The sequence below is a fragment of the uncultured Maribacter sp. genome (genome assembly GCF_963974015.1).
GTDB lineage: Bacteria > Bacteroidota > Bacteroidia > Flavobacteriales > Flavobacteriaceae > Maribacter.
On the sequence record NZ_CAXBBZ010000009.1, the window covers coordinates 1 to 114453 of the forward strand.

General features: G+C 36.0%; 98 protein-coding genes, 1 other RNA gene and 1 pseudogene. 37 read left to right on the forward strand and 63 right to left on the reverse strand.

Features of this window, described 5'->3' with window-relative positions; translation table 11 throughout:
• The coding region (locus AACZ41_RS12305) for a hypothetical protein (RefSeq protein ID WP_339628791.1) at positions 1-577 on the reverse strand (577 nt) is incomplete at its 3' end.
• 141 nt (positions 578-718) lie between these two features.
• Positions 719-1645 (reverse strand): malate dehydrogenase, encoded by a 927-nt coding sequence (locus AACZ41_RS12310; RefSeq protein ID WP_339628792.1) that lies wholly within the window; start codon positions 1643-1645, stop codon positions 719-721.
• Between the two features lie 294 nt (positions 1646-1939).
• Here AACZ41_RS12310 and AACZ41_RS12315 point away from each other — a divergent pair, with 294 nt between their 5' ends.
• Positions 1940-2317, forward strand: a complete 378-nt coding sequence (locus AACZ41_RS12315; protein ID WP_339628793.1) for a hypothetical protein — start codon at positions 1940-1942, stop codon at positions 2315-2317.
• Between the two features lie 284 nt (positions 2318-2601).
• On the opposite strand, the gene AACZ41_RS12320 is transcribed toward AACZ41_RS12315, so the two are convergent.
• Positions 2602-3618, reverse strand: a complete 1017-nt coding sequence (locus tag AACZ41_RS12320; protein ID WP_339628794.1) for a DUF6588 family protein — start codon at positions 3616-3618, stop codon at positions 2602-2604.
• A 71-nt stretch (positions 3619-3689) separates the two neighbouring features.
• Complete coding sequence (gene gyrB / locus AACZ41_RS12325) at positions 3690-5630, reverse strand: DNA topoisomerase (ATP-hydrolyzing) subunit B (protein ID WP_339628795.1); 1941 nt, start codon at positions 5628-5630, stop codon at positions 3690-3692.
• Between the two features lie 418 nt (positions 5631-6048).
• Here gyrB and AACZ41_RS12330 point away from each other — a divergent pair, with 418 nt between their 5' ends.
• Complete coding sequence (locus AACZ41_RS12330) at positions 6049-6234, forward strand: CsbD family protein (protein WP_339628796.1); 186 nt, start codon at positions 6049-6051, stop codon at positions 6232-6234.
• A gap of 80 nt (positions 6235-6314) precedes the next feature.
• Here the strand turns inward: AACZ41_RS12330 and asnB are convergent, their stop codons facing one another.
• On the reverse strand, positions 6315-7988 hold the full coding sequence (gene asnB, locus AACZ41_RS12335) for an asparagine synthase B (protein WP_339628797.1): 1674 nt from the start codon (positions 7986-7988) through the stop codon (positions 6315-6317).
• A 245-nt stretch (positions 7989-8233) separates the two neighbouring features.
• Here asnB and AACZ41_RS12340 point away from each other — a divergent pair, with 245 nt between their 5' ends.
• Entirely contained in the window at positions 8234-8773 is a 540-nt protein-coding gene (locus AACZ41_RS12340; RefSeq protein ID WP_339628798.1) for a DUF2911 domain-containing protein, read from the forward strand.
• Between the two features lie 54 nt (positions 8774-8827).
• Here AACZ41_RS12340 and AACZ41_RS12345 read toward each other — a convergent pair whose 3' ends face one another.
• From AACZ41_RS12345 to AACZ41_RS12365, 5 genes are all read right to left on the reverse strand, one after another.
• Positions 8828-10402 (reverse strand): amidohydrolase, encoded by a 1575-nt coding sequence (locus AACZ41_RS12345; protein ID WP_339628891.1) that lies wholly within the window; start codon positions 10400-10402, stop codon positions 8828-8830.
• 151 nt (positions 10403-10553) lie between these two features.
• Positions 10554-10946, reverse strand: a complete 393-nt coding sequence (locus AACZ41_RS12350; RefSeq protein WP_339628799.1) for a hypothetical protein — start codon at positions 10944-10946, stop codon at positions 10554-10556.
• A gap of 113 nt (positions 10947-11059) precedes the next feature.
• Positions 11060-12877: a DUF885 domain-containing protein gene (locus AACZ41_RS12355; protein WP_339628800.1), complete on the reverse strand. Its 1818-nt coding sequence runs from the start codon at positions 12875-12877 to the stop codon at positions 11060-11062.
• Between the two features lie 109 nt (positions 12878-12986).
• Complete coding sequence (locus AACZ41_RS12360) at positions 12987-13748, reverse strand: NYN domain-containing protein (protein ID WP_339628802.1); 762 nt, start codon at positions 13746-13748, stop codon at positions 12987-12989.
• A gap of 79 nt (positions 13749-13827) precedes the next feature.
• Positions 13828-15132: an MFS transporter gene (locus AACZ41_RS12365; RefSeq protein WP_339628803.1), complete on the reverse strand. Its 1305-nt coding sequence runs from the start codon at positions 15130-15132 to the stop codon at positions 13828-13830.
• Positions 15133-15220: 88 nt separating this feature from the next.
• Between AACZ41_RS12365 and AACZ41_RS12370 the strand changes: the two genes are divergently transcribed.
• The gene (locus AACZ41_RS12370) at positions 15221-16003 is read left to right on the forward strand and encodes an NIPSNAP family protein (RefSeq protein WP_339628804.1); all 783 of its coding nucleotides are present in this window, start codon (positions 15221-15223) and stop codon (positions 16001-16003) included.
• A 1-nt stretch (position 16004) separates the two neighbouring features.
• On the opposite strand, the gene AACZ41_RS12375 is transcribed toward AACZ41_RS12370, so the two are convergent.
• The 3 genes from AACZ41_RS12375 to AACZ41_RS12385 all read right to left on the reverse strand — a co-directional run bounded on the left by AACZ41_RS12375 (position 16005) and on the right by AACZ41_RS12385 (position 22023).
• The gene (locus tag AACZ41_RS12375; RefSeq protein ID WP_339628805.1) at positions 16005-17069 is read right to left on the reverse strand and encodes an OmpA family protein; all 1065 of its coding nucleotides are present in this window, start codon (positions 17067-17069) and stop codon (positions 16005-16007) included.
• A 155-nt stretch (positions 17070-17224) separates the two neighbouring features.
• Positions 17225-19000, reverse strand: coding sequence for a TonB-dependent receptor (locus AACZ41_RS12380; protein WP_339628806.1), 1776 nt, complete (start codon positions 18998-19000; stop codon positions 17225-17227).
• A gap of 5 nt (positions 19001-19005) precedes the next feature.
• Entirely contained in the window at positions 19006-22023 is a 3018-nt protein-coding gene (locus tag AACZ41_RS12385; protein WP_339628807.1) for a tetratricopeptide repeat protein, read from the reverse strand.
• Positions 22024-22178: 155 nt separating this feature from the next.
• Here AACZ41_RS12385 and AACZ41_RS12390 point away from each other — a divergent pair, with 155 nt between their 5' ends.
• From AACZ41_RS12390 to AACZ41_RS12400, 3 genes are all read left to right on the forward strand, one after another.
• Complete coding sequence (locus tag AACZ41_RS12390) at positions 22179-22862, forward strand: ATP-binding cassette domain-containing protein (RefSeq protein WP_091623211.1); 684 nt, start codon at positions 22179-22181, stop codon at positions 22860-22862.
• A gap of 41 nt (positions 22863-22903) precedes the next feature.
• A complete protein-coding gene (locus tag AACZ41_RS12395; RefSeq protein WP_339628811.1) occupies positions 22904-23269 on the forward strand; it encodes a DUF1801 domain-containing protein in 366 nt (121 codons plus the stop codon).
• Positions 23270-23380: 111 nt separating this feature from the next.
• Positions 23381-24193: an amidohydrolase family protein gene (locus AACZ41_RS12400; protein ID WP_339628812.1), complete on the forward strand. Its 813-nt coding sequence runs from the start codon at positions 23381-23383 to the stop codon at positions 24191-24193.
• Positions 24194-24396: 203 nt separating this feature from the next.
• On the opposite strand, the gene AACZ41_RS12405 is transcribed toward AACZ41_RS12400, so the two are convergent.
• The 4 genes from AACZ41_RS12405 to AACZ41_RS12420 all read right to left on the reverse strand — a co-directional run bounded on the left by AACZ41_RS12405 (position 24397) and on the right by AACZ41_RS12420 (position 27975).
• On the reverse strand, positions 24397-24648 hold the full coding sequence (locus AACZ41_RS12405) for a hypothetical protein (protein ID WP_339628814.1): 252 nt from the start codon (positions 24646-24648) through the stop codon (positions 24397-24399).
• Between the two features lie 118 nt (positions 24649-24766).
• Entirely contained in the window at positions 24767-25834 is a 1068-nt protein-coding gene (locus AACZ41_RS12410) for a dipeptide epimerase (RefSeq protein WP_339628815.1), read from the reverse strand.
• A complete protein-coding gene (locus AACZ41_RS12415) occupies positions 25831-26904 on the reverse strand; it encodes a DUF1611 domain-containing protein (RefSeq protein ID WP_339628816.1) in 1074 nt (357 codons plus the stop codon). The genes AACZ41_RS12410 and AACZ41_RS12415 overlap by 4 nt, the downstream gene beginning before the upstream one ends.
• 9 nt (positions 26905-26913) lie before the next feature.
• Positions 26914-27975 (reverse strand): pyridoxal-phosphate dependent enzyme, encoded by a 1062-nt coding sequence (locus AACZ41_RS12420; RefSeq protein WP_091622265.1) that lies wholly within the window; start codon positions 27973-27975, stop codon positions 26914-26916.
• Between the two features lie 252 nt (positions 27976-28227).
• Between AACZ41_RS12420 and AACZ41_RS12425 the strand changes: the two genes are divergently transcribed.
• Positions 28228-29145: a serine hydrolase gene (locus AACZ41_RS12425; protein WP_339628817.1), complete on the forward strand. Its 918-nt coding sequence runs from the start codon at positions 28228-28230 to the stop codon at positions 29143-29145.
• Between the two features lie 28 nt (positions 29146-29173).
• Entirely contained in the window at positions 29174-31993 is a 2820-nt protein-coding gene (locus AACZ41_RS12430) for a hypothetical protein (protein WP_339628818.1), read from the forward strand.
• A gap of 15 nt (positions 31994-32008) precedes the next feature.
• On the opposite strand, the gene AACZ41_RS12435 is transcribed toward AACZ41_RS12430, so the two are convergent.
• The 3 genes from AACZ41_RS12435 to AACZ41_RS12445 all read right to left on the reverse strand — a co-directional run bounded on the left by AACZ41_RS12435 (position 32009) and on the right by AACZ41_RS12445 (position 36155).
• A complete protein-coding gene (locus AACZ41_RS12435) occupies positions 32009-32554 on the reverse strand; it encodes a cupin domain-containing protein (RefSeq protein WP_339628819.1) in 546 nt (181 codons plus the stop codon).
• A gap of 74 nt (positions 32555-32628) precedes the next feature.
• Positions 32629-33441 carry a helix-turn-helix domain-containing protein gene (locus AACZ41_RS12440; protein ID WP_339628820.1) on the reverse strand — a complete coding sequence of 271 codons (813 nt, stop codon included), beginning with the start codon at positions 33439-33441 and terminating at the stop codon, positions 32629-32631.
• Positions 33442-33527: 86 nt separating this feature from the next.
• The gene (locus AACZ41_RS12445; RefSeq protein ID WP_339628821.1) at positions 33528-36155 is read right to left on the reverse strand and encodes a glucosidase; all 2628 of its coding nucleotides are present in this window, start codon (positions 36153-36155) and stop codon (positions 33528-33530) included.
• Positions 36156-36598: 443 nt separating this feature from the next.
• Between AACZ41_RS12445 and AACZ41_RS12450 the strand changes: the two genes are divergently transcribed.
• Both AACZ41_RS12450 and AACZ41_RS12455 read left to right on the forward strand, forming a co-directional pair.
• Entirely contained in the window at positions 36599-37573 is a 975-nt protein-coding gene (locus AACZ41_RS12450) for a formylglycine-generating enzyme family protein (protein WP_339628822.1), read from the forward strand.
• 26 nt (positions 37574-37599) lie between these two features.
• Positions 37600-38946 carry a Gfo/Idh/MocA family oxidoreductase gene (locus tag AACZ41_RS12455; protein WP_339628824.1) on the forward strand — a complete coding sequence of 449 codons (1347 nt, stop codon included), beginning with the start codon at positions 37600-37602 and terminating at the stop codon, positions 38944-38946.
• A 166-nt stretch (positions 38947-39112) separates the two neighbouring features.
• Here the strand turns inward: AACZ41_RS12455 and AACZ41_RS12460 are convergent, their stop codons facing one another.
• From AACZ41_RS12460 to AACZ41_RS12470, 3 genes are all read right to left on the reverse strand, one after another.
• Entirely contained in the window at positions 39113-39790 is a 678-nt protein-coding gene (locus tag AACZ41_RS12460; protein WP_339628825.1) for a hypothetical protein, read from the reverse strand.
• A 252-nt stretch (positions 39791-40042) separates the two neighbouring features.
• On the reverse strand, positions 40043-41305 hold the full coding sequence (locus tag AACZ41_RS12465; protein WP_339628826.1) for a serine hydrolase: 1263 nt from the start codon (positions 41303-41305) through the stop codon (positions 40043-40045).
• Positions 41305-44232: a PEP/pyruvate-binding domain-containing protein gene (locus tag AACZ41_RS12470; protein ID WP_339628827.1), complete on the reverse strand. Its 2928-nt coding sequence runs from the start codon at positions 44230-44232 to the stop codon at positions 41305-41307. The genes AACZ41_RS12465 and AACZ41_RS12470 overlap by 1 nt, the downstream gene beginning before the upstream one ends.
• Positions 44233-44482: 250 nt before the next feature.
• Here AACZ41_RS12470 and AACZ41_RS12475 point away from each other — a divergent pair, with 250 nt between their 5' ends.
• Entirely contained in the window at positions 44483-44791 is a 309-nt protein-coding gene (locus tag AACZ41_RS12475; RefSeq protein WP_339628828.1) for a hypothetical protein, read from the forward strand.
• A 135-nt stretch (positions 44792-44926) separates the two neighbouring features.
• Positions 44927-45676, forward strand: coding sequence for an ROK family protein (locus AACZ41_RS12480; protein ID WP_339628829.1), 750 nt, complete (start codon positions 44927-44929; stop codon positions 45674-45676).
• 73 nt (positions 45677-45749) lie between these two features.
• Here the strand turns inward: AACZ41_RS12480 and AACZ41_RS12485 are convergent, their stop codons facing one another.
• The 5 genes from AACZ41_RS12485 to AACZ41_RS12505 all read right to left on the reverse strand — a co-directional run bounded on the left by AACZ41_RS12485 (position 45750) and on the right by AACZ41_RS12505 (position 51395).
• The gene (locus AACZ41_RS12485) at positions 45750-46652 is read right to left on the reverse strand and encodes a hypothetical protein (RefSeq protein WP_339628830.1); all 903 of its coding nucleotides are present in this window, start codon (positions 46650-46652) and stop codon (positions 45750-45752) included.
• 34 nt (positions 46653-46686) lie between these two features.
• Positions 46687-47475, reverse strand: a complete 789-nt coding sequence (locus tag AACZ41_RS12490) for an SDR family oxidoreductase (protein WP_339628831.1) — start codon at positions 47473-47475, stop codon at positions 46687-46689.
• A gap of 292 nt (positions 47476-47767) precedes the next feature.
• Positions 47768-49567 carry a translational GTPase TypA gene (gene typA, locus AACZ41_RS12495; RefSeq protein ID WP_339628832.1) on the reverse strand — a complete coding sequence of 600 codons (1800 nt, stop codon included), beginning with the start codon at positions 49565-49567 and terminating at the stop codon, positions 47768-47770.
• Between the two features lie 698 nt (positions 49568-50265).
• On the reverse strand, positions 50266-50847 hold the full coding sequence (locus AACZ41_RS12500) for a hypothetical protein (RefSeq protein ID WP_339628833.1): 582 nt from the start codon (positions 50845-50847) through the stop codon (positions 50266-50268).
• 89 nt (positions 50848-50936) lie between these two features.
• Positions 50937-51395, reverse strand: coding sequence for a hypothetical protein (locus AACZ41_RS12505; RefSeq protein ID WP_339628834.1), 459 nt, complete (start codon positions 51393-51395; stop codon positions 50937-50939).
• A 192-nt stretch (positions 51396-51587) separates the two neighbouring features.
• On the opposite strand from AACZ41_RS12505, the gene kdsA reads away from it, so the two are divergent.
• The gene (gene kdsA / locus AACZ41_RS12510; protein WP_339628835.1) at positions 51588-52406 is read left to right on the forward strand and encodes a 3-deoxy-8-phosphooctulonate synthase; all 819 of its coding nucleotides are present in this window, start codon (positions 51588-51590) and stop codon (positions 52404-52406) included.
• Here the strand turns inward: kdsA and AACZ41_RS12515 are convergent.
• Complete coding sequence (locus tag AACZ41_RS12515; RefSeq protein ID WP_339628836.1) at positions 52403-52783, reverse strand: DUF1801 domain-containing protein; 381 nt, start codon at positions 52781-52783, stop codon at positions 52403-52405. The genes kdsA and AACZ41_RS12515 overlap by 4 nt on opposite strands.
• A gap of 78 nt (positions 52784-52861) precedes the next feature.
• On the opposite strand from AACZ41_RS12515, the gene AACZ41_RS12520 reads away from it, so the two are divergent.
• The gene (locus AACZ41_RS12520; RefSeq protein ID WP_339628837.1) at positions 52862-53767 is read left to right on the forward strand and encodes a phospholipase A; all 906 of its coding nucleotides are present in this window, start codon (positions 52862-52864) and stop codon (positions 53765-53767) included.
• Positions 53768-53846: 79 nt separating this feature from the next.
• Complete coding sequence (locus AACZ41_RS12525) at positions 53847-54962, forward strand: Sb-PDE family phosphodiesterase (RefSeq protein WP_339628838.1); 1116 nt, start codon at positions 53847-53849, stop codon at positions 54960-54962.
• Positions 54963-55048: 86 nt separating this feature from the next.
• Here AACZ41_RS12525 and AACZ41_RS12530 read toward each other — a convergent pair whose 3' ends face one another.
• Positions 55049-56254 (reverse strand): NAD(P)-dependent oxidoreductase, encoded by a 1206-nt coding sequence (locus AACZ41_RS12530; protein ID WP_339628839.1) that lies wholly within the window; start codon positions 56252-56254, stop codon positions 55049-55051.
• Between the two features lie 207 nt (positions 56255-56461).
• Here AACZ41_RS12530 and ssrA point away from each other — a divergent pair.
• Positions 56462-56862, forward strand: a transfer-messenger RNA (tmRNA) gene (gene ssrA, locus AACZ41_RS12535).
• Positions 56863-57097: 235 nt separating this feature from the next.
• A complete protein-coding gene (locus AACZ41_RS12540; RefSeq protein WP_339628840.1) occupies positions 57098-58348 on the forward strand; it encodes a site-specific integrase in 1251 nt (416 codons plus the stop codon).
• 138 nt (positions 58349-58486) lie between these two features.
• On the opposite strand, the gene AACZ41_RS12545 is transcribed toward AACZ41_RS12540, so the two are convergent.
• From AACZ41_RS12545 to AACZ41_RS12570, 6 genes are all read right to left on the reverse strand, one after another.
• Positions 58487-58960, reverse strand: coding sequence for a DUF6730 family protein (locus AACZ41_RS12545; protein WP_339628841.1), 474 nt, complete (start codon positions 58958-58960; stop codon positions 58487-58489).
• 12 nt (positions 58961-58972) lie between these two features.
• Positions 58973-59842, reverse strand: a complete 870-nt coding sequence (locus tag AACZ41_RS12550) for a relaxase/mobilization nuclease domain-containing protein (protein WP_339628842.1) — start codon at positions 59840-59842, stop codon at positions 58973-58975.
• Positions 59839-60135: a mobilization protein MbpA gene (gene mbpA / locus AACZ41_RS12555; RefSeq protein ID WP_339628843.1), complete on the reverse strand. Its 297-nt coding sequence runs from the start codon at positions 60133-60135 to the stop codon at positions 59839-59841. Before mbpA ends, AACZ41_RS12550 begins: the two co-directional genes overlap by 4 nt.
• Positions 60132-61091: a toprim domain-containing protein gene (locus AACZ41_RS12560; RefSeq protein ID WP_339628844.1), complete on the reverse strand. Its 960-nt coding sequence runs from the start codon at positions 61089-61091 to the stop codon at positions 60132-60134. The genes mbpA and AACZ41_RS12560 overlap by 4 nt, the downstream gene beginning before the upstream one ends.
• 209 nt (positions 61092-61300) lie before the next feature.
• Entirely contained in the window at positions 61301-62509 is a 1209-nt protein-coding gene (locus AACZ41_RS12565; RefSeq protein ID WP_339628845.1) for a VapE domain-containing protein, read from the reverse strand.
• On the reverse strand, positions 62509-62793 hold the full coding sequence (locus AACZ41_RS12570; RefSeq protein ID WP_274824739.1) for a helix-turn-helix domain-containing protein: 285 nt from the start codon (positions 62791-62793) through the stop codon (positions 62509-62511). Before AACZ41_RS12570 ends, AACZ41_RS12565 begins: the two co-directional genes overlap by 1 nt.
• 787 nt (positions 62794-63580) lie before the next feature.
• On the opposite strand from AACZ41_RS12570, the gene AACZ41_RS12575 reads away from it, so the two are divergent.
• Entirely contained in the window at positions 63581-66043 is a 2463-nt protein-coding gene (locus AACZ41_RS12575) for an Ig-like domain-containing protein (protein WP_339628846.1), read from the forward strand.
• A gap of 90 nt (positions 66044-66133) precedes the next feature.
• Here AACZ41_RS12575 and AACZ41_RS12580 read toward each other — a convergent pair whose 3' ends face one another.
• Positions 66134-66256: a hypothetical protein gene (locus AACZ41_RS12580; RefSeq protein WP_339628847.1), complete on the reverse strand. Its 123-nt coding sequence runs from the start codon at positions 66254-66256 to the stop codon at positions 66134-66136.
• 838 nt (positions 66257-67094) lie between these two features.
• Here AACZ41_RS12580 and AACZ41_RS12585 point away from each other — a divergent pair.
• The 4 genes from AACZ41_RS12585 to AACZ41_RS12600 are packed head-to-tail and all read left to right on the forward strand — an operon-like array spanning position 67095 to position 73688.
• On the forward strand, positions 67095-69827 hold the full coding sequence (locus tag AACZ41_RS12585; RefSeq protein ID WP_339628848.1) for a PSD1 and planctomycete cytochrome C domain-containing protein: 2733 nt from the start codon (positions 67095-67097) through the stop codon (positions 69825-69827).
• A gap of 21 nt (positions 69828-69848) precedes the next feature.
• Positions 69849-71366, forward strand: coding sequence for a DUF1501 domain-containing protein (locus AACZ41_RS12590; RefSeq protein WP_339628849.1), 1518 nt, complete (start codon positions 69849-69851; stop codon positions 71364-71366).
• Between the two features lie 30 nt (positions 71367-71396).
• On the forward strand, positions 71397-72281 hold the full coding sequence (locus AACZ41_RS12595) for a sugar phosphate isomerase/epimerase (protein WP_339628850.1): 885 nt from the start codon (positions 71397-71399) through the stop codon (positions 72279-72281).
• Positions 72282-72293: 12 nt separating this feature from the next.
• Complete coding sequence (locus AACZ41_RS12600; RefSeq protein WP_339628851.1) at positions 72294-73688, forward strand: c-type cytochrome domain-containing protein; 1395 nt, start codon at positions 72294-72296, stop codon at positions 73686-73688.
• Between the two features lie 345 nt (positions 73689-74033).
• On the opposite strand, the gene AACZ41_RS12605 is transcribed toward AACZ41_RS12600, so the two are convergent.
• From AACZ41_RS12605 to AACZ41_RS12615, 3 genes are all read right to left on the reverse strand, one after another.
• Complete coding sequence (locus AACZ41_RS12605; protein WP_339628852.1) at positions 74034-74441, reverse strand: response regulator; 408 nt, start codon at positions 74439-74441, stop codon at positions 74034-74036.
• A gap of 291 nt (positions 74442-74732) precedes the next feature.
• The gene (locus AACZ41_RS12610; RefSeq protein WP_339628853.1) at positions 74733-75824 is read right to left on the reverse strand and encodes a phosphoglyceromutase; all 1092 of its coding nucleotides are present in this window, start codon (positions 75822-75824) and stop codon (positions 74733-74735) included.
• 284 nt (positions 75825-76108) lie between these two features.
• On the reverse strand, positions 76109-76573 hold the full coding sequence (locus tag AACZ41_RS12615) for a hypothetical protein (protein WP_339628854.1): 465 nt from the start codon (positions 76571-76573) through the stop codon (positions 76109-76111).
• 470 nt (positions 76574-77043) lie between these two features.
• On the opposite strand from AACZ41_RS12615, the gene AACZ41_RS12620 reads away from it, so the two are divergent.
• Positions 77044-77241 (forward strand): hypothetical protein, encoded by a 198-nt coding sequence (locus AACZ41_RS12620; RefSeq protein WP_339628855.1) that lies wholly within the window; start codon positions 77044-77046, stop codon positions 77239-77241.
• Between the two features lie 521 nt (positions 77242-77762).
• Positions 77763-77981 (forward strand): hypothetical protein, encoded by a 219-nt coding sequence (locus tag AACZ41_RS12625; RefSeq protein ID WP_339628856.1) that lies wholly within the window; start codon positions 77763-77765, stop codon positions 77979-77981.
• A gap of 367 nt (positions 77982-78348) precedes the next feature.
• On the opposite strand, the gene AACZ41_RS12630 is transcribed toward AACZ41_RS12625, so the two are convergent.
• Positions 78349-79677, reverse strand: coding sequence for an MraY family glycosyltransferase (locus AACZ41_RS12630; RefSeq protein WP_339628857.1), 1329 nt, complete (start codon positions 79675-79677; stop codon positions 78349-78351).
• A gap of 464 nt (positions 79678-80141) precedes the next feature.
• Between AACZ41_RS12630 and AACZ41_RS12635 the strand changes: the two genes are divergently transcribed.
• Positions 80142-81506, forward strand: coding sequence for an exonuclease domain-containing protein (locus AACZ41_RS12635; protein ID WP_339628858.1), 1365 nt, complete (start codon positions 80142-80144; stop codon positions 81504-81506).
• 114 nt (positions 81507-81620) lie between these two features.
• On the opposite strand, the gene AACZ41_RS12640 is transcribed toward AACZ41_RS12635, so the two are convergent.
• From AACZ41_RS12640 to AACZ41_RS12675, 8 genes are all read right to left on the reverse strand, one after another.
• A complete protein-coding gene (locus AACZ41_RS12640) occupies positions 81621-81803 on the reverse strand; it encodes a hypothetical protein (protein ID WP_339628859.1) in 183 nt (60 codons plus the stop codon).
• Positions 81804-81902: 99 nt separating this feature from the next.
• Positions 81903-83312, reverse strand: coding sequence for an MBL fold metallo-hydrolase (locus tag AACZ41_RS12645; RefSeq protein ID WP_339628860.1), 1410 nt, complete (start codon positions 83310-83312; stop codon positions 81903-81905).
• Positions 83313-83381: 69 nt separating this feature from the next.
• On the reverse strand, positions 83382-85121 hold the full coding sequence (gene sulP, locus AACZ41_RS12650) for a sulfate permease (protein WP_339628861.1): 1740 nt from the start codon (positions 85119-85121) through the stop codon (positions 83382-83384).
• Between the two features lie 55 nt (positions 85122-85176).
• On the reverse strand, positions 85177-85362 hold the full coding sequence (locus AACZ41_RS12655; RefSeq protein WP_339628862.1) for a hypothetical protein: 186 nt from the start codon (positions 85360-85362) through the stop codon (positions 85177-85179).
• A 161-nt stretch (positions 85363-85523) separates the two neighbouring features.
• Positions 85524-86297, reverse strand: a complete 774-nt coding sequence (locus AACZ41_RS12660; protein WP_339628863.1) for an SOS response-associated peptidase — start codon at positions 86295-86297, stop codon at positions 85524-85526.
• A gap of 28 nt (positions 86298-86325) precedes the next feature.
• Positions 86326-87111, reverse strand: coding sequence for an aldose 1-epimerase (locus AACZ41_RS12665; RefSeq protein ID WP_339628864.1), 786 nt, complete (start codon positions 87109-87111; stop codon positions 86326-86328).
• Positions 87104-88399 (reverse strand): M20/M25/M40 family metallo-hydrolase, encoded by a 1296-nt coding sequence (locus AACZ41_RS12670; protein ID WP_339628866.1) that lies wholly within the window; start codon positions 88397-88399, stop codon positions 87104-87106. Before AACZ41_RS12670 ends, AACZ41_RS12665 begins: the two co-directional genes overlap by 8 nt.
• Positions 88400-88476: 77 nt before the next feature.
• Positions 88477-89718: an FtsX-like permease family protein gene (locus AACZ41_RS12675; protein ID WP_339628867.1), complete on the reverse strand. Its 1242-nt coding sequence runs from the start codon at positions 89716-89718 to the stop codon at positions 88477-88479.
• A 3-nt stretch (positions 89719-89721) separates the two neighbouring features.
• On the opposite strand from AACZ41_RS12675, the gene AACZ41_RS12680 reads away from it, so the two are divergent.
• Positions 89722-90957 (forward strand): DUF1343 domain-containing protein, encoded by a 1236-nt coding sequence (locus AACZ41_RS12680; RefSeq protein WP_339628892.1) that lies wholly within the window; start codon positions 89722-89724, stop codon positions 90955-90957.
• A gap of 3 nt (positions 90958-90960) precedes the next feature.
• Here AACZ41_RS12680 and AACZ41_RS12685 read toward each other — a convergent pair whose 3' ends face one another.
• The 6 genes and pseudogenes from AACZ41_RS12685 to AACZ41_RS12710 form a co-directional block, all read right to left on the reverse strand.
• Positions 90961-91800, reverse strand: a complete 840-nt coding sequence (locus tag AACZ41_RS12685; RefSeq protein WP_339628868.1) for a sterol desaturase family protein — start codon at positions 91798-91800, stop codon at positions 90961-90963.
• A 16-nt stretch (positions 91801-91816) separates the two neighbouring features.
• Entirely contained in the window at positions 91817-92422 is a 606-nt protein-coding gene (locus AACZ41_RS12690; RefSeq protein ID WP_339628869.1) for a hypothetical protein, read from the reverse strand.
• Between the two features lie 232 nt (positions 92423-92654).
• On the reverse strand, positions 92655-93206 hold the full coding sequence (locus AACZ41_RS12695; RefSeq protein WP_339628870.1) for a hypothetical protein: 552 nt from the start codon (positions 93204-93206) through the stop codon (positions 92655-92657).
• Between the two features lie 111 nt (positions 93207-93317).
• A pseudogene (locus AACZ41_RS12700) lies at positions 93318-93407 on the reverse strand (YkgJ family cysteine cluster protein); the annotation flags it as partial.
• 71 nt (positions 93408-93478) lie between these two features.
• Positions 93479-94204 carry a tRNA-uridine aminocarboxypropyltransferase gene (locus tag AACZ41_RS12705; protein WP_339628871.1) on the reverse strand — a complete coding sequence of 242 codons (726 nt, stop codon included), beginning with the start codon at positions 94202-94204 and terminating at the stop codon, positions 93479-93481.
• A 118-nt stretch (positions 94205-94322) separates the two neighbouring features.
• Complete coding sequence (locus AACZ41_RS12710) at positions 94323-94814, reverse strand: YkgJ family cysteine cluster protein (RefSeq protein WP_091622102.1); 492 nt, start codon at positions 94812-94814, stop codon at positions 94323-94325.
• A gap of 75 nt (positions 94815-94889) precedes the next feature.
• Here AACZ41_RS12710 and AACZ41_RS12715 point away from each other — a divergent pair, with 75 nt between their 5' ends.
• Positions 94890-95603: a class I SAM-dependent methyltransferase gene (locus tag AACZ41_RS12715; RefSeq protein WP_339628872.1), complete on the forward strand. Its 714-nt coding sequence runs from the start codon at positions 94890-94892 to the stop codon at positions 95601-95603.
• A 44-nt stretch (positions 95604-95647) separates the two neighbouring features.
• On the forward strand, positions 95648-96559 hold the full coding sequence (locus AACZ41_RS12720; protein ID WP_339628873.1) for a hypothetical protein: 912 nt from the start codon (positions 95648-95650) through the stop codon (positions 96557-96559).
• Between the two features lie 51 nt (positions 96560-96610).
• Here AACZ41_RS12720 and AACZ41_RS12725 read toward each other — a convergent pair whose 3' ends face one another.
• A complete protein-coding gene (locus AACZ41_RS12725) occupies positions 96611-97243 on the reverse strand; it encodes a 7-carboxy-7-deazaguanine synthase QueE (protein WP_339628874.1) in 633 nt (210 codons plus the stop codon).
• A 172-nt stretch (positions 97244-97415) separates the two neighbouring features.
• Here AACZ41_RS12725 and AACZ41_RS12730 point away from each other — a divergent pair, with 172 nt between their 5' ends.
• The 4 genes from AACZ41_RS12730 (at position 97416) to AACZ41_RS12745 (ending at position 100836) form a co-directional block, all read left to right on the forward strand.
• Positions 97416-98921, forward strand: coding sequence for a helicase HerA-like domain-containing protein (locus tag AACZ41_RS12730; RefSeq protein WP_339628876.1), 1506 nt, complete (start codon positions 97416-97418; stop codon positions 98919-98921).
• Between the two features lie 51 nt (positions 98922-98972).
• Positions 98973-99479, forward strand: a complete 507-nt coding sequence (locus AACZ41_RS12735; protein WP_339628877.1) for a hypothetical protein — start codon at positions 98973-98975, stop codon at positions 99477-99479.
• A 73-nt stretch (positions 99480-99552) separates the two neighbouring features.
• A complete protein-coding gene (locus tag AACZ41_RS12740; RefSeq protein ID WP_339628878.1) occupies positions 99553-100404 on the forward strand; it encodes an alpha/beta hydrolase in 852 nt (283 codons plus the stop codon).
• A 6-nt stretch (positions 100405-100410) separates the two neighbouring features.
• The gene (locus tag AACZ41_RS12745; RefSeq protein ID WP_335634396.1) at positions 100411-100836 is read left to right on the forward strand and encodes a VOC family protein; all 426 of its coding nucleotides are present in this window, start codon (positions 100411-100413) and stop codon (positions 100834-100836) included.
• A gap of 116 nt (positions 100837-100952) precedes the next feature.
• Here the strand turns inward: AACZ41_RS12745 and AACZ41_RS12750 are convergent, their stop codons facing one another.
• From AACZ41_RS12750 to AACZ41_RS12760, 3 genes are all read right to left on the reverse strand, one after another.
• Complete coding sequence (locus tag AACZ41_RS12750) at positions 100953-101924, reverse strand: aldo/keto reductase (protein WP_339628880.1); 972 nt, start codon at positions 101922-101924, stop codon at positions 100953-100955.
• Between the two features lie 52 nt (positions 101925-101976).
• On the reverse strand, positions 101977-103707 hold the full coding sequence (locus AACZ41_RS12755; protein ID WP_339628881.1) for a hypothetical protein: 1731 nt from the start codon (positions 103705-103707) through the stop codon (positions 101977-101979).
• Between the two features lie 86 nt (positions 103708-103793).
• The gene (locus AACZ41_RS12760; RefSeq protein ID WP_339628882.1) at positions 103794-104846 is read right to left on the reverse strand and encodes a PAS domain-containing sensor histidine kinase; all 1053 of its coding nucleotides are present in this window, start codon (positions 104844-104846) and stop codon (positions 103794-103796) included.
• A 311-nt stretch (positions 104847-105157) separates the two neighbouring features.
• Here AACZ41_RS12760 and AACZ41_RS12765 point away from each other — a divergent pair, with 311 nt between their 5' ends.
• Positions 105158-105319 carry a hypothetical protein gene (locus AACZ41_RS12765; RefSeq protein WP_339628883.1) on the forward strand — a complete coding sequence of 54 codons (162 nt, stop codon included), beginning with the start codon at positions 105158-105160 and terminating at the stop codon, positions 105317-105319.
• Positions 105320-105413: 94 nt separating this feature from the next.
• On the opposite strand, the gene AACZ41_RS12770 is transcribed toward AACZ41_RS12765, so the two are convergent.
• The 4 genes from AACZ41_RS12770 to AACZ41_RS12785 all read right to left on the reverse strand — a co-directional run bounded on the left by AACZ41_RS12770 (position 105414) and on the right by AACZ41_RS12785 (position 110243).
• Positions 105414-106298: a tetrahydrofolate dehydrogenase/cyclohydrolase catalytic domain-containing protein gene (locus AACZ41_RS12770; RefSeq protein ID WP_091622067.1), complete on the reverse strand. Its 885-nt coding sequence runs from the start codon at positions 106296-106298 to the stop codon at positions 105414-105416.
• 33 nt (positions 106299-106331) lie between these two features.
• Entirely contained in the window at positions 106332-107669 is a 1338-nt protein-coding gene (gene ffh / locus AACZ41_RS12775) for a signal recognition particle protein (protein ID WP_339628885.1), read from the reverse strand.
• A gap of 256 nt (positions 107670-107925) precedes the next feature.
• Positions 107926-108414, reverse strand: coding sequence for a hypothetical protein (locus AACZ41_RS12780; RefSeq protein WP_339628886.1), 489 nt, complete (start codon positions 108412-108414; stop codon positions 107926-107928).
• A gap of 68 nt (positions 108415-108482) precedes the next feature.
• Positions 108483-110243: a hypothetical protein gene (locus AACZ41_RS12785; RefSeq protein ID WP_339628887.1), complete on the reverse strand. Its 1761-nt coding sequence runs from the start codon at positions 110241-110243 to the stop codon at positions 108483-108485.
• Positions 110244-110349: 106 nt separating this feature from the next.
• Here AACZ41_RS12785 and AACZ41_RS12790 point away from each other — a divergent pair, with 106 nt between their 5' ends.
• The 3 genes from AACZ41_RS12790 (at position 110350) to AACZ41_RS12800 (ending at position 114386) form a co-directional block, all read left to right on the forward strand.
• Complete coding sequence (locus tag AACZ41_RS12790; RefSeq protein WP_339628888.1) at positions 110350-110862, forward strand: sigma-70 family RNA polymerase sigma factor; 513 nt, start codon at positions 110350-110352, stop codon at positions 110860-110862.
• A gap of 112 nt (positions 110863-110974) precedes the next feature.
• Positions 110975-111889: a FecR domain-containing protein gene (locus tag AACZ41_RS12795; protein WP_339628889.1), complete on the forward strand. Its 915-nt coding sequence runs from the start codon at positions 110975-110977 to the stop codon at positions 111887-111889.
• Positions 111867-114386 (forward strand): carboxypeptidase-like regulatory domain-containing protein, encoded by a 2520-nt coding sequence (locus AACZ41_RS12800; RefSeq protein ID WP_339628890.1) that lies wholly within the window; start codon positions 111867-111869, stop codon positions 114384-114386. Before AACZ41_RS12795 ends, AACZ41_RS12800 begins: the two co-directional genes overlap by 23 nt.
• Positions 114387-114453: the final 67 nt, after the last annotated feature.

Consider the following 114453-nt stretch of genomic DNA (forward strand, 5'->3'; position numbering starts at 1 on the left):
GAATAGTCTGTGAAGTGTTATCTATTGCAATTGCAATATTTCTATTAATCTTAAAGGATACATTTACAATAGTATCTTGTTTAAAAACTATTGCATTATTATACTGTAGAATTACTGGATTAGAAAATCTTTTATAATCTTGCTTATGAATTAAAACAAGATTTCCATTTAAACTCAACCCATTATCAGCTTGCTGATGCAGGTCTGATACTACTAGATTATACTTTTCAGGAAGCTGTTCTTTTGGAAAATCAAAAGGAACTTCATCGTCATACGTTAATGACAGGTGGTTTTTTTGAGTAAGAAATTTCTTAACACTAAGTGCGTCAACATCACTATAATAACGAATACTTACTTGTTTCCCGTCATTTTCAATTATTTCAATAGCTTCAATACCTAAGACCTTTAATCTTTTGGTAATTGCTGTCAAAACTTCATCATGAGCAGTTTCTGAAGCTAATTCTACATCTATAAATTGTAATAGAATTTGCTGATTAGAAGCTTTTGTTTGCTCTTGACTTAGCCCTAATAAGGCTAGAATAATAAGTAAAGTACTTATGCACCATTTTGCATTCATGCGGCAAATATAAAAAGAAAGATTATACTAGTTAGTCTATTTTTTACATTATAAATATTTCAGAAGCCTATCTTCTTATAAAAGTAAAACCTTTATAGTTAGACTATAAAGGTTTTACTTTTATGTTTAGGAGTATATAAACTACAACTCTAAAAGGCCGTTTGTTTTAGAAACACCATCAGCACTCTCTTTCATTTTCGCTTTTTCAGCAGCACTCAATGGTATATCGATAATTTTCTCGATCCCATCTTTTCCTAAAATTACAGGAACACCGATACAAATATCACTTAAACCATATTCGCCATCTAACATAGTTGAACATGGAAACATCTTTTTCTGATCACATGCTATAGCCTGGACCATTGATGATACTGCCGCACCTGGAGCGTACCAAGCACTAGTGCCTAACAACTTCGTTAAAGTTGCGCCACCAACTTTGGTATCATCTGCAACTTGTTGTAGCCTTTCTTCTGATAAAAATTCTGAAACACGAATACTATTTCTTGTCGCATGAGAAGTTAATGGAACCATACCTGTATCGCTATGACCACCTATAACCATACCATCGATATCTGAAATAGGAGCTTCCATAGCTTCCGCTAAACGGTATTTAAATCTTGCGCTATCTAAGGCTCCACCCATACCAATAATTCTATTTTTAGCGATGCCAGTAGTTTTGTGTACCAAATATGTCATAGTATCCATAGGATTACTTACCACTATTATGATAACATTTGGAGAATGCTTTAAAAGGTTACTTGAAACAGTTTTTACAATACCTGCATTTATACCAATCAATTCTTCTCTAGTCATACCTGGTTTTCTCGGAATACCAGAAGTAATTACAGCTATATGGCTATCAGCAGTTTTAGCATAATCATTTGTACTGCCTGTAATTTTAGTGTCAAAACCCATCAATGATGCTGTCTGCATCAAATCCATCGCTTTACCTTCCGCATAACCTTCCTTAATGTCCAAAATAACTACTTCAGATGCGAAATCTTTAATAGCAATGTACTCTGCACAACTAGCACCTACTGCGCCTGCACCAACTACTGTAACTTTCATGTATATTTATTTTATGAATTATTATTTATAAAATAGGGTCACCGACCCTATTTATATTGAATTTTCAATCCAAAAATAGGTATTTATTGACGAAAAATCGTCTAGAGAAGCTCATTTAATTACTACTAGTTCAGCTTAAAAACATCGATTAAATGCACGTAGTGTTAAAAAAAAATGCGGTTCAACGAAGATATCGGAAATTAGTTACCATACATCGAATATAAATAATAACGTTAAATTCATTGCGTTAATAACTGTGGATCCCAAATCCAAAAAAAATAAATTAACCTACTTATGACTAAGAAGTTCCTCTCTTTGGTGGCCATATGTGCCATAGTCTTTCTAGCCAATTGTTCTAGGATAGAACAAAACAATGATCCCATTATTGGGATTTGGTCACAATCGAAAATCATTACTTCAGATAATTCATCTAAGCAAACCGTTCGAAAAGAATGGATATTCAATGATGTCTATTTAGGAAGGTATCATGAAATTAATGGTACTACCATTGTTTTAAAAACAGATTTCAACTGGTCCAAGCAAGGCGATATATATACTATTGAGTATAGAGGTCTTGAAGACAAACCCAACAATTATATAACCATTCAGAACTTAGAAGACAATTTTCTTCTTAAAAATAAGGATGGTGCCACTATGGCAATAAGGGAATAAACAAATTTAACAGGGCCATGGGAAAAAGTCTGTCCAGAGCAATCTGGGCAGTCTTTTTTATTTACATCCATTTCTATGGAATTTAAATCTTCACATCTAAACTAAATAACAAATACCAAGTTCATCTCTTCACTTAATTAATTGGACTAAACCAATTATAGATTTCATTAATAAACTTTATACCTAAAGCATATACAAGCCCTATAGGATTGATTGTAATCTTATAGGGCTTGTATATGATAGCGAATTTAATTACTTAAAAGCTATTGAATATTTAGATTCCATTATCTAAAACCAAAGTTAATGCCGACAGTAGCCGTATTAAACTCTCCTAAATTATACTCAGCATTCAATCTAAAGAAACCTAACTTAAGTTTTGTTCCTAACGTTCCAGTAACACCACTAACCTTTTTAGTGATTGAGAAAGGATCCGTATATGCCTCTGAAGCAAAAGGACCACCGGTAACTCGATATGTTCCTAAAACATCGGTTACAGATTTTCCTGAAACATAACCTAATCCTCCATAAAAATTAATAATTGGAAGTTTAGTTGAAACAACACCACTAAAAGCCCACGTATTAATCGAAGCTTCGATACGCTGATTTTCACCTTCAACAATATTTACGTTCGTCAAATCATAATCTCCAGATATATTAGTATATCCGATAACTGCAGAAATAGCTACTGGTAATATTTTATCTGCAGGTAATAATTTTGTAAAATCGTGTTGAATTCCAAAACCTATTAAACCGATAGAGGCATCTTCATATTCAATTTTAGGAAGAAATCGCGCTTTTATTTCAGTTCCTTTAATCAAACCAACACTAGCTTGAATATATCCTGAAGGAATAAAATCAACACCTTCTCCAGAAAGTCCAGATGGCAATTCAAACTCTTGTCTAACAGTAAAGCCTGCAACCTCACCTTCTACAAAAACAGTTGTTCCGGCAATATTCCCTAGAACAGTAGAAACCTCTCGAGCAACGCCCGGATTATCAACAAAATCTAGATTCTCATAATCATTAGGATCTAAGATAAATGCTTTTTTATCTGACTTATTCTTAAAACCTGTAATATTACCGATAATTGATATCTCGAATCCGCCTAATGGTTTAGCATCAGCTGAATTATACCACCCGGTCGCTAAGCTGTAAACCACACTTTCTGATAGCGGCGCCATATAATCGGTCGTAAACTGCTCGGCATCGTCAACACCTGCAGCAAAGACATCATTAAAATCCACTTGAGCAGTTGCCGTTAAGCAGCTCCCGATAAAAACTAACACAAATAACTTCTTCATTTCTAAAATTTTACCTAAAAATAAAAAACCTGCGCTGTAGGCGCAGGTTTTTGTTGTGTAAGTAGTACTTTCTATGTGTCAATGTTTGCATAAACAGCATTCTTCTCAATAAATTCCCTTCTTGGCGGAACCTCATCACCCATTAACATTGAGAAAACACGGTCTGTTTCTGTTGCATTATCAATGACTATTTGTCTCAACGTTCTAAATTCTGGATTCATCGTGGTATCCCACAATTGTTCAGCATTCATCTCACCAAGACCTTTGTAGCGTTGAATACTAACGCCTCCACTATAACTTTCCGCAATAGCATCTCGTTCCTTATCACTCCATGCATACTGCTTTTTCTGTCCTTTTTTCACTAGATATAATGGTGGAGTTGCAATATAAACATGGCCACTTTCAACCAACTCTCTCATATAACGAAAGAAGAAGGTCAAAATAAGAGTTTCAATATGACTACCATCGACATCGGCATCACACATGATGACTACCTTATGATATCTTAATTTTGCAAGATTCAAAGCCTTACTATCTTCTTCGGTACCAATGGTAACCCCCAAAGCAGTATACATATTTTTTATTTCTTCGTTTTCAAAAACCTTATGTTGCATGGCTTTCTCAACATTCAAAATCTTACCTCTTAAAGGTAAAATAGCTTGAAAATTTCGATCACGACCCATTTTGGCCGTACCACCTGCCGAATCACCCTCAACAAGGAAAATTTCACATTTCTCAGGATCCTGTTCTGAACAATCCGATAGTTTGCCTGGCAAACCGCCACCGCTCATAACATTCTTACGCTGTACCATTTCACGGGCCTTAGAAGCCGCATGCCTTGCTTGCGCTGCAAGTATCACTTTTTGAACGATAATCTTAGCATCATCTGGATGTTCCTCCAAATAATTAGTCAACATTTCTGAAACCGCCTGGCTCACTGCAGCAGAAACCTCACGGTTACCTAATTTCGTCTTAGTCTGACCTTCGAACTGAGGCTCTTGAACTTTTACCGAAACAATAGCAGTTAATCCCTCACGGAAATCATCCCCTTGTATTTCAAACTTCAATTTATCCAACATACCCGAAGCATCGGCATATTTCTTTAAAGTAGAAGTAAGTCCTCTTCTAAATCCAGATAAATGTGTACCACCTTCATGGGTATTAATATTGTTCACATAAGAATGAAGATTCTCTGTGTAACTTGTATTATAAATCATAGCTACTTCCACAGGAATATCATTCTTCTCCCCTTCCATGGAGATAACATCTTGTATCAACGACTCACGATTACCGTCTAAAAACTTTACAAACTCCTTAAGTCCTTCGTCAGAGTAAAAAGTTTCATTTACATATTCTCCTTTATCGTCTTTTTGACGCATATCAGTAATAGAAATGGTCACACCTTTATTTAAAAAAGAAAGCTCACGCATTCTATTTGCTAAAGTCTCATAACTATACTCGATAGTTTGGGTGAAAATAGTTTCATCCGGATGAAAGGTTACCATGGTACCCCTCTCAGTAGTTTCTCCAACTCGTTTTACAGGATAAAGAGCCTTACCCCTTGAATATTCCTGTTGCCAAACAACACCTTCTCTATAAACTGTAGCCGTTAAGTGATCCGACAATGCATTAACACATGATACCCCTACGCCGTGTAGACCACCAGAAACTTTGTAAGAATCTTTATCGAACTTACCACCTGCACCTATTTTGGTCATTACTACCTGTAACGCAGAAACACCTTCCTTTTTATGCAAATCTACAGGAATACCCCTGCCGTTATCTTTTGTGGTTATTGAGTTATCCTCATTTATGACAACACTAATAGTATCACAATGGCCTCCCATTGCTTCATCTATAGAGTTATCTACCACTTCATATACCAAATGGTGCAAACCACGCACCCCAACATCACCGATATACATGGATGGACGCATACGCACATGCTCCATACCCTCTAAGGCCTGAATACTATCTGCTGAATAATTTTTCTTATTTGCTTCTTCGCTCATAAAATTAAGGTTGTTTTACTTCAAATTTTGCAATCTTACAAATATACGCAATACCCCATGAAATATGATATTTCTAGCAATTAGGCTATAGCAAGTTATCAACAATTATTGTGGAAAATTATCGGTTAAAAGACAAATCATATAAAAGAAATCATAATCGCCGCTTCGCTTCTCTTTTTATAGATATAAATGAAATCTTAGTATTAATCGACTTAAAATATAGAAGTCCTTAATTGATATTGAAAACTCCATATTTATTAATAAATCCTTCTTATATTTTAATCTTTCATTAACAAAATTGGTCGGAAATTAATCTGATTAAAACTAATCTGTGCGCTATCGATTAAACTTAGTAGATATTAAGAATTCCTTTACATATCGCTATTAACTTAGCTTTATAATCTTAAAATAAGTTATCATGAATGAAGAGCAATTTAAAGGAAAATGGAGCATAGCAAAGGGTACGCTTAAACAAAAATATGCTGACCTAACAGACGATGACCTTAAGTACGCTGAAGGTAAATCAGATGAACTTTTAGGAAGAATACAAGAGAAGACTGGTGAGTCTAAAGAAAAATTAAAGAAAATGATTAATGATCTGTAGTCTATCTAAAATTAAAAAAGTAAACCCGTCTAAATAAATAGACGGGTTTTTTACAATAGATACTGTGACTAATTCAAACTCTATTGCTTAACATATGCATCGGAATGCACGTTTGCTACAGCTCTACCAGATGGATCGTTCATATTTTTAAATGCCTCATCCCATTCTAAAGCTATTTGAGTGCTACACGCTACAGAAGCTTCTTGTGGCACACATAATGCAGCCGCATCTGATGGAAAATGCTCTTCGAATATAGAACGATAGTAAAATTCTTCTTTTGAAGTCGGGGTTTGAAGCGGGAACCTGAATTTGGCATTTGCCAATTGCTCGTCACTTACCTCTTCGTTCACAACCACTTTCAAGGTATCGATCCAGCTATACCCTACCCCATCAGAGAATTGTTCTTTTTGTCTCCATGCTACACTCTCTGGCAACATATCTTCAAAGGCTTTTCTAACCACCCATTTCTCCATACGCTCGCCATTAATCATCTTATCTTGTGGGTTTATACGCATAGCGACGTCCATAAATTCTTTATCCAGAAATGGAACTCTACCTTCTATTCCCCATGATGCCAATGATTTGTTAGCTCTTAAACAATCATACATATGTAGCTTGCTCAATTTACGAACGGTCTCTTCATGAAATTCTTTAGCGTTAGGTGCTTTATGAAAATATAAATACCCGCCGAACAACTCATCTGCACCTTCACCGGACAATACCATCTTTATTCCCATTGACTTAATAACACGAGCCATTAAATACATTGGGGTAGATGCGCGAATTGTAGTTATATCGTAAGTTTCTAAATTGTATACTACATCTTTAATAGCATCTAAACCTTCTTGAATAGTGAACTTGATTTCATGATGAACCGTACCAATATGCTTAGCAACTTTTTGAGCTGCAGCTAAATCTGGCGAACCTTCTAGACCCACAGAAAAAGAATGCAATTGTGGGTACCAAGCATCAGTAGTATCACCACTTTCAACACGTTTTTGAGCGTATTTTTTAGCAATTGCAGATGTTACGGAAGAATCTAATCCACCTGATAACAAAACACCATAAGGTACATCGGACATTAATTGTCGGTGCACGGCAGCCTCTAATGCTTCTTTAATTTCCTGAATGCTTGTAGCATTATCTTTTACTGCATCATACTCCATCCAATCTCTAGAATACCATCTTTTCAACTGCCCATCTGAACTATGTAAATAATGGCCCGGAGGAAATAACTCGATTTTAGTACATGTACCTTCTAAAGCTTTTAATTCTGAAGCTACATAGAATGTACCGTTTTTGTCCCAACCCATGTATAAAGGAATGATTCCCATATGATCACGTGCGACAAAATACTCATCTTTCTCAGCATCATAAATAGTGAAACCAAAAATACCGTTCATTTGATCTAAAAAGTCAACTCCTTTTTCTTGATACAAAGCTAAAATAACCTCACAGTCAGACGCTGTCTTAAAGTCATATTTACCTTCAAATTGCTTTCGTAATTCTCTATGATTATATATTTCGCCATTGGCAGCTAACACTAATTTACCATTCGGACTCAGTAATGGTTGTTTACCAGAAGCTGGATCAACAATTGCCAATCTCTCATGCGCCAAGATTGCTTTATCATCTGCATAGATGCCACTCCAATCTGGACCCCTATGTCTTATTTTCTTCGACATTTCTAAAAGTTGAGGCCTTAGTACCTCAGTACTTTCCTTAACATCAAATGCACATACTATTCCACACATAATCTTATTATTATATCATTTCGAATACAAATATCTATTTATAGTTTCAATTAAGAAACACTAACATCAATTTTAATTACATATTATAATAATATTTGATTTATTTAATTGAATTTAAAATATATTCAATCATAATAATCCAAAGAACCTAAAATAATGTAATGAATCAAAATTTAACTTCTTTTTATCAATAAGACTGTAAGGAACTGTTTAGTTTTATGACCTAGTTAACCAAAACAATTATTATGAAAAAAACATTTACACTTGCTACTTTAATTTTAGCTTTAGTTTTAACGACTGCTGTATCGGCTCAAGAATTTTCGGGTATCGATAAAAGCCCTATGGATATGGCTGCTTACCCAACAGATTATAAAGTTTCTGAAAAAGCGGTTCGTATTATATATGGTAGACCTCAATTGAAAGGACGCTCTATGGAAGAACTGGCTCCTACTGGTAAAGTATGGAGAACTGGAGCAAATGAGGCTCCTGAAATTACATTTTATAAAGATGTAAAATTCGGAGGAAAAGATATTAAAGCGGGCACCTATTCTTTATTTACTATACCTGGTGAATCAGAATGGACTGTTATTTTAAATAAAAATCTAAATCAATGGGGTTCTTACTTCTATGATGAGGCTTCCGATGTTGCCCGTATAACAGTGCCTAATGGTTCTGACGCCGCTTCTTTAGAAGAATTTTCCATTGCTTTTAAAGATGTTGACGGTGGAGTACATTTAGTAATGGGTTGGGACAAAACAAGAGTTGCCGTACCAATTACCATGTAAGTTTAAAAACAACATTAATTAAAAAACCTCGGTCTAAGACCGAGGTTTTTGTTTTTAACGAACCATACCATTTATAAATGTTTGCTCTGCGCGTATCGTCGGTATTTCCTCTAAGGGAGCGGTCATCATATCTTTATCGTAGATAACAAAATCTGCAAATTTACCGGGCTCGATACTTCCTTTTTCATCTTCCTCAAAATTTGAATAGGCAGCCCAAATTGTCATTCCTTTTAGTGTTTCTTCTCTACTCAAAGCCTCTTCTACTTGAAACCCTTTTTTAGGAAAACCGCTAATATCTTTTCGTGATACCGCAGCATAAAAAGTTAAAAATGGGCTGACATCTTCTACCGGAAAATCGGTGCCTAGTGCAACAATTCCTGCTTTATTCAATAAAGTCTTATACGCATATGCACCTTTAATTCTTTCACCCAAACGATCCTCGGCCCAATACATATCACTGGTTGCATGGGTTGGCTGTACTGAAGGTATTATCCCATCTTCAAAATAATCAAAATCACCCTCTGTTAAAATTTGGGCATGTTCAATTTTCCAGCGTCTATCTTCTTTTCCTTCCAAAACCTTTTTATACGCCCTCAATACAGCAATATTTGCAGAATCGCCAATGGCATGTGTATTCATTTGATATTCCGAAAGCGCTAAGCGATTAGCAAGATTTTCTATTTCAGCAACAGGGGTTACCATTGCTCCAAAATGACTTGGCAAATCGCTATATGGTTCTTTTAATGCTGCCCCCCTAGACCCTAAAGCACCATCACCATATACCTTTACAGACCTAACATTAAGTCGGTTAGTCTTAATAGGCCCATTATTAATAAAGTAATCTACATCTTCTTTATTATTACTAACCATTGCATAAACTCTTATTGATAACTCACCGACTTGTTGTAAACTATCGATGAGTTCAATAGTATTTCTATCGATACCAGCATCGTTTACAGTGGTAAGTCCGTGATTTAAACAAATACGTTCAGCATCTTTTAAGGCCTTAATTTTATCTTCTAAAGTTGGCGATGGCATAATACTATCTATCAACGCCATAGGATTATCAATAAGTATTCCTGTAATTCCAGAAAATCCACCTTTCCATTTTTTTTCAATTTCGCCACCTTCAACTTTGGTACTCCAATCTATACCTGCCATATCTAAGGCTTTCTGGTTAACCAAATAAGCATGACCATCAACTCGCTCTAAAGCAACGGGAATATCTGGAAAAAGAGTATCTAATTCTGCCTTTGTCGGAAATTCTTTGATCTCCCAGTCATTTTGGTCCCAACCTCTACCTCTTAAAAATGTTTTCGGATTCGTAGCATGAAACTCATTAACCCGCTCTAGTACTTCTTCAAAACTAGTGGTGCCAACAAGATTTACTAATTGCTGGTTTAATCCCAAGCCATAAAAATGACAATGAGCATCAATTAAACCTGGCGTAATAGCTCTACCGTCAGCGTCAATAACTTGATCAGAGGTATACTTATCACGAATTTCATCGGTTGTACCAACCGCTAGAAATTTACCGTCCTGTACCGCAAAAGCTTGAACTTTTGAAAACTCATCATTTACAGTATATACATTGGCGTTTACAATAATTAGGTCGACTTTCTCTTTCATGAGTTCGCAACCAGATAATAAAACGAGTAGAATAGGTAGTAGTTTTTTCAAAACACAAAAATTAGTTCACCAATAATTACCAAAGCAAACCAACTAGGTCGGCTTCAAATAATATTGAAAACTAAGTATTTTTTTGGTGATATCTAAATCTTTAACGCACAGGAAATTGACGTGCGCCTAATATTCGACTAGAACCAGCATGAGAATAGCTCTCCCCAATGATTCGGTCTCCTTCTACCATCAATACAAATGAAACACGATCTAAACCAGCGATATTTACATTAAAATTAATGCGATCATTTTCTATAATAACATCTTGACAGGTATATATACCTTCTGGATATTTAATGGCTACATCGTAAATATTTTCGTTTTTAGAAATGAACAATATACCTTTCTCATAAGGAGACTCTACATCAGACATGGCATATTTCCAAACACCTAGAACAGCTCCTTTAGAAATCCTCCTATCTTGAAAAGCATCGTTTGTACTTTCAAAATTCAGCACATTTATTGCCGAATAGGCATATAATATTTGAATCAAAAAAAAACTTTTAACTATAATCTGAGTAATGTTCATTCGAGGAAGGGTTAAACTATAAATCTCAAACGTGCATATTCTTTTAATATTTTATTTTTTGTAAGTTTTTTACTACACTATTTACTTTGGCTCGCTATCCAACCATCTAATTTCTCCTCTAGCAGAACCAGTGGCAAACTACCTGAATTCAAAATTTGACTATGAAACTCTCGAATGTTAAAATTAGCGCCAAGTGCTTTCTCTGCTTTTGTTCGCAATTCCCTGATTTTTAATTGACCTAGTTTATATGAAAGTGCCTGACCAGGTGTTGCCATATAACGTTCTACTTCCGCAATTATACTTTCTTCTGACTCTGCTTCATTATCCAATGAATATCGTATCGCTTGTTCTCTCGACCAGCCTTTGGCATGCAATCCGGTATCAACGACCAAACGTATAGCTCTGTGCATCTCCATACTCAACATTCCAAAATATTGATAAGGGTCTGTATAGACCCCTAATTCTTTACCTAGAGATTCTGCATAAAGCGCCCAACCTTCCACAAAAACACCCATACTTTCTGGATGTAGAAATTCTGGAAGATCTTTATTCTCTTGCTGTAATGATAATTGAAAATGATGCCCAGGTATTGCTTCATGCAAAAACAGAGCTTCGTCATGAACAGTATTATATGTTTTTACATCTGGAATCGGGACGTAAAAAATGCCCGCCCTTGATCCATCTTTTGAACCCGGTGTATATTCTGCACTTGCCGATGCTTCTCTAAAAGCTTCTGTTCTACGAACATTAAATCCCGCTTTTGGTGTTAGTTCGAATAAAGAATCAATTCTTAAAGCAATGCGGTCATTGATGGCATTAAAATTAGCAATTACCTCCTCTGGATTATTGAAAGGCATTAACTCCTTTTTAGTCCTAAGTGAATTGAAAAAAGATTTCAAGTTACCTTTAAATCCAATTTGATTTTTAACAATTTCCATTTCACTTGAAATACGCGCCACCTCTGACAGCCCTAATTCATGAATTTCATCAGCATTCATGGTTGTTGTCGTATGTAATTTAATTAAATACTGATATGTTTCTTTTCCATTAGGTAAATCTAAAAGTCCACTTGTTTCTCTACATTTCGGTAAATATTCTTCCGTCAAGAATTTATTTAACTCCACATATTTAGGAGTCAGTTTATCTTTAATAAAAGCAGCATAATTACTTTCTAATATATCCTTATCAACATCTGATATTCCATCAGGAAAATTCAATATAGGTTGATAGAAAAGATTCTCTTTAAGTGGAATATCAATAAAAGCACGTACCTGAGGTAACATTTTAAGGGTCAATACCCTAGGCAAAACAACGCTTTTTTCCATACCCACTTTCATTTTATCTATTGAGGTATCTAAAAAAATCAGGTAATCATCTAATCTACTCAGCCAATTGTTATAGTCTTCTATAGCTTTAAAAGGCTGTACACTAGTACCACCTGCTAATTGAGCAACATACAAATGCAACGATTGTATCTGAAAAAGCGGCATTAATTCAAAACTAGGAAGATCATAAATTGGGGACGCCACTGTAACAATGGGGTTCATCACCCCCTGTAACTTCACAGAACAATCCCACTTCATTACGCGTAAACTCATCCAATCGGCCGTACTTACCTTTGTAGAATCGTACTTATCCAATTCTTCTAAAAAATAGGTATACCTGTCTTTTAGATGAAATATATAATCGTCTGAGATATAATTGGCTATTGTATCGTTGTACTTAGAATACCCAGCCTTAGTAGCCTCTATTGGATTGATACTCTTTTTAAACTCATAAAATTCACCAAACACCTCGGCGATAGGCCGTGGTTCTTCGGTCAAGTCTTTCTTCTCAGTTTCTTTACAAGAATTGAAAATTAGAGCGAACAATAATAGCAATAAAATACGGTTCATAGTCTTAAAGTTTGAATTGAAAAATACAAAAACTAATACAATGCTTTGAACCTCTTTCAAAGAAAAAGGAAAATATAGATGTTCCCAAAAAAATAATTAACGAGAGTGGTTACTTCTTTGGTTTTGAAGTATTCTTCTCCTTAATTTTCACGTAAATTAATTTTTTACGCCCTTTAGAATCTTCTCGTCGCTCAATTTCAAAATGTGGAATGGAATTGATCAAGGGAGTCAATTTTTGAAACCCATAATTACGAGAATCAAAATTTGGTTGCTTCTTTTGTAACAAACTACCCACGTCACCTAAAAATGCCCATCCGTCATCGTCTGCAACATCATCAATAGTAGTAGCTATCAATCGCAGTGCCTTAGGAGTTATTTTGTCGACTACATTCTTGGCTGCAGGAGTTTTATTAACAGGATCGGATGAATCTTCTTCTGATCTTCCTTTTAAAATCTCTATATAAATAAATTTATCACAGGCTACTATAAATGGATTCGGGGTTTTACGCTCGCCGATTCCAAAAACTTGCATACCTGCTTCTCGTAATCTTGTGGCCAAGCGTGTAAAATCACTGTCACTACTTACAATACAGAATCCGTTTACCTTACCTGTGTAAAGAATATCCATGGCATCAATTATCATTGCTGAGTCGGTAGCATTTTTACCTTGCGTATAGCCGTATTGTTGTATAGGAGTAATAGCATTTTCAAGCAATACATTTTTCCATTTCCCTAAACGAGGATTAGTCCAATCGCCATAAATACGCTTAATTGTAGGGTTACCATATTTAGCAATTTCCTCCATCATTTCCTTTACATAGGCAGAAGGTATATTATCGCCATCTATGAGTACTGCTAAATTTAAATCCATGTGAAGTGTTTTTTGTAAAGATAATTTGATTTCTACTTGAACTGCAAGTTGTTAACCATTAACTTTTTAAAATATCGAATTACTGCGGATTATCCGCTTTCAAAGAGCCGATTGCCAGAAAAAGCAAAAATACCAAGCCTAAATATCCTACCATTTCATATGACCCAAAGATTGACAAACACAAGCTAAAAATACTAGGCGCCAATGCACTTGCCAAAATTAAAAAGCTCATAACCTTTCCGGTGATGCTTCCTAAATGAGATCTGCCAAAAAAACGAGGCCATGCAACCGCATTTAGAACTGCGAAAAATCCGCCCAAAATACCAAAACCAGCAATTAACATTGGAATTCCTGCAGGAGTGGATAAGAACAAAAAGCCTAAAGAGGCTAAAAACCCGCCTAACAGCATTAAATACAAATACAGTTTTAACGGCAAATAATCACTTAAAAAATTAAATAAAGTAGAAACTGTTACCGCAACCACTGACCCAGGAAGAAATATCGCTATAGCATCTTCTTTTATAAAACCTTCGTGCGTAAAAATAGAAACTACATGAAAAGTTAGTCCGGTGATAAAAAAGCTATTGAAGGCTAAGGTAAGTCCGTACATCCAAAATGCTCTTTCTTTTTTAGCTTCGTTTAGCGTGAATTGTTTTGGCACTACTTTTTTCTCTACTTCCTCTGCAGATAAAGATTTTGCTCCATCTGGCAGAAGACCATGCTTTTCAGGTGAGATTTTGTAAAAAGTATAAATAAACATACTGAACACCAATAACCCAATTGCCATAAACCGCCATGTGCTTTCCCAACCATACCTTTCAATAAGGAAGTTGACCCATAAAGGTGAAGATGAAAAGCCGAAGGAAAGTGCAACACTACTAAATGAATTTACTTTACCTCGATTTTTATCGAACCAAATCATGATAACATTTCTTGAAGCCATGGTCAACACCCCTTGACCTGCAAATCGTAATAGAAAAAACAATACCGTCATTAAAGCAAATGGCACCATCCAAGTATCTACGGATAAGAGCTCTTTAATATAGGAACTCATTAGTGCAGACCACGAACATAAAAATAAGGTCAGCCCTAAAGTCAAAGCTGCAAAGAATGCGACATATCGGGCGCCATACTTATCGAACCAAACCCCTGCCCTACCAATGACAAGTGAACTCACAATAGTACCAATCATGTAGGCATTACTAAATTGATTTCGAGAAAGCCCTAACGCATCTTTTACGGGGTCAGTAAATACCGACACACCAATGGTTTGACCTGGTATGCTACAATAAATTCCAACTGTACCTATTACTAGTATTACATAGCCATAAAAAATTGGGCTTTTAGCAGGATCAATAAGTGGTTTTTGAAGAAAGCTTGACATAATTAAATTAGTACTAGCAAAAATACATCATCGACATCAGTAAATTTATCGTTAACTTTCTAATCTTAATTCAAACACAATGAAATTCATGAAAAACAAACATCTTATACCGTTGCTGTTAATTTTGTATACGGTTTTCTCTTCATTTTCCAGTTATGGCCAAAACAAAGAATACTACCAGCTAAAAACATACACTATAAAAAACGATGATCAAGAAAAAAGGGTAGACGCCTATTTGAAGGATGCCTATTTACCTGCATTAAAAAGATTGGGCATAGAACATGTTGGAGTATTTAAAGTACGACCAGATAAATTTAAGTTAAGTGATAAAATTTATGTTTTAATACCTTTCAAAACATTGGCAGAGTTTGATAAACTAGAAGCTATGCTTGCTGTAGACAAGGCACATTTAACTTCAGGTGCCGATTATATAAACGCCACTCATGACAAAAAACCGTACGAAAGAATCAGTTCGGTTTTAATGCGTGCTTTTCCTGATATGCCTGTTATGAAGCCTAGCAGTGTAGAAGGCGAACGTAAAGACAGGGTTTACGAATTACGTAGTTATGAAGGGCCAACAGAGGCAATGTATCAAAGAAAAGTTGATATGTTCAATGAAGGTGGCGAAGTTGAACTATTTGAAAATTTAGGGTTCAATGCCGTATTCTATGCCGATGTTATTTCAGGAGATAAGATGCCGAATTTAATGTACATGACTACATTTTCTGATATGGATAAACGTAATGCTTTGTGGAAAAATTTTGTCGATTCTGATAAATGGAAAGAAATTTCGGTAATGGATAAATATGTAAACACTGTAAGTAATGCAGACATTTTTCTATTGTATCCAACAGAATATTCCGATTATTAAATTAGTCCTTTAAAATAAATTCTACGCGCCGGTTGAGTAATCTACCGGCGTCTGTAGTATTATCAGCTATTGGTTTTACACTTCCCAAACCAGAGAATGCTATTCGACTTTCATCAATGCCATTGTTGATCAAAAAATGGGCCACCTCTTCAGCTCTTTTAAAGGATAGAATTTTATTAAAGGTATTAGACCCAATATTATCGGTATGCCCGGTTATAGCTATGTTCAATGTAGTATGTTCTTTCATGTAAGCCACTAATGAGTTCAATTCCCGTTGATGTGAATTTCTAGGAATACTTCGGTTAAAATCGAAATTAATATCTCTAAAGACATGCACGCTATCTATTTTATAGTTCTCTTGTTCTTCAGCGGTCAATATCGCTTCTCGTGAATCTTTTTTATATACTGACACCATGTCTAGGTAATAGTATGACCCTTTTGTAATCTTTTTTTTGGTCTGAAATTTCTGAGTGCGTTTGTTATTTTTAAAATTCCCGATAATTAAATAATTCTCAGTACCGTTCGCTACAAACTCTTTTGTAAGCTTTATCCATTCTTTTTCATCGGAAAAAAAATTTGAATATTTAATTTCAAGCTGATTTGAAGTATCACCTTTTAATTTAGAAAAGTGCATGCTCGATAACACTTTACTAGTTTCTACCTGTACTGGAAACTCAGAAAACCGAATACCAAATTCTTTCACTGCAAAATCCGAGCGTTCTGCCAAACTCACATAAAAAGAAATGGTATAATGTTCACCTTTTATTAATGTAGAAATTAAGTTCGCCTCTATGTATTCTCGATAATCATTTGGTGCAAACATGTAAAAGCCCACATAACCAACACCAAAATCTGCCAGTTGTTGACCATTAAAATTTTTGGGAGTTCCCATAGCTTCGCTACATCCATTAAAATAATCCGTAGACCCTATGGTGGGCATTTTCCAATCTTCAACATCTAGTTCTAGATTGCCTAATTTAACGGGACAGTTAATAAAGTTTTCAAAACTAGGGTTTCGCACAAGATTTTGAGAATAGCCAGAATAAGATGCGCAAAGAAGTAGCAAAAAAATTATTCCTGTATATAAATCTCGTAATTGCATAAAACATAAATCGTTCTCTAAAGTACAGAAAACCTACAAAATCATAGCATTACAAAAAAAGCCCTTCATGATTACAAGAAGGGCTTATCTATATTCGTGAATTTTATTTACAAGTATTTCTAAAAATCGAACTTATATGTTGCTCCTCCTAAGACTTGAATGCCTTGTACTTGAAAATTAGACCAGCGTTGGTAATCGTTATTAGAAAGATTTGAACCTTTTATAAAAAAAGAAAGTTGGTCATCAAATCGAAAACCCACATGGGCATTGGCATCAAAATAACCATCTAAAGTAATAAGCGTTACGGGAAATTCACTTGGTTGAACATTTTCTACAACTGAAGAAGAAAAATCTTCACGCTCGCCAACATAAAATAAGTTTGCACCCATAAACCATTGCTCACCAATCTGATAATCCATAAATAATGAACCTTTTAAATTTGGTAAGTTCCAAGCTGCGTTTCCTGTCTCAGTAGAGTAATCATATATTTCGGCATTTACCCCTAAAGTGAAATTACGATTCACATCTATATTCAACTCTCCAAATATGCCCAAAGTCTTGATATCATCATAAAACACATCAAATGAATTACCATAATAGTATCCTTTTTCATCTGATCTAAAATCGTTTCTAGGATTCAATCGATACAACGGCTTATTATTTTCTGCTGAATATGACCCTTTAACATTATAGCTTAAATTTGGCAATAGCTGACCTTTGAATCCTACATAAGCGTTATATTGACTATCGGTGGGAGCAATTGACAATGTCGGGGAAACATATGGGTTACCCTCTACTAAATCATAGTATGAGTTCTGCTTTAATTCCCCATTAACACCACCATAAGCAATTACGGATTCATCTAACAACCTGTATGACGCAGTAACTGCCGGATAAATATAAAAGTTGCTTTCACTATTTTCCAAATCCATTCCGTACACCAAATTCACACCAAGATTTAAAGAAAGGTCATCACGAAGCATTTTTAATGACGGATTGATACCTGCCTGTAAATTGCCATAAGAAATACCGTTATCATTGGTACTACTACTTACACTGGCATTTTCGAAAGTACCACCTACATAATCAACTTTCACCTTAACCTCTAAAGCTTCTTCGTTCATCGGAAATTCAAAACCGGTATTAAATATCGCTCTATTCTCACCTGAACTTACAGCATCAAAAAAGCGACGATATTTTAAATCGGCTCTCTTAAAATAGGCATCTTCAATGTTAATGTGTCCTCCAACTTCTCCCATAAAATAGTTCTGCCGTTCATCGATACTGCCAATTACCGCTTCACTGAAAACACCTGGCTCAATTCCGTACCAATTATATAATTGGTGTTGAAGTCCGACTGCTGCTCCCCAATCTAAATCACGATCACGTTTTGCGTACGAAGCGTCCAATCTTGTATCGTAAAAAGTGTCATTCAATTCCACTCCATTAATTCCACCTCGTGAGGATAAATGATTAAAACCAACATCAAAATTTTCATCTCTATTGATAGTTCTACTGGTATAAAACTCACCTAACACATTACCATAAAGTCCTGCCCCTAAAGAAGCATAAGAATTAAACAACTGTGGTGGTGGTAGTTTTTCTACTTTCGAGGCCGTTCCTTTAGACGGTGTAAATGTCGATGCCACAGGCACTGAAAAAATACTATAGGTAATCGGCTTTTTTTGAAGAACGATAGAATCGTTCAAATTAGGAACTGACTTTATTTTAAAGGCATCTGAAACTGTAGGTGTATACGCTTTCGTAACGGTCACTGTTTCAGTTCCTAAATCTTTTTCATCGTCTTGGGCAAAACTAACGTGCAGGCCAAGAGCTAAAAAAATAAGCGTAATTATATGTTTGTTGTACATAGGTGTTCTTTTACTGGTGTACATGATGTTTAATTAGGATTAACCGATGAATTACTTTGAGCTTCTTTAGATTTGATGATGGCTAGCTCTGCCCTTGCATCAGCAACAATTTCTGGATACTGACTGAAATTGGTAATCACACTTTCTAAAATGTAAGTAGCCTGATAGGCATCTTTTAGCGCATAATAGTTTTTCGCCATTAAGACCAAACCTTTACCACCCCATTCCTTATAAGCCGCATAATCTTTTGCGAGTTTCTGAACGGCCACATTCGAGTTTTCAAAAGCACCGTCTTTATGCTCAAAATAGGCATCATAGTATAACGCTTCTGCAGCGGTCGCGCCAGAAGCAATTTTCAATACTTCGGCATAAGCAGATTTTGCCTTTGCCTCATTGTTGGTTGCAACAGCTGATCTAGCGATCATAATATGTGCATCACTCTTAATACGGTTATCGATATTTGAAGTTGCCAATACCTTATCAGCATATTCTAATGTTTTCGCATAATTACGCTGCCTATAATACCCTTTCATTAAATTAGAGCGTGCAAAGGTTCTATTCTGTTGAATATTCGCCTGACCCTCCAATTTCAGCAAATAAGGCAATGCAGTTTCGTAATCGTCTTTACCGATATAAACTTCACAAACTCTTGTCAAAGCCTGTTCAGCATATTCACTGGTGCTTCTATCGGCAACATACTTGTAAAAGGGTATAGCCGATTCTTTTTCTCCTTTTCCGAAGTACAATTGTGCCAAACTGAAATTTGCATCAACGGCATGCAGCCCATTTGGAAATTGCTGAATATAATTTTTATATGCACGTATGGCAGGCTCAACATTACCTTCTAGGTTTTGTTTTTGCGCAGCATCAAAACTTGCATTATCTAGTTCCGTATCGGTTACCTCAACAAAATCAAGACCACGAACCCAATCTGCATATTCGCTAACTTGCCCTAAATCAACATAAACTAATTTTGCCGTAGCAACGGCTTGTATCGCTTCTTGAGTTTTTGGGTAATCACGAACAACCGTCTTAAACTTCACTAAAGCAGTGTCGTTTCTGTTGGCGTTGTAATTAACCAAACCTTGTCTCATTAAAGCTTGTGGCACCAAAGAACTACCCTTGTATTCGTTTATTAAACGATCGTAAGCCTCCAATCCTTTATTCTCTTGACCTTGTGAAATGTAAGTGTTTCCTAATTCGAAAAGCGCATCATCTTTGAAGCTTGATCTTGGATACTGACTTACAAAAGATTCTAAGTTTTCTATTTTACTGCCACTCCTATCCACATAACCATAGCTCATTGCTTTTTGGTACGCTGCATAGTCTTTCTCTGGTCCTATCAAATCTAACGCCTTGTTATACGTTTCTATCGCTGGCCAATATTTACTGGTCGCATAATAGCTATCTCCTAATCGTAAAAAGCCATCATGTAATTTCTCTACTTCAGCATTACTGTTACCTGTGAATGAATTAAAATGAGTTATGGCATCTGAATATTTTTTCTGTTTGAAGTATGCATACGCTAAACTATAATCTACATCGGCATACATTTCTGTATTCTTTGCTGACGGATTATTTTTAAAAGCAGCATACCCTTTTACAGCATCATCAAATCGATTTGACAAATAATCCGCTTCTGCTTTCCAGTAACTCGCTCTTGCTTTGAACAACATATCTTCAGCACTCGACAATGACTTAGCTAAATTCTCTGAAGCAGCAACATAATCACCTTCCATAAAAAGTTCGATACCTCTATAGTATGCTACTTTTTGGTAGACCGATTTACTTGCATAGTTTTTATTTTCTTCGAGCAATTTCATAGCTCCGGCAAAGTTCTTTGAAGTAATGTATGAATCGACCAACAAGGTTTGCATTTCTTCTTGGTGTTCGTCGTTCGGGTAGGTTTTTAAGTAATTGGTAATCACCTGTGGTACTGGCTCATAAGCGTTACCCACTTCATAACTCAATCGTGCATAATTTAAAAATGCATCTTTTTGAATTTCTGCACTATAATCCATTTGAGAAGCATTTCTAAAAGCGTTTAGAGCTTCCTGCTTTTTATCCAACTTTAAATAACACTCCGCCAAATGGTAATAAGCATTTTGTGCAACGCTGTTGGTTCCGCCAATAATTTTATTGAATTGAGCAATGGCATTTGCATAATCGCCACCCTTGTAATAGGCATATCCTAAGTAATAGTAATCTGTATTACTCCACTTACCTCCTTTACCGTTATATTCCTTTAAATAAGGAACTGCATTCTCATATTGCTTAAGATTAAAATAACTCTCGCCAATTACCTTATTCAATTCAGAAACTTCTTTTCTGTCAGATTTTGGCAACTGTTTTTTCGCCAAAACAATTGCTTCTTCGAACTTACCCAGCTTAAAATTCATGTCGGCCTGATAATAACTCAATTTCTCCTCTAGAACATCTTGATCCGTAATTTGGTCGAAACGTTGGTTGGCAGTTTCGTAATCATCTTGCTGATACGAAATATAACCCAAGTAATACTTGGCTTGTGAACCGTAAACTGGTGAAGTAGTTACCTTTTCTAAATATTTTTCAGCTTCTTTCGTTTTACGGGATGAAAACAAAGAATACCCATAATTGAAATTAAACTTGTCCATCTCACCACGAGACAATGACTTCTGGTCTACCTTGTCATACCACTTTAGGGCATATGGATATTTACCAGTTTGAAAATAATATTCTGCTACGTCTGCAAAGGCAGAATTACGTTTTGTAGAGGTAGGATATTTTTCGACAAAATCCTCCATTAAACGATCCGCACCAATTTGGTTAAGTCGTACTGCTGCATTAGCCGCATAGTATGCGCTATTGGCAGCCGTCTCCTCATCTTTTGTAGTTACCTTGACCTTATCAAAAATGGTCTGTGCCGCTTGATATTGTTCGTTGTTGTAAAGCGCTAGGGCGTCTTGAAATGCTTTTTGTTCGTGGGTATAGATTTTAGACTCTTGGGCACTGGTCAAAGCGACCAAACCGAATACCAACGGAATAAAAGCGGTGATTTTTTTAAGCATAGTGTTCTGTTACTATTTAGAAATACCGTTATAACATGTCATAACGACAAAAATTGTACCTAAGTATGTGCAATACCACTGCAAAAGAAAAGAATTTGAAAAAGGGTTCTCTATTATCAATAGGAACTTATTACTTTTATATCAACATTAGCGCTATGAAAGAGATTGTTTTAGAACTTAAGGATGCCTCTATATTTCAAAAAGAGAGTTTGGTTTTGAGCGAAGTGAGTTTAAAAATTGAAAAAGGGGAATTCGTATACCTCATCGGTAAAACGGGAAGCGGTAAAAGTAGCTTCATGAAAACACTATATGGTGATTTACCATTACAAAAAGGTGAAGGTCATATTGTTGAGTTCAACTTAAAGACCTTAAAAGAAAATGACATACCATTTCTTAGACGAAAATTAGGTATTGTTTTTCAAGATTTTAAACTTTTGCCAGACCGAAATATCAACCAAAATATGCTCTTTGTTTTGAAGGCCACTGGATGGACAGACAAGGCGAAAATGGACACCCAAGTATTGAATGTTCTTGAAAAAGTAGGCATGAAAACTAAGGGGTTCAAATTTCCTCATGAACTTTCTGGTGGAGAGCAGCAACGTATAGCAATAGCGCGTGCACTTTTAAACGACCCAGAATTAATTATAGCCGATGAACCTACCGGAAACCTAGATCCACAAACCAGTGTAGAGGTAATGAAGGTATTACAAGAAATAAATAAAGCTGGCCGAACAATATTAATGGCCACCCACGATTACGCCCTAATTCTTAAATACCCAGCTAAAACCATTAAGTGCGATGCTAATAAGGTGTTTGAGGTAGTGCAAAGGGCGGTTTAGGTCATTAGATTTTCATATATAAACCCTTAAGGTTATAGCGAATGAAACCGACAACTGTTGAAGAATATTTTGAGCAAGTAAAAGAAGAAAAGCTAGAAAAATTAAATGAATTACGATTCATATTAAAAAATGTAGCTCCAAATGCTATTGAAATTTTAAAATGGGGAAAACCTGTTTTTAAATCAGAAACTATTTTATTTGCATATTCCGCGCATAAATTACATTTAACTTTTATCCCAACTGGCCCTTCGTTAAAACCCTTTCAAAAAGAACTTGAACCATACAAAGTCAACAAAGATTCAATTCAATTTTTGTACAATGAACCACTACCGGTAGAGCTTATACAGAAAATTGCTAAATACAGAATAAACGATGTTGAAGTAAATCTAGCAAAGTGGAAGTATTAAAGCGATCCACTTTAATTTTCTTGATTTTAGTAAAACCTTAAAAAGCATTCCCTAACAAACATTCTTTATAATTAGGTATAAAGAATGCTAATTAACGAAAAATAAAAAAACATGATCATAGACGTACATACCCACATCAACAATTACCATGAAGATAGAGTAGTTTCTTTAAACCAAAGTTTAGACAAACTTTCTGAAAACATGGTAGCCAATAATATCGATTACTCGTTGGTATTAACATCCTACAAGGTCAATGAGCATAGGCCAAGTACGAGACAAGTAGTAGAGGCAATAAAGGGCTATAAAAATCTAGGGGTAGTTTCAGGTGTTAGTTACTTACATTATAATCATAGAGATGTACGCGAAATCAGCGAATACCTTGAAAATGGGTTTATTAAAGGGTTAAAATTCTACCCAGGTTATGAACCTTTTTATCCGAATGATATTCGGTTTAAGTTGATGTATGAAATGGCCATAGAATATGATGTTCCCGTAATGTTTCATTCTGGTGATACTTATGCACCAACCGGAAAAATAAAATACTCGCATCCTATTCATATCGATGATTTGGCCGTTGACTATCCTGACTTAAAAATTGTAATCTGTCATGTGGGTAATCCATGGATCAAAGATTGTATGGAAGTCGTTTACAAGAACAAAAACGTTTACGCAGATATATCAGGTTTAGTATTGGGTGACTTCTCAGATAAGTTTGAGCGTTACATGAAAAAGGAAATTGAAGAAATGATTACTTATGCAGGGGATCCGAAATACTTACTCTATGGTACCGATTGGCCGATTTCAAATATGAAATCTTATTTAAAATTCATGAATCAATTAGATTTAGCTGACGAAAAAAAAGATCTGATTCTTTGGAAAAATGCGGCAGAGCTTTTCAAAATTGATGTTAATAAGCTTAAGTAGTTGTTGATTGTTGGTCCAATGAAAAAAACATAAACGAAAAGCCTATTTTCAATATTATTTAAGATAGCACCAAACGAACGGCCTACAACATATCGCGAATAGTCAAATTATACTTCCAATGAACAACCCCGAAAAAGAACGTTTAGCCCAACACCAAAAAGACAAAAAAGAATTGCTGTAGTCAAGTTATCTAACTCAGCAGTTTAAAAGAAGGCAAGCAAACAAAGAATCCGTAATAACTTTACTCGATTGATAGTAGTGATTTTATCTGTTATGGCCGAAAATCCTTCATGGGCATCAATAATCTCTACAATGGTCATGGCGCCTAACAGAAAGAATAGAATTTCAGATATCTCACCTAAATTCTCTCGCAAACTTTCGGTCACGAAATGAATAGATTCCTTTCCAGGAATGCAAGAAAAGCATCCCTTCCAAAAATAAAAACCAACCAGCAAAATGCATCTGTTAATAGGGCTGTAGCAGCTTTATCTATTTTTACAGTATGCTCAAGAGCGATAAATAAATATCCAACGATAAATACAGCAAGTAAAGTCAAATATATAAGGAAGTAAATTAAAACTTAGTTTCAGAATACCCAAGCCCGTATTCTTCGGTGGGATACAAAATACCTTTTTCCAATTTAAAAATAGAATGATAAGGATCATCAATAATATCTAAATGGCCATCTAAATCTGCATAAACAATGTTCGGTCTAGAAAGTGCAAAATGCAAACCAGCAGCAATACCTAAACCGCATTCATCAATACAGCCGACCATTGCATCTAATTTTGCCGCTTTTGCGACCGAGTTAATATGCATACCTACCCAAATACCACCGACTTTCTGCAATTTAATGTTGACCATGTCAACACGTTCATTCTGCGCCAAGCGAAAAGCATCTGTCAATGTTTTTAAACTTTCATCTGCCATTACGGGTATACTTACTTGACCAGTAACTTCCCCTAAGCGCTCCTCAGCTTCAATCTTTGTTGGTTGTTCGAAAATCTCAATTCCAATAGCTGCGGTAGCTTTTACAAAATCTACCGATTCTTTAACAGAATAGCCCTGGTTACCGTCGAACCGTAATTCTACATTCGGATATCTCTCATGAATAGCTTTCATTTTAGCAATATCCTCGTCAAGATTAGAACCTCCCTTAATTTTCAGAATAGTAAAACCTTGTTGAATGAATTCACTAGCATACGATAAGGTTTCTTCTAACCCCATTATACCAATGGTAATACTGGTAGCAATATGGGTGCGAAAACCACCTAAAAATTTATACAACGGAACCTCGGCTTTTTTTGACATTAAATCAAACAAGGCCATATCAACCATTGCCAAGGCAGAAGACCTTTTACCCAATAATTCTTTTAGCTCTAACAACAACAATGCATATGTAAAAGGGTCTTTACCGCGCAAATAAGGAATTATAATATTTTTAATCGCATCGGTAACATCACTAGGTGATTCATTTGTTACCACAGGATCAGGTGCCGCACAACCATACCCAACAATTCTACTATCAGTTTCAATCTTTAAAATAAAATTGCTTGTACGATCTATAGTTTCATATGCAATCGTGTAAGGATCAGATAACTTTAGGTCTAAACGCTCAAAGGAAAGATTGGTTATTCTCATTTTATTTTATTCATCAAAAGTGCAATTAAATCATCTGCACCATATTCCAACACATCGAAAGCAGGCAATTTGGTTTCTAAAGTGATTGCCTTGCAGACATCTAATATTTCATCTTTTTCCATACCTTCATGATTGACCGTAATAGCAATCACTTCTTTCCCGGAAATGACTTGTATAGCATTTATTTGTTCAGCCAACGAATGCATTTTATACCCAGGAAAACCGTCGTACTCTAAGCGTTTAGGGGAGTGTTGTAGAATTACATAATCAGGTCTACCTGCAGCTAAAATCTCAAAACCGCCAGGGTATGCTGGGTTCATTAAACTTCCTTGCCCTTCAATTACAATAACATCTGGATCTTCATTTTTCCATGCGCTAACTACGGCATGTTCAATTTCACCAGAGACAAAATCATTAATACAACTATCCATTACCATACTGTATTTGGCACCTTGCATCCAACCGGTTTGTCCGGTACCAATCATTTCAGCTTTTTTTCCTGCTTTTCTAAAAGCGTGTACCAATATCCAAGCCGTAGTACGTTTACCCAAAGCGGAGTCTGTACCAAGGACTGCTAATTTCAAACAATCTACTTTTTCGATATCACCTGTAAAAAAGTGTAATTGGTCACGATCTGGAGTTTTTCTAATATCTCTAATCTTTACATTTTTCTCTTTTGCCAAAGCAACCAATTCAGGGTCATTGGTTAAAAAATCATGCAATCCACTATCAACATTCCACCCTAGTTGCAAAGCTGCTTTTATAGTTCCTTTTGCTTCTTTTGGCAATCTACCACCATCAGGAGCTAAGCCTATCACCAAATAACTCGGCATATTGTCAGTTGCTTTAAGAGCTGCCACTGCTGATTCCATATCCTTAAAAACAGGGATGCCATTTGGCCTGCCATCTAAAATATCACCAGCATCTGAGCCAGCATATTTTTCATCGAGTACACCTACCACTTCATATCGTTCGGTGAAACGAACCAAGCCATGTGCAGTTTTTCCATTTGGCGTATTAAAAGCACCTTCACAATACACAAGCGCCTTACCGTCAATTACTTTTTTCATCTATTTATTTTAATTTTTTGCAGTGAGCACAGCAACAAAACGATCCGGCTCAAAATTTAATTTTTCATCTAATTCTAGAAGTCCAATGAGTCCAGCCGTTGATGCAGGTAGAATTCGAAATCCTTCCTTTTTATATAACAAGGAGGTCATCTCCTTTAATTTTTTATCACTTATGTTGAATGCCTCACCTTCAGACTCACGTAGCGCATATAGCGCCTCTTCCCCATCAAAACTATGCCAATTTATTAAAGGTTCATTGTACTTAGTTTCTTTAATTGCTGCTGGGTTTAAATCTTTACAATGGTCCAATCCCATTAAAAAAGATTCCACTATCGGATTCTTATGTGAAGATGATGCAGCAATCATTTTAGGAATCCGCGATGTTTTCCCTCTTTTATATAGATTTACAAAACCTCTGTAAATTCCTGCGAACAAGGTTCCGTTTGAAACTGGAACTGCACAATATTTCGGGGCGTCTCCTAGATCTTCAAAAATTTCTTGAGCAATCTGTGCGTAAGCAGATATTTGAAGTGGCGTATTTGCTCCGCCAGGATTGGCATCATACCAGCCATGTTTAGCCGCCAATTTGGAGCTTTCCGTTACAACATCTTCATAACTACCAGGAATACGAATAATTTCAGCATTCAAGGTTTCCATTTCAATTATACGATCTGTGTGGTATGTTTCCGGTATATAAATCTTACAAGCTATACCTGCTAAATCGGCTGCCAAAGCCATGGCTACACCATAATTACCACATGTAGCTAAACTGACTACTTTAAACTCTCGTCTTAATGCATCATACAATTGGGCAAAAGCGATTCGGTCTTTTTGCGTACCGGTCGGATTATCGCCTTCATATTTTATGTATAATTGCCGAACATCAAATTCACGCTCTAAAGTCTTTGCGCGACTCAATCCAGTATCCCCAACTTCTAAACTTATAATGTCCTCAAAACACTCTAGCCGATCAACTATAGATTTGCTCGTATCCTTAACCATTATACTCAATCTACGAGCTTCATTTGACACTTTATTTTCAGCTGTTTTAACGCCGTCTTTAAGATTCATATGTTTCTTTAAATTCCTTTTTTTAATATACAGCAATTATTTTGATTTCCCTTTTTACCTTGATAAACTTTTCCTTTAAAAATGGGATACATAGGTACTATTTTATCTGAAAACATTTGAAATTTTAACATAGCATTTTTAAGGAATTAAATTGGAATGGCGTATTAATTGAATTTCTTTAACTTTCAAGAATTTTAAAAATTAACATAAGGTCAATCAGTCCATTAACTACTTTTGACTACATTTTAAATCATGTATAAATCAATGAGACCAAATCGATTATTGTTCCTACTTTCCTTATTCGTTTGTTTTGCTATTAGCGCACAAGATGAGCTTCCCTTAAAAATTGATAATTCAAAAATAAAGCCCTTACAAAAACTACTAGATAGTTCATTACAAACCAATTTGAGAGATGAGCTAGCATCGCACCCTGAATGGAACGACCTTATAGTACAAAAGAAAATGGCTGTCGGTCTTGTTGACTTAAGTAATCCAGAAAGTGTACGATTTGCCCGTGTAAACGGCAACCACATGATGTACGCCGCAAGTCTTCCTAAAATAGCCATATTATTGGCTGCAATGGATGCTGTTGAAAAAGGAGAGCTGAAAGAAACTTCAGAGGTAAAAAAAGATATGCGTTTAATGATCAGTAAATCTGATAATTCTGCTGCTACTCGAATGATTGATCGTGTAGGGTATGATAAGTTAGAAGCGGTTATGACCGATCCAAAATATGCTTTTTATGACGAGCATAAAGGTGGTGGCCTTTGGGTTGGCAAACGCTATGGTGGTGGTGGCGACACCAATCGTGAACCACTTAAAAATTTAAGTCACGCTGCAACAGTAACTCAGGTTTGTAGGTACTATTATTTATTAGCAAATGGTAAACTAGTTAATCAAAAAAGGTCGAAGCAAATGCTCGACATTCTAGAAGACCCAGAGCTGCATCATAAGTTCGTAAACACTTTAGATAAAATTGCGCCTAATGCAAGACTGTTCAGAAAATCGGGCTCATGGCGAACTTATCATTCAGACTCTATCTTAGTTTGGGGTAAGGATAGTAATAGAAAATACATCTTAGTAGCGCTAGTAGATGATGCCAACGGTGAACAAATTATAAGAGATTTAGTAAAACCAATAGAAAAGGTGCTAAAAAAGCCTGTACTTTAGGTCTTGGAATTAAGATTTCCATGTCTTGATGGTAGAAAGATTAATTAAAAAAATATTTGACGTAAGAGAAGGCGAGTTCAAAGTATCACTTTGGATGCTCGCCTATATCTTTTTGGTCATTGCGGTATTGCTGATTATAAAGCCCACGGTAAATGCTCTTTTTCTCTCAGAATTGGGTATTGAGCAATTACCATTTGCTTTCTTATTAGTTGCTGTTACAGCAGTAACAAGTTCATATTTTTATTCAAAAGCAGTTTCTAGGTTCGCCCTCAAAAAGGTCATTGAGGTGACTATTATTAGTTCTATTATAATTCTTATTGGGTTAGGTATTCTTTTATCGTTAAATGTTGTTAGCGGCGTATTATTATACTTTTTTTATATATGGGTGGCGATATATGCAGTCTTATCCGCTTCTCAATTTTGGATTTTGGCCAACTTAGTTTTTAGTATTAGAGAAGCAAAAAGATTATTTGGATTTATAGGTTCTGGGGCCATTATTGGCGGAATTTTTGGAGGGTATCTTACTTCTATTCTTGCTCCGCTTATTGGTAACGAAAACTTGATGTTCGTTGCTGCCCTACTTCTATTCTTCTGCATCCCGTTACTTAGAAAAATCTGGAATATTCGAGTAAAGAAAAATGGTTCTTTTAGAAAGCATAAGAATCCGGTAAATAATACTGAGCCTCCTCTGAAGCTTATTCTAAAATCTAAGCATCTCACTTATATTGCCAGTATTGTCGCAGTTAGTGTTGTTGTCGCAAAGCTGGTCGATTATCTTTTTAGTGAATTTGCATCTTCTGCAATAACCGATGCTGATGAGCTGACCGCTTTTTTCGCTTTTTGGTTTTCAACATTCAATCTATTATCACTGATCATTCAATTATTTTTCACCCATAGAATTGTAGGTATTTGGGGGGTTGGTTTTTCCTTATTACTCTTACCCATTGGTATTTTTGGCGGAAGTTTTTTATTTCTACTCTTACCAGAGCTTTCTGCTGTGGTACTCATAAAAGCTATGGATGGTATACTGAAACAGTCAATACATAAGAGTGCCTCTGAACTATTGACATTACCCTTACCATTCGATTTAAAGAACAAGACCAAATCGTTTATCGACGTTGTTGTGGATAGTTTGGCCACAGGTGTTGCAGGATGTCTTTTAATATTCGTTGTACGCGGACTAGACCTGCCTTCAATTTACATTGGCATATTGATTATCGTTCTTGTTTGTCTTTGGTTATATTTCATTTATAAAGTACGAATAGAATACTACAAAACCTTTAGGACGAACTTAGAAGTCCTAACAGATTCTTTCAAAAAAACAAAAAAAATTACTGCTTCCAAAACCTCGGTAATTACCGGTATGCGTACCGTTTTCAAAAATGGCACAAAAGAACAAATTCTCTTCATGCTAGATAAATTGATGGAAATCAATGATAAGCGTTTTGCAGATGATGTTGAGTTATTATTAGAGCACCCAAGTAACAAAGTGAAAATATCAGCAATTCAAAACCTATACTTTTTAAATTCAAAAAGTATGACATCTGAGGTTTCTGAGCTTTTAAAAATTGAAGATAGAGATTTGACCATTGCCACCTTAGCGTACATTTTAAGTTTTGCCCATAAAGACAAATCGTTCGTATTCGATGCTTATTTAGAAAATCCTAATGAGCGCATTTCTTCGGCAGCCTTATTTTGTTTGGCAAGGGAGGCTAAACATAATTACTCTCTAAAACAACGCTATTCATTACTAGACCGTATTTCTAAATCGCTCGTTAACATTGAAAAAAATACAGATAACATAAGCTATTTAGAAACTGTAATAGAAATACTGGGCGTTGCTAATATGCCCATTTATTACAACAAGCTTATTGAGTTTCTAAATCATGAAAATGAAGAAATTGTAATGACCACTATCAAGTCTATCGGCAGTACAATAGACCCTAATTTAGGCCAACATATTATTCCGTTTTTAGAACAAAAAAAATATAGACCTACGGTTATTGAGGCATTTAAACAATATGGACCACAAATTTTACCATTACTTCGTAAAAATGTTCAGCAAAGACTGCAACCTTTATCTGTGATTCGATTCATACCTATGGCCATGCAATCTTTTTATTCGAAGGAAGCCGTTCATCAATTATTAGGCATTTTAACAGATAATGATTTAACTGTTCGGTTAGAAGTGGTCAGAGCTTTGAGTGCCATTCGTTCAACACATCCGCAATTAAAATTCAATCGCTATAAAGTGGTGTCGGTAATCTTTGATGAGTGTAAGTTGCACCATCAAACATTATCTTCAATGCATACCCAAATAATTATCTCTTATCGAAACAGAACCAAGTCTAAAAAAGAAATTGGAGATGCAGAAAGAGATGCACGTACAAGCCTTTTAGAGCTTTTAGAACGCAGATTAGATTCTGGTTTAGAGCGCATCTTTAAATTATTAGGTTTACGCTACCAACAAAAAGATGTTGCCATAGCCTATGAAGGTCTTTTAAGCCATAAGCAAGAAGCCCAGCACAATGCCATTGAATTCTTAGACAACCTGCTTTCAGGTGAGCTTAAGCGCAAGCTGCTACCTATTATTGAAGAATCTGCCCTTGATATATCATCAGAAGAAGAGCTTCAAAAAATAAAACATAAGATACCGTCAGAACTAGAATGTTTTAAATTGCTGTTACAAGGCAACGATCTAAAAATTAAGTTGGCGGTTTTATACCTCATTGCACAACAAAAAGAACCTCGTTATTTAAGCATCGTAGAAGAACATCTTAACGATGCCGACCCGAAAATTAGAAGTTTCGCATTAGATGCATTTAAAGCTATAAACGAAGAAGAATAGTCACGTAAATTAGATTTACACAAAAGTTATACCCTGTCTTCCACAAATTTCCGCTACTTTTTCAAAATTCGGTGGTCCTGCAGGTAATTGTGCCAGTTCTTGAAACATAAACTCAATACCTGCAGGAAAAGCGGAGGTAATCATTTTTGCCTTTTCTGTTCCTACAACCTTCCAAGCGTGTGCGATACCTTTTGGGGCAAAAGCAATATCACCCGCTTTTAAGATGGTGGATTTATTTTTTACGGTTATTTCCACTTCTCCCTTAACCACCCTAAAAATTTCATCTTCCTTGGTATGAATATGCGGAGGTATTCCTACACCTGGAGCAACATTATCCACCCATTCCACAATTTGATTGTTTGTGTCTGCGCCCACCAATTTATGGGTCTGTAAATCCCCGATAACATTGAGTACATCTCCATCATCATCTTTAACCACTTTTGGGTCATTAAGAGAAACATGAGGAGTTGAAAATAAATTTGGTTGACTAAGTAGTACACCAGGCATCAATGCTATTCCCAAACCTATTCCTGAATTTTTAATGAAACGTTTTCTATCCATGATTTTAATTTTGCACCAAATTAGGCATAAAGAAAATCGGTTAAAATGTGAAAACCACGGTATAAACTTTGAATTTAAGAACTTCTGCTTCTTCTTAGTGCAGAAGGGTTGGTTCCCGTTTGGGTCTTAAAGAAATAGCTAAAATAATCTGGAGTAGAAAAACCTAAATCATAGCTTATCTCCTTTATCGTTCTATTGGTGAATTTTAAAGCATGACGTGAACGAATCAGTAACTGTTCAATAATTATACTCTTAGAGCTTATATTAAGCACTTCTTGAACGCATTCATTCAAATATTTTGCAGATATATTAAGTTGTGACGCATAGTACCCTACCTCATGAGATTTCACGATATTCTTATCTACTAACTGCTTAAACGCATATACAATGTTTGCCTTTGTTTGGTTTTTTTCAATGATTGATTTTATATTACATTGACCATCGCAGTATACAAAGAAGGTGTTTAGTAGTGAAATCAATGCATCCTCCTTATTATTTAGATGAGAACCCAAAAGCTCATCTATCATTTCTAAGATAGCTTGGGTTCGTTTCTCAATACCCGGACTTAATTTAAATAGCGGAATGGTTCCGGAGTTGAACAATCTTACTTGGTTGATATGAAGTTTGCTCAACAATGGATTGCTAAGTATCTCCTGTGACAATTGAAGTATATACCCTGCATTTACACTATTTTCTCTAGTATAAAGCTTCCATTGTAGTTTATTATCCAAGAAAAAAATAGAATTTGATATGTTTGGATATAAAACACCGTCTATCTCAACGCCTTTAATTTCGTCCTTGACCCAACAAACAGCATAGTCAGAATCATCAGTAGAGTGGGAAACATTTTTGACTATTTTCGATATATTAATTGTATCGTTTTTCATCAGTAAAATGTTGATTTAGATAATAGGCCATGTTAATGGACATAGCCTATTAGTATTCTAATATACAAAATTTAAAATTTCTCTGCTTATGAATTCTGCTCCAACTCCATAATCAAGTTGGCTACCAAAGCGGTCCAACCTGTTTGATGTGATGCTCCTAATCCTTTACCAGAATCCCCATCAAAAAACTCATAAAAAAAATGTTCATTTTTAAAATGTTCATTTTTAGTAAACACCTTATTGGCATCTTCAGAATGGTATTGAAATTTACCGTCAGCATTGGGTTGAAATAATTTTATAAGCCTTTTCGAAAGCTCATTGGCAATCTCGTTCAAGTTCAATTTATTACCTGATCTTGTTGGAAATTCATATACATACTTATCACCATAGAACAAGTAATATTTTCGTAGCGATTGAATGATCATATAATTCAATGGCATCCAAATAGGTCCTCTCCAGTTAGAATTACCACCGAACATGTTTGAACGACTTTCCCCAGACTCATATTGAATTTGGTGATATCCATTATGTTGAAAAACAAAAGGATGCTTCTCATGGTATTTTGAAAGAGAACGAATTCCAAATTCTGACAGAAACTCATCCTCATCTAACATTCGATAAAGTAATTTTTCTAATCTAAAGCCTCGCATAATAGAGAACAGGTAATTACCATCTTCGTTAAACTCTTCAATATTTGAAACCAAAGAAGCTAAATCAGGACGCGTACGCACAATTTCAGCAGCCTTAACTTTGAAATATTTTAGTTCCTCAAACAAATCTTTATGAATAATTTCTACTGCAAATAATGGTATGATACCTACTAACGACCGAACTTTTAAACGATCTGTAGTACCATTTGACATTTCAACTACATCATAATAAAAATTATCTACATCGTCCCACAATGAAATTTCTTTTTGTCCAATATGGTGCATGGCCCACGCAATGTTCAAGAAATGCTTAAAAAACTTCGCTACACTATCCTCATAAATAGGGTTGACTATTGCCAACTCTATTGTAATACGTAACATATTCAAGGTAAACATGGCCATCCAACTAGTAGCATCTGCTTGTTGCATTCGTGTTATTCCTTCTGGCATATGATTACGGTCGAAAACACCAATATTATCCAACCCTAAGAAGCCCCCTTCAAAAAGGTTGGTTCCACTTTTATCTTTTTGATTTACCCACCAAGTAAAATTGATAATTAACTTTTGATAAGCTTTTTCTAAAAATTTGGTATCCCCTTTTCCCGCTCGTTTCTTATCTTTTTCATAAACATTCCAAACCGCCCAAGAATGAACTGGGGGGTTCACATCACTAAAATTCCATTCGTATGCAGGTATTTGTCCGTTTGGGTGCATGTAACCTTCACGCAACACCAAAAGCAGTTGTTCTTTTGCGAAATAAGGGTCTATTTCTACAAATGAAGCCATATGAAATGCAAGATCCCAAGCTGCATACCACGGGTACTCCCATTTATCCGGCATTGAAATTACATGACGATTCGTTAAGTGTTGCCAATGAAAATTTCGTGAATCTTTACGATAAGGTTTTAATTCCGCTGGCCCACCGAAGAGCCATTTATACACATCATAGTAATAAAACTGCTTGGTCCAAAGAAGACCAGAAAAAGCTTTTCTCGCAATTTCTTGCTGATCGCTCGGCAAATCTTTCTTTAAAATAGAACCATAGAACTCTTCACATTCTTCGATTCTTTTATTAAAAATAGCTTCGTATTTACTCCATGGGTCGGCAAGTTTTTTCTTGCTCAATCGCACCTTAATTGTCTTCTCCTCACCCGGCTTAAGACGTAATTTATGCCAAACAGCAAGCTTAGAACCAATTTTCGCAGGGTTTACGGTATTTAGTCCATGTACTACATGATCATTAATACCGTCTTTTACATAATCAACTTCATTTGGTACATTATAGATTCGTTTGTTATTGGTTTCATTTTCACAGAACAGTTGCTCACCACCTTCATGATAAAAATAATATCTACCATTTCTTGTACTTCTACTTTGCACCGCAGAGGTTGAAATAGATTTCATTTCCGGGCGCTCAAAACGGTCGTTATGTTTCCAAAAATTTCTAAACCAAAGATGTGGCAATACGTGAATATTCTCTGCTTTACGTCCTCTGTTGATTACAGTGACTTTCATAAGAATATCACCTACATCTTCCTTGGCATATTCTATAAAGCAATCGAAATATGTATTGTTAGCAAAAGCTTTAGTGTCAAGCAATTCAAATTCAGCATCTTCTCTTCCAAGATCTTTATTCTTCTTTAGTAGTTCAGCATATGGGAATTTTTTCTGCGGGTACTTATACAAATACTTAGCATACGAATGTGTTGGAGTTGAAACCTGATGAAAATAAAGTTCCTTTACATCTTCACCATGATTACCCTCGTCATTGGTTAACCCGTATAAACGCTCTTTCAAAATTGGGTCTTTACCGTTCCAAAAAGCAGGGGCCAAACAAAGTATTTCCCTAGAATCGCAAAAACCACCAATACCTTCTTCTCCCCACCTATAGGCATTACTTCGGGCTTTGTCATGGTCAACAAAATCCCATGCATAACCATTTTCACTATAATCTTCTCTTACGGTACCCCATTGCCGTTCTGCCAAATACGGGCCCCATCTCTTCCAATATTTATAATTATCCTCAACGGCTAATCTTTCTTCCTCAGCATTTTTATGGATCATACAGTCTTTAATAAATTATATCTTTTAATCTTTTTCAACATAGATCCTTTAAACGATTATTTCATAGGACCTTAAAAGGTTGTCCAAATTATTATATCCTAACGGAAATAACAATAAAAATAATACTTGTTTCAGTATTTGACCGACTAATGCCACAAGCAAATGAATAGTATTATTTAATCACTAGAATTACCATTGATACTTTACCAACTTTTTAATATTTAACGGTTCTACTATAAAACAAGCAACAGCATACGACTATATAAATCCATATTGAACATCAATATGTTATAATTATACGTCAATTATATGTTTATGAAGTATAAAACCAGCCTTTAAACTCGAGGTTTCGCCATAATCTGCAACATAAACCAGTTAAGGAGCGCTACACAAACCTTGTTTTTGTAAATCTTTTATTATTGATAAAATCTTATATTTAGGATATGATTTTATCAAAACATGTATTTACCCTTCTGTGCATTATTTTAATGAATCATTTGTATTCACAAGAAGAAATATTTCAAGATTACACACAATCTATAGGAGGTTCAAATTTAGGCATTGAAATGATTGCTATTCCCGCTGGAAGCTTTTCGATGGGGAGCAAAACGTCCGAAGAAAAAAGAGGTAAAGAAGAAGGCCCGGTACATACGGTGAAATTAAATTCTTTCTGGATGTCTAAGTACGAAATAACATGGGAGCTCTATAATCTATTCGTAAACAGAGCAATAGATAGTATTGAATCAAACAGTAAAGGCAAAGATTTAGAGATTGAAATTGATGCAATTTCAGGCGCAACTATACCCTATGTAGACATGAGTCTTGGTATGGGAACGAGCAAAGGTTTACCAGTTGGCAATGTAACACAATACGCTGCATCTCAATTTTGCAAATGGCTTTCTGCAAAAACCGGTCATTTTTATCGGCTACCCACCGAAGCGGAATGGGAATATAGCGCTCGTGCAGGAAGCTCAACCGCTTACTACTTTGGCGATGACCCCAAAATGCTTGAACAGTATGCTTGGTCTTATGAGAATAGTGAAGACAGCTATCATCCCGTAGGTCAAAAGAAACCTAACGCTTGGGGCTTATATGATATGCATGGTAATGTGGCTGAATGGACGTTAGACCAATATATCTCAGGAATTTATACGACTAGAGATGGTGTTACCCGATCACCTATAGAAATAGCTAAGGAAGAATACCCACGTTCTGTGCGAGGTGGTTCGTATTATGACGATGCTGAATACTTAAGAAGTGCAGCCCGCTTAGGTTCTAATGAGAATTGGAAAATGAGAGATCCGCAATTTCCAAAAAGCAAATGGTGGAATACCGATGCCCCTTATGTTGGCTTTAGAATTGTAAGAGATCCAAATGTGCCTAAAGAAACTGAAATCAACAACTATTGGGGCGAATAGTCCCTAAAACCTTAAAACCAAACAACATGAACGACTCTAAGAAAAAAAACAGTTTAAAACCGGAAAACTCGCGTCGAGACTTTTGCAAAAGCACAGCCATTGTGGGCGCGGGAATGTTATTGCCAGGTTTGGAAATGAGTGCAATGGCAAACGTCTTTAACGACAAAAAACTAAAATTAGCCGTCATAGGTTGTGGTGGTCGTGGTAGTGGCGCTGCAAACCAAGCCTTAAAAGCTGATGAAAATATAGAGTTGGTTGCCATGGCAGATGCTTTTCAAGACCAATTGGACAAAAGTCTACTGAACTTACAGAAAGAATTCGAAGGCACTAAAAAAGTAAATGTAAAGGATGCCCATAAATATGTGGGATTCGATGCTTACAAAAAAGCAATAGACCAAGCAGATGTTGTTATTTTAGCAACGCCACCAGGTTTTAGACCTTATCACTTTGAGTACGCTATTAATAATGGCAAACATGTCTTCATGGAGAAGCCCGTGGCCACAGATGCACCTGGTATTCGAAAGGTTTTAGAAATGGCAAAAATTGCCAAAGACAAAAATCTGAATGTAGTGGTAGGTCTTCAACGTCATTATCAAAATAATTATTTGGCCATTGCAGAAAAAATCAAGCAAGGTGATGTTGGTAAAATAGTATCCGGACAAGTGTACTGGAATAGTGGTGGTGTTTGGGTACGACCAAGACAAGAAGGCCAAACCGAATTAGAGTATCAAATGCGTAATTGGTATTATTTCAATTGGCTATGTGGAGATCACATTTTAGAACAACATATTCACAATATAGATGTTGCTAACTGGTTTATAGGTGAATATCCAATTTCTGCCCAAGGAATGGGTGGTAGATTGGTTCGAACAGGAAAAGACCATGGTGAGATTTTTGACCATCATTTTGTAGAATTTACATACCCAAGTGGAGCCGTAATTGCGAGTCAATGTCGCCACCAACCGGGCACTTGGTCTAAAGTGGGCGAAAATTTCCAAGGAACAAAAGGAAGTATTGACATGAATGATGCTGGCGCTGCAAGTATAATTGGCCTAGACGGTGAAAAAATGTTCGATTACCGAAATCGAAATGACCCTAATCCTTATCAAGTGGAGCATAATAGATTATTCGCATCGATTCGTAACAATGAAGTAATTAGTGATGCTGAAAACGGTGCTAAAAGTACCATGACTGCTATTATGGGCCGTATGGCAACCTATTCTGGCAAAGTGATTACATGGGAAGATGCTATGGCTTCTGAAAAATTATTGATGCCAAGTGAATTTACTTGGAATTCTACACCACCAAGTGTACCGGGCCTGGATGGTATGTATCCAATTCCTACCCCTGGTGTTACTGAGGTTTTGAGTTAAATACAAACAGTGTTTGATAATTCGTTTAAGAATTAACCAAAAATAAAAATGCCTGCATATGAATTTATGCAGGCATTTTATAACATCAAAGAACTAAGAACATCAATTAAATATTGAGGTTTTGATGTTAGATATTTTTATATTATTCACCTAACTCTGTAATTTTTTACTCGTATAATTTTTTACTCTCCACAATGGCAATGTTCAGCTCTTGCATAATACCATCTACACGACCTTCTATACTTTTCATTTGGTCGTTGATGTTATCAAAAGAATTTAGAGCTGCAGCTACTTCTAACGCTTTTACAACTTCTACAGCATCACCATGTAAAAGCTTTAACTTATCGATAGCTTTTGAGGTATTGGCCAACGTACCGTTATATTTTGTTCGGACTTTTCCTATGGCTCCTACTAATGTTTTTTTACTGGTTATATCATTTAGACTATTGGTCTGTTTTTCCATCGCAGCAAAAAGATTCGAAGCCTTTTCTTTTAAATCATCATATTCTTTATTGAGGTTTTGCTCACGACGATCTACTTTCTCCCAATCGCCATATACCTTTGCAAATTCCTTATCCTCATTTTTGGTATCCTCCAATGCACTTTTTAGGGCATTCAATGATTCTAGATCTTTGTTTATTTTTTTATTGGCGATCTCTTTCTTGTCCTCAAATGCGTTTACTTGAGATTTAAATTTGTCTTTTAAACGAATTAGGTATTCGGGACTTTTATCTTTCCAACAAGAGGTTAATGAAAGCGCAATTACCGCAACGAATAGTGTTCTTAAACATGAAATAATATCTTTAGTTAATGGTTTGGCAAAGATACATATTCCGAGAAGCATTCAATTTTGAAATGAATTTGTAAAAGCGTCTACTATACACCCATATTTCTTGAATTGAAGCGAACATTTACAAGTCATCAACACCTGTATGACCAAAGGTTTGTATTGCCCCTTACTGTGGACATTCATGTAATATTGTAACATTTTTTTACCAAAGCGGGAGTGAGTCTTTTCAAGTTGCTTCTATTAAACAAAATAACCTGCCACACAACCCACGGCAGGTTACTTAATATTTTCCAAGATTAATATTATTTACCCCTTACGTATTAATTTATCGATATTACCTGCTAAATACATGTGATCGCTGGCAGAATTCTTACGTAATACGTTCGTCATCAACACCACCATATATCGGCAATTATCAGGATGCTCTACGATTATAACTGAATTCATAAAATTGGTAACGTTACCCATATATTTACCACAAGCTTCCCCTTTACTTCTATCACATTTGTATAAAGAACCAGATTTAAAATATACTGCGGCTTCTTTTAAAGCAGGTGATTGTGCGTAACGTATTCTTCGATCAGTCATATACATTAACCTTTTCATTTCTAAGCTTGATGCCTCATCAACAACCTTACCTTGCTCTAATTGAACCAAGAACTTCATCAAGCCTTGTGGCGAACCGATACTACCGCCTTTATCTCCAACATAGGTATTTGCACCTCTAGTAAAAAAACTACCCAAACGCCACTCATCGGAAGTAATGCCTAAATCACGTAATGGTAAATTCACCACATCATTACTTAAATCAGTCAATTCTTTTCTTGGAGTTTCTTTAAAATAGGCATCGGTTTCCTCTTGTGTTAAATCAGGATATTTATCACCAAAAGCAGCCATTAAAAGCACTTCCCGCCAAACAATACTTGCTGCACCATTATTACTTACAGATAACATGTGATCCGCCCATTCGTACAGCGTAAACACATCACTTGCGATTACCTGGCGTTTCACCAATGTATTCTTCTCGATATTATAAATAGGAATGGTATGCTCGTCAGTTAAGCCCCACACTCCCGCTTTTACCGATTTGTTCTTTAAAAGCTCGGTTCTTTTTTCGAAAGAATCTGGATATATTTTGGCCAACTGGGTAAAGAGTCCGTTGAGGACAGCCAATTTACCTACACTACCTGGCTGATAACCTGCCGTTTCATTACGCTCAGCATAACGCACATTCCCAGGGTCTGATATATCTAATACCGTTAAGGAGTAACTTTTATCTAAACCACGAAACAATGCGCTGATTTCTTTCTGAAAATCTTCATTTACTTGCATTAACCCCATGACGCTATCACTCTTTCTTGACAGTAAATTCAATTGAATTTCACTAAATGATTTCAATGCCCCTACAGGTAATGCTGTGGCGTCTTTAATCTCACCACTTTTTATTAGCTCTAAACGCTTTAACCGTTTTATGCCCGTATGCTCGTAACCGTCAATTGGGTAGTATGTATATGTTGTAAATGCGGAAGCAGAAAAAACTACAACCAGTAATGCTAAAATTTTCTTCATTATAATTTTGTACTTAAAGAGATTTCTTTCTCAATATTAATTTTAGGAGTAATGGACTCTAAATACCCAGAACTCACTGCTTTTTTATTCTCTACAAAAGGTCGTATTTGAAACAACCACAATTTATCATCTTTAAAACCAAGCTCTACATCATAAGCACCTTCGTAATCGGAATTGGTAGCTTCAGGTAAGGTCTTACGAATAGTGTTTGCCAAGATTTTAATTTTATTTAAGTTCTTTTCATTGACCACCCTATTTTGAAACGTTGCAACTTTCTTGGCAGTACCACCTGTAGCAGGTAATGTAGTATATAAAGGCTCGCGCGCAGGAGCTAACAATCTATAGCCACCTGCATCATAAATAGTATAGGTCTCTGCCGATTGCCCATCTACGGCACCCCCTGCACCCCTACTGAAAGCAACGGTCAAATCTTTGTCATTACCAGTATTGATTCCTTTAGTTATCAATACTCCGGAATAATCTACATCTACACTAGGTATCACCAAAATTGAAGGAAAAACGTTCTCAGGATTCAACAAATACTTTTGGCGCCATTTAAAGCTACGCTCCGTATATGGCGATGCCCATACTTCTTTTACTCCCTTTAAAATTTTCCCCTTGTCAAGAACATTGAATAAAGTAAGATTAAGTCCTGCACCGGTAAAATCCTTCAAATCCTCCATGTTCGTATCACTACGCAAGAACACGGGAATTTTACCAAAATCAGAACCTAAGACCGTTTTAAACTTCGTTTCTAACTGATTCATGAAATCAGTTTTTAAGGGCATTTTCTTAATAGCATCTCTTAAAGTTTCTAATTGTCGTAATTGATAATTCTCCACTTCAGGTTCAGAAACTCCTGCAGTTCTCATACGTTCTGCCTCAATGAACATCGCATTCAAATACTCCCAATATGAACTATTGGCACCAGGCATTTGCTGGTCCATATGATCTCTAAAAATTCCGAACGGAATTACTAATCCTTCAACTACTTGCTCTGGAAACATTTTTTTCAATTGCCCTAAGTTAGCTGCTTTTGGTCCGCATAATGCTCCTGAATCACTCGCGTCTACATCACGCATATTAAGCACATCGGTATTCTTTAATTGAATTTTTTCAATAGGCACTTCAATTTTATCCGTATTACGCTCTTTCTTCACAAAAAGTCCGCGCTCTTGATCGGTCATTTTTGATTCTGCCTTAATAATCACATTACCTTTATTCGAAACAGCATAAAATACACGGTCACCATCGTACTTCTTTAAACTTTGAAGATTTGCATCGGATAATGCTGCATTCGGTATTCCTAGATTACGCGCCAATAGTTGCACGTGAGAAACCATATTACCTTCCGCAACTGTTGCGATACCTGCAACCGGCTTCAAATCTGACGGTGAACGTTGAAAGATATAAATCTTATCAGAAGACACTTCAATATCTTCAGAAGAACCATCTACTACCACCAATTCGCCGAATGCATACCCAGGATTCAATCCTCTAAATGTACTCTGATTCGGAATATCCATTACCATATTGGTAAGTGCAGATTCTTTAGCAATAAAATCGCCTAATTCTCCAACACTTTTTCCCAAATGCAAAGCAACAGAACCTCTAATTCGGTCATCAATAAAAGCATATGATTTTGGTTCAAATGTAGTATAGGTATCGACAACCTCTTGGTAATTTGCTTTTACCATTGCTGCACTCCATTCTACTGCAGCTCTTGCCGTTTCTAATACTTGGGTTAATTCTGCCAAGCTTAATTGATCTTGGCCGAACTTACTTAAGGTACCAGAGATTTGCTCCCATTCCCACAACTCTAAATATCCGGCACCAACCGATGCCGTAGTTAGCGCGCATATTTTTTCCAGTTGTCCGCTTACCGTCGATGGCTCCCAATTTGGTGCATTTTGAAATATTAGTTCTTCTAGTTTTAAAGAAATATCCAATAATTGCAAACGCCCAATTGGTCGTTTTTCCTCTAATAATCCTTCTCGAATATCTAAAAGTAACTGCGAAGCTTCGTTAACCAAATATGAAGGTGTCTCATTACTAGCTTTCCCCTGAATAAAAGCTTGCACCTTATCTCCTAAGGTGGTGCCTTTCACTAATTTCGATTTATTCAATAAGGATTGAACATCAACGGGCTTAAAAAAGGTTTGCATGGTTACCACAAGGCCATCAATTTTTTTATTTAAATCGGTAGTTAAGGACTTCTGATTTTTTGCTTTAAAATCTAGTATTTTTTGAATATCCGATTTTTCAGGCTGGCTGTGAATTTTGGTTCTCAAATCCATAAAAGGCAAGTAGATATCCGAAATAACTTTCGATTCGCTACGCATTAATTGTGCTACATTATCATCGCCATAATGCGGTATGTCTTTTAAAGATTGTCTTAGGAAGTAAAAATTATCAGCGACTACAACATCCTTTACCAAAATCCACTTATAAAAACCGATACCCCAAGCTTCTTCATCTTCTACCTGAACGGAGCCTCTATAGAATTGACCTTTTTGATTCACCCAGCCATCATCAATAAGACGAAGATATTTATCTATCTGATATTGCTTTAAGCGAGAATGATTATGGTCCATATCCCATAAATCATCATTTATAGAATAGGCTAAAATTTGACCTAAAAAGATATGATTACTTTTACCCAAGGCGATAACTTCATCTTTATATCTTGCATGCTGTACACCAGGGCCTATATTATCAGGACAAGGATCTTTTGGCTGCCTTACACTACCATCAGTGCAAAACCAACGAATATCTTTATAAGGTCCGCGTATGTCATTCTTATATTTATTAACCAATGCCTTTACATTATCGTCCGACAACGGTGACTGGGAGAAAGAAATATGGACCGCAGTAAAAAGTGCAACAAAAAGTATACTGTAAAAGGAATATGTGTTACTATTTTTCAATTGAATTGTGTTGAATTATTCATCAAAGGTAGTATCAAATTGAGCTACAAACCTATGTATCGTCAAATTATTTTAACACAATAAACCAAAATTAGCATACTGACGTACAGGTATTTAGGAATACAAAAATCTTTCATAATAAAATGATAAAATAAATCGTAATTCAACTATTTATAGTTCATTTGTATCAACTTTTATTACAAGTTATGTGGACCAAAAAAATTAATAACTAAACTAAATAATTAAAAAAATGAAATCGATTTTAGTAGTATTATTCGTAGCTTTTACTTCATTATCAAGCGTTTACTGCCAAGATGCAGAAAAAATGAACGGAACCTTTGTAAGCTATGAAGATGGCGTATATGTTTTTACAGATAAAGACGGCTACAATGCAGAGTTTACCAATGTGAGCGATGAGGTTAGCCAGAAATACGATTTAACCAACAAAACTTATATAGGGAAACAATTCATTATCACTTTCATTGTAGATACAGAAATGGATGAATTTGATGAAGAAATTCAAGTAAGCACTATCGTAGATCTGTTTATGCCGGAATAAAACAATTAAAAGGACCAAAAAGGTCCTTTTTTTATACCCTATTTTTTTTCAATACCACTAAAAATATCTCCTTTTAAAACTCACTTCGAAGAGCCGATTCTTTTTCGTTTCTTTGTATTTCATAAGAAAAATAAAATGACTTTACTTGGTATTGATGTAGGTGGCTCTGGAATTAAAGGAGCGTTGGTTGATTCGGAAACCGGAGAAATGATTTCTGAACGCTTTCGAATTCCGACTCCTAATCCTCGAACACCAGACGCAATGGCCGATGTTATTGCAGAAATTGTTGCCCATTTCAATTATAAAGGCAAAGTGGGTTGTGGTTTTCCAACCATCATCAAAAACGGTGTTTGTAAAGCTACTGGTAATTTAGACCCCAGTTGGTTAGGTGTAAATGTGGAAGAGTTATTAGAAAAGAAAACCGGACTAGATTTTACCGTAATAAATGATGCTGATGCCGCGGGTTACGCCACTATGAATTATGGCATTGGTAAAGGCGAAAAGGGTTTGGTCGTTATGATTACCATTGGCACCGGTTTAGGTAGTGGTGCCTTTTTAGATGGTAGATTAATTCCTAATTTTGAACTTGGCCAAATACCGTATAAAAAATATTCGAAAATTGAATTATGGGCTGCAGGATCTGCAAAAGACCGTGAAAAATTATCCTATAAAAAATGGGGTAAGAGATTCAACACATTCTTAGAATTTGTTGAATTAATTATTTCTCCAGATTTAATTATTCTTGGTGGTGGTGCATCAAAGGATTTCGACCAGTTTAAATCTCAAATAAAAATTGACACTAAAGTTATTCCTGCGGAATTACAAAATCATGCCGGTATTATTGGTGCTGCAGTAGCTTCTCAATACAAAATCAAAAAAGCTTAACAATTAGCAAAAAGCATATTAAAAATCCCAAAGATATCTTTGGGATTATTTTATTTTAAATAACTAAAACAAATTATTCATTTAGAATTTTGGCATCTTTTGGAACATCAAAAAAATCTTTTGGCAAATCATTTTTGAAAGAAACATTAGAAACATCTATTTTAGTAATATACTCTCCAGGCTTTTCATCTTTAGTTAACCAATGCGTTTTATAACTCGTCGGAAACAAAATACCATTAACCGTATTTTCTCCTATCACTTCCATAAACTTTTCAGGTGCATGCCCACCATCTTTAAAATACTCAGGATAAGAAACGATATAACGTATAGCGGCAATTTTATGCGACTCTTCACCAAAGTAAAGTATATAATAATCATCAGGAGCATCACCTGTGCCAGCATCAAAAGTTACCTTAACCACATCTTGCTTTTGCTCTTTATAAGAAACTTCTGGAAGCAACTCTAAATTCACCCCTTCACCATCCAACACAAAAGGTTGACCATAAAAATACAACGGCGTTAGCGCCCAAAATTTGGTGTCATATTCAAAAGAGGTGCTATCTTTTGTTTTTATCCAAGCTTGTTCACCTGTCCAACCAAAATGAGCTGCACTATCAGTTGCGCTGGTATGCACTGCCCTATTACTCCATGTATCTACTATTTGGTAACTATCTCTAGGTGTTTTTCCATCTTGTGGCTGATAATTGAAACGAAAAGATAACGGACCGTTAGCATACCAAGTAACCAACCCACCATGGGCTTCCATTGCATTCCATACTACTTTTCCGGCTTCAGAGCTGTTTAGTTTTTCTTTAGCTTTTGCCGCACGGGATGTTACCCACGAATCTGGAATTGAGATAACACTACTTTCAGCAATCTTTTCAATGGTAGTTTCATTAACAGGTTTAGGAGTTTCATTACAGGAAACAATTACTGCAAATACAGATAAAAGTGAAAATTTGTAAAGTAATTTCATAGTTGTGTACCGTTAGTTTATTTCCCAATTATGATTACACGGCTTTATGATCTAAACTAGCTGTTTTTCGTTGCTCATAATTTTGTGCCACCAGCATATCAAGTTCTGCCGGAGCCTCAAAATTCAAACGATTTTCTTTAAGTCGTTCCTCACCACCAAAAATTACTCGAATTTCTTTATTCAACATACCCTGTATGGAGCGTACGGCCACAAACTCTGGCGAATCCATTTTTCTCCCTTTAAATTTTTGCATCATTTCAGTATCCGTAGCTGTTGGAAAAGCACAGGTTACAGAAATCTTAAAAGGTGCCAACTCACGTCTCATAGAATCTGAAAATTGACGTATCGCAGCTTTGGTACTTCCATAAACAGCATAGAAAGGCATACCGATCAATCCTAACCCAGATGAAATATTCAAGATATAAGCATCTTCAGAAAACCTTAAAAGAGGAATGCAGTACTTTGTCAACAACATAACCGCCGTTAAGTTTACAGCAACTTGATCATACAAGTCTTCATCCTGTATATCCTCTAAAGGACCTGCGGCAACAATACCTGCGTTATTGATCAGAATATCTAAATGTCCCCATTTATCCTCAATACGTGCCGCAGCATCTCGCAGAACTTGAATATTGGCAACATCTCCCGCAATTCTAATAAAATCTACTTCCTTATATTCTTCTGATAATTGTTTTAAATTTTGCTTATCACGAGCTATAATGGCAATATTGGTTACTCCTTCTTTAATCAAGTTTTGAACCATACATTTTCCAATACCGCGAGTACCCCCGGTGATGAGTACATTTTTACCTTTTAGTTGCATAATACTATTAGTTTGAGTTGAGTTTTAATTGCACTTTAAATTAGATAAAATTCTATGCAGAAACGAAGAAAAATGAAGGATGCATGCATTATTAAGGAAGTAGGAAAATGTATCTTAATTTTTTGCATTTTTCTTAATCTATGTACAGTAATTAACAATATGTCAGCCAAGTAAAACCAAAATAAGAAGCCTTTAGAATTCTTATCAAAACTATAAAAGTAAAAAAGCCACCTGAAAAGGTGGCTTTTACTATTAAAACATAAAAAGCCCCTCCAAAAAGAGGCTTTTTTACTTATGCTATTTTATTACGCTTACGGTCATTTTCCGTTAAGTAAATTTTACGAAGGCGTAAATGTTTAGGAGTAACCTCAACATACTCATCTTTCTGAATATATTCTAAAGCTTCCTCTAAAGAAAACTTAATTGCAGGAACAATCTTAGCTTTATCATCTGCACCAGAAGAACGTACGTTAGACATTTTTTTAGTTTTCGTAATGTTTACAGTCATATCATCGCCACGAGAATTTTCACCGATTACTTGACCTTCGTAAATATCTTCACCTGGATCAACGAAGAACTTACCACGATCCTGTAATTTATCGATAGAATAAGGAATTGCTTTTCCTTTTTCCATAGAAACCAATGAACCATTTTGACGTTGAGGAATATCACCTTTCATTGGCTGATATTCTAAAAAGCGGTGTGCCATAATTGCCTCACCAGCAGTAGCTGTTAACAATTGGTTACGAAGACCGATTATACCACGTGATGGAATTTGAAACTCGCATAACATACGATTACCTTTTGCTTCCATTTTAGTCATCTCCCCTTTACGAATAGATACCATTTCTACAGCTTTACCAGAAACCTCATCTGGCAAATCGATAGTTAAATGCTCGATCGGTTCACATTTTGCACCATCAATTTCTTTTATGATTACTTGTGGTTGCCCAATCTGTAATTCATAACCCTCACGCCTCATAGTTTCAATCAGAACAGAAAGGTGTAAAACACCACGACCGAAGACTAAAAACTTATCAGCACTATCAGTTTCATTAACGCGTAAAGCAAGGTTTTTTTCCAATTCTCTTGCCAAACGATCTTTAATATGTCTTGATGTTACAAATTTACCATCCTGTCCAAAAAACGGACTATCGTTAATGGTAAATAACATACTCATTGTAGGTTCGTCAATAGTAATAGTTTTTAATGCTTCAGGGTTTTCCAAATCGGCAACAGTATCACCAATTTCAAATCCTTCTACACCTACTAAAGCACAAATATCACCAGTTTCAACTTCTTGTACTTTCTTACGACCAAGACCTTCAAAAACAAAAAGTTCTTTAATTTTAGATTTCACAATAGAACCATCGCGTTTCACCAAAGAAATCTGTTGTCCTTCTTTTAAAGTTCCTCTTTGCAATCTACCAATAGCGATTCTACCAGTAAATGAAGAGAAATCTAAAGATGTAATCAACATTTGGGTATTACCTTCTTTAGGTTCGAAAGTAGGCACATGCTCAATCACCATATTTAAAAGTGGCTCAATATTATCGGTTTCATTTTTCCAATCATCACTCATCCAATTGTTCTTTGCAGAACCATAAACCGTAGGGAAATCTAACTGCCATTCTTCAGCACCTAGTTCGAACATTAAATCGAAAACCTTTTCATGTACCTCTTCTGGAGTACAGTTTTCCTTATCGACCTTATTTATAACTACGCAAGGTTTTAAACCTAAATCAATAGCTTTCTGTAATACAAAACGCGTTTGAGGCATTGGTCCTTCAAATGCATCTACCAATAACAATACACCATCTGCCATGTTCAATACACGTTCAACTTCACCACCAAAATCGGCGTGACCAGGAGTATCGATAATATTTATTTTAGTATCCTTATATATAACGGAAACGTTTTTGGAAGTAATGGTAATACCACGTTCTCTTTCCAAATCGTTATTATCCAAAATTAAATCGCCTGTATTCTCGTTTTCACGAAACAAGCTACAGTGGTACATTATTTTGTCAACCAAGGTGGTTTTACCGTGGTCAACGTGCGCAATGATCGCAATATTCTTTGTAGTGGACATAAGGTCTATTTTAAGCGTGCAAAGATACTTCAATTTTCAATAGCTACACTTAAACTTATGTTATTTTTATCTTATTGATTTTGAGAGGGTTTGCTAAAGTAATACCTCCTTTTTTCTTTCACCTATTACCCAACCTAATCTATCATCTATTAAAATTCCAGGAGTTGTATCAAATTCATCTACTAAAACTTCAGGTCCAAAAGAAATACCCCAGTAAAAACCTTTAGGCCTAGTTCTCCGAATACCATATACATTTACAAGGTTGCAATAGTAGTCTGATTCGTATTCTAAATCTCCAATGAGGGGCTGGCCGAATTGAAACTGATTTAAAAAGCCAAGGTAGTTTCATGAATTTTCAGCAACATTTTTACCTTTTCTTAAACGCCTTTCCAAATTATTAAAGTACCTAAATTCTTTACCTATACCAGGGTAAAGTCCAAAATTTGTTTCTCCGTCAGACCCTCCTTTGAGTGCAAAACCTAAAAAGCCTTCAAAATTCAATGTCGTTTTATCGCCAACTCTCAATTCTTAAGGCACACCTGGCGCCAAGACATTAATTTTAAAAGTCCATTTTCTACCAATTTGTTAGTTTGTGCTGAAAGTGAAAAAGCTGAACATAGAAGAGTAACAAGAATTATGGTTTTTCTCATGGGAAAGATTTTTTTTTGTTTTTAACAGGCAGCAAGAATCAGGCCCAATTAATCAAAAACAGGCTTTCTAGCTTTAGGTTTGGTGGGTACCCAGCCAAAAGTGAAATTAAAAAGAGGACCATAACCGCTTGGCACGCCATCACCTTGATAATAACCCGCGCCCAATTCCGCATTAAAATTAAAGCCCTTTTCATACGTACGTTGAATACCATAGAGCATGCCGTAAAATCCGATATTGAAATCCTTGGGGCCTTCAATATCCGTAGTTACTCTTAGCCGTGAAAAGAAAATGGTGTTTGATAAGGCAATATAATTTCCTGAGTTCCCGGATACATTTTTACCCATATCCAATCGTCTATTAAAATTATGATAATACCTAACCCTATTATGTAAAGCATAACCAAAAACATAGCCTTCATCATAACTGGCCAAACCAAAACCAGTGGATCCTGAAGCACTCACATTTCTAAATAACCCTATTTCATAACTAATACCAGGATTTATCAAATTCAAGGTCACTTGATGCCGTTCTAGATTCACTATTCCAGAACCCTGTTCGGCAATACTTCTAACTTGAGATTGAACAATTTGTGCTGTGAAAAATAGAAGAACTAACGTAATTTTTTTCATGTGGTTGGATTGAAGTTGCATTTAAAACTAATCGTTTATAAAAACGTAACCACCTGATTTAAAGAAATATTAAGAAAATATTTGCGACACTACCTGCCAACGCACCAACGTTTTTCACTAACGATCCAACCTATACTTAAATTGGCAACCGGATATATAGCTCCATCAAATTGACCAACATAATACGCACCACCTATATCAACAGAAAAATTGAATCCTGAATTAAAACTACGCTGCAATCCAGTGACTATACCTGCATAACCAAAAGCACCTTTTACAATTTCATTTTCAATGGTTCGCGTACCCGGAAAAAAGATCTCAGCTGCGGGAGCAACATAATTCGCCGAGTTGCCATAAATCTCTTTTCTATTTCGTTGCCGTTTCTCGAAATTATAATAGTAGCGATATTGACCAGCAATTGCGGGCAGAAATGCCAACTCGTCATACACCTCTGGCAGCAGCGGATCTAATGCAACTTGCAACCCCGCTTTAATATCAAAAGTAGTATTGGTTCCTAATGCCATCTCATATTCGAACCCAGGATTCATCAAGTTGATTTTCACCTGCCTTAATTCGCAATTTTTTCCAAACTGAGCATTCGCTTGGCTTATTGCTATAAAAAATAAAAACAGGGCTGAAGTATATTTAAAAAACATTTCGGATTGGGGTTTTCGACAATCTTATCCTTATAGAACAGGTAGCTTCTGAAAATAGTATCTTTGTCCAAAAATATTCGACGAATGAACCTATCCTTAATACCACAAATAAAACATACCGATAGAAATAACTTTTTTCTACTTTCTGGCCCTTGTGCCATTGAGGGTGAAGATATGGCCTTACGTATTGCAGAGCATATTGTTACCATAACAAATGACCTTAAAATTCCCTATGTATTCAAAGGAAGTTTTAAAAAAGCAAACCGCAGTCGGTTAGATTCATTTACGGGTATTGGGGATGAAAAGGCATTGAAGATTTTACGTAAAGTTTCTGAAACTTTTAAAATTCCGACCGTAACGGATATTCATACAGAACAAGATGCCGTTATGGCCGCTGAATATGTAGATGTATTGCAAATTCCTGCTTTTTTAGCACGCCAAACCGATTTAGTCGTTGCAGCTGCTGAAACAGGCAAAACTGTAAACATCAAAAAAGGACAGTTTATGAGTCCCGAAAGCATGAAACATGCTGTAAATAAAGTTACCGAAACCGGCAACCAACAAGCTATTATTACAGACCGTGGCACTATGTTCGGTTACCAAGATATGATTGTTGATTTTAGAGGTGTACCGACCATGAAGCAATTTGCACCTGTCGTGTTAGATGTTACCCATTCATTACAACAACCTAATCAATCTTCAGGTGTTACAGGCGGTAGACCAGCACTAATTGGTACTATGGCACGAGCAGGAATTGCTGCAGGTGTTGACGGACTTTTCATAGAAACCCATTTCGATTGTGCCAATGCAAAAAGTGATGGTGCTAATATGCTTGATTTGGGATTGATGAAAAAGTTGTTGACTGACTTGGTAGCACTTAGAACTGTAGTAAATCAGTTTTAACCTAAGTTTTCTCGCTTATAAAATCCGTTTTGACGAACTGAATATGCATCTTTCAGTACATCGGTTAGAATGTTGTTATCAATCTCTTCTAGAGTAGCGTAACGTAATGAACGTACTACTTTTCGTTTTTCGGAAATTAGTACGTTCAAATGTTTAGTAAGGTGTGCAGAATTCCAAAAAGCGATATCTACAAACTGTTTTTTATGTGATGCATTCAAATAGCAAATGGGCGATTTACCAATGTAGAAACAAGGAATATTCCATTTATATTTTAATTCTACTTGTGGCAATGTAGACTCAATCATCATTTGCAAATGCAAAAGAATACTACGATACGGCTCTGGCTGATTTAAAATATATACCTCAGCTGGTTTCATGATTGAATTACCATTAATATGTTAAAGACTACTGCTAACGATTTCAAATATATAGTTTTGCGTTTTTAAATTAATTTAATGTTCAAAAAAATAACTTTCGCATTTAGCTTTATTATTTTCTTCTATAGCCACTTTAATATATTTGCACAAGATCCTGAAGAAAAGAATTGGATAGGTAAGAATAGTAAAAGCCTTTCTGAGTTATGGGAATTGGGAGATGAGTATCATAGGGGCACCTTTTTAATTACCACGTACAAACCTATATACCTTACTGTTGCAAAATATTCTACTAATCCTAACGAATTTCCTGTAGCCGAAAACTCTACTAAAGTTTTAGATGCCCCGGTAAGTTTAAATGCTGTTGAAGCAAAATTTCAGGTTAGCCTAAAAACAAAGATTTTTCATAATATGTTCGATGGCCATATGGATTTATGGATGGGCTACTCACAAACCGCATACTGGCAAATTTATAATACGGAGCGCTCAAGACCATTTAGGGAACTAAATTATCAACCAGAAATTATAGCCAACTTCCCAGTTAAATTTAAGTTTCTCGGTTTCGATACCAAAATGATAGGTGCGGCAATAATTCACGAGTCAAACGGACAATCAGACCCTATTTCTAGAAGCTGGAACAGGATAGCTTTTCATGCCGGTTTTGAACGTAACAATTGGCAGGTTATGCTTAAACCTTGGATTCGAATAGGTAGTAAAATAGATGACAATGAGAATATTTCAGATTTTATTGGAAGAGGTGAAGCCAACATCACCTATGATTTAGGACGACAGCGTTTTATGGCAATTGCGCGGCATTCTCTAAATTATGGAGACAAAAGTAAGGGCAGCATACAATTGAATTGGTCATTCCCGATTTTTGAAAATTTCAATGGTCACCTACAATTATTTGATGGGTATGGTGAAACCCTAATCGATTATAACCATAGACAAACAACTTTTGGTTTAGGTGTGTCTTTAATTAATTAATCATTTTTTAATCTAGCCCATCATTTGATTATCGGTTGATATGAGTTGATTTTCATACATTTGAACAAATGACTTTCGTATGAAAACTCAACTTCACTTTTTACTTATTCTACTGATATCAACATTTGTAACCGCACAAGAACACGAACATCAAAGTTCACGGCCACTTTCTTTTCCAGATATACCAGGTTATAAAAACTTAAAGACCGATTTACATATTCACACCGTTTTTTCTGATGGATATGTTTGGCCTAATATTCGTGTGATGGAAGCCTTACGAGACAACTTAGATGCCATATCACTTACCGAGCATTTAGAGTATCAACCCCATCTAGAAGATATTCCGCACCCAGATAGAAATAGGTCTTATAACATAGCAATGGAAGAGGCCAAGGAACATGATTTACTTATTGTTCATGGTTCTGAAATTACCAGAAGTGCACCGATGGGGCATAACAATGCCGTATTTATAAAAGATGCAAACCCTATTGTTCAAGATAAAGCAGAAGATGCTTTCGCAGAAGCCAAAAAACAAGGAGCATTTGTATTTTGGAACCACCCAGCATGGCACGCCCAAGCACCACAGGGGAACCCAATTCTCAGCGACTTTCAAAAAGAACGCATTAAAAAAAACGAACTACATGGTATAGAAGTTATTAATTCTGTGGATTATGCACAAGAGTCGCTGGCATTGGCTTTAGAACATAATTTAACGATTATGGGTACCAGTGACATTCACGGTCTCATTGATTGGGATTATACAGAAAAAGGAAATCAACGACCCATTACTTTAGTCTTTGCAAAAGAACGTACTATTGCCAGCATGCAAGAAGCTTTATTTGCAGGTAGAACGGTTGCTGTTTATAATGATTTAATGGTAGGCAAAGCAGAATTTTTGGTTCCGTTATTAAAGGCAAGTATAGTTATAGAAAAAGCTAGCTATGCCAAAAACACCCAAGTGTTAGAATTAGAATTAAAGAATGTGACTAGTAGTGATTTACTTTTTCAAAACGAATCTGAATACTCGTTTTATGACAGTTCTCCGGTTTTTGAAATAAAAGCAGGTGAGATAAAAAAAGTAGCTATAAAAACATTGGTCCTAAAAGATGAAATCACTTTAAAATTAAAAGCCTTAGGATGTTTTACAGCTCCTAAAACACAACCGATTATTGAATGGGAAATTAAGACAAAATAGAATTCAACATTGGTCTTAACAACCTACTTGATTACCCTAACCCTATCAAAATAATATTGGAGCGCCCTATTTTGACGAAAAACTAGTTACTCCTTACCATTGACATAATCTTGTAAGTACGCAAATCGCTCGGTCAATTTACCATTATGGGTCATTCGGGCTCTTTGTAGAACTCCGTCTTTATCATTATTGAAAAAGGCAGGGATTACATTTTTAATGAAAGCTTCACCGAAGCCTTCACTAGCATCTCTAGGAAGTTCACAGGGTAAATTATCAACTGCCATTACAGCAATGGCGTCTTTATGTTTAAAATCGGTTTCAGATTCAGATGCTGCATCGTAGCCATAAATTGGTTCTGCAATAGTAGAAGCTCGTAGTGTTGTTGCTACCGGCCCATCTATATCGCAACTTATATCTGCTACTACCCTAATTTTAAAATCAGGATGTTTCGCATCTTCCCTAGTATAGAGATATGGTGAACCTTGTCCATAAAAATGACCTGCGATGTAAAAATCGGTCACCTTTGCAAATCGAAAAAAGTTAGACTTATATTCTCCTGGATTGGCAAAGAAATCGGCTTTATTACCGCGAACACCATCTTTCCTTTTGTTGTATTCCCCTGCATCTATTTGACAATAGACAGGTTCATTAAATGTTTCTTCAAGATACTCAGCAACACTTACGCGTCGCATACCCATACCGTCAAGCATTTCCCTAGCACCATTACCAACTCTACCCCTACCGGTTAAAAGTACTTTTATATTAGGTAACCTTAGTTTTTTAAGCTCTGCGATTAAAGCTGCTTGGTCGGCCAAATCGTTAGCTTTTGGCAAATTGAACAATCCGAATTTGAGTCCGTATGCCCTAAAACCATTATATGCCCCAACAATACCTGCATACCTACCAAATGCAACCACACGTTGTTCTTGTTTGTTCGTAATGACTTCGTGGTCATAAAGTTCAATATTCTTATCTAAAACCGCCTGTAGCAAATCTCTATTATACGGTTGCTTTTTAATGGTATGAGAAAAGAAAAAGTATTTTTTGTTTGGAATTAGCGCATCGATCGGAACTTCTTTAACGCCTAAAAGCACATCACAATCAGCCATTTCATCGGCCACGGTAATGCCTAGTTGCTTATACATTTCATCAGAATACGCACGAATTGGTGACGGCTCAACTATCAGCACTGCCTTTTTGTGTAATTTCAAGACTTTTTGACAGGCCAATGGTGAAAGTACTACACGTTTATCTGGCGGATTTTTACGTTCTCTAATGATTCCGAACTTCATATATGGTTTGGTATAAATATTGTACTAAATTATGCAATTAGATACACATTGGCTTAGGTCAGAATAAAAATTATTGGGGTTCGCAAACTTTAGTTAGCTTTGCTTCCCGCGTTAGGGATAGAGGCTGGTACCGTGTACTGCCGAAAACTCGACCTTTTTGAAAAAAGGAACGTACAATATAGATAGTACTAAGTTCATTAACATATTGGGGCCGACCGGTTTTGACAGCGAGACTAGTTGGAATGTAAGCATGCCGAGCGCTGAGAAACAGCTCGTTAATCTCATTTTTCACACTTTTAATTGGCGAAAATAATTACGCTCTTGCCGCTTAATCCGAATTACAGTAGGATTTAGCCTCGTCCCTACTAGGTAGGGAAGCGAGATGTTCCTGAACAGCCCTTGTTGATGGCGGTTCTTATAGGAGCACCAGAAAAGTCAACATAAGGATACCTGCTCGCTTTGGCGGTATCACTAAAACCTTAAGAAGATAAGTTTGTATTGGGCGGTTTCTGGTCAGGTACTTATCGAAAATTAATCAGATACTACGCATGTAGAAAGCATTTTGATTACTTGTTTGGACGAGGGTTCGAATCCCTCCGGCTCCACTAGAATAGTACCAAAACTATTCAAAAACCCCTTAATCATATGATTATCAGGGGTTTTTCTTTTTTACGGCATCAAATGAATCGTTTTAAAACCGTATTTTATGTGACCTATTCGGTGAGTACTTTTTTTTTAAAAAAACACTCACCGATTTCCTTGTAATTAACTGATATAATGTTAATTATGAAAATGGTATTTTCCTTTTTTGTACCTTTATTTTTGTTAAAAAAGATACCAAAAATGAACCATTCTTTCTCTCAATTATTTTACCTCAAAGGAAAACATTTGGAAAAAGACGTGAAAGTACCTATATACTTGCGTTTGACCGTTAATGGACAACGTAATGAACTTAGTATTTCCCGCAAAATAGAGCCAGAAAAATGGAATGCTAGGACAGGAAAAATGCGTGGAACAAGTCTAGAAACAAACGAATTGAATTCGTATTTAGATGTTGTTAGACATAAAATAAACAAGATTCATGGTCGTCTTGTGGACGAAGGCAGACCCTTTAATTCTTCAGACATAAAAAATCTTTACTTAGGCAAAGGAGAAAAAACTAAAATGTTAGTACAACTTTTTGAGGAACATAACCAACAAATGGAAAAGTTGGTCGGAGTTGAATTTGCACTTGGCACCTGGAAGCGATATCATACCACCAAAAAACATGTCCACGAATTCTTAAAGACTGAATACAGCCAGAGCGATATTCCAGTGCGTGATGTCAATTTAAAATTTATCAAAGGCTTTGAGTACTTTCTAAAAGTTACCAAGGCCTGTAATCATAATTCGGCTTTGAAATATGTCAACAACTTCAAAAAGATAATCCGAATGGCCGTGGCCAATGACTGGATTTCAAAAGACCCATTCTACAACTACAAAGTTCAATTTAAAATCGTAGAACGGGATTTTCTTTCCAAAGAGGAACTGCAAGGCTTACAAGAAAAAGAAATCGATGGCGATCGTTTAAATATAGTTCGTGACATGTTTGTTTTTTGTTGCTATACAGGACTTGCCTACGTTGATGTGCAAAAATTGAATCAAGATAACATCGTTCGTCATATCGATGGCAGTCTATGGATACAGGCGGAGCGCACCAAAACCAAATCGAAACTGGATATTCCACTTCTATTGACTGCTGAGGGTATCTTAGATAAGTATAAAGACCATCCCAGAGTTATCAATGAAGAGTGTGTACTTCCTGTTTTGAGCAACCAGAAATCTAACGCCTATCTAAAAGAAATCGCGGACCTCTGCGGTATTAAGAAGAATCTTACTACCCACTTAGCGCGGCATACCTTTGCAACCACTATTACTCTTTCCAACGGTGTACCAATCGAGACCGTTGGCAAAATGTTAGGCCACAAAAATTTGCGGACCACCCAACATTATGCAAAGATTATAAGCAAAAAAGTAGCTTATGACATGGATATCTTAAAGGAAAAGTTGCTAGACATGGACACGAAGCGAACCAAAAAACTTAATAAATCTTAGTTTTCTTTTAAACTAATGCAGGTTTAAGGAATCCAGTTCCCCCAAAATCTTACCATAACTTACCTGCGCTTGGATCCTGTTTCGATTTTATAGTGTTCCGGTAGATAAACGTAAAGTAAAATCGAAATAGGGCGCATTCTACTTTCGGTTTGGAACACTATCCTTTATTTTGAGCCATTTTTCATACTCTTCATAGTATTCGGGATATTGGTCAAAATAACCCCTTAGACTTGTGATGACCTCTTGCCGTCCTTCAGAGAAAGATTCTTCTCGAATTTCTTCTATTTTAGAAACCTTAAAAGCTAGATAGCCAATGATGACCAAGGAGGTTGTCCAAATGAAATAATGTAGCCACAATCGGAATCTAGATATCACGCTCGCCTTAGCCAAACGCTCTTTTAGGGAACGGACGGATCCCTGAAGTTTCGCGGTCTTTTCCTTTTCCTGAAGTAAGTGGTTTTCCAATAGTTGCTCTATTTCCGAAGTGTCGGGAAGTATCCTAATATCCTCCACGTTTTTGGTCAGCCGTTGTAGCTTGTAAAGCGCCTTGTTGAATCCGTCCAGTTCGTCCGTGAGCAGTTCCATGATTTCGTCCAGTTTTTTGTATCCCATCGTTTTTCTCTTTTAAAATCCTATTCCCGTATCTATTGCCCGTTTGATGACCTTCTTGATCATTTTCTTTGCCAATGCGCTCGCCAGATTGGAGCTTAGCTCCAAAGTCTTTCCTGATACGTTTATTGCTGGTGCCTTTTCCAATCGTTTCTGTATTTTCATATCCGTGGAGAGCCCGCTAAGTAATCTGCTACCCGACATGGAACGGTGCACTTCGCTGCCCTTGAAACTTTCTCCCTTGTACTCGAAGCGGAAGCCCTGTAAGCGGTTTCCTTTGTTGATACTAGGTACTACATTCACATCCTGAGCTTTCATCGCCTTGATGTATGCATCCAAGGTCTTCAGTTTCTCATTGTCCATCGTACTTTCATGTATCCTTCTTATTTCCTTCCGTATAACTTGGGTCTGTAATTCCTTTTCCATTTGCACTTCTCTAACGGGCGTAATTCCCATTTCCCTTGCTACCCGTTCCGCTGCCAGTTGGCTTCGTTTGCCGATAAAATTATCTTTATACGCCTTTCCGTCAAAACCGATACGGTTTACGTACAAATGGACATGGGTATGTGCCTTGTCCCTATGCACAAAGGCTATGGCCTGATGTTCCTTTAACCGCATATCCTTAAGGAATAACTCCGCAATACGACCTAATCTTTCCCTGTCCAATTTTTGGCCATCCTCCACGGTAGGGCTAAGGATAAAACTTAGGGTATTCTTATGGCAACGTGTATTCTGTTCCTGTATCATCTTAAACTCCTCTGTAACCTCCTGGGCGGTATCGCCCGCCAGATGTTCTTTAAGTACCACTTCTGCATTCTTGCCCTGGTCCCATCCGTAGGAAATGGAAACGCCCGTATGTGCAACCGCTTTTCCCTTGCCTATCATTTTTTAAAGTTTTGTAAATGGATACGTATCTCGGAGGCCAGTTTTTGAACTTCCTCCGCTAGCTTTGGATTATGTCTCTTGAACATGTTCCCAATACGTGTAAAATTGGTCTTGTAGGTAATAAGGGTCTTATAACATTCCATCTGTTCTTCGGTGAGCCTCTCGACAATACGGCGGTCAAAAGCGGTACTCCGGCAATATTCCGATAGGGAAAGTCCTGCCCGTTCCGCTCTTTTTCTGAGTAGCTTTTTCTCATAAATGGAGCACCGGAATTTGATATAGGTCCTTTTCATTTTTCAGTTACTTTGCGACCGCCGGGAGTAAAGCGAGTTTGTTTTTGTGGCAACAAAGACACATCTCGCGCTTCCTGACCAAGTCCCTTTTTAGCATTTTCCATCAGCCATTGATTCATGTCCTTATGACCTTTATAGATGAACGACATATCCTTCGCACCACCATATTTCAGTAGTCTTTCGGTAACCGACCTTCCATTGGGATCCTTGTCCAGATAGAGTTCTATATTGGAATACCCCTTTAAAATCGATATTGTTTTTTCAATAAAAACCGTGGAATTCATCACTAAAAAATCGGATTTTTGCGGCAAAACCCCTATGTAGCCTACAATGGACAGCAAATCGAACATGCCCTCCGTTATAGTAAGTTTTTGGTGGCCGTTTTGGATATGTGTGACATCCTTGGGGGAGGTACAGTTTTTCAGATACTTGTTACGTAGCTCCCATCCACCAGATTCGTTCTGAAGACCGATGGCGAAATATGGGTTTCCCTTGAACGTATAATGAACTTCCTTACAATAGCTTTTGGCTATGGAAATTTGAACGTTCCTTGATTTGAGATAGCCCAACAATCCGGGATGTGATATCGGCTTGACATTGGTGATGATGACTTTTTCATCTTTTGATTCTTCCTTCTCAAAAATCGATTGCTGCTGAAAAGAAAAAAGAGGTTCATCATCATTTAAGAATAATAATGTTTCTTTTACTGTGCATTCTCTAATCAAGCATACCAGGTCTATTATGTCCCCACCTTTCCCTGCTCCATGGTCATACCATCTATTTCGTTTCTTACATACCTTGAAAGAGGCTTGGGTTTCTGAGCGGAACGGACTCAGGAACCAAGCTTCTTTGGGGTTTGTTTTAGCAGGAAAGTGCCCTAGTTTTGCCAGCGCCCTTTCGATGGGAAAAGCTCGGGCTCTTTCGCAGGTTAGCTTGTTTGTTCTTTTTCTTTTCATCAGCTTCTTTTTATACAATTCCGGTTACCTTCCTACCTAACCCAATGAATACGGGGTTTTTTATCTAGGTGGGATTGGTTTTTGGGCTTACCTATGTTACCTTGTTAGGTAGGGTAGGTAATACTTAGGTAAGAAGGGGTTAAAGAACTTACCTAGGAATACTGCCCATTGTGATTGGGTTTCTTGTTTTTTAGGTAACTAGGTAGGTACTATTCCTGTTTCTTCGAAAATTCCATTTGCCAAGGGCTGTCTACGAAGACGGGTTTTGCCAGATAACCGTACACCTGTCGCTTGGGATGTTTTATCCTTTGAAAGTTGAAGCCCGACAATGCCCGTCCCAAGTTTATCTGGTTCAGACGAAGGTTCAGGCAGCTCAGCTGGACCAATACATCCGAAGCGGTGACAAAATCCTTCAAGTCGTCTGACTTTTCAAAATACTTTGAGACAAGTTCCTCTTCTGTGGTCAACTTGGTGTATTTCTTGTTTCGCTCCTCGTTTTCCTGAATGTCCTTTATAGATAGTTCTGGATTGTAGTTTGCTTCGGTATAGGCCAGATGGTATGCCTGTGACCATACCCCGTCAATATCCACTTCCTTGGAATACCGGAAATCGATTTTTCCTTTTAGCTCAAAACAGAGCCAACGAACGGAGCCGGTTTCATCATTAAGAAAGGAGGCCATATTGGTAGAGCCGATAAATGAACATATCCTAGGTAGCGTGGTATTCTTTTTGTCATAGGGTAGCCTTTCATTGATGAACGTTTTGGAGAAAAATGATTTCAGGGCATTTACATCCTTTTTGGAAAGCACGGCCAGTTCATCCAGATTGTAAAGGAAATTTCTACATAGTTGTATCCGTGCGTCCTTATCGTTACTGATATCCTCGGCCATATATTCTGCTAGTTCCGGTGGACAAAGAAAACGGCACCAAGTGGACTTGCCCGAGTTCTGGCCTTGATGCGAAAGCACGAAGGCCTGCTTGTTGAAATAATTCTTTTCCAAAGCACATTTAATGGTGCGCACCAACCATTTTTCAAAATGATAGTTGAAGGCCTCTCTTTCATAGGTGGGTACATAAGAGGCGAGTTTAAGGATATGGTTCGCACCGTCCCATTCCGGAAGGTTTTCAAAATATTCTTTGATGGGATTGTATTTGGGAATACATTCTGAACGTATAAGGGTTTCCAACTTCCCGTTGGGAATATCTATACCCGCTTTTGCCAGTTCTATGATAAGGGAGTTCAGGTTCAGGTACTCCCATTGTTTGGAAGTTTTGAAGGCAATCTGGAAGTCGTGCGATATCTCGTTAAATGTAATATCGTACTTACTCTCCAAATATTCCATGGTATAGTCGTAGACCGTCTTTTTCTTGGCGTCCTTTACATGGTAAAGTTGTTCGCCATTACCTAGCGAGTCCATCACCTTCTATTTTTGAAAGTGTACTTAAGTGTATCGTCGGTAATTTCGGCATGCGACTTTCTGCTGTTCTGGAGAAGCCAATCGTTGAGTTTGCATTTCTCGAAGAAGATCATCTTACCGTTGGGCTTTGAATGCGGAATATTTCCCGAGGCCGTTAGTTTGTAAAGATAGCTCCTTGATATTCCGGTATAGTCACAGGTCTCCTCGAAGGTGAGTACCTCTTTATTGGCCGTTAATAGCCTTTCCAAACGATCAAGTCGTTCAAAGATTAAAATAGTGTCCATTTGTTTCTTTTTAAGATTAATAAATGAACAAAAGCGCTTTTGTTTTCCTTTGTAGAATTCTTTGGATAAAGGTAATTGGAGGGAGGTGCTAAATTTCGTTCATGTAAGGATTTTTATTCACAAAATATTGGTAAACAATTACTTATGTTAAATCAGTACAAATCGAACCGAATAAAATTTGGATAATTTCATTTGGTTCCAAAACGATTCAAATGATACCATTTGATTTTTGTTAAAAAAGGAACAATTTTGAGTTATCAACAATTGACAATTTAATTATCAAGAAAATAAGGGTAGTTAAAAGGCAAAAAGCTAGTCATCTGAAAATAGTTTCATTGTATTGTCCCAAAAAAGGTTCGTTTAATAGGTCAACGGACTATTATTAACGAAGCTATCACATGACATCGATACGTCAATTTTATACCAATACTGATTTTCCTAAAACGATAAATAAACAATTTTACAAAAAACACTAAGAAACATCTTAGATCTTTAAATTTCCAATGGGCCTATTTATGATTTCTTAATTCATAAGCAACATAACCCTAACAAACATCTTAATAGCGAAAACCATGAAATTCCTGCGCTTACGCCGAGAATAACTGTATTCACAACATTTTTTTGTGTAAAGGTAACCGTAAGACTAATTTCGAATTTACCACTCTTATTTTCTTTCGACAAAGGGATTTGCCGCGGTACAAATGAGTGAATTTTGTTAGTAAAAAATTACTGTTTAGTATTTGGAAAGTATAGAATAGCTCTTTATAAATGTTTAAAAACAATTTGTTTGAAGGTAAAGTATAAATTAGGTCTTTTAATTATAGGCATGTTGTGGACGGTGTCAGCAATTCATGCCCAATCTGGGGCAGGGGCCAATTTTGGAATTGAGGCCGATGCTTACTCGGGGGATGTTATTTCGGGACCGCTTACGGATGATTGGTTTTATAACGGAGTTTCAGGTGCAGGTGTTGTTGATGAAGCAACAGCCACTACCATGGGGTATGGAGCCCAACTGGCTGCAGGTAATAATATTGCTTTTGACCTTAGACAAAGCATTCCAAATTATGCCTCTAATAATGGGTATATATGGTATAGTACAAGGTATGGCCGTGATTATGTGAATACATCTTCTAATGACTTAACTACTTTTACCGGAGGTCAGAATGGTCAGAATCCAATGACAAGCTGGGGGGTAACCTCAGGATCATTGCCGGCAAAAACGGATATTGTAGATAGTGGGGTTCATATGAGACGGGATGGGATCAATATTACGGATGACCTTTGGGTAAATATGATGATTTCTACCTTGTCTTCCAGTGGTAACCATTTTGTGGATTTTGAATTGTTTGTTTCAGAAATACAAAATACCGGTTCGGGTTTTAGTAATTCAGGACCCGATGAAGGACATACCGCCTGGAGGTTCGATGCCAGTGGAAATGTAACTAACATCGGGGATATGATCATTGGGTTTTCGTTCGGCGGCGGTGGTGTTAGCGGGGTGGAGATCCGTTTATGGGTAGATCGATCTCTTTTCGTGCCGGGAACTTCTCCGGGTGGGACTTCAGCTTTTACCTGGGGTAGCAGTATAGATGGTGGTAGCACCTATGGCTATGGACAAATAGTAGTTCCTGCAGGTGCCCTACTAAGCAATGTTAATCTCTTGTCAAGCACAGGACCCCCCTGGGGTACCACCAATACCTCCGGGTATTCCGCAAATTTCAGTGCAGAATATTTCGCGGAAGTTGGGGTTAATTTTACCCAATTGGGATTTGATCCCCAGGCTCTGTTTGGAAATGGTGCGGCATGTGATTCCCCTTTTAGTGCTATTTTAAATAAATCTAGAACATCCTCATCCTTTACTTCTTCCCTTAAAGATTTTGCCGGCCCTTATGTTTTTTTAGGCTCAGCGGAAGGCACTCAGGTTAATACAACCATCACAGATCCGGGAGATTTTGATTCCTGTGCAACCAGTGAGACCTTAACTTTACAGGCCGAATTTATTTCAGCCTCCTCAGATTATGTATGGTATTCCCTTACGCCCGGTGTGGTATTTCCTGCCAACGGGTTGGCTGAAATATCAGGTGTGGGTATGGACAATGTACTTATAGATACCATGGGCGATTATCAACTTGGGATAGCACCCCTGTCAGGCTGTACCCCGGCCACAGAACCCACTGATATTATAAGTATTAGAGCCATCCCATGTGCTGTTGATAATGCCTATACCGGGCCAGAAAACACCACCATGAATATAGCAGCCGTAGGGATTTTGGGGAATGATTCCGATTATGACGCCGGGGATGTACTTAACATAAACACAGTTCCGGCGGTAGATGTTTCCAATGGCACCCTTACCCTCTTTTCGGATGGGAGTTTTACTTATGTCCCTGATGCAGGATTTACTGGGGTTGATACTTTTACCTACCAGGTTTGCGATTCCTTTGGCTTATGTGATACTGCAGTGGTGACCATAAACATTTCAGAAGATTTTGACGGGGATGGAATCGTAGATACCAATGATCTGGATGATGATAACGATGGAATTTTAGACACTGCGGAATCTAACGGGATTGACCCAAGTGCCGATGCAGACGGTGATGGTACACCTAATTATCAGGATGCTGATTTTTGTACACTGAATGCCTTCGGGATATGCAATAATCTGGATGCAGACACTGATGGGCTGCCTAACCATTTAGATTTGGACAGTGACGGGGACGGATGTTATGATGTAATTGAAGCTGGCTTTACCGATGCCAATGGCGATGGGATATTGGCAGATTTACCAACAATTGTTGATTCAAATGGCCAAGTTAGCGGGACAAACGTTGTAGATGGCTATACCAGTCCTGCAGATAATGACTCTAATAGCACAGCTGATTTTCTCGAGGCAGGTGGCGTACCGTCAATTACATCTCAACCCTCCAGTAGTACTGTATTTGCCGGTACGGGCACTACATTTTCGGTTGAAGCTGATGATACCAACACCTATCAATGGCAGATAAGCACAGATGGGGGAGCGATCTTTACCGATTTGTCAGATGGCGGAATATACACGGATACGGATGCGCCGATTTTAAATATTGGTCAGGTTGCCCTGAACATGAATAATTACGAGTACAGGGTTGTGGTTTCGAACTCATCCTATTTTTGTAGCACACCAATTCCATCCAATGCGGCTGTTTTGACCGTCAGAATAAGAACAGTAATTTCTAATAGAAGGATTACTTACCGTGTAAAAAAGAATTAGATTTTAAATTACGGTTCGCATATTCCTTTCCAATAAGTGCGAACTTAAAAATGCAACTTAGATTTTGCAGTCTTTAGGGAGTATCGATTATTAGAATACTTCAATATTCCCTATGTATTGGTCCTTTAAAACGGCCGTTTGATAAGACAGTTTCAAAAGACAGAAAAACATTTCTTTAAAAGTCCCGTTCTTGGTCTCTTTTGGTAGTTTCATTAATTGACCTTTTATGGCACTCAAACAGTTTTAAAAATCCAAAATATCATAACCCTAAATTAATACTTGGTAGAGATGAGTGATCTATTTAAGTGCACTTTGATAAATTACAGCATTTTCCTTTAAAACAAAAAGGTAGTTAATGTAGATATTGTAACCAATTACTGTCAACTCTCATAATTTTTAGTGCCAGAATGCACCATTAGTTTACTTGGGGTAGAAGCAAATCTGGCCTCAATTTTTAATTATTTACAGCTAAAAATCTGGTTGGATTGTTAAAAAGTCACCTATTCGGTGAGTATAAAAACTATAGGCTCTCAAAACCCCTATGCATACGCGTTTAAAGAGAAAGGTTCTAGACCCTCCGGCTCCACAATCACTCACAACTGTATTGTGGATGAAAAAATAAAAATCCCATCAAGCTCGCTTGTTTGGGATTTTTATTTTTAGACACCAAGGCTTCTTTAAGCCTTGACAGTTGTAATTGCAGTACTAGAGCCACTAGGGAAAACCGACAGGTAACCCCTCCGGCTCCACTTCAAAAAACCACCTTATTGGTGGTTTTTTTCGATATACCTGCGAGAGTCGAATGCGAACGCATTAACTCGTAACTGTGCTAAAAAGACCTATAAGACCTTTTCTTTACCTTACTATATTTTCACCTCAACCTTAGTGAAATAGACCTATTAAAAACAAAAATACTGGGTACATTTAGTCTTTTTTTTAACAATCGTTAAAACTACATTTATAATTAAGCTAAAAATTCTTAATATTAAGTTTGCTTACAAAAGTGTCTACTGATCAACCTTATAACACTATTTAATTATTATTCTTAGCAATGCAAAACAACAGCAAACAGGTTTTTTTTAAATACGTTTTTATTGTCATTGCAACTACTACTTTTTCGTGCAACACATCATCTGAACAAATAGATTATAGTACTCAGATAAAACCTATTTTAAATAATAAATGTATTACCTGTCATGGCGGAGTCAAAAAAAATGGTGGTTTCAGCTTACTTTTTAAGGACGAAGCATTTGCAGTTACTAAATCAGGAAAACCTGCCATAATTCCTGGTGATGCCAGTGGAAGCGAATTCATTAAAAGATTAAAAGAAGAGGATCTAGAATTACGAATGCCTTACGAAAAGCCCCAACTTTCAAAAAAAGAGATTGACTTATTGACCAGATGGGTAGAAGAAGGTGCAAAATGGGGCGAACATTGGGCGTATTCACTGCCAGAAAAAGTAACTGTTCCGGCGATTACAGAAGAAGCTAGTATTATCGATATTAATAAAAATGAGTTCTTGCAAAATGATATTGACCATTTTATATTGGCCAAATTAGAAAGTGCTACGATTGCTCCAAATCATTTTGCAGATAAAAATATCCTGATTAGACGATTGGCATTTGACCTTACGGGTTTACCTCCAACTACAGCATTACACGATGATTTTGTTTCAGGAAACATATCTTATGAAGTGGCAGTAGACAATCTTTTACAACAAAACACCTATGGTGAAAAATGGGCAAGTTGGTGGTTAGATCTGGCCAGATATGCAGATACCAAAGGCTACGAAAAAGATAAAGGTAGAAACATGTGGCGGTATAGAGATTGGGTAATCGATGCATTTAATACCGACATGCCTTACGACCAATTTACTACTGAACAATTGGCAGGCGACCTGTTACCTGACCCTTCTGCAGATCAACTAATTGCCACAGCTTTTCACAGAAACACCATGAATAATGACGAAGGTGGCACCGAAGATGAGGAGTTTCGAGTCGCTTCTGTATTAGATCGGGTAAATACTACTTTTTCTGTTTGGCAAAGTACCACAATGGAATGTGTACAATGCCACAGCCATACCTACGATCCTTTTAAGAATGAGGAGTACTATCAAGCTATGGCGTTTTTCAACAATACGAGAGATGAGGATACACCCGATGAAAGTCCGAATGTTCGTTTTTATAATGACGAACAGACTAAAAAGAAAAACCAAATTATCTCTTGGGTAGAAAAGTATGGCACTAAAGAGGAAAAGAAAAATTATGCCGATTTCTTATCCTTTATGGAACCTAAGTATTTAGCCCATAATGCGACCAATTTTGTTAATGGTGAACTTGCAGACACTAAATATTTAGCACTTTGGGATGATGGGTCGTGCGTTCTTAAAAACATCAATACGAAAGGTGCATCGTCAATATACATGTTTTATAGGGCGTTTATGGATGGTACCACTATGACCATTAAAAAGAATAATGCCAAAGGTGAAATACTAACGCAATTCAAGGTCGATAAAACTGACGGTAATGGAATTAGAAAAATACCTTTCAAAACCATTAATGAACCTATTGATTTGTATTTTGAAGCTAATAATGACAGAATTGCAAAACAGGTATCAACAAGTCATATTTCTTGGTTCGCATTTTTATCGGATATACCAGGATCCACCGAAGCCGGATATGGCCAAATAAACCGATCATTTATAGAATTACTGAATACTCAAACACCAGAGCTTCCCATAATGGTTGAAAACCGTAGCGATATGGCAAGGGTTACTCAAATCTTTGAACGTGGCAATTGGTTAATACTGGCAGATACGGTACAACCAGGTACGCCGAAAATACTTAATGCGTACGATGATGCATGGCCCAAAAATCGCTTAGGGCTTTCAAAATGGTTGGTAAGCAAAGAGAATCCGTTAACGGCCCGTACGCTGGTCAATCGTATATGGCATCAGGTTTTTGGAAGGGGCATTGTCGCTTCGTTAGAAGATATGGGTACTCAATCAGACCCACCTAGTCACCCTGCCTTGTTAGATTGGCTTTCCCTTCGGTTTATGAATGAACAAAATTGGAGTATGAAAGCATTGATAAAAGAAATTGTAATGTCTGGCACATATAGGCAGAGTTCGATAGTTACTCCAGAATTATATCAAAAAGACCCAAATAATGAATTGTACGCCCGCGGACCTAGAATACGTTTGACCGCAGAAGAAATACGGGATCAAGCATTGGCAGTTTCAGGACTGTTAAGTAAAAAAATGTATGGCCCAGGGGTTATGCCACCACAACCAGATGGCGTTTGGCAATCTGTTTACAGCAATGAGTCATGGGTAGAAAGCAAAGGAAAAGACAAATATAGGCGTGCAATATATACCTACCTAAAACGTACCAGCCCCTACCCTTCTTTTATTACGTTTGACGCTGGCAGTAGAGAAGTTTGTACTATTCGACGTACGGTCACCAATACACCATTACAGGCATTGGTTACTTTGAACGACCCGGTTTATTTAGAAGCCGCATATTCATTTGCGAAATTGATGGATATGGATGATGTGGAAAAAGGAATTTCATCAGGATTCAAAAAAGCTACATTTTCAGAAATAGATCCTGAAGAATTAGCAATTTTAAAGAGCCTATATGACCAAGCGATGGTCGAATTTTCGGCAGGTGCGTATGAAGAAAATTTTTTAGGTCTAAAAGAAAAACCGAGTTCGAAATTAGCAGCATTGACCATAGTAGCCAATGCAATAATGAATTTAGACGAATTTTTAACCAAGGCATAAGCCTGGTAAATAAAAACTACTATGAAAAATAATATAGATAGGCTCATAGCAGAAAAACTTAAAATAGAACTAGAAACCAAGACCCGTAGGCATTTTATAAAACAATGCGCTACAGGTATGGGTGGTCTAGCATTAAGCTCAATATTTATGGGGTGTGACCCATTGAGCTCGGGTAAATCAATAGCTGGTATTAACTCAGGCTTCTCCGAACGAGACTTAAATCCGTTGGCTACATTGCCACCTCCATTTTCACCCAGAGCGAAAAATGTTATATACTTACATATGGCAGGCGCCCCCTCACAATTAGAAATGTTCGATTACAAGCCCGAACTGGCAAAGCTTAATAATCAAGAATGTCCACAATCACTTTTAGAAGGAAAGAAGTTTGCGTTTATACGAGGTACACCTAAATTATTAGGTCCACAGGCAACCTTCAAACAAGAGGGGAAATCTGGCAATTGGGTTTCCGATAATTTACCGCATTTCAAAAAAGTGGTTGATGAGGTAGCCTTTTTAAAAGCCGTTCATACCGACCAATTCAACCACGGTCCCGCACAATTATTTATGCATACGGGTAGTGCTAGATTGGGTAGACCTTCTATTGGGTCTTGGGTTACCTATGGTCTTGGCTCTGATAATCAAAATCTCCCCGGTTTTGTGGTTCTAACTTCTGGCGGCAAGGCACCTAGCGCAGGTAAAAGTGTTTGGGGAAGCGGATTTCTACCTTCTGTTTATCAAGGTGTACAATGTCGATCAAAAGGTGACCCTGTATTATATATCGATGATCCCGATGGTATATCTCGCGATTTAAAAAAGAATACCATCAATGCGATTAATGACATCAACAAAAAAGAATACGCAAAATATGCCGACCCAGAAATTTTAGCACGAATCAATCAATATGAAATGGCGTATCGCATGCAGATTGCTGTTCCAGAGGTAATGAATATTAATAACGAACCACAACATATTAAAGACATGTACGGTGTAGAACCAGGCAAGGAATCCTTTGCTAATAACTGCCTTTTAGCTCGTAAATTAGTTGAAGATGGTGTTCGTTTTGTTCAGTTGTTCGACTGGGGATGGGATGCCCATGGTACCGATGCCAGTACAGCAGTTGATTTAGGATTAAAAAATAAATGTCGAGAAATCGATAGACCTATGAGTGCCTTATTACTTGATCTAAAACAACGCGGACTTTTAGAGGATACTTTAGTCGTTTGGGGTGGTGAATTTGGCAGAACCCCTATGCAGGAAAACCGGGAAGGGAAAACAATGGGCTTTAAAGGGCGTGATCACCATGGTGATGCTTTTACCATGTGGATGGCCGGCGGAGGAATTAAAAAAGGTGCTTCTCACGGTCAGACCGATGCCATCGGTTTTTCTGGGGTAGATGGCAGGGTATCCGTTCATGATGTTCATGCAACAATATTACATCTTCTTGGCTTCGACCATGAACAATTTACGTTTGATTTTCAAGGTAGACCTTTTCGATTAACAGATGTGGAAGGAGAAGTCATTCGTGAAATTCTGGCTTAATTCCGATTTAATAATACCAACCTGTACTTTATGACCAAATTACGACACCTTTTTATTTTAGCATTATTGCTTATCGCTAGTGAGGGTAGCAGTCAAGAACAAAAATCGATTCAATTTTTTCAAACCGATTGGGGGCGTACTATTTCTTGGGATGCTTTTTGCGAAAAGACAGCCGCTGCCGGATATGATGGAATTGAAATCTGGTTTCCGAACACAGTAGATGATCAAAATAATTTAAAGGCGGCATTAAAAAAACACAATTTAAAAGTGGCATTTTTGAACGGTACTAATAAATCATTACCCTTTGAAGAGAGCCTAAAAAGCTATGAAGCGCATTTAAGAATGTTGACCACGTGGTGGCCTGTATATATTAATTGCCATACAGGCAGTGATTTTTTCACTTTTGAACAGAACAAAGCGTTTATTGACATGGCCAACAAAATTGCGAAGGAAAGTAAAATTCCAATATATCACGAAACCCACCGAGGGCGTTTTAGCTTTAACCTGTCCGATACTAAAATCTATTTATCTGAAATACCCGAGCTTAAATTAAATCTAGACATAAGCCATTGGATGGTGGTACACGAATCTTTACTGGAAGGACAAGATAATACGCTTGAAAAAGTGTTAGAACGCACACAACACTTACATGCACGTGTAGGACATGCAGAAGGGCCACAAGTCAATGACCCAGAAGCGCCCGAATGGAAAAAGGCCGTTGATAGACATCTAGATATCTGGGAAAAAGTAATCAGGAAAAACTGGGAAACCAAAAATATATTTACGCTCACTACAGAATTCGGACCTGCTGATTATATGCCAACTTTACCCTATACCAGAGCACCGGTAGCGAATCAATGGAAGGCGAACCTCTATATGATGAAGGTAATCAAAGAACGAATGAATATCGAGTAACCCTTTGCCACTATGGATGTTTTAAAACAACTTTTTGGAAGACTTCACCCGCTAGTGGTTCACTTGCCCATTGGGTTTATTATCGTCGGATTACTGTTACAGTTCTATGATAGAAAACAAAAGGAATTTAACCACTTGATATCTTTAATTTACTTATGGACAGGGTATTTCGCTGTTTTAGCTTGTGCCACAGGATATTTACACTATTTAGGGGAAGGTTATTCTTTCGATTCTATAAAAGTTCACTTATGGTCTGGTATTGCCACTGCGCTATTTTCTTTCTTAATGTGGGCGAAGCTAAAAGATAAATCCATAGTGCCTTTTTTAACAAAGATTCCAGTGCTGGTTTTATCTGTGCTCATTTTTATCCTGATTTCCTTTACAGGGCATCAAGGCGGTAATATTACGCATGGAGGAGATTATTTGATAGAACCCCTACCCAATTCACTAAAGTCTGCCTTGGGATACGAAATTTTTGAAGAAAAGAAAATAGTGCTTACCGATGAGAATTGGGAAGCTGCCATTTTGTATGATGCTGTTATTCAACCCATACTCAATAATAATTGCGTAAGCTGTCACAATGCTAAAAAAGCAAAAGGAGAACTACTTTTAAACACAAAAGAAGGTATCTTAGAAAGCGGTGAAAATGGTCCTGTGGTATTAACTAGCCATGCAGATAAAAGCGATTTATTTATTCGAATGGAATTACCGAAGAGTGACGACAACCATATGCCGCCAGATGGAAAAAAACAACCCTCAAAAGAAGCTATTAAACTAATTGGTGTTTGGATCGAGAATGGTATTTCGTTTGATAAAACTATAGGAGAACTAGGGTTAGAAAAATCACTCTTCCAATCTTTCTTTCCAACAATCATACAAACAGATTATCCAGATGTAGCAATTGCTGCTGCATCTCAAGATAGTATACTAAGGATAAAAAATAGCGGACTTCATTTAAATACAATGAGTGAGAATACCCACTATTTAAAAGTCTCCGCACTTAATTTAAAAAGTTTTAATGATAGTGATTTTCAATTGCTAAAATCTGTAGCATCCCAAATAGCAGTACTCGACCTTGGGGGCACTCAAATAACGGATGCTATTTTTACAGACATCGCAAGTTTACCTCATCTTACGATTCTAAAATTAGATAATACTACAATTACCGGCAGCCAAATAGAACGTTTAAAAATGCTCGAGCATCTAACCTCCATTAACCTTAGCAACACAACATTTAAAGAAGAAAACCTGAACAAGCTCAAAGACTTTAAGAAGTTAGAAAAAGTTTTTCTATTTAACTCTGGCTTAGATAAGTCGGGAACAGAAATCATCGGCCAAGGCAACATAGTTGTTGAATATGGCAATTATACCCTACCCATTGTAGCTAGGGATAGCATAGAATTCTAATGGTTTACGTTCAAACCGGATAACCGATTTTTTTAGAACCTACTAAAAAAAACTGTAGTCAAAAGTCACCTATTCGGTGAGTAAAAAATTTTACCTCTCACAAAACCCAAATTAATAGGTGATTGCAAAATAAAGTTACTAGACCCCCTATGAGCTTTTATTTATTCTGAGTAATATCTGGATCTAAAATTTTAAACACCATGTTTATGATTTGAAAATTTAAAGCTCGGCAAGTTTACTTGATTGAATTATTTTGTTTAATAGCTCAGGTACTACCTTACCAATACACCTTTAATCAACTTATATATATTATAAAAGATCAATTCTATTAGCTTGTTCTACTCATTAAATACTCACAGTCATTACACTTTCAAATAAATCAGCAAGATCGGCCCCTAACAATGGTTTTGAAATATAATCACTAACAATACCATAACTATTCCCTTTATTGATTTGACTTAATTCAAAGTGAGAACTAACTATAAAAATTTGCGGTTTAATTTCTAATGGCAATTTCACAAATTCATCTAAGAATTCCCATCCATTCATGACCGGCATATTCAAATCTAATAAAATAACATCCGGTAAACTTTTTCCAGAAATCACCAAAGCAGAAAGGTTTACCAGTGCCTCATAACCATCTTCGTAAACCAAAATATTGGAACCAAAATAATTATTGTGGTTAAGTAGAACCCTTGTACCGTAGACACAAATAGGGTCATCATCAATTATACAAATAGTTTTATTTTTCATAGTGGGGGATTATTTATGTATACTATATATTCAATTTCCTATATAAATTTGGATCAACAAAACTAAATGCAGTATATTTCTTACATTATTACAATATAAAAAAATAATTTCCAACAAAATTGCAAATCACAAAATTCGTAAAGAGTTTATGCCCAATAGTAAACAAGAAGCTTTGTAGAAATAAGCGCCTCAATTATATCAAATATAGGGCATAGGGGCCTTTTAACTTTACCTGAATATCAACTGGAGTAAAAGTTACCTCAGCATAGGTATTAGCAGTTTAAGACATACTCAAGGCTTCTTAAAATCGATGGGTTGTGCAGGCATCCTATTACTGTCTATATTCATGTTCAAGATCTTTACTACGGTTGGTGCTATTTGAGTGGTGTACAATTGCTCGTTACTTGCTTCACCAGTAAACTTAACATCAGGACCTAAAATAGCAATCCACGTTTGTTCTGCCCCTGCAACATCGATACCATGACTTGTCCATTTAGAACCTTCTTCTATACCTTCTCCTCTGCCATGATCCGTAGTAATGATAACATAGGTATTGTCTTTATAAAAGGAGTCCGTTTGCACATAATTCCACAAATCGGCAATCAATGCATCTGTGTTATGTAATGATTTCGTGTAAAAATCAAAATGGCCGTCATGAGCGAAATCATCTGTTTCACCATAAGAGATGAATACCAATTTCGGATGGTTCTTTTTCATGTATTCTTTCGCATACTGATGCGTAAAAACATCCAACCTTACGCTCTCCCAAATAACAGGTGCCTGGCGTTGAATCTCGTTTAAAAATAGTTCCCTATCGTTTAAATCTCCTGTCGCGTCCATATATCCAGCATTTACGGGCACACCACTTCTCTTATCATTTATGATGAACGGAAAAACATCCCAACTACCAAACCCGGCAACTTTACCTGTATAAGCTTCAGTAGTATTCGCCAATTCTAATAGGGTAACATTTTTGTTATATATTTTATCATTACTATCAATGGTTGCATCATCTGCCCTACCCGTTAGTATCTCGTTATACCCAGGGTATGAAAACATCATTTTATTGGTAAGGTTCACGGTACTATTTTTAGTTCTATTACCATGCAATTGTCCTTCTTTGGCTATCGTATTCCAGAAGAAAGGCATTAATAGCGTCCTATTTTCTTCAATAGAGGACCCAACAAAATTTTCGGTCAGGGCATTTTTATCATGGGTATAGCTACTGTTCAATAAAGTAGTGTCGATCCCTGTAAAAACATCTTGCCAACGAACCCCATCTAACGTAATTAAAATAACATTTGGGTTGGTGTCTTGTTGCGCCTTCATTGACAGCGATCCAAACAACACCGTAGCAAGTAAAATTCTTAAAAGTGTTTTCATAGATTGTCTCATTTTTAGTTTAGAATAACTGTATTGCAAACCAATTAGCTTCGTATAACTATAGGGTGCAATAGCGCACCCTATAAAAGTAAGAAGTATTTGGTTGTAACCTTTCTGATATTAAACATAATAAGTGGACAACTTTTTAAATCTAAAAATAGAATTCAAAATGATGAATTTAAAAAAGTTGAATCTTAAACTTATCAACTTTAATACATTACAAATTAAAGGGCTCAACAAATTTCTTTGTGAGCCCTTTTTTAATGTATATCTCTATTAGTTTTCTAATTGTCTTTATACGAGTATGAATACGAATCTTTAGTACTCATTTGCGTATCGTTAAGAACAAATGCCATATTCTTTAACTTATCTCTACGGTTAAGTTCATTAGCCTCTTGTAAGACCGTTTTATCGGTAACGCCGGCTCTTGCCACAAATAAGGTGGCATCGACATAATCAGCAATCAACAAGGTATCGGTTACTGGTATGGAGACTTCATTCATCATTGAAATAAAGTTTTCAAAAGCCTTACCAGATAACAATTGAGGAGCATTTGGTGGTACATCGCCACTTAAACAAATTCTATGATCCAGACTATTGTTTAAGCCTTGGTATACATAATCTTTCCAATCACTACTTGGGTTCAAGAGATAATCGGTAAAACCTCTAGTTTTTAGACCCATACCAAAATAATTATGAAGTTCCTGATTCCCCAAATCAGCCCCTACTAATAGAACTTTCTTGTTCATATTATGGTATGCAATTGAAAGATTCTAAGCAATTATACTTTTACCTTCTTAATTTATTTCTATCACATTTAAATGCACACTTATGTTCTATAATTTAAATCTTCATCCATATAAAAATCATTAACACATTTTAAGAACTACTATTCTATTCTTACAAAGCTCTACTTTAAATTAAAGCGAAAACTTGTAATCTCCATATACCATAAATTCAAAGTTACTACTGAAAACCAAAAATTAGATGACACATACCCACTAACAAGTTCATTTTAAGCTTCATCGCAAAGTTCTACTCAAGAATCGACTTTAATAATTGAATCGTACCAAGCCTCTAAATCAATAGAAAGATTCAATAATATTAATTTTGGTGATATCTATCGTTAAAAGTTAGTTTTTAGAATAGGTTTTTTATTTACTTTTGACAACGACCTTTACCAACCATGACCGAAAATATAAAACAAATGTTCAGTAAAATGAACGATGAAACCCGCCAAGAAGCTCTAGAATGCTTATTGATGGAATTTGATGTGAAAAGCACCAAGCATATTCAAAAAAATTGGATCATTGGTGGTCGTATTCCTGAAGAACATCAAGAAAAGATTGTTCAAATTTTTCAAAATTTCTTAAGAATTCAAATCTATAGAATTAACGAAATAAAGGTGAATCTTTAGTGCGTAACCACCTAGTTGGTTTTTTCAAAATTATTTGCCCACTTTTCCATCCTAATAATTAGATATATTAAAAAACCGACACACTATAAAAGATGCATCGGTTATTTAACTCACTCAAACTATATCTAAACTCGCTACAAAGATGGGTTCATTAATCTGGTTTAAGTTTACCTGAACATTAAGGTTACTTTAAATTCAGTGGTTCTAATAAGGTATATTATTCTACATAATAATTCATAATGTTGGTAGTAGCGATAAATGAATCTGCACTAAAAACATATAGAAATAAACACAATTGCCCGTCATAGCTGCCACTTCCACAGCAATTTTAGCTATTCAAACGTTATACAACATAAGTCAATATGCTTATGAAATTTTCATAAATGTTATCAACAATTAGGCATAATAACTTTTATAGTGCATTTCATCGAATAAAACGAACTTTTCATCGTTAATGGATAAAGTTTAAATATTTTCGAAATGCGTTACTATTTCAGCCATAAAATTATTTTAGCCTTTACATGAAATTTAAATTATCCAGAACCTTTTTCGTCCCTCTAGCTACCATTATTTTTCTTTTAAGCTTATCTTCTTGTGGTAAGGACTATGATTTAGTATCAGAGTATGTAATACGTGACACCAATCAAAAAGTACAATTAAATACTGCTCAAGACAACAACCTACAACCTGTTGCCATGGTGAATAATAGTACTACCAACGCATTAAAAAAAAGTAAATAAGACCAATGTTGCAACTAATGCAACAAAGGGCTTACCGTCAACATCGCAAACTAGTACCGCTATATTACTTTTTAGCTCTGGTTTTGAAGGTGGACAACTTTCTAAAAATAAATACGATTACCAATACATTACCGGCACCGATACGGAAACCGTTTTTTCTTGGCCTCCTTCAATATTAGGGTCTTCAATTAATGACAAATAGCCAAGAGGTATACATACAGTTAAAGATGTTGGCGGACCGGCAATAGACAATTATTTAGAAGAAATTATTGGTTGGAACGGAAAGGAGACCACTACCTTGTTTCAACGTATAAATTATGATGTTCAGGTTTATTATAGTCTAGTTACATTTTACTAGCATCCCCACTTATGGAACTCTTTTTTTTCTCGTCCAAGTTTCTATTTCTTGAACTCTTTTAGAAGTTAGATTTTTGTTCTGAGTTTCAAACACGGATTTAAACCCATTTGACTTTTCGAGGTTGATTAACTTAATAACACTTTCTTCAACTTCATTTTCTGATTGTGATACTTTGGAACTTAAATTAGGATTCGAAAATACATTTCGTTCTGAATTAGGCACCTCAGCAACTATTACTTTCTCTTCAAATTCTTCAAAAACACCCAGAAAAGGCAGAAGATATAATAAGCACCCAAAACAGACTACAACAATTAAACTTAAATTAATCTGCAAATCAATTGTAAAAAAAGTAATAATTATCAAGGTAAAATTACTCACAAAAAGTAAAAATGTAGCTTGTTTATGATTAAGGCCAAGTCGCAATAATCGATGATGAATATGATTACTATCTGCAACAAAAGGACTTTTCTTTTGCATCATTCGAACAACAAACACACGAAGTAAATCGAATAATGGATAAGATAAAATTGCTAATAGTAATATGGCGGAATTATTAGAATTATAAAACTGAACATTCTCTGGATTAATGTTCAGAAACTTTATTCCTTGATAAGCCAATAAGAATCCTACAATTAAAGAGCCACAATCCCCCATAAAAATTTTACTGTCATCAGAAAAATTATACTTTAAAAAACCTAGCAAGGAACCTATTAAAACGGCAGATAGTAAGGTCATAATGAAATTATCTGCCATAAAAAAAGCGATTCCAAAACCAAGGCTAGCCAAGATTGAAATAGAAGCAGCCAAACCATCAATACCATCTATTAGATTAACGGAATTTATGACTAAAACAAAAACAAAAATTGTGAACAATATCGAAACAAAGTATGGCAATTCACCTATACCTAATAAGCCATGAAAATCAGTTATCCTAACATCTTGAAGCACACAAACCATAGAAATAGCAATTAATTGAATTACTAATTTCTTTTTAGTCGTCATAAAAACTAAATCATTCTTAATACCTAAAAATAGTAATATGATTGTTGTAGAGAGTAAGGAAAGTAAATTACTTAAATCTGAAACTGTATTTTTAAGAAAAGGTACAAATAGCAAAAGTGTTAATGAGAATGTAATAAATAAACCCATACCTCCAAGTTTAGGTACTTTATCAGTATGAACGCTTCTTTCCTCAGGTTCATCCATTAATTTTTTTGTCTTCGAAACGTAAATTATAACAGGATAAAGGTTGAACCTTGTAGCCATTACGTAAGCAAGAATCGCTGAAATAATAGTTAAAAAAGGTAAACTATTCACCATCTCTTGGATTGAATCCATTTAATATTCAATTAGCCTTTCATAAAAATCACCATTGAGATTAATATGAAAATTGGTTTATGTTGGTTCTAATTTTTAAATTAATGAACACGTAAGATTTGGGACAAAAAAAAAGACAACTCATCTTTTCTCACGATAAAACTAAGGCCTAAGTTTAATAATTTTGGGTTCTATCGATATGATGCAAGCAAAATCGTTGTTCGGTATAATCACCAGTATCATTTGGCTAATCGTTGAATTACCATCTTACAAATTAAGCTAAAAGGCTTATTCAAGTATTGTAAATTAAATCTTACATATAATTAAAATGCCAAAAAATTAACCTTAGAAAACGTCGACCACTTACATTCGAAAATGTAGAAAAAACATTGAAATTTTAAATTGTCTTTAAAATACATAGTAGATACTTCATCAAAATTATCTTTCAAATTCGCTAACTTTACCTATCAAATTTCTTATCGTAATTGTATACCATCATAGACATAGAGACTACCGGAAACGGTATAAAGGGCAACAAAATAACCGAAATTTCCATATTTAAATATGATGGTCATGAGGTTGTGGATGAATATACCTCATTGGTAAATCCAGAATGTGAAATATCCACTTTTATCACAAGCCTTACGGGCATCGACAATAACATGGTGCGCAATGCACCTGTACTAGAAGACATTATACCAGAAATTGAAGCAATTACAAAAGACATGATTTTCGTTGCGCATAGTGTAAACTTCGATTATAACGTTATCAAAAATGAGTTTAAACAACTAGGGCGTGAATTTTCTAGAAAAAAACTCTGTACTGTACGTCTTTCAAGGAAGTTACTGCCAGGTTATAATTCGTACAGCTTAGGTGAATTAACTGCAGCTTTAGGTATTCCTTTAACCGATCGCCATAGAGCAAGAGGTGATGCCCAAGCTACTGTATTATTGTTTCATAAACTTTTAAGGTCTGAAAATGCTGAAAGTGTTTTCAAATTATTCTTAAACTCAAAATCACAAGAAGCAACGCTACCACCTGCATTGCCAAAAGAGGAGTACGATAAACTACCGACAACCCCTGGCGTGTATTATTTTAAAAATGAAAAGGGAAAAATTATTTATGTAGGAAAGGCCATTAACATTAAAAAAAGGGTTTTAGGCCATTTTTATGATAAGAAAACAAAAGAAATTACACTTTGTTCAGAAACGGCCTCTTTAGACTTTGAAGAAACTGGGAATGAGTTAATCGCCTTATTGAAAGAATCTGCTGAGATTAAGCACCATTACCCTAAATATAATAGTGCACAAAAAAGGTCCATACAGCAATATGGAATATTTAGTTATGAAGACCGTAATGGCATAATTCATTTAGCCTTCAATAAAATAAAAATGACCCCTAATGCTCTTGCCATATGTTACAGTCCAACTGAAGCCAGGCAGTATTTAGAAGCGTTATGCAACACCTTTGAACTTTGCCCAAAATATTGTCACCTTCAAGAAAATGTCACAAGCTGCTCTCATTATAAGATTAAACAATGCATTGGCATATGCTCTGACACAGACTTAGTGAATACGTATAATGAACGGGTACAAGAGGCCTTACAAAGTTTAAAAGAGATCCAATCAGATTTAGTCATAAAAACAAATGGCCGAAATACCGAAGAGAATGCCTTTGTTATTATTCAAGAAAACAATTATGCAGGTTACGGTTTCGTACCAAAAGAAACTCCCATAGAACATATAGAAGACCTAGAAACCTATATTATACCACAGAAAAATACGCTAGAAACACAAAGAATTGTTGAAAGCTATATTCGAAAAAACCCGAATGCAATTTTCTCTCTTTAGTCAGAAAACTTTGATTGATTTAGTCCTTCATTTTCTTATACATCCTAATTACAAAAAGCAACCACAGCATAAAGACTATGGAGATGAAAATTGAATAAATTAGAACAAATTCCACTACTTTTTATATTTAAGATAGTTCATAAAACCTAGAATAGTTGGTGCCCAAAATGCAATAAAGATTGCATCCAATTTCTTTCCAGATAAGAAAAGAAATTCAGATACAATTATTATAGAAATAACTACTAAGAGCATTATAACATTCATTAGGCCAATACGCTCAATAAAATTTTTAAACATCACCGTAATTTAAATCCTAATTAAAGGAATTAATTAATACTATATAAACTAGGACACTTTATTATTCTCAAACAATAAAGTGTCCTATATATCTCTATTTTAAAATGTTGAAGGGCAAACATAATCTGTTGTACGAACGCCTTCTTTTTTTAGCGCACCAAAACCGCCTTTTACATCTATTAAATTATGAATACCGCGACTTTTTAAAATTGATGATGCTATAACTGACCTATAACCACCTGCGCAATGAACTAAAAAATCTTCCTTCTCAGGATATTCTGCTAAATGCTTATTCAGTTCACTTAAGGGCGTGCTTTCAGCATCTAAAACATGTTCGCTCTTAAACTCACCTTTCTTACGAACATCAAAAACCTTAATATCAGCACTGTCTAACATCTTCTTAGCCTCTTCTGCGCTTATAGAAGTGATTTCATCGATTTCTTTACCTGCTGCTTTCCAAGCTTCGATACCTCCTTTTAAATATCCTATAGAGGCATCGAAACCTACCCGAGACAATCTAGTTACGGCCTCTTCTTCCATACCCTCTGGTATCACCAACAACAATGGTTGCTTTGTATCTGCAATTAAAGCGCCTACCCACGGTGCAAAATCCCCATTTAAACCAATAAAAATTGATCTTGGAATATGGCCTTTTACAAATTCATCTTGATGTCTAACATCCAATACCAAAGCTTCTGATTCATTAGCTATCAACTCAAATTCTTCAGGCGAAAGACCTCTGGTACCGCGGTCTAAAACCATTTCAATATCCTCGTAGCCTTCCTTATTCATCTTTACATTTAATGGAAAATACTTTGGCGGCGGTAACAAACCGTCTGTAACTTCTTTTACAAACTCTTCTTTAGTCATATCTGCCCTAAGAGCATAGTTCATCTTCTTTTGATTCCCCAATGTATCGACCGTTTCTTTCATCATATTTTTACCACAAGCAGACCCTGCTCCGTGCGCTGGGTATACAATGACATCATCTGATAAAGGCATAATTTTAGTACGCAAGCTATCGAATAAGGTGCCGGCCAATTGTTCTTGCGTCATGTCTGCAGCTTTTTGTGCTAGATCGGGCCTCCCTACATCACCTAAAAACAGGGTGTCACCAGAAAAAATCGCATGGTCTTTTCCTTCTTCGTCCTTTAATAAATATGTGGAACTCTCCATAGTATGACCAGGAGTATGTAATACCTTAAAAGTAATCTTACCTAATTTAAACTCTTGACCATCTTTTGCTATAATAGCATCAAATGAAGGATTTGCGGTTGGTCCAAAAATTATTGGAGCCCCAGTTTCTTTGGAAAGTGTAACATGACCACTTACAAAGTCGGCATGAAAATGAGTTTCAAAAATATATTTAATTTTGGCCTTATCGTTCTTAGCTCTTTTCAAATAAGGGGTAACCTCACGTAAGGGATCTATAATAGCTACTTCTCCATCACTCTCAATATAATATGCTCCTTGAGCCAAACACCCTGTATATATTTGTTCTATGTTCATAATTAACTAATATTTATCAATATACCACTTGATTATCAACCTTCAAAATACAAGGTATAATCAATTCGACTATAATTTTTCTTTTGCTATTTTACTGTTTTCATAGGCCACTTTGGCTGCTAACAGTGAAATTTCATTCGGATTATCATAAAAATCTACCGCCTCTTTCGTTTTTACGAATAAAAACTCTCGCTGTAATTCTTTAATAATTCCAGTATTAAATATAATATCTCGGGTTGGCCCTATGGCACCCGCAATATAAAATTGAATACCTCTTTCACGAATATCATGAATGAGTTTGGTTAACATATCTGCTGCAGTGGCATCTATATAATTTATTGATTCTGCATTAAGAATAATTCCTTTTAAATTAGGGCCTTTTGCCTTCATATGCTTTAAAAGCTCTTTTTTAAAATATCCTGAATTACCGAAATATAATTGTGAATCGAAACGCACTATCAATAAATCATTTCGAACGATAACCTCATCTGCAAATCGGATCACATTCTTGTAATAGTCGGAATTTCCAATATTACCTATCTCAACAAAATGTGGTTTAGATGTTCTATATACCATGAGTAATAATGAACATAAAACCCCTATTAAAATACCTTGAGTAATTCCCATAAACAGGGTTACAAAAAATGTAATCATCAACACAAAAAATTCATCTTTTCTATTATTCCACAGGTGTTTGCAATACTTTACATCGACCAGATTTACTACCGAAACCATTATGATACTAGCCAAAATAGCATTTGGTAAATATTGAAATAAGGGCGTTAAAAACAGTAATGTAAGTACGACCAATAAAACACTGAACATACCAGATAAATTAGTTTTTGTACCAGCATCATAACTAATAGCCGACCTTGAAAAACTAGCAGTAACCGGATACCCTTGAAATAAAGAACCGACAATATTAGAGGTCCCCAAGGCTATTAATTCTTGATTGGCCTGTATCGTTTCTTCACCACTTTTATCTTCCAAGGCTTTACCTATTGATATCGCTTCTAGATATCCCACAAGAGCTAGGGCAACTGCAATAGGCCATAATTGCCTTATGTCCTCTAAATTCAACGTAGGTATTACAATCGAAGGAAATCCTTTTGGGACATCGCCAACCAACTTAACTCCAAACGTTTCCATCTTAAAAACATATACTGCCAGTATGCCCAAGACTACTATAATTAGTATACCCGGAATATTTTTATTCCATTTTTTAAAACCTATCAATAGTCCAATACCGACGATTCCCAGGCCAAAATCGAACAAATTTATTTCACTTAATTTATGAAAAATATTAAGCACTGTCTCATATATCTTATTGCTATTTTCTACTGAAATGCCTAGAAGGTGTTTTAACTGACTTAGAATAATAATGATTGCTGCCGCAGAAGTAAACCCACTAATTACGGGTTTGGACAAGAAATTGACCAAAAAACCCATACGAAGAATACCCAACAATAATTGTATAGCACCAACCATAAGGGCTAATACAACCACCATTTTTATATAATTCTCTACTCCTGTAATTGCCAAAGTTCCTAAACCTACTGCGACCAATAACGAGTCCATAGCAACTGGCCCCACTGCAATATTTCGTGAAGTTCCTAAAAATGCATATGTAAGTACGGGGAACAAAGCTGCATATAATCCGTGAACAGGAGGAAGCCCTGCAATCATGGCATACGCCATACCCTGAGGAACCAAAACAATACCAACAGTTAAGCCTGCCAGTAAATCTTTAACAAAATAGGCTTTTTTATAGGTAGATACCCAATCCAAAAATGGCAACAAATTCCTCACATGGTAAATTTAATCATTTCAAGGAGCATTCGAAGAGGTATTTACAACCATTACTTTACTGGTTCAAAAGTCTATTAAATTCAAAAGATTTTTCTACCCAAAAATCTAAATCATCTGCGCTATCCAAACCATCTGCGCCTATAAACAAGAATCCGCGCATGGGTTTACCGGTGAAATCCATTGGTTTACTATCAGATCGATTCAATAATTCTTCATAATTTAATTTTCCGACGTGCACCATTACCTTATTCTCTTCACTTTTTTATCGAAAAGAATTCCTAAACAGATTATACCATTTACCATAAAGGTGAGGCCGACCATCATCTTCTTCTCTTCAATTTCACCCTTACCTTTTAATCGTTATCGAACGCGGTCGGCTAAAAACTCACTATACGCCGATGATTACAAATTTAATTCTTCGGCTTCCAATTCTTTATATACGACTTCATCTGAAACCGATACTACGTTACCGATGTAATTTTTACCCCGTAGTTTACCTACGGTGTACGCATTCAAAACTACACCGTTGTCGTCACTCAACAATTCCTTTATTTTATTTTCAACATCCCTTGATGATGTAAGCCATTGCTCTTCCATAGTTTCAGAAAGCATTAATGGCATTCGGGGTTCATTCAACTTTGGATTGTTGTGAATTTTAGACATCATTGTATTCCCTTTTGTCGTAACGATAGAAAAAGATGTAATAATACCCCCATCATCTGGATTGATCCATTCAGACCAGAGAGCGGCAAGTGCTAATGGTCCCTTATTTTTTCGTTGGATAAAAAACGGATATACTTGATTTTTATAATGGTGATGTTCATAAAATCCATCAACATAAAGAATACATCTTTTCTCAGTTGCAGCGTCTCTAAATGCTGGTTTTTCAAAAATGGTTTCTACCCTGGCATTTAAAGTATTGTTCCAAATTTTCTTTTGCTGTTCAACGCTTTTAACCCAATGTGGTATGAGTCCCCAAGTGGCCACAATTGGGTGAAACGGGTCTTCATTAGTATAAATCAACACCTCAGGATGCGAAAATCCAGAGGCATGGTGCAGCGGTAAATCAGTTAGGGGAACTAATTTTTCAATAATCTCTTCAATCGCCTTTAAATCTTGATTTCTTGTCGCCCGTTTTAATTGTGCCTCTAAACTGGCTTTTATATCGTAACACATTTTTCCGGCATTTAAGATAAGCTAAGAACTACATTGGTTTCAACCCTACTTTAAATTTGCTCGGTTTATTGGTTAAGTGCATAAAACCGTCAGCTAAATTTTTCTGTTTTACTGCATAAGGATAGAAAGTTATAGGCTCTATACAAACCATATTCGGCACTTCGGTCCAAAGCATAAAATGTTTAAAACCTTCCGTTGAAATTTGTAATTTTTTCTCATCACTTAAGCTAATAACATTCGTGTTAGGCACTTGCAATGCCCTACTGCCTACTGCCATCACCTCATCAATTGAAATTTCTTTATCGCCGACTGAAATTATCGGGTTTTTAGAATGAAGCATAAATGCAGGATGATATCCTATCATAAACGGCATACCTTCATCACCAGAAATGGTAAAGGTTATTACCAACTCATTATCCTTTAGCTCGAATGTCTTTACAAATTCAAAATCATATGGCCAACTAAGCTTTTCTGCCGTTGATTTTTCGGGATATTTAGAATTCAAAACCCCTGTATTTGCGCTGTATTTTTTAGTAAAAACAGCTTTACTTGCGGTACTTCCAGTAACCGTATATTTCATTTCTCGAAGCAAACCATGTTGATCTTGAGTAGCATCGCCCTTTGGTGTACTTACTTTAAACCCAGCTTCGTTTGTTGGACCAATAATCGGAAACATTTCGGTATCGACACTTCGCCAACCAGGATTCCCTTTTTGGTGCATAAATTCATGACCAGAAACTTGATACCCTACAAGTTCTCCGCCTTCAATGGTTACTATTTGATTTCCAACCTTAAGCGTTGTTTTATTACTCATTTATCAATCTATAAATTAATAGTGCCGTTCTTTTCGTAAGTGCTTCAATAGTATTCAAATTAACCGTTTCTTCAGGTGTATGGGCAGCATTCCCCATAGTACCTAAACCATCTAAACAATCTACATATTCTGCAACGAAAGATGTATCTGCCGCACCTCGTTTACCAGGGTCATATGCGATAACTTCACCTTGGTTTAGATCAAGACTTACGGTATTCAATTTAGCCAACAACACTTCATTGCCTTTTGTAGGCTGCATGGCTGGGTAACTATCTTCAAAAGTTACTGTAGCAGTGGTATGCGGCAAATTATTCGAAACCACTTCTCTCATTTTATCACGTGCACGTTCTTTTTGTTCTTCGGATATAAAACGGAGTCCGCCACGAACCTCTGCTTTTTGGGCAACCACATTTGTTTTGCCAAAAACAGTGCCTTTACTTGTCATTTCATCAAACTCCACAAAAGTACCACCGAGCAAAGTACCCGGATTAAAGGTCAATAAATCTTCACCTCTAACATCGGTATAAAATCCGTTTAAAATCCGTGACATTTCAAATATGGCACCTGCACCGGTATTTTCGCTAAATATACCTGAGGAGTGTGCTCTTTTACCTTCCACTACCACTTTCCAATCAGATGAACCTCTACGCGCCACAGTAGCATAATTGAAACCGGTTGAAGTTTCAAAACCTAAAGCTATATCGCTTCTTTTGGCCGCGGCAATTAAATCTTTTCTACTTTCTTCTAAAGGGTTACCCGTACTTTCTTCATCACCGGTAAAAGCAACAATAATTTGGGCATCTTTTAAAAGTCCGTTTTCTTTCAAGGCCTTCAAAGCATAAAGTACGATTACGTCACCACCTTTCATATCATTGCCCCCAGGTGCATGTGCTATGGAATCATTGACCATTTCGAAAGTCTGGAACGGACTATCCTCTTCAAAAACCGTATCTAAATGACCGATAAGTAATAATTTCTTGCCTTTAGAACCTTTAATTTCAGCAAATAAATGACCGGCTCTATTCATTTCTTCCGGCATTGGTATCCAGGTACTTTCAAAACCTATTTCTTCAAAAGCGGCTGCAAATTCTTTACCTACTTTTTCTATTCCTTTTAGGTTTAAGGTACCGCTATTGATATTCACGACTTTTTCTAAAAAGGAAATTGCTTCAGCATTATTCCGTTCAATATTTTTGACAATTTTCTTTTCGTTTCTAGTAAGTTTCTGGGCATTTACAATGACCATGAACAATAGAAAAATTTGGGTAAGAACTAATTTTTGACGCATCTAATGTGTTTTACATCAAATTTACCAAAAAGGGGGTTAATGAAAGATTAAAAGTAGATTTAGCTATTGAAAAACTACTATTCGAATCTAATAGCTTGCACTGGAGTTATTCTAGTAATGATATATGATGGAATCAACAGCATTAACAGACAAAGTAATAAAACCCCAATATTTAAAAGAAGTATTATAGACAAATCAATACTTACGGGAATATATTCAATGTAATATTCCTTTGGATTAGGGAATTTGAACAATCGAAATTTATTTTGAATGAATATTATACCAAGACCCATAAGATTTCCCCAAAATAGCCCAACAGCAATTAAGTATGCTGCATTGTACAAAAACACCTTGCGAATACTCCAATTTGGCATACCTAAGGCTTTTAAAATACCAATCATAGGGGTGCGTTCCAATATTAAAACGAGTAATGCGGTTATCATATTAATACCACCCACAATAATCATGATACCAATGATCAAGGCAATATTGAAATCGAAGAGGCCTATCCATTCAAAGATTTTATAATACTTATCCTTAATCGATTTGGTATCTAAACTTGATACTGTAATGCCATATATTTCATTGCTCTTTTCATCGATATCATCGAAACTATTTAGAAATACTTCAAAATTACCCACTTCGGTTTCTTTCCATTTGTTCATACGTTGAATGTGCCGTATGTCAGTAAAAATGTAGAGTCCGTCAATTTCTTCAAAACCGCTATCATAGATTCCGGTAATTGTAAATTTTCTTTGGTTGGGAATTTTATCGGCTGCATCATCCCTCAAAAAAAAGGTGAAGAAAGAATCGCCTACTTTAAGGTTCAACCGATTTGCCATTATCTTCGATATCAACACATCAGAATTCAATTCCTCATTATAATCGGGTAAAACCCCATCAATCAAAAATTCTTTGAATGGTGCCCAATTATAGTCTGTGCCAACACCTTTGGCGATAATGCCTTCAAAAGTTTCTTCTGTTCTAATGATACCCGCCTTGGTTGCTACGGCCTGTATATGAACAACACCATCAACACTTTTGAATTCAGGATAGAAATCCTGTTCGGTACTAACGGGCACGACAGAAACTTCAGAATTATTGTTATCGTAATTGTAGATTTGAACATGACCGTTAAAGGCGGTGATTTTTTCTCGAATCTTCTCCTTTAACCCAAGTCCTGTAGCAATGGCAATCAACATCATAATTACACCAATAGCAATTGCGGCAATTGCTATTTTTATTATTGGTGCGGATATACTAATTTTATGCTCCTTACCCTTTATAAGCCGTTTGGCGATAAAATATTCTAGATTCAAATGATGTTATATTTATCCAATTTCAAAAGTACAGTTTTATTATGGTTTTTGGTATTGGCCACCTGCGGAAACCAAACTGAAAAGATAGCCTCTACAACACCGCCACCTTCTGAACCACAAATTGAGAAAGCAGAAAAAGAAATAATTGTTGCCGCTAATAGAACCGCTGTCTACCTACCTTTATTAAAAGGAAAAAAAATAGGGATTGTCGCCAATCAAACCAGCGTAATATTCAATAATGGAAGCCAGACACACTTAGTCGATTCGTTACTATCTTTGAATGTAAACATCAAGAAAGTCTTTGCTCCTGAGCATGGTTTTAGAGGTCAGGCCGATGCTGGTGAACATGTAAAAAACAGTACCGATACTAAAACAAGGCTACCCCTTATTTCTTTATATGGTAAGAACAGAAAACCTAGTCAAGAACAATTGGCAGACCTTGATATGGTTCTTTTTGACATACAAGATGTTGGTGTTCGCTTCTACACCTTTATCGCGACAATGCAATTGGTAATGGAAGCATGCGCTGAAAAAGGGATTCCTGTGATGGTTTTAGACCGGCCCAACCCCAACGGTCATTATGTTGACGGACCAATAATGGAGACAGCACATACCTCGTTTTTAGGAATGACCGAAATTCCATTGGTTTACGGTATGACGATTGGCGAATATGCCAACATGATCAATGAAGAAGGATGGCTAGAAAATAGTACAAAAGTAGATTTGACCGTTATACCGTTAGAAAATTGGACCCATACTAGTTTTTATAGTTTACCCATACGACCTTCACCGAATTTACCAAATGACATCTCTATAACACTTTATCCTAGCCTTGGTCTTTTTGAAGGTACAAATGTGAATGCTGGTCGCGGAACAGAGTTTCAGTTTCAACGCTACGGTGCTTCTTTTTTAGACAGCACGGCCTATAATTTCACCTATACGCCTGAGCCGAATTTTGGTTCTAAACACCCAAAGGAAGAAGGTAAATTATGTTACGGAAAAGATTTAGGTAATACAGAACGAATGAATGAGGTAACGATGGATTATATTATTGATGCCTATACCCATACCACAGACAAAAGTAAATTCTTTCTCACGAGTGGTTTTACGAAACACGCCGGTACCGAGAAGTTGCAAAAACAAATTGAAGCAGGTAATTCAGATGCTGAAATCAAAGCATCATGGCAGCCAAACTTAGAGAGATTTAAAAAAATTAGAGCGAAATATCTGCTTTATTAGAAATTAATCTTCGGTAATATCGGTTGTAGGTTTACGATAGCCCACAAACGGATACTTTAGCAATGAACTAATTTTTCCATTTGCAACCTCGTCTGGGAAGGTATCAACACCGTAGATGATTTTATCTCTATCTAAATGCATGAAGGTTCCAAACAAACGGTCCCACCACGAGAAGATATTCCCATAATTACTGTCGGTATAGGGCAATACATAATGGTGATGTACTTTATGCATATCTGGTGAAATCAACACATAGCTCAATGCTTTATCTACCCCTTTTGGTAGCTTGATATTCGCATGATTAAATTGGGAAAGCACTACAGACAGGCTTTGGTATAGCATAATGATCCCGATAGGTGCACCAACAACAAATACCCCTAACAATGTAAATACATAACGAATGACACTCTCTAACGGATGATGTCGATTCGCTGTAGTCGTATCAACATTATGGTCGGTATGATGCACCAAATGCACCATCCACAACGGTTTTACTTTGTGTTCTACTAAATGTGCCGTGTAAGCGCCAATTAAATCCAATAAGGCGACACCTAAAAAAACATAAGCCCATAATGGCATTGTTGGCAACCAATTAATTATTCCAAAATCATTGATAACTGCCCAATCAGATGTTTTTAAGAGCAAAAATGCCAATGGAAAATTAATAACGATAGTAGTCAATGTAAAAAAGAAATTAGGCAAGGAATGCTTCCATTTGTCATAGCTCCCATTAAACAACGGTACAATACCTTCTAATATCCAAAAGAACGTTATTCCGCCTACCAGAATTAAAGATCGATGTGCAGCTGGTATGGTTTCGAAATAAGATATGATTTGTTCCATGTAGTAAAAATAATGGTTATCGATTTAAGTTTGAAATGGACGAAGGGTTTTCATAGGAGGTGTTGCTTTGTGTAGTTATTATTTCTTTTAATTCGCTGACCATTAAGTCCATTCGTTTTTTTTCCACAGGATAGCTTATTCGTACCATCAAGGCGGCAAAACCCCATCCAATAAGTCCAAATAACATAGCACCGTAATTCCCAGATTCAATACTCATTCCAACGGTTCCAGCTGTCCAACCGACTACCCAACAAAACAAGAAAAGAGTTGGTCCTAATGGCATTCTTGCTTTAATTTCTACTCGACCATTAACCGTAATCTTTGCAGTTGCTTTGAATGGAAAAGGCGTTGTTGTTCGGAAAAATTTCCCAAAAAAAAATTGAGATAAAAAGTAAATATACCCATCCTCAGTAAATTTAAATTTACCCTCATCTTTTTTTACTACCTCTATGGGCCTTTTGAACCAATCATATTCATCAATCTTCAAAGTAGTTTTATAGACAGGAATTCCAAAACCAAAGAAGAGTCTGGAAAATGAATGTATTGCAATCATTTCAATGATTACAACAAACCATGAGACAAAAGCTAACATAATCGCTAAAATGAATAATTGACTTGACACTTATATACTTATGTTTTTTTAATTCCACACGTCGATTGAGCTAATAATAGTAAGGAGGCAAGGAAACTTTTGGTTTCCGTCTGCGCACTAAACTAAAACTTTTGGTTTAGTTTTATTTTTTCTTCTCCAAAGCTAAATACATAAGATTTAGCGACTTCTTAAATATACACAGACCTTTCGATTTAGCCCTAAAGACCGCATTACATTTAGGTTTTGCTAGCCAACGTTATTTTTACCAAAATTTCCACCAAGGATTAGATTCCAATTTCATTGACTTTTTATTCTTTTGGTTTGGATTTATTTCTGTGATGAAATAATATTGATTCAAGTCTAAGTCTATAAAATTATAGTCTTGAAGTTCTTTGCTTAATTTTTTAACTCTACCACCAAAATCATAATTATAATTCTCGTCGATTTCATTTACAATACTTACTTCATCTAAATCTGTATCATCTTTTGTCATAAATAATTGAACCCAATTTTTTGTTTTGAATTCAAAATTGTCCGATATATTATTAACTTGATAGAAACCCTTGATTTTAGGCTCGAATTTATCCAATTCAAATGGCAGATATAAGTAATTTACAAAATACGCAAATCGTTCAAAATCGGGTAAATTAGTAAATACAACCGAAAATAAATCGTAGTTGTCTTTTTTTCGATAAAGTTTTATTTCGTCAGTATAACCTGAGTCAGAATAGAGATTTGCCAAGTCTTGAAGGGCTTTTAATAAATCTCTTTCAGTTACATTTTCAATATAAATAAAATTATTTTGATTTGACATATGTCTTTAATGGTGGCTAACAAATGAATAACATCATTAATGATATCTTACTTATGTATCCAAGTTAATAATCTTAAAATTAGCAAGAATTATACAAAACTACTTAATTCACTATTTCATCTCCTCAACTATAGTATAAGCCGCAAGGCAAATGGCTACATTTTTAAGTATGAGATCACTTATTTGCTGAAATTTCTTTCGGGCTATATACCTGGTGTTACAACCAGTTTTTATAATACTTGATTTATTCGGTATTGATTCAGTAATTCCATCTATTCTAGTTCAAAAACAATATTTCTTTCCGTATTATTCCTATACATCTTCTTGGGAAGAATCTCTCTGTTCGCAGTTGAACAATAGTTTTTACTATTTGGGTTTAGAATATATTCGAGTTGATGCTCAATCATTTTTTCAAAAGGAGTAAGAAAGTCCTTCGTCTCGCATTCTTCTACCCCACCTTTCTTAAGTAAATTTAAGACCGTATAGACTGACTCAATAGTACTGAGACAAAGAGATTCTGGCTGCTGCTTGATAATAAATTTTGATTCTATACTATTATCAAAGCTCACTCTTTTTAATTTTTGCAAGTTCTTACTTAGTTTAAGCATTTTACGGGCACAAGGCCATGTACCATCGAGGAGGAAGATATGAGGAGTTTTACCCATAAAAGAATTCATTTCCGAGTCTTTTCTTTTGGAAAGGTTAAAATTATCTTTTCCCGGGTAAAGTAAGAAAGAACAACTTTTTTCATTGGTCAATATTTCATTTACACGATCATTATTGCTGAAATCGACACCAACTATAATTTCTGAATTTTCAAGTTGAAGATTAGTCATATACCCCGTTCCGTTCTTTTCCTTTTTGTACTCTTTCGGGTGCATAAGAATAATAAAACGAGTTTTAGTCTTGAAAGCACTAATGTGTTTACAAATACATGTGCTTAAAGGCCTCATACATTTGTAACATCTGATTCTTGGATTTTTTATTTCGACTTGCAATGTGTATTTTCTTTCATTTTTCTAATTACTTACAACAATTAAATAGCCTCATTGATGATATCATCTTTATACATCCAAATCTTTACTCTTTTAATTCAATCTTACACCCATCAACAAGTTACTTCATCAACTTTTTCATCTCCTCAACTATAGTATAAGCCGCAGGACATATCTCAACATTTTTCAAGGTAAGATTGCTTATTTGCTGAAATTTCTTGCGGTCGGTATGCGGAAATTCTCGACAAGCCTTAGGGCGAACGTCGTAAATAGAACAGTAATTATCCGCTCCTAAAAAAGTACAAGGCACTTGTTGCAGTACAAAATCATTTTCTTCATCAATCCGTAAATACGTATCAATAAACTTTTGAGGCTTCATTCGAAACGACTTGGAAATTCGCTCTACATCGGCATTTGTAAAAAGAGGCCCCGTGGTTTTACAGCAATTGGCACAGGTAAGACAGTCCGTTCGTTTAAATTCTGCCTCATGCAACTCTTGCATTATATAATCTAAGTTCTTTGGAGTTTTCTTTTTCAGTTTTGCGAAGAACTTCTTGTTTTCGCTATGTTTTTCCTTAGCTTTCTTGGGTAATTGACGCAAAACCTCATCCATAATCTAAATTTATGACCCAAAACTAGGAAAGTAGTTCCAAAAAGAAAGATTTTTGCATATAGAAATAATACGAATTTGAAAGAAGATATTTTAGGAACCGCACTTTTAGACTATCAGCAAGGTAATTACAGTGAAGATATCATTACCTATTCTTCATTAGATGAGGAAGACCAAATACCCCTACCCTATATGTTCAGGTCTTTCAAAGACATGCCCAAATTGGAGCAGAAAGCTTTAAAAATTTGCCAAGGAGAAATCTTAGATGTTGGTTGCGGTGCGGGTAGCCATAGTCTGTATTTGCAAAACAAAGGTCTTTCGGTTACCAGTTTAGACAATTCACCAGGCGCTATTGAGGTAAGTAAACAAAGAGGCCTTAAAAACACCATCAATGAAAATCTTTTAAACTTCGAAGGAAAAACATACGACACTATTTTAATTTTAATGAATGGTGTTGGCTTAGCAGGTACTCTAAATGGCTTAGAAAAATTCTTCGCTAAATTGAAATCATTACTTAAAACTGATGGGCAAATTCTCTTAGACTCTAGCGATATTATTTATATGTTCGAAAATGATGAAGATGGTGGCTATTGGATTCCTGAAGATGTAAACTATTATGGTGAGGTGAGTTTCAGCATGGAGTACAAAAATAAAAAAAGCGAGACATTCCCTTGGCTATATGTAGATTACAACACATTACAGCGAGCAGCAAATTATAGTAATTTCACCTGCGAACTTGTAATGGAAGGCGAACATTACGACTATTTAGCAAGATTGACCCACGCTAAATAATAGCTGATCTATTTTTTCGTTATCCTATCAGACAAACCAAGAATATGAATATATTAAAAAGCTTATTACTCATAGCGCTAATTGCTTGCTTCGTTTCCTGTTCGAAAAGTTCATCTGATCCTGAAGAGGATACTACAATTTCAGAAATCGACAAAAAAGCGAACTTATTGGCTACAGGAGATTCTGCGAACGATATTCTATCGAACGAAAATTTTGATAAAATGTTAATCGAGATTGCCTATGTAACTGGGTTCAAACCCACAGAGTCTGCAATGACCCAATTTATGGATTATCTTAAAGAACATACTTTTAAGACAGATATTCAACTTGTATACAAAGAACTTTCAAGCCCTGTAGAAGATGAGCTTACCCTTCAAGAAATTGCAGATTTAGAAACTAAAAACAGAACTGCCTATAACTCTGGCAGCACTTTAGCTATCTATATCTATTTTGCGGACGCGCCTGCAGAAGGCGACGACCTAGAAGGTGGTCTAGTAACATTAGGGGCCGTTTATCGAAACACTTCTATGATTATTCATGAAGTTACCATTAAGCAGTTAGCGGCCAGAAGTAATTTAATTAGTGATGCAGACGTAGAAACGACTACTTTAAACCATGAATTTGGACATCTTTTTGGATTAGTTAATTTAGGTACCGATATGGTGAATGACCATGAATCTCAATCTGAAAATAGTGGGGGAGAATTAGCCGGCGACAATCATTGTAATCAAAGCGGATGCCTTATGCGTGCAGAATTACTATTTGGCGGTTCGTCAGGAAAATCTATTCGAGCAAATTCAATTGCAAAATATGAAGCTGGCATAAAAGCAGGTTGTACCCTATCTGGAAATAGCGTTTTGAAACTTTTACAGCATACGGCTTCAAAATCAAATGCTGCCGTAGTAGGTCTTGACCCAGAATGTATTTTAGATATTCGTGCCAATGGCGGTCGTTAATAACGAATTCATATAAATTAAAAAACCATGCAATTGCATGGTTTTTTTGACCTAAGGTATATTTAAATACTTATGGGTTTGTAATGATACTTTCCATTTCGGATTTTTCATCACGTAATCTACAATCATAGGAACAACCTTATCTCGTACACTCCATTCTGGCTGTAAATATAATATGCAATTCGCGTTTGTTTTTGCAGCTTGTTCTTCGGCAAAAATTAAATCATGTTTATTGAACACAATCACTTTCAGCTCATGAGCTTCATCGTAAATTCGGCCTTCAGGTAATTTATTTTTCTTGGGGGAAAGACAGATCCAATCCCAATTACCCGTTAATGCATAAGCACCCGAAGTTTCAATATGTGTCTTTAATCCCTTAACTTTTAATGCACTCGTTAATGGTTTCATGTTCCACATTAAAGGCTCACCACCAGTTACAACAATAGTATCTGAATATTTAGCTGCATTGGCAACAATTTTCTCAATATCTGTAGGCGGGTGCGTTTCAGCATTCCAACTCTCCTTTACATCACACCAATGGCAACCTACATCACAGCCACCTACACGAATAAAGTAAGCTGCAGTTCCCTTATGAAAACCCTCGCCCTGTATGGTGTAGAATTCTTCCATTAAGGGCAAAAACACCCCTTGATTCACTTTTTCAAGTACCTCCACATTTTTCATCTGGCAAAGATACGTTTTACTTCCTAATTTTCTTGGTGTGTACACCTCAGAATAAACACGGCATAACCTATTCTTCCATGCTCTTCAACTGTTGAAAACTAAGTAGTATTTAAGACAACCCTTAGCTTTTGGTTTGGTTAAAAATCCCCTATTTTTATGCAAAATTTATTAAATGGCCAGTTCCGAAGATTTTTTTAAGCATATTGAAGAGGGATATGCAACGAAAGGTGATTATATAATTATGGGTGCAGCAATGCTAAATGGTGAAGCTGTAACCGACGCTTTGGTGAAAATTCCACTAAAAACGTTGAACCGCCATGGTCTAATTGCTGGTGCTACAGGTACAGGCAAGACCAAAACATTACAGGTTTTGGCCGAAAATTTATCACAAAAAGGAATCCCTGTTCTTTTAATGGATTTGAAAGGTGATTTAAGTGGATTAGCACAACCGAGTGCTGGTCATGCTAAAATAGATGAACGACATGCAAAAATCGGCATCCCTTTTGAAGCAAGTAGTTTCCCAGTAGAAATACTTTCTTTATCAGAACAAAATGGCGTTAAACTTAGAGCCACAGTCTCTGAATTCGGACCAATTCTTTTATCCCGTATTCTAGACCTTTCAGAAACACAAGAAGGTATCGTTGCCGTAGTTTTTAAATACTGCGATGACCAAAAAATGCCCTTATTAGATTTAAAGGATTTTAAAAAAGTTCTTCAATACGCTACAGGTGCCGGCAAAGCGGAATTTACCAAAGAGTACGGTAGAATATCTACCAGCTCAACAGGTACCATACTAAGAAAAATTATAGAGCTTGAACAACAAGGTGCTGAATTGTTCTTCGGTGAAAAATCTTTTGATGTCAACGATCTAACTCGAATTGACGAAAAAGGTAGGGGTTATATCAATATCTTAAGGTTGACCGATATACAAGATAGACCTAAATTGTTTTCCACTTTCATGCTTAGTTTATTGGCTGAAATTTATGCCACTTTCCCAGAACAAGGTGATAGCGACCAACCGGAATTGATATTATTTATTGATGAAGCACATCTTATTTTTAAAGAGGCTTCAAAAGCTTTATTAGACCAAATTGAGAACATTGTTAAATTGATACGGTCAAAAGGTATCGGTCTTTATTTCGTGACTCAGAACCCAACGGACGTACCCAACGATGTATTGGCCCAATTAGGTTTGAAGGTGCAGCATGCATTAAGAGCTTTTACCGCTAGGGACAGAAAGGCAATAAAACTAACAGCAGAAAACTACCCAGAATCTGAGTTTTATGACACTAAAGAAGTACTGACCTCTTTAGGTATTGGCGAAGCCCTAATTTCAGCTTTAGATGAAAAGGGTAGGCCCACACCACTTGCAGCTACTTTATTAAGAGCTCCTATGAGCCGAATGGATGTTTTAACGGATAAAGAATTAGCAGAAGTAATCGATAAGTCTACTTTGGTCAAGAAGTACAATGAAATTATAGATCGAGAAAGTGCGTATGAAATTCTTAACGAAAAAATAGAGGATGCAGAGAAGTTGGCAGAAAAAGAAAAAAAAGAACCAGTCGCCAGAAGAACTTCAAATAGAACAAGTACAAGACAAAATCCAATAATAAAAGTATTAACAAGTGCTACATTTATAAGAGGTGTACTTGGTGTATTAAAAAAAGTGATGAGATAGATTATGAAGATTAGTTATACATTTTTAGTGATATTGAGCTGTTGCATATTGATGAATTGCGCAGGAGAACAAAAAAATGATTTTCAAATATCTGGAGATCAAGTTGGCAAATTAACCAAACAAAGCTTGGCTAGGGATATTGACCTGATTTTTGAAAAAGACTCTGTAGTACAAGATACCGTGAAATTGAATTTTGGCAGTGGTGCTAGTAAAATAAAAATATACGAAAGAGGTGGGCAATTGTTACTTACCCTTACACCAAATAGAGATAGTATTGCAACCATACAGAATATTCAAATTAATGACAGCCGATTTGTCACTAAAAAAGGAATCTCTAAAGAGAGTACCTTTAAAGAAATTAAGGACAATTACCCCATTAAAAAAATCATAACCTCATTGAATAATGTAGTGGTTTTATTGAAGGATAGTGACCTGTATTTTACTATAGACAAAAAAGAGCTTCCTGAAAGTCTGCGTTATAATACCAACAGCAAAATTGAAGAAGTTCAAATACCGGATAAGGCAAAGGTGAAATATATGATGATCGGTTGGGATTGATTTTTGGTTTTTACAACATATCATATCACCCAAAAAAAACTAGTTTTGCATTCATATTATAAAAGTTAAAATAGTGCCTGTTTTACTTCAAAAAATCATACCAAAACTTTACGGTCTCTATTTCAATATTTTTGTTTGGTTTCTACCAAACAAAATAGCTCGCCAAGCATTCGAAGTATTTTGTACCGTTCGAAAAGGAAAAGTTCTACCCAACCAAAAACAGTATTTAGACGATGCTAAACTTGAAGTTATTAACCTAGCGCGGCATTCAATTCAGCTATACAACTGGTCAGGAAATAGGGAAACCGTACTACTCGTACATGGATGGGAAAGCAATACTTGGCGTTGGCATAAGCTAATTGAAAAATTGCAAAGAGCTAATTATAACATTATAGCTTTTGACGCCCCGGCCCATGGGTATTCAACAGGTAAATTAATGAATGTTCCTTTATACGCAGAGGCTTTACAAGAAATCATACTAAAATACAAGCCTAAAACGGTCATTGGCCATTCAGTTGGCGGCATGACTGTTCTATATAACGAGCATAAAAACCCAAATGTATTCATAGAAAAAATTGTAACGGTTGGCTCGCCATCAGAATTTCATGAAATTCTTACTCATTATAAAAATCTATTAGGATTCAGCAATAAGGTAATGACAGTACTTGAAGAATACTATTATTCTAGATTTGGATTTACCATAAAAGAATTTTCGAGTTCAAGATTTGTATTGACCAATTCTAAAAAAGGTTTACTTTTTCATGACAGACTAGACAAGATAACTCCTTATCATGCTTCTGTTGATGTTCATAAACATTGGAAAGGAAGTGAATTGGTAAGTACCGAGGGTTTTGGGCATTCTATGCACCAAAATGAAGTAAATGACAAAATAATTGCTTTCTTAGAGGAGCAATACTATAAATAAGTGATTATGCAAAACGTAACTCCATTTCACATTGCCATACCAGTTCATAATTTGGCAGAATGCAGAACATTTTATCGCGAGATTCTAAACTGCGAAGAAGGTCGTAGTAGCGACCATTGGGTAGATTTTAATCTCTTCGGTCATCAATTGGTGATTCATTACAAGCCGAAGTCAGAAGTAGAAAGTATACATCATAACCCTGTTGATGGGCATGATGTTCCTGTACCTCATTACGGCGTGGTTTTACCGTGGGATACATTTCAAAGCTTTTCGGAAGAACTAAAATCGAAAAATGTAAAGTTCGTTATTGAACCGTACGTACGTTTTAAAGGAAAGGTTGGTGAACAAGCCACAATGTTCTTTTATGACCCAGCAGGTAATGCTTTAGAATTCAAAGCATTTAAAGATATGAGTCAGTTATTTGCTAAATAATTTAAGCAAGTTTCTATTGCCCGCAATATAGTTTACGACATCCTAATAACCAAAAACCATCAACCCTACTATAGGGTTGATGGTTTTTAAATTAAATGAATCTTTTTTAAAAGGAATTATTGAGACCATGAAGTAGGTACTCTATCCCATCTATGCTTTTTTAATTCTTCATATAATTCAGCAGACAAACCCTTTCCGTCACTTGTTGCAGTATTCGCTAGTACATTACGTTGTTTACGCATACCAGGTATTGTAGTGCTCACATTATCGTTCATTAAAATAAAACGAAGCGCCATTTCTGCCATAGTCATTCCTTCAGGAATAAGTGGTCTTAAGGCATCTGCATGTTCTACCGAAGAAATTAAATTTTCAGGCACAAAATAAGTTCCTCTCCAATCGCCTTCAGGAAAAGTAGTCTCCTTTGTCATTGTTCCGGTCAATGTACCCTCATCAAAAGGTACTCTTGCTATAGTGGCAATATCCATCTCTTTACATAAAGGAAAAAGAGTATCGACCGGTGCTTGGTCAAATATGTTATAAATAACTTGTACGGCATCTAAGAGCCCCGTTTTCAAAGCCTTAATACCATTTTCTGGCTCCCAACGGTTCATACTTATACCCATTGCAGCTATCTTACCAGAAGTCTTTAAATCTTCAATAGCGCGCTGCCACTCTTCCCTATCGCTCCAAACATCATCCCATGTGTGAAATTGCATAAGGTCTATTTGCTCCAACCCTAAATTCTTCAAAGTTTTATGGGTATAATCCATAATATGCTCTGTTGGATAAGAATCTTCAAAAGCATATTCAGGTTTCGCTGGCCACTGAAAATTCTTAGGTGGAATTTTACTAGCGGTATAGATTTTTTTTGAAGGATGTCTTTTCACCAACTCACCTAATAATTCTTCGCTATGGCCTTCTCCATAGCCCCAGGCCGTATCGAAAAAATTAACACCGTTTTCAACAGCTAAATCTAATGACTTTGCTGATTGCTCATCATCACTGGCCGTCCAACCTGCCATACCCCACATACCATATCCAACTTCACTTACTTGCCAATCGGTTCGCCCGAATCTTCTATATTTCATAATTTAATTTGAATTCTATAATTAACTACTTCAATCTTATTACCTATTAATATTATTCATACCTCCAACTCGTTAAGTCAGCCCCTTTAGGGGCACTTTTTTCTATACGTTCCATAATTTTGGGCACATACATGCTATTATATCGCAAACGGGTTATAGCATTAGGTAACTCTGGGTCTCCGTTCCAACAATGCTCTGCTCGGTCACCGTATAATACTTCACCTTCATAATAGGGTTCTGTAGTACTTTCCAGAAAATCTTCCATTAGATACACCGCATTGTTCAAATAATAATTATCCATATCACCACAGTAAATATGAATTTTACCTTTTAGATTGTCACCCAGCTTATCCCAATCACGCTCTAAAATATGCCGTAAATCAAAATTTTCTTTCCAATACTCGGCAACTTTATGATTTATCTTTCCTGTCTTTTTATCCCATATTCTTACCGGATAGCCATCATCCCCTTGTGGCGAATATGTTGCTTCCCAAATATCCCATTGTTGTCCTGATCTTGACTTATCTCCTAAAACCAATTCTAAATGGTTACCCTGTCTCAGAGTAGATTGTATTTGACCTAAGTAATTACGATGGGAAGGGACCTCTAGTTTCTTATGGGCACTTGGATAATAATATGCATTTTCATCGTCGTATATATTCGTTAATGCATATGCCCTAAAATCAATAGGGTCAGGACAAGCGGCAAAACAACCGTTGTACTCCTCCGGATAGTTGACCTGTACCGCTAAGGCTTCCCAGCCACCCGTAGAACCTCCGTACAAGAAACGTGACCAGCCTTCACCTATTCCTCTGAACTGTTTTTCTATTTCGGGAATCAACTCATAAGTAATCGCATCGCCATAAGGACCTTGACTTGCCGAATTTACAGCATAAGAATCGTCATAGTAGGGCGTTGGATGTTGAATTTCAATTATAATGAAACGGGGAAAATCCGGCTCATTCCATCGTTTATAAAAATCATATGCCTCTTGTTGTTCAATAACATTATATCCTTCCAAATTAAAACGCTCTGAAAACTCTGGTTTCATTTTAGGATCTGGTGGGGTAGTTCTAAAACCTCCAAAATCAGCCGGAAAATGACCATGAAAAACCATAAGTGGGTATTTAGCTTCCGGATGCTCATCAAATCCTTTTGGAAGTAAAACATGTGCTCCTAAATAGGTATCTCGCCCCCAAAATTCGGATAGTTTTTCTGACTTTACCTTAACATGTTTTATCCACTCTGTATCTTTTGGTTCTTCGATAGGTGGTATCTCTTGATCCAAAGTAACTGACACATTCTGTATACCATTACTAGCTATTCTTATCTTAAATGGAGTACTATATAAATTACCCGGTGAACTTTTCCACTGCTGTCCTTCGCCATTATCCATTGGTAATTTCACAGTTTGCCCAGTAGCCAATTCAAATGTTTCATACACATTTAAAAGTGCTTGTACATTATATTCCCCAGGTGGAATTTCTTTTAAACTTGAATAAGGATATCCAAATACTGAAGCATCAAATTTAATAGGTGTATTTGGTGCCCAATCATTTACATTAACCCCAAAAATAATTTGAGTATTTAAACCGTCGTTAATTTGAAAACGAGGTTCGTCACTATCATCTGTAGACAACATTAACAACAATCTACCATCTAACAGTGTATCACTCAAACTTTCATCGTATGTAACATTGATATCATGAACTGGCTTAACGACCTTTTCACAACTAGCTAAAAGACCAAACAGAAGTACGAATGCAAATATTTGTTTTTTCATGATGGATATTGATTATAACCTTAAAGATAATTAATGAAAAATACTATAGCGAAGAATTAATTGCAATACTTTTTTTTAAATAAAATTTATAAAGCAGGAAAAACAACAATAAAAGTAGCACCTTTGTTAGGTTCACTCTCAACAGAAATTCCCCCTCCTAAACTATTGATTTGATTTTGAATTAAATACAAACCAATACCTTTCCCTTCTTGAGTATTATTGAAACGTTGATTTAGTCCGAAAATCTTATCACCATTCTTTTCCATATCAAAGCCTTGCCCATAATCCTTAAACAGCAAGACCTTCTTACCATCTTTTATTTCAGTTCGTATTTCCATTTTAGGAGGACTACCTGGTAATTTATATTTAATAGAATTTGTCATCAAATTTAAGAAAATACTTTCCATGTAAGCATTATCAAAATAAGCACTTTGGCAATTTGAAAAGTCAAAATCAATTTGGGCCTTAGAACCTTTAATAATAGCGCTTAGAGTACTTCTTGTTTTCGCTAAAATATTCTCAAAAAACACTTCAGAAAGACTATGTAACCCTTTACTGGCATTGTCAATTAAACTCAAATAACTTTCTAATGATTCTTTTACACCTTTTGCGGAAACTTCCATATAACGCAAAATCTGCATTGTATCTTCATCCTTAATCATTGAAAAATCCAGAATATCAAAAAGTGAGATTAAATTATTAATAGGAGCTCTTAAATCATGTGAAGTCGTATAGTTTAATCTAACAAGATCTTCATTTACACTTTTTAGCTTAGTGAATTCAAGAATACGCTCATTTTTCAGTTTTATTTCTTCAGTAATATCCCTTGCTATAGCATAAACCAATTTTTCTGAATCTACAGGTACTGCGGTCCAAGACAACCACACTATTTCACCAAGTTTGCTGACATACCTATTTTGAAAATTAATGAGTTTTTCATTTTTATGAATCCCTTCTCTAATTTCTTGTGTGGAATCTTTGTCGTGATCAAAAACAAAATCATTTATTCTTCTTGAAAGCAACTCTTCTTTTGTGTATCCCAGTAAACCAACAAATGCTGGATTTATATCTACAAAATAACCATCGTAATTCGCAATACAAAGCATATCTACCGAAGAATCAAAAAAGTGTTGTTTCATATATTGTTGTTTAAATTCAAAAACTTGAATAAGCTCGGTGATGCTAGTTACGGAGACTACATTATTAATAAAGACAATAAACTTAGTCAAAAAAAAATGATAACTAATTTTGAATAATATGATTTATCATTTTAGCAACCAATTTGACATTATACCTATAGATAATAACCTTACAAACTGTTACTATCATAATGGATAAATTTAATGATGTATTATCAGGATCTTACTATTTAACCTTTTAAGAATACCAATTTTAATTTGGAAACGTTTTAATAATAGAGCAACAAGGCTAATTACTAAAATTAAAAGTTTTGAAAAACATTATTCTAAGTTTCATCATTCTATGCTCAATTACCGTTATATCTAGCTGTGATTACGACGATAGCAATGATATAGACATTATAAAACCTAATGATTCGACAACAACCGCTACCCAGATAAATACATCATTGCACAATGAAATTCAAGACTAAAAGAATTACTTAAGAATCTAAAAATCATTAACTATATAGTAATAGAAAACCCGACAAGTATTGTCGGGTTTTCTATTACTATAATTTGAAATTATTAATTTCTACTTCTATGTCTTTCACGCGCCAATAAGGTGTTTTTCAACAACATAGCTATAGTCATAGGACCAACCCCACCAGGAACGGGAGTAATGAAAGAAGCTTTTTTACTTACGTTTTCAAAGTCAACATCTCCCGTAATATAATACCCTTTTTCTTTGGTATCATCCGGTACTCTTGTGATGCCAACATCGATAACTACCGCATCATCTTTAACCATTTCAGCTTTTAGAAAATTAGGTACCCCTAAAGCAGAAATAACAATATCTGCCTGAGATATAATTTGAGTGATGTTCTTTGTTTCGCTATGGGTTAGTGTAACCGTAGAGTTCCCCGGCCATCCTTTTCTACCCATTAAAATACTCATTGGCCTACCTACAATGTGACTACGACCAATAACGACTGTATGCTTACCTTTAGTATCAACCTTATAACGCTCTAACAACTCAAGAATACCGAAAGGAGTTGCTGGTATAAACGTACTCATATCTAATGCCATTTTACCAAAATTGGTAGGGTGAAAACCATCTACATCCTTATCTGGATCTACAGCCATAATCACCTTTTGGGTATCTATTTGCTCTGGAAGAGGTAATTGAACAATAAAGCCATCAATATTATCATCTTGATTCAGCTCCTTTATTTTTCTCAATAATTCTTGTTCAGAAGTTGTACTGGGCATTTGCACTAGGGTAGACTCAAAACCTACACGCTCGCATGAACGCACTTTACTGCCTACATAAGTTAAACTAGCACCATCATTTCCTACAATTATAGCAGCTAAATGTGGTACTTTTTCTCCTCTTTCCCTCATCTTGGCAACCTCTGCCTTGATTTCTTCCTTTATTTGGTTGGATACTTTTTTACCATCCAATAATTCCATATCCCTATTTTTTAAGTTAGTGTTGCTCGTTTACTATTTCATTCCCTTCATGGCGCCCATCATCTGCATCATCTTCTTACCACCACCTCCTTGCATCATTTTCATCATTTTGCTCATTTGGTCGAACTGCTTCAATAATTGGTTTATTTCTTGCACTTCTCTACCGGCACCTTTGGCAATTCGCTTTTTTCTACTTGCATCTAATTTTGAAGGCGTTGAACGCTCTTCAGGAGTCATAGAATAGATTATTGCCTCAATATGCTTAAAGGCATCGTCATCAATATCTAGGCCTTTAAGAGCTTTACCTGCGCCAGGTATCATTCCCATAAGGTCTTTCATATTACCCATTTTCTTAATTTGTTGAATTTGGCTTAAGAAATCATCGAATCCGAATTTATTTTTTGCAATTTTCTTTTGAATTTTTCTAGCCTCTTCTTCATCAAACTGCTCTTGGGCTCTTTCTACAAGTGAAATAACATCACCCATACCCAAGATGCGATCTGCCATACGTGATGGGTAAAAAATATCTATCGCCTCCATCTTTTCACCGGTACCGATGAATTTAATTGGTTTATCTACAACCGATTTAATAGATAATGCTGCACCACCTCTGGTGTCACCATCTAACTTGGTTAAAATAACACCATCGAAATTTAAAATATCATTAAAAGCTTTAGCCGTATTTACAGCATCTTGCCCGGTCATTGAATCAACAACAAATAAAGTTTCTTGAGGCTGTATCGCTTTATGAATATCAGATATTTCTGTCATCATTTTTTCATCAACCGCCAAACGACCGGCAGTATCGATAATAACAACATTATGACCATCTTCTTTTGCTTTTGCAATACCAGCTTTTGCAATTGAAACGGGATCATTATTTTCTCGATCAGAATAAACTGGCACACCAATTTGCTCACCAACAACATGCAACTGATCAATAGCAGCAGGACGATAAACATCACAAGCGACCAAAAGTGGTTTTTTAGATTTTTTTGTCTTTAAAAAATTCGCAAGCTTTCCAGAAAAAGTAGTCTTACCAGAACCTTGTAACCCTGACATCAGTATAATTGAAGGGTTACCGGAAAGGTTAATTCCTTCAGATTCACCACCCATTAATTGCGTTAACTCATCTTTTACAATTTTAACCATTAACTGGCCTGGTTGTAAAGAGGTTAGAACGTTCTGCCCCAAAGCTTTTTCTTTTACCTTATTGGTAAACTCCTTAGCTATTTTAAAGTTAACATCCGCGTCTAATAAGGCTCGACGTACCTCCTTGGTCGTTTCGGCAACATTAATTTCTGTAATCTGACCATGACCTTTTAGTACATGTAGAGCTTTATCTAACTTATCGCTTAAATTATCGAACATTCTTTTCTTTTTAAAGGGGTTACAAATTTAATAATATCAAAGCTAATTCCGCAGCAAGTACCACAAAATATACAAAACAAAAGAGCACCCATAAAAAATGGATGCTCTAAAGTTAGTTGTGGGGCAAAAAAGGAATTACATTTTCATAAACTCCTGGGTTAAAACCTCCATCAATACCGCCAACGAGGCCCAACTCTTTACTGTTGACGGTATATTTCTGGATGCTTTAATTTTTATTTGGATAAAACCTCAATAATTATTGTTTTTCAAAAACAAGAACATCAATACTACCATCTCCTCCACTTACATGTTTTAATTCTATTCTAGTTTCTGTATATGAAACTATCTCCCAATCTTCCGATAGTTCCTCAAAATTTGAAGAAGATGAAAAGAAGATATTAAAATCCACATCATCACTTGAATCGTCATCACTAGAACTATCATCGTCGTCATTACTATTTGAATTTGAGATAATGGACCAACTTCCTGTCATTAATAATTCTTCCTTGGCAACATTCAAAATTCCATCTGTATTAAAGGTGAACGAATAACCGGAAAAATTACTGGTTTGGTCAACACCGTCTTCTTCAAATCGTGCTATTACCCAAAACCCTGAGGTAGCTGTTGCATTAATTTCGCTCAAGTTCATTACACTATTTTCAACATTGTCATCCAAAGATTCGCAGGAAAAAAGCATAAATGCCATATAAAGGAAAAGGATAGATTTTACGTGTTCTAGTTTCATAATTTTCATTTAGGGTTAATATTTAAAACAAAAGCCTTCAGAAAAGATTTTCCGAAGACCTTTGATTCTTACTTTTCTAATACTAATGTGGTTATGGTTCCATCACCGCTGATGTCTTTAAGTTCAATTCTACCATCAACTACCGATACAAAATCCCAATCATCTGTTAATTCATTAAAAGGGCTATTTTCACCAAAGTTTAAATATACTTTAAGCTTATCATCACTATTTCTAAGTACCCGCCATAATCCAGCTCCAAAAACTTCGCCACCTTCCATGATAGAAATTTGATGTTCAGCCATTAATCCTAAACTGTATCCGCCAAACAAACTAGTCATATCGACATCATCTTCTACATAAGTAGCTACTAACCATTCACCACCCATGATAAAATTTCTTATTTCCGCAACATCTCCATCGTTAGCATTATTGTCACATACACGTTGTAGGTTCAACCCGTATCCAATTTCGTCAGCTTCAAATTTCAATCTATCATTGAACATTTCAAGTATTGGCCATTCAAAGCTTACCCCAGATTCATCTGGCATTTCAATAGCAATAACTAATTTTTGCTCCGTATTGAATTTAATTTCCCATGTTCCTTCAGAAATATTGATACCATTACTCAAGGTTAAAACGCCTTCTGCCATAAATTGAAATTCATAACCTAAGACCCTATCATAATCCTCATTTTGCAATTCTATGTCTTTAATAATCCAAACACACTCTTTAAGTATATCTCTTAAACTATCTGCATTGGCATTTGGCAAGTCTTCTGCACAAAATTGTTTCATGATAATTCTGTTACTATCATCGCTGTACAGTTTAATTTTATCATCACCTAAATCATACACATTCCATTCTAGGTTAAAATCGGTAGTGGCATCAAATTCCATGGTTAGTTTCGCACCATCATCTCCTACGGTCGTGCTCCAAGTACCTTCAACAGTGGCAGCTCCTGTAAAACCTGTTACTACTGTACCATCTTCTTTAAAGTTTAATATGTAGTTTTCATATTGTGGGGTCTGGTCAACAGCATTTCTTTTAAATTCCGTAACGAACCAAACACATTCAACCAATTCATTTTTAAATTCATCTGCATTGAAATCATCATCATTATAATCATCATCGTCGTCTTCATCGCACATATCTTTTGCATTCTCGATAGCAGTCGCCAATTCTTCATTGCTTTCTACCGTAATAGTAGTTTCATCATACAACGCTAGGGAAATAGGAAAATCAAAACTGATTAAATTATCATCACCCATATCCTTAAAGAACAATCTTAAATCGCGATCACTTTCTACCATAACAGAGCTGGTTTGCTCCAAATTCACATTAAAAGTGAACAGGGTTATTGGGTAGACAAAATCAATACACTCTATATCGTCATCATCGCCACCTTCTTTACAATCAGCCGCCAATTCACGCAAATCTTCCAATCCATTTATGGTGATTTCAGAGAAATCGCCTGCCGTAACCGTAATAGGAAAAATAATATCCAACAAGTTTTCATCATCTTCTACACTATCGAATATCTCTTCAATTTGGTCAAGATCCTCCTCCGATTCAATAGTAAGCACCATTCCATTAACCTCAACGGTATATGGAAAGTTTATTTCAAAGCAACTTGTGCCATCTACTATATTATCACATGAACCATCATTAGAGCTTGTTCGTTGAATTAAATCTGCCGTAAAAGAATTGGCAGCTATTGCCGTAGTTTCTTCTCCCGTATTTATTTCCTCGAACTCATTTTGGCAAGCAGTAAAACTTAGTGCAATTGTTAGTAGGCTAACATACATTACGTAATTAAAAATCTTTTTCATAATGACTTGGTATTGTTTGTTATTATGCTTCTAAAACAACCGATTTTAAAAATACCCTACCTTCATTTTTATTTTTTTTAAAATATCTTTGATAAAAAGCAATCCATTGAAAGCAGAAGAACATTTAAATGTATGCGAAGAACAGGTTTACAAAAAGATTTTTAATAAAACGTCTAAAACCATCTTCAATTACATTTATTACAAATTCGGTAACGAAGAAAAAGCCAATGATGCTGTACAGGAAGCTTTTGTAAAGCTTTGGGAGAATTGTTCAAAGGTTGTTCCAGAAAAAGCAAAATCTTATTTATATACAGTTGCCAATAATTTATACTTAAATGTAATAAAGGCGGAAAAAGTACGCTTAAAATATGCCGAAAGTACTTTAAAGACCACAAACGAGACCCCGGAGTTTCTCATGGAAGAAAACCAATTCAAGGAAAAATTGGAGAATGCCTTGAATAGTCTACCGGAAAACCAACGCACTACTTTTTTATTGAATAGGATTGATGGAAAAAAATATGCCGAAATAGCAGAAATGGACGGGGTAAGTGTAAAAGCAATTGAAAAAAGAATGCATTTGGCACTCAAAAGCCTACGGGAACAAATTGATGGAATATGATGGTTGATTACTTCGACTATGCTCAGCACATGGGTTAATGGAAAATAATTTAAAAATATAATAAGTAGGGTTTTTACAACATTAGTTGTTAATACTATATAAAGCTAAAAATATGCAGGAAAATTACTTAGCAAAATGGCTTAATGATGAATTGACCGGTGCCGAATTGGCGGAATTCAAAAAATCTGAAGCATACACAACATATAAAAAAATTAAGGACTCTGCTTCATTGTTAGAATCTCCTGAATTTGATATGGATAAAGCATGGGAATCTATCGAGCAACACAAAACTAAAGAAGAAAGCAAAGTCTTTATATTATCACCATTTAAAAAGTTTCTACGTGTCGCAGCTGTCATTGCAGTATTACTAGCCGGATCATTCTTTTATTTAAACACATTGAATGAATCGTTTACAACCGATTATGCCGAGAATAAATCCATCACCTTACCAGATGCCTCAGAAGTTATCTTGAATGCCGAATCTGAATTGGCTTTTAGCGAGAAAAAATGGGATAAAAATAGAAACGTTGACCTAAAGGGCGAAGCATATTTTAAAGTAGCTAAAGGAAAGAGATTTACCGTAAAAACTACACAAGGGTTGGTTACGGTATTAGGAACCCAGTTTAATGTAGAAACTCGAGAAAACTATTTTGAAGTCACTTGTTTTGAAGGTTTAGTAAGCGTTACTATTAAAGGAAAAGAAACAAAATTACCTGCTGGAAATTCGATGTTGACCATTGACGGAAACACCACTCTGCTGAAAGCTACCGTTAATGGTGAACCTTCATGGTTGTCTAAAGAGAGTTCTTTTAAAAGTATTCCGTTACATTATGTAATGGACGAACTAGAGCGCCAATATAATATTAAAGTTACAACAGCAGGCATTGATACCGATCAACTTTTCACAGGGACTTTCAGTAACGACAATTTAGAACTTGCGCTTAAAAGCATAAGCGTTCCTTTACAAATTAAGTTTAACTTAGATGGGGACAAAGTGCTATTCTATGCCGAAAAAGCACCTAAATAATCTTATTACCATGCTATTTTTGCTGAGTTTCAGCATGAATAGTTACGCCCAAAACGTAACTGATAAAAGTGTACCATTACGCGATTATCTTTCTGAACTAGAAACCTCGTTTAATGTAAAATTCTCTTATGCAGATAGCGATATAAACACTATCAACATTGCAAAACCCGATTCAAAATCCCTTGATATAATTCTCAACGAAATAAGAAAAGTAACAGGAATAACCATCAACAAGCTAAATGACCGTTACTATACCTTAACAAAAACGGCAACCATTTCCATTTGTGGTTTTGTTTTGGACAACTTTGAAGAGAACACTATACCTGGTGCCACAGTTGAAATTTACCAATCTAATTTAACGGGAATTACCGATACCACTGGGGCGTTTAGATTCGATAACGTTCCTGAGAATTCTCTAGTTCACATAAAACACCTTGGTTACAAACCTGTTTTTATTGAAGCGAAAGAATTCGTAAACACTAAGGAGTGTAAAACCATTGCCATGGCGCTAAGCTATCAAGAATTGGACGAGGTTATAGTTACACAATTTCTAACCACCGGACTTAATAAACTGAGCAATACGAGTATTGAGTTGAATCCTACAAAATTCGGTATTCTTCCAGGTGTTAGCGAACCTGACATTCTTCAGACCATTCAAGCTTTACCAGGCATTAAAAGCGTTGATGAAACTGTTTCAGATATTAATATCAGAGGGGGCACTAATGACCAAAACCTGATTCTTTGGGATGGTATAAAAATGTACCAAACCGGACACTTCTTTGGATTGATATCCGCATTCAATCCATATGTGACCCAAAAAGTATCAATCATCAAAAACGGAACTTCTGCCATGTTCGGCGGTGGTGTTAGTGGCACTTTACATATGCACACCATAGATGAATTGCCTATAACCTATAGAGGTGGTGCAGGAGTCAATCTAATTTCTGGTGATATTTTTGGCGAAATTCCTATCACCGAAAATTTAGCAGTACAAGTTTCTGCCCGAAGGTCATATACCGATTTTCTAAACACCCCAACATACACCACATTCTCAGAAAAAGCATTCCAAGATTCTGAGGTAGATAACGAAAGTGAATTTTATTTCTATGATTTCACTGCGAAGCTCATTTATGAGATAAACCCTTACCAACAGGTAAGTGTCAGCATGATAAACATGAGCAATAATTTAAATTACCTTGAAGCTACAAACGACAGCATTGCCCCAAATAGAAGCAATCTCAATCAAGATAATTTCTCTATTGGCAGTCAATTGCAAAGCGAATGGACAGATGACTTTACCTCGCAATTAAGTTTCTATTACACACAATACGCTTTGGATGCCTTATCCATTTCTAATAATGACTTACAGCAATTAAAACAAAATAATCTGGTAAAAGAATCGAACGTAAAACTATCTACCAATTACATATTAAAGGAGCGTATAAATTGGATGAACGGCTATGAGTTTACCGAAACAGGAATTGAAAATACCACGAACGTTAATCAGCCACCCTTTGCAAGCAATATAAAAGGGGTAATTCGCCAACACGCGTTGTTTTCAGAATTGAAATATAGTTCTCAAAATGAGAAATTAAATGGTATCATTGGTGGCAGGTTAAATTATTTCGAAAATTTAAACACCTTTAGAGAATACGTTTTTGAACCACGAATAAATGTCACTTATGAACTTTTACCCAATATTAAGACCGAAGTATTAGGTGAATTTAAAAGTCAGGTCACCAATCAAATTATAGATTTGGAACAGAACTTTTTAGGCATTGAAAAAAGACGTTGGATCCTTTCTGACGGTGATGAACTCCCCATCACAAAAAGCAAGCAAGGTTCTATTGGGTTTAATTATGATACCGATAAACTATATGTTGGTATTGACGGATTTTATAAAGAGGTAAATGGTATTAACGTGTATACCCAAGGCTTTCAAAATCAAAATCAATTTGATGGGGAGATAGGTTCCTATGCCATTAAAGGAGCTGAATTTTTAATCAACACAAAAAACAATGACTATAGTGCATGGCTTAGTTATACCTTCAATAAAAATGAGTATACGTTTGATGCACTAGTACCAGCTACCTTTCCTAATAATCTAGATGTTAGACATTCAGTGACTCTTGCTGGAAACTACACCATAGGTGATTTAAAATTAGGATTAGGATTGAATTATAAATCTGGTAAGCCCTTTACCCAACCAGATGAAAATGACCCGATAGATATAACTATATTTCCAAATGAAATTAATTATGAAGAATCCAACAGTAGCAGACTACCAGAATATTTAAGAGTCGATGCTTCGGCTATTTACACCTTAATGTTAAGCGAAAAGGTGAATGCAACTTTAGGAGCATCAATATTAAATTTGACCAATAGAAGTAATACCTTAAATACCTATTACAGAATTCAAGATGATAATACCATTGAAACAATAGAACGCATATCGCTGGGCATTACACCCAACGCCAGCTTGCGAATAAGTTTTTAAACTTACATACGATCAGGCACCTCAATACCTAATAATTTGAATGCATCTTGAATTACCTCAGCAACCT

Excerpts from the sequence above, each read along its gene's own strand:
- AACZ41_RS12310 (WP_339628792.1), bottom strand. The coding sequence starts at position 1,645 with ATGAAAGTTACAGTAGTTGGTGCAGGCGCAGTAGGTGCTAGTTGTGCA.
- AACZ41_RS12315 (WP_339628793.1), top strand. The coding sequence starts at position 1,940 with ATGACTAAGAAGTTCCTCTCTTTGGTGGCCATATGTGCCATAGTCTTT.
- AACZ41_RS12320 (WP_339628794.1), bottom strand. The coding sequence starts at position 3,618 with ATGAAGAAGTTATTTGTGTTAGTTTTTATCGGGAGCTGCTTAACGGCA.
- gyrB (WP_339628795.1), bottom strand. The coding sequence starts at position 5,630 with ATGAGCGAAGAAGCAAATAAGAAAAATTATTCAGCAGATAGTATTCAG.
- AACZ41_RS12330 (WP_339628796.1), top strand. The coding sequence starts at position 6,049 with ATGAATGAAGAGCAATTTAAAGGAAAATGGAGCATAGCAAAGGGTACG.
- asnB (WP_339628797.1), bottom strand. The coding sequence starts at position 7,988 with ATGTGTGGAATAGTATGTGCATTTGATGTTAAGGAAAGTACTGAGGTA.
- AACZ41_RS12340 (WP_339628798.1), top strand. The coding sequence starts at position 8,234 with ATGAAAAAAACATTTACACTTGCTACTTTAATTTTAGCTTTAGTTTTA.
- AACZ41_RS12345 (WP_339628891.1), bottom strand. The coding sequence starts at position 10,402 with ATGAAAGAGAAAGTCGACCTAATTATTGTAAACGCCAATGTATATACT.
- AACZ41_RS12355 (WP_339628800.1), bottom strand. The coding sequence starts at position 12,877 with ATGAACCGTATTTTATTGCTATTATTGTTCGCTCTAATTTTCAATTCT.
- AACZ41_RS12360 (WP_339628802.1), bottom strand. The coding sequence starts at position 13,748 with ATGGATTTAAATTTAGCAGTACTCATAGATGGCGATAATATACCTTCT.
- AACZ41_RS12365 (WP_339628803.1), bottom strand. The coding sequence starts at position 15,132 with ATGTCAAGCTTTCTTCAAAAACCACTTATTGATCCTGCTAAAAGCCCA.
- AACZ41_RS12370 (WP_339628804.1), top strand. The coding sequence starts at position 15,221 with ATGAAAAACAAACATCTTATACCGTTGCTGTTAATTTTGTATACGGTT.
- AACZ41_RS12380 (WP_339628806.1), bottom strand. The coding sequence starts at position 19,000 with ATGTACACCAGTAAAAGAACACCTATGTACAACAAACATATAATTACG.
- AACZ41_RS12385 (WP_339628807.1), bottom strand. The coding sequence starts at position 22,023 with ATGCTTAAAAAAATCACCGCTTTTATTCCGTTGGTATTCGGTTTGGTC.
- AACZ41_RS12390 (WP_091623211.1), top strand. The coding sequence starts at position 22,179 with ATGAAAGAGATTGTTTTAGAACTTAAGGATGCCTCTATATTTCAAAAA.
- AACZ41_RS12395 (WP_339628811.1), top strand. The coding sequence starts at position 22,904 with ATGAAACCGACAACTGTTGAAGAATATTTTGAGCAAGTAAAAGAAGAA.
- AACZ41_RS12400 (WP_339628812.1), top strand. The coding sequence starts at position 23,381 with ATGATCATAGACGTACATACCCACATCAACAATTACCATGAAGATAGA.
- AACZ41_RS12410 (WP_339628815.1), bottom strand. The coding sequence starts at position 25,834 with ATGAGAATAACCAATCTTTCCTTTGAGCGTTTAGACCTAAAGTTATCT.
- AACZ41_RS12415 (WP_339628816.1), bottom strand. The coding sequence starts at position 26,904 with ATGAAAAAAGTAATTGACGGTAAGGCGCTTGTGTATTGTGAAGGTGCT.
- AACZ41_RS12420 (WP_091622265.1), bottom strand. The coding sequence starts at position 27,975 with ATGAATCTTAAAGACGGCGTTAAAACAGCTGAAAATAAAGTGTCAAAT.
- AACZ41_RS12425 (WP_339628817.1), top strand. The coding sequence starts at position 28,228 with ATGTATAAATCAATGAGACCAAATCGATTATTGTTCCTACTTTCCTTA.
- AACZ41_RS12430 (WP_339628818.1), top strand. The coding sequence starts at position 29,174 with ATGGTAGAAAGATTAATTAAAAAAATATTTGACGTAAGAGAAGGCGAG.
- AACZ41_RS12435 (WP_339628819.1), bottom strand. The coding sequence starts at position 32,554 with ATGGATAGAAAACGTTTCATTAAAAATTCAGGAATAGGTTTGGGAATA.
- AACZ41_RS12440 (WP_339628820.1), bottom strand. The coding sequence starts at position 33,441 with ATGAAAAACGATACAATTAATATATCGAAAATAGTCAAAAATGTTTCC.
- AACZ41_RS12445 (WP_339628821.1), bottom strand. The coding sequence starts at position 36,155 with ATGATCCATAAAAATGCTGAGGAAGAAAGATTAGCCGTTGAGGATAAT.
- AACZ41_RS12450 (WP_339628822.1), top strand. The coding sequence starts at position 36,599 with ATGATTTTATCAAAACATGTATTTACCCTTCTGTGCATTATTTTAATG.
- AACZ41_RS12455 (WP_339628824.1), top strand. The coding sequence starts at position 37,600 with ATGAACGACTCTAAGAAAAAAAACAGTTTAAAACCGGAAAACTCGCGT.
- AACZ41_RS12460 (WP_339628825.1), bottom strand. The coding sequence starts at position 39,790 with ATGCTTCTCGGAATATGTATCTTTGCCAAACCATTAACTAAAGATATT.
- AACZ41_RS12465 (WP_339628826.1), bottom strand. The coding sequence starts at position 41,305 with ATGAAGAAAATTTTAGCATTACTGGTTGTAGTTTTTTCTGCTTCCGCA.
- AACZ41_RS12475 (WP_339628828.1), top strand. The coding sequence starts at position 44,483 with ATGAAATCGATTTTAGTAGTATTATTCGTAGCTTTTACTTCATTATCA.
- AACZ41_RS12480 (WP_339628829.1), top strand. The coding sequence starts at position 44,927 with ATGACTTTACTTGGTATTGATGTAGGTGGCTCTGGAATTAAAGGAGCG.
- AACZ41_RS12485 (WP_339628830.1), bottom strand. The coding sequence starts at position 46,652 with ATGAAATTACTTTACAAATTTTCACTTTTATCTGTATTTGCAGTAATT.
- AACZ41_RS12490 (WP_339628831.1), bottom strand. The coding sequence starts at position 47,475 with ATGCAACTAAAAGGTAAAAATGTACTCATCACCGGGGGTACTCGCGGT.
- typA (WP_339628832.1), bottom strand. The coding sequence starts at position 49,567 with ATGTCCACTACAAAGAATATTGCGATCATTGCGCACGTTGACCACGGT.
- AACZ41_RS12500 (WP_339628833.1), bottom strand. The coding sequence starts at position 50,847 with ATGAAAAAAATTACGTTAGTTCTTCTATTTTTCACAGCACAAATTGTT.
- AACZ41_RS12505 (WP_339628834.1), bottom strand. The coding sequence starts at position 51,395 with ATGAATCCTGGGTTCGAATATGAGATGGCATTAGGAACCAATACTACT.
- kdsA (WP_339628835.1), top strand. The coding sequence starts at position 51,588 with ATGAACCTATCCTTAATACCACAAATAAAACATACCGATAGAAATAAC.
- AACZ41_RS12515 (WP_339628836.1), bottom strand. The coding sequence starts at position 52,783 with ATGAAACCAGCTGAGGTATATATTTTAAATCAGCCAGAGCCGTATCGT.
- AACZ41_RS12520 (WP_339628837.1), top strand. The coding sequence starts at position 52,862 with ATGTTCAAAAAAATAACTTTCGCATTTAGCTTTATTATTTTCTTCTAT.
- AACZ41_RS12525 (WP_339628838.1), top strand. The coding sequence starts at position 53,847 with ATGAAAACTCAACTTCACTTTTTACTTATTCTACTGATATCAACATTT.
- AACZ41_RS12530 (WP_339628839.1), bottom strand. The coding sequence starts at position 56,254 with ATGAAGTTCGGAATCATTAGAGAACGTAAAAATCCGCCAGATAAACGT.
- AACZ41_RS12540 (WP_339628840.1), top strand. The coding sequence starts at position 57,098 with ATGAACCATTCTTTCTCTCAATTATTTTACCTCAAAGGAAAACATTTG.
- AACZ41_RS12545 (WP_339628841.1), bottom strand. The coding sequence starts at position 58,960 with ATGGGATACAAAAAACTGGACGAAATCATGGAACTGCTCACGGACGAA.
- AACZ41_RS12550 (WP_339628842.1), bottom strand. The coding sequence starts at position 59,842 with ATGATAGGCAAGGGAAAAGCGGTTGCACATACGGGCGTTTCCATTTCC.
- mbpA (WP_339628843.1), bottom strand. The coding sequence starts at position 60,135 with ATGAAAAGGACCTATATCAAATTCCGGTGCTCCATTTATGAGAAAAAG.
- AACZ41_RS12560 (WP_339628844.1), bottom strand. The coding sequence starts at position 61,091 with ATGAAAAGAAAAAGAACAAACAAGCTAACCTGCGAAAGAGCCCGAGCT.
- AACZ41_RS12565 (WP_339628845.1), bottom strand. The coding sequence starts at position 62,509 with ATGGACTCGCTAGGTAATGGCGAACAACTTTACCATGTAAAGGACGCC.
- AACZ41_RS12570 (WP_274824739.1), bottom strand. The coding sequence starts at position 62,793 with ATGGACACTATTTTAATCTTTGAACGACTTGATCGTTTGGAAAGGCTA.
- AACZ41_RS12580 (WP_339628847.1), bottom strand. The coding sequence starts at position 66,256 with ATGAAACTACCAAAAGAGACCAAGAACGGGACTTTTAAAGAAATGTTT.
- AACZ41_RS12585 (WP_339628848.1), top strand. The coding sequence starts at position 67,095 with ATGCAAAACAACAGCAAACAGGTTTTTTTTAAATACGTTTTTATTGTC.
- AACZ41_RS12590 (WP_339628849.1), top strand. The coding sequence starts at position 69,849 with ATGAAAAATAATATAGATAGGCTCATAGCAGAAAAACTTAAAATAGAA.
- AACZ41_RS12595 (WP_339628850.1), top strand. The coding sequence starts at position 71,397 with ATGACCAAATTACGACACCTTTTTATTTTAGCATTATTGCTTATCGCT.
- AACZ41_RS12600 (WP_339628851.1), top strand. The coding sequence starts at position 72,294 with ATGGATGTTTTAAAACAACTTTTTGGAAGACTTCACCCGCTAGTGGTT.
- AACZ41_RS12605 (WP_339628852.1), bottom strand. The coding sequence starts at position 74,441 with ATGAAAAATAAAACTATTTGTATAATTGATGATGACCCTATTTGTGTC.
- AACZ41_RS12610 (WP_339628853.1), bottom strand. The coding sequence starts at position 75,824 with ATGAAAACACTTTTAAGAATTTTACTTGCTACGGTGTTGTTTGGATCG.
- AACZ41_RS12615 (WP_339628854.1), bottom strand. The coding sequence starts at position 76,573 with ATGAACAAGAAAGTTCTATTAGTAGGGGCTGATTTGGGGAATCAGGAA.
- AACZ41_RS12620 (WP_339628855.1), top strand. The coding sequence starts at position 77,044 with ATGAACGATGAAACCCGCCAAGAAGCTCTAGAATGCTTATTGATGGAA.
- AACZ41_RS12625 (WP_339628856.1), top strand. The coding sequence starts at position 77,763 with ATGAAATTTAAATTATCCAGAACCTTTTTCGTCCCTCTAGCTACCATT.
- AACZ41_RS12630 (WP_339628857.1), bottom strand. The coding sequence starts at position 79,677 with ATGGATTCAATCCAAGAGATGGTGAATAGTTTACCTTTTTTAACTATT.
- AACZ41_RS12640 (WP_339628859.1), bottom strand. The coding sequence starts at position 81,803 with ATGTTTAAAAATTTTATTGAGCGTATTGGCCTAATGAATGTTATAATG.
- AACZ41_RS12645 (WP_339628860.1), bottom strand. The coding sequence starts at position 83,312 with ATGAACATAGAACAAATATATACAGGGTGTTTGGCTCAAGGAGCATAT.
- AACZ41_RS12655 (WP_339628862.1), bottom strand. The coding sequence starts at position 85,362 with ATGGTGCACGTCGGAAAATTAAATTATGAAGAATTATTGAATCGATCT.
- AACZ41_RS12660 (WP_339628863.1), bottom strand. The coding sequence starts at position 86,297 with ATGTGTTACGATATAAAAGCCAGTTTAGAGGCACAATTAAAACGGGCG.
- AACZ41_RS12665 (WP_339628864.1), bottom strand. The coding sequence starts at position 87,111 with ATGAGTAATAAAACAACGCTTAAGGTTGGAAATCAAATAGTAACCATT.
- AACZ41_RS12670 (WP_339628866.1), bottom strand. The coding sequence starts at position 88,399 with ATGCGTCAAAAATTAGTTCTTACCCAAATTTTTCTATTGTTCATGGTC.
- AACZ41_RS12680 (WP_339628892.1), top strand. The coding sequence starts at position 89,722 with ATGTTATATTTATCCAATTTCAAAAGTACAGTTTTATTATGGTTTTTG.
- AACZ41_RS12685 (WP_339628868.1), bottom strand. The coding sequence starts at position 91,800 with ATGGAACAAATCATATCTTATTTCGAAACCATACCAGCTGCACATCGA.
- AACZ41_RS12695 (WP_339628870.1), bottom strand. The coding sequence starts at position 93,206 with ATGTCAAATCAAAATAATTTTATTTATATTGAAAATGTAACTGAAAGA.
- AACZ41_RS12710 (WP_091622102.1), bottom strand. The coding sequence starts at position 94,814 with ATGGATGAGGTTTTGCGTCAATTACCCAAGAAAGCTAAGGAAAAACAT.
- AACZ41_RS12720 (WP_339628873.1), top strand. The coding sequence starts at position 95,648 with ATGAATATATTAAAAAGCTTATTACTCATAGCGCTAATTGCTTGCTTC.
- AACZ41_RS12725 (WP_339628874.1), bottom strand. The coding sequence starts at position 97,243 with ATGAAAAATGTGGAGGTACTTGAAAAAGTGAATCAAGGGGTGTTTTTG.
- AACZ41_RS12730 (WP_339628876.1), top strand. The coding sequence starts at position 97,416 with ATGGCCAGTTCCGAAGATTTTTTTAAGCATATTGAAGAGGGATATGCA.
- AACZ41_RS12735 (WP_339628877.1), top strand. The coding sequence starts at position 98,973 with ATGAATTGCGCAGGAGAACAAAAAAATGATTTTCAAATATCTGGAGAT.
- AACZ41_RS12745 (WP_335634396.1), top strand. The coding sequence starts at position 100,411 with ATGCAAAACGTAACTCCATTTCACATTGCCATACCAGTTCATAATTTG.
- AACZ41_RS12750 (WP_339628880.1), bottom strand. The coding sequence starts at position 101,924 with ATGAAATATAGAAGATTCGGGCGAACCGATTGGCAAGTAAGTGAAGTT.
- AACZ41_RS12755 (WP_339628881.1), bottom strand. The coding sequence starts at position 103,707 with ATGAAAAAACAAATATTTGCATTCGTACTTCTGTTTGGTCTTTTAGCT.
- AACZ41_RS12760 (WP_339628882.1), bottom strand. The coding sequence starts at position 104,846 with ATGAAACAACACTTTTTTGATTCTTCGGTAGATATGCTTTGTATTGCG.
- AACZ41_RS12770 (WP_091622067.1), bottom strand. The coding sequence starts at position 106,298 with ATGGAATTATTGGATGGTAAAAAAGTATCCAACCAAATAAAGGAAGAA.
- ffh (WP_339628885.1), bottom strand. The coding sequence starts at position 107,669 with ATGTTCGATAATTTAAGCGATAAGTTAGATAAAGCTCTACATGTACTA.
- AACZ41_RS12780 (WP_339628886.1), bottom strand. The coding sequence starts at position 108,414 with ATGAAACTAGAACACGTAAAATCTATCCTTTTCCTTTATATGGCATTT.
- AACZ41_RS12785 (WP_339628887.1), bottom strand. The coding sequence starts at position 110,243 with ATGAAAAAGATTTTTAATTACGTAATGTATGTTAGCCTACTAACAATT.
- AACZ41_RS12795 (WP_339628889.1), top strand. The coding sequence starts at position 110,975 with ATGCAGGAAAATTACTTAGCAAAATGGCTTAATGATGAATTGACCGGT.
- AACZ41_RS12800 (WP_339628890.1), top strand. The coding sequence starts at position 111,867 with ATGCCGAAAAAGCACCTAAATAATCTTATTACCATGCTATTTTTGCTG.